This is a genomic window from Dactylosporangium maewongense, from assembly GCF_039531485.1.
GTDB classification, from domain to species: Bacteria; Actinomycetota; Actinomycetes; order Mycobacteriales; family Micromonosporaceae; genus Dactylosporangium; species Dactylosporangium maewongense.
Window position 1 is genome coordinate 1 of the sequence record NZ_BAAAQD010000019.1, and the last position, 114,420, is coordinate 114,420.

Annotated in this window: 107 protein-coding genes, 1 tRNA gene and 1 riboswitch (1 of these 109 only partly in view); of the genes, 45 read left to right on the forward strand and 63 right to left on the reverse strand. The window is 70.3% G+C overall.

Translation table 11 applies throughout. The annotated features are described in order from the left end of the window. Nucleotides 1-527 precede the first annotated feature (527 nt). Genes ccsB through hemL form a run of 6 tightly spaced genes read right to left on the reverse strand, consistent with a single transcriptional unit; the run spans nt 528 to nt 6,384 of the window. A complete protein-coding gene (gene ccsB, locus ABD332_RS38650; RefSeq protein ID WP_344508196.1) occupies nt 528-1,556 on the reverse strand; it encodes a c-type cytochrome biogenesis protein CcsB in 1,029 nt (342 codons plus the stop codon). Beyond that, nucleotides 1,556-3,112, reverse strand: a complete 1,557-nt coding sequence (resB, locus tag ABD332_RS38655; protein ID WP_344508198.1) for a cytochrome c biogenesis protein ResB — start codon at nt 3,110-3,112, stop codon at nt 1,556-1,558. The genes ccsB and resB overlap by 1 nt, the downstream gene beginning before the upstream one ends. Beyond that, nucleotides 3,109-3,861: a cytochrome c biogenesis CcdA family protein gene (locus tag ABD332_RS38660; protein WP_344508200.1), complete on the reverse strand. Its 753-nt coding sequence runs from the start codon at nt 3,859-3,861 to the stop codon at nt 3,109-3,111. Before ABD332_RS38660 ends, resB begins: the two co-directional genes overlap by 4 nt. Beyond that, a complete protein-coding gene (locus ABD332_RS38665; protein WP_344508201.1) occupies nt 3,861-4,400 on the reverse strand; it encodes a TlpA family protein disulfide reductase in 540 nt (179 codons plus the stop codon). Before ABD332_RS38665 ends, ABD332_RS38660 begins: the two co-directional genes overlap by 1 nt. Continuing rightward, on the reverse strand, nt 4,397-5,047 hold the full coding sequence (locus tag ABD332_RS38670; protein WP_344508203.1) for a histidine phosphatase family protein: 651 nt from the start codon (nt 5,045-5,047) through the stop codon (nt 4,397-4,399). Before ABD332_RS38670 ends, ABD332_RS38665 begins: the two co-directional genes overlap by 4 nt. Continuing rightward, on the reverse strand, nt 5,044-6,384 hold the full coding sequence (hemL, locus tag ABD332_RS38675; protein WP_344508205.1) for a glutamate-1-semialdehyde 2,1-aminomutase: 1,341 nt from the start codon (nt 6,382-6,384) through the stop codon (nt 5,044-5,046). The genes ABD332_RS38670 and hemL overlap by 4 nt, the downstream gene beginning before the upstream one ends. A 101-nt stretch (nt 6,385-6,485) precedes the next feature. On the opposite strand from hemL, the gene ABD332_RS38680 reads away from it, so the two are divergent. Continuing rightward, nucleotides 6,486-6,815 carry an STAS domain-containing protein gene (locus tag ABD332_RS38680; protein WP_344508207.1) on the forward strand — a complete coding sequence of 110 codons (330 nt, stop codon included), beginning with the start codon at nt 6,486-6,488 and terminating at the stop codon, nt 6,813-6,815. On the opposite strand, the gene ABD332_RS38685 is transcribed toward ABD332_RS38680, so the two are convergent. Next, nucleotides 6,781-7,380, reverse strand: coding sequence for a response regulator (locus tag ABD332_RS38685; RefSeq protein ID WP_344508209.1), 600 nt, complete (start codon nt 7,378-7,380; stop codon nt 6,781-6,783). The genes ABD332_RS38680 and ABD332_RS38685 overlap by 35 nt on opposite strands. A gap of 32 nt (nt 7,381-7,412) precedes the next feature. Further along, nucleotides 7,413-11,780 carry a HAMP domain-containing protein gene (locus ABD332_RS38690; RefSeq protein ID WP_344508211.1) on the reverse strand — a complete coding sequence of 1,456 codons (4,368 nt, stop codon included), beginning with the start codon at nt 11,778-11,780 and terminating at the stop codon, nt 7,413-7,415. A gap of 91 nt (nt 11,781-11,871) precedes the next feature. Between ABD332_RS38690 and ABD332_RS38695 the strand changes: the two genes are divergently transcribed. Beyond that, nucleotides 11,872-13,830: a SpoIIE family protein phosphatase gene (locus ABD332_RS38695; protein WP_425552358.1), complete on the forward strand. Its 1,959-nt coding sequence runs from the start codon at nt 11,872-11,874 to the stop codon at nt 13,828-13,830. A 97-nt stretch (nt 13,831-13,927) separates the two neighbouring features. On the opposite strand, the gene ABD332_RS38700 is transcribed toward ABD332_RS38695, so the two are convergent. The 8 genes from ABD332_RS38700 to ABD332_RS38735 form a co-directional block, all read right to left on the reverse strand. Then, nucleotides 13,928-14,392, reverse strand: coding sequence for a PH domain-containing protein (locus tag ABD332_RS38700; protein ID WP_344508215.1), 465 nt, complete (start codon nt 14,390-14,392; stop codon nt 13,928-13,930). Between the two features lie 14 nt (nt 14,393-14,406). After that, a complete protein-coding gene (locus tag ABD332_RS38705) occupies nt 14,407-14,997 on the reverse strand; it encodes a hypothetical protein (RefSeq protein WP_344508217.1) in 591 nt (196 codons plus the stop codon). Nucleotides 14,998-15,006: 9 nt separating this feature from the next. Then, complete coding sequence (locus tag ABD332_RS38710; RefSeq protein ID WP_344508219.1) at nt 15,007-16,209, reverse strand: ABC transporter permease; 1,203 nt, start codon at nt 16,207-16,209, stop codon at nt 15,007-15,009. Beyond that, entirely contained in the window at nt 16,206-16,892 is a 687-nt protein-coding gene (locus tag ABD332_RS38715) for an ABC transporter ATP-binding protein (protein WP_344508221.1), read from the reverse strand. The genes ABD332_RS38710 and ABD332_RS38715 overlap by 4 nt, the downstream gene beginning before the upstream one ends. A 14-nt stretch (nt 16,893-16,906) precedes the next feature. After that, the gene (locus ABD332_RS38720) at nt 16,907-18,091 is read right to left on the reverse strand and encodes an efflux RND transporter periplasmic adaptor subunit (RefSeq protein ID WP_344508223.1); all 1,185 of its coding nucleotides are present in this window, start codon (nt 18,089-18,091) and stop codon (nt 16,907-16,909) included. An 81-nt stretch (nt 18,092-18,172) separates the two neighbouring features. Beyond that, nucleotides 18,173-19,783, reverse strand: coding sequence for a sensor histidine kinase (locus ABD332_RS38725; RefSeq protein ID WP_344508225.1), 1,611 nt, complete (start codon nt 19,781-19,783; stop codon nt 18,173-18,175). A 9-nt stretch (nt 19,784-19,792) separates the two neighbouring features. Next, a complete protein-coding gene (locus tag ABD332_RS38730; protein WP_344508227.1) occupies nt 19,793-20,509 on the reverse strand; it encodes a response regulator transcription factor in 717 nt (238 codons plus the stop codon). Between the two features lie 11 nt (nt 20,510-20,520). Then, complete coding sequence (locus ABD332_RS38735) at nt 20,521-21,579, reverse strand: efflux RND transporter periplasmic adaptor subunit (RefSeq protein WP_344508229.1); 1,059 nt, start codon at nt 21,577-21,579, stop codon at nt 20,521-20,523. A gap of 133 nt (nt 21,580-21,712) precedes the next feature. Between ABD332_RS38735 and ABD332_RS38740 the strand changes: the two genes are divergently transcribed. The 5 genes from ABD332_RS38740 (at nt 21,713) to ABD332_RS38760 (ending at nt 25,693) form a co-directional block, all read left to right on the forward strand. Then, complete coding sequence (locus ABD332_RS38740) at nt 21,713-22,279, forward strand: hypothetical protein (protein ID WP_344508231.1); 567 nt, start codon at nt 21,713-21,715, stop codon at nt 22,277-22,279. Between the two features lie 158 nt (nt 22,280-22,437). Next, a complete protein-coding gene (locus tag ABD332_RS38745; protein WP_344508233.1) occupies nt 22,438-22,929 on the forward strand; it encodes a hypothetical protein in 492 nt (163 codons plus the stop codon). 137 nt (nt 22,930-23,066) lie between these two features. Beyond that, a complete protein-coding gene (locus ABD332_RS38750) occupies nt 23,067-23,750 on the forward strand; it encodes a response regulator transcription factor (protein WP_344508235.1) in 684 nt (227 codons plus the stop codon). Then, entirely contained in the window at nt 23,743-25,134 is a 1,392-nt protein-coding gene (locus ABD332_RS38755) for a HAMP domain-containing sensor histidine kinase (protein ID WP_344508237.1), read from the forward strand. The genes ABD332_RS38750 and ABD332_RS38755 overlap by 8 nt, the downstream gene beginning before the upstream one ends. Nucleotides 25,135-25,192: 58 nt before the next feature. Beyond that, entirely contained in the window at nt 25,193-25,693 is a 501-nt protein-coding gene (locus tag ABD332_RS38760; RefSeq protein ID WP_344508239.1) for a hypothetical protein, read from the forward strand. On the opposite strand, the gene ddaH is transcribed toward ABD332_RS38760, so the two are convergent. Next, nucleotides 25,690-26,520, reverse strand: coding sequence for a dimethylargininase (ddaH, locus tag ABD332_RS38765; RefSeq protein WP_344508241.1), 831 nt, complete (start codon nt 26,518-26,520; stop codon nt 25,690-25,692). The genes ABD332_RS38760 and ddaH overlap by 4 nt on opposite strands. A 68-nt stretch (nt 26,521-26,588) precedes the next feature. On the opposite strand from ddaH, the gene ABD332_RS38770 reads away from it, so the two are divergent. Both ABD332_RS38770 and ABD332_RS38775 read left to right on the forward strand, forming a co-directional pair. Continuing rightward, nucleotides 26,589-27,077, forward strand: a complete 489-nt coding sequence (locus ABD332_RS38770) for an Lrp/AsnC family transcriptional regulator (RefSeq protein WP_344508243.1) — start codon at nt 26,589-26,591, stop codon at nt 27,075-27,077. Between the two features lie 5 nt (nt 27,078-27,082). Continuing rightward, nucleotides 27,083-28,972: a beta-propeller domain-containing protein gene (locus tag ABD332_RS38775; RefSeq protein WP_344508245.1), complete on the forward strand. Its 1,890-nt coding sequence runs from the start codon at nt 27,083-27,085 to the stop codon at nt 28,970-28,972. Nucleotides 28,973-29,059: 87 nt separating this feature from the next. Here ABD332_RS38775 and ABD332_RS38780 read toward each other — a convergent pair whose 3' ends face one another. Beyond that, nucleotides 29,060-29,236, reverse strand: coding sequence for a DUF397 domain-containing protein (locus ABD332_RS38780; protein WP_344508247.1), 177 nt, complete (start codon nt 29,234-29,236; stop codon nt 29,060-29,062). Between the two features lie 23 nt (nt 29,237-29,259). Beyond that, entirely contained in the window at nt 29,260-30,117 is an 858-nt protein-coding gene (locus tag ABD332_RS38785; RefSeq protein ID WP_344508249.1) for a helix-turn-helix domain-containing protein, read from the reverse strand. A gap of 277 nt (nt 30,118-30,394) precedes the next feature. Between ABD332_RS38785 and ABD332_RS38790 the strand changes: the two genes are divergently transcribed. Further along, entirely contained in the window at nt 30,395-30,820 is a 426-nt protein-coding gene (locus ABD332_RS38790) for a DUF6232 family protein (protein ID WP_344508251.1), read from the forward strand. Nucleotides 30,821-30,833: 13 nt separating this feature from the next. Here ABD332_RS38790 and ABD332_RS38795 read toward each other — a convergent pair whose 3' ends face one another. From ABD332_RS38795 to ABD332_RS38805, 3 genes are all read right to left on the reverse strand, one after another. Beyond that, nucleotides 30,834-31,898 (reverse strand): T3SS (YopN, CesT) and YbjN peptide-binding chaperone 1, encoded by a 1,065-nt coding sequence (locus ABD332_RS38795; protein WP_344508253.1) that lies wholly within the window; start codon nt 31,896-31,898, stop codon nt 30,834-30,836. 98 nt (nt 31,899-31,996) lie between these two features. Further along, the gene (locus tag ABD332_RS38800) at nt 31,997-32,233 is read right to left on the reverse strand and encodes a DUF6457 domain-containing protein (RefSeq protein WP_344508255.1); all 237 of its coding nucleotides are present in this window, start codon (nt 32,231-32,233) and stop codon (nt 31,997-31,999) included. Beyond that, the gene (locus ABD332_RS38805) at nt 32,230-32,832 is read right to left on the reverse strand and encodes an NTP transferase domain-containing protein (RefSeq protein ID WP_344508596.1); all 603 of its coding nucleotides are present in this window, start codon (nt 32,830-32,832) and stop codon (nt 32,230-32,232) included. The genes ABD332_RS38800 and ABD332_RS38805 overlap by 4 nt, the downstream gene beginning before the upstream one ends. Before the next feature lie 99 nt (nt 32,833-32,931). Between ABD332_RS38805 and fdhD the strand changes: the two genes are divergently transcribed. Further along, nucleotides 32,932-33,804 carry a formate dehydrogenase accessory sulfurtransferase FdhD gene (fdhD, locus tag ABD332_RS38810; RefSeq protein WP_344508257.1) on the forward strand — a complete coding sequence of 291 codons (873 nt, stop codon included), beginning with the start codon at nt 32,932-32,934 and terminating at the stop codon, nt 33,802-33,804. Between the two features lie 451 nt (nt 33,805-34,255). Here the strand turns inward: fdhD and ABD332_RS38815 are convergent, their stop codons facing one another. The 4 genes from ABD332_RS38815 to ABD332_RS38830 all read right to left on the reverse strand — a co-directional run bounded on the left by ABD332_RS38815 (nt 34,256) and on the right by ABD332_RS38830 (nt 37,315). Beyond that, entirely contained in the window at nt 34,256-35,296 is a 1,041-nt protein-coding gene (locus ABD332_RS38815; RefSeq protein ID WP_344508259.1) for a DUF4192 domain-containing protein, read from the reverse strand. Nucleotides 35,297-35,439: 143 nt separating this feature from the next. Further along, nucleotides 35,440-35,994, reverse strand: a complete 555-nt coding sequence (locus ABD332_RS38820; protein WP_344508261.1) for a GNAT family N-acetyltransferase — start codon at nt 35,992-35,994, stop codon at nt 35,440-35,442. A gap of 246 nt (nt 35,995-36,240) precedes the next feature. Beyond that, complete coding sequence (locus ABD332_RS38825; RefSeq protein ID WP_344508262.1) at nt 36,241-36,441, reverse strand: DUF397 domain-containing protein; 201 nt, start codon at nt 36,439-36,441, stop codon at nt 36,241-36,243. A gap of 19 nt (nt 36,442-36,460) precedes the next feature. Then, entirely contained in the window at nt 36,461-37,315 is an 855-nt protein-coding gene (locus ABD332_RS38830) for a helix-turn-helix domain-containing protein (protein WP_344508264.1), read from the reverse strand. Nucleotides 37,316-37,492: 177 nt separating this feature from the next. On the opposite strand from ABD332_RS38830, the gene ABD332_RS38835 reads away from it, so the two are divergent. Then, complete coding sequence (locus ABD332_RS38835) at nt 37,493-37,750, forward strand: hypothetical protein (protein ID WP_344508266.1); 258 nt, start codon at nt 37,493-37,495, stop codon at nt 37,748-37,750. Between the two features lie 204 nt (nt 37,751-37,954). Here ABD332_RS38835 and ABD332_RS38840 read toward each other — a convergent pair whose 3' ends face one another. Beyond that, nucleotides 37,955-38,545, reverse strand: coding sequence for a hypothetical protein (locus ABD332_RS38840; RefSeq protein ID WP_344508268.1), 591 nt, complete (start codon nt 38,543-38,545; stop codon nt 37,955-37,957). Between the two features lie 351 nt (nt 38,546-38,896). Here ABD332_RS38840 and pdhA point away from each other — a divergent pair, with 351 nt between their 5' ends. From pdhA to ABD332_RS38870, 6 genes are all read left to right on the forward strand, one after another. Beyond that, nucleotides 38,897-40,030 carry a pyruvate dehydrogenase (acetyl-transferring) E1 component subunit alpha gene (gene pdhA / locus ABD332_RS38845; RefSeq protein ID WP_344508270.1) on the forward strand — a complete coding sequence of 378 codons (1,134 nt, stop codon included), beginning with the start codon at nt 38,897-38,899 and terminating at the stop codon, nt 40,028-40,030. Beyond that, nucleotides 40,027-41,007, forward strand: coding sequence for an alpha-ketoacid dehydrogenase subunit beta (locus tag ABD332_RS38850; protein ID WP_344508598.1), 981 nt, complete (start codon nt 40,027-40,029; stop codon nt 41,005-41,007). The genes pdhA and ABD332_RS38850 overlap by 4 nt, the downstream gene beginning before the upstream one ends. 11 nt (nt 41,008-41,018) lie before the next feature. Further along, nucleotides 41,019-42,428 (forward strand): dihydrolipoamide acetyltransferase family protein, encoded by a 1,410-nt coding sequence (locus ABD332_RS38855; RefSeq protein ID WP_344508272.1) that lies wholly within the window; start codon nt 41,019-41,021, stop codon nt 42,426-42,428. 208 nt (nt 42,429-42,636) lie between these two features. Then, a complete protein-coding gene (locus ABD332_RS38860) occupies nt 42,637-42,771 on the forward strand; it encodes a hypothetical protein (RefSeq protein WP_344508274.1) in 135 nt (44 codons plus the stop codon). A 170-nt stretch (nt 42,772-42,941) separates the two neighbouring features. After that, a complete protein-coding gene (locus tag ABD332_RS38865; protein WP_344508276.1) occupies nt 42,942-44,921 on the forward strand; it encodes an LppU/SCO3897 family protein in 1,980 nt (659 codons plus the stop codon). A 63-nt stretch (nt 44,922-44,984) separates the two neighbouring features. Next, complete coding sequence (locus tag ABD332_RS38870) at nt 44,985-46,823, forward strand: NHL domain-containing thioredoxin family protein (RefSeq protein ID WP_344508278.1); 1,839 nt, start codon at nt 44,985-44,987, stop codon at nt 46,821-46,823. A gap of 1,112 nt (nt 46,824-47,935) precedes the next feature. On the opposite strand, the gene ABD332_RS38875 is transcribed toward ABD332_RS38870, so the two are convergent. Genes ABD332_RS38875 through ABD332_RS38885 form a run of 3 tightly spaced genes read right to left on the reverse strand, consistent with a single transcriptional unit; the run spans nt 47,936 to nt 50,089 of the window. Next, a complete protein-coding gene (locus tag ABD332_RS38875; RefSeq protein WP_344508280.1) occupies nt 47,936-48,661 on the reverse strand; it encodes a LamB/YcsF family protein in 726 nt (241 codons plus the stop codon). Continuing rightward, the gene (locus tag ABD332_RS38880) at nt 48,645-49,499 is read right to left on the reverse strand and encodes a 5-oxoprolinase subunit C family protein (protein ID WP_344508282.1); all 855 of its coding nucleotides are present in this window, start codon (nt 49,497-49,499) and stop codon (nt 48,645-48,647) included. Before ABD332_RS38880 ends, ABD332_RS38875 begins: the two co-directional genes overlap by 17 nt. Then, complete coding sequence (locus ABD332_RS38885) at nt 49,496-50,089, reverse strand: 5-oxoprolinase subunit B family protein (RefSeq protein ID WP_344508284.1); 594 nt, start codon at nt 50,087-50,089, stop codon at nt 49,496-49,498. The genes ABD332_RS38880 and ABD332_RS38885 overlap by 4 nt, the downstream gene beginning before the upstream one ends. 122 nt (nt 50,090-50,211) lie before the next feature. On the opposite strand from ABD332_RS38885, the gene trhA reads away from it, so the two are divergent. After that, nucleotides 50,212-50,838, forward strand: a complete 627-nt coding sequence (gene trhA / locus ABD332_RS38890; RefSeq protein ID WP_344508600.1) for a PAQR family membrane homeostasis protein TrhA — start codon at nt 50,212-50,214, stop codon at nt 50,836-50,838. Between the two features lie 32 nt (nt 50,839-50,870). Here the strand turns inward: trhA and ABD332_RS38895 are convergent, their stop codons facing one another. After that, nucleotides 50,871-51,176 carry a DUF6458 family protein gene (locus ABD332_RS38895; protein WP_344508602.1) on the reverse strand — a complete coding sequence of 102 codons (306 nt, stop codon included), beginning with the start codon at nt 51,174-51,176 and terminating at the stop codon, nt 50,871-50,873. 55 nt (nt 51,177-51,231) lie between these two features. On the opposite strand from ABD332_RS38895, the gene ABD332_RS38900 reads away from it, so the two are divergent. Next, the gene (locus tag ABD332_RS38900; protein ID WP_344508286.1) at nt 51,232-51,813 is read left to right on the forward strand and encodes a SixA phosphatase family protein; all 582 of its coding nucleotides are present in this window, start codon (nt 51,232-51,234) and stop codon (nt 51,811-51,813) included. Between the two features lie 74 nt (nt 51,814-51,887). Here the strand turns inward: ABD332_RS38900 and ABD332_RS38905 are convergent, their stop codons facing one another. The 4 genes from ABD332_RS38905 to ABD332_RS38920 all read right to left on the reverse strand — a co-directional run bounded on the left by ABD332_RS38905 (nt 51,888) and on the right by ABD332_RS38920 (nt 57,884). Then, entirely contained in the window at nt 51,888-53,735 is a 1,848-nt protein-coding gene (locus ABD332_RS38905) for an acyl-CoA dehydrogenase (protein ID WP_344508288.1), read from the reverse strand. Nucleotides 53,736-54,154: 419 nt separating this feature from the next. Further along, a complete protein-coding gene (locus ABD332_RS38910; RefSeq protein WP_344508290.1) occupies nt 54,155-55,264 on the reverse strand; it encodes a PP2C family protein-serine/threonine phosphatase in 1,110 nt (369 codons plus the stop codon). Between the two features lie 66 nt (nt 55,265-55,330). Next, nucleotides 55,331-55,906: a septal ring lytic transglycosylase RlpA family protein gene (locus ABD332_RS38915; RefSeq protein WP_344508292.1), complete on the reverse strand. Its 576-nt coding sequence runs from the start codon at nt 55,904-55,906 to the stop codon at nt 55,331-55,333. A gap of 205 nt (nt 55,907-56,111) precedes the next feature. Beyond that, a complete protein-coding gene (locus ABD332_RS38920) occupies nt 56,112-57,884 on the reverse strand; it encodes a proline--tRNA ligase (protein ID WP_344508294.1) in 1,773 nt (590 codons plus the stop codon). A gap of 129 nt (nt 57,885-58,013) precedes the next feature. Here ABD332_RS38920 and ABD332_RS38925 point away from each other — a divergent pair, with 129 nt between their 5' ends. Together ABD332_RS38925 and ABD332_RS38930 are read left to right on the forward strand one after the other, a co-directional pair. Beyond that, nucleotides 58,014-59,762 carry a methyl-accepting chemotaxis protein gene (locus tag ABD332_RS38925; RefSeq protein ID WP_344508295.1) on the forward strand — a complete coding sequence of 583 codons (1,749 nt, stop codon included), beginning with the start codon at nt 58,014-58,016 and terminating at the stop codon, nt 59,760-59,762. Beyond that, the gene (locus ABD332_RS38930; RefSeq protein WP_344508297.1) at nt 59,759-60,127 is read left to right on the forward strand and encodes a methyl-accepting chemotaxis protein; all 369 of its coding nucleotides are present in this window, start codon (nt 59,759-59,761) and stop codon (nt 60,125-60,127) included. The genes ABD332_RS38925 and ABD332_RS38930 overlap by 4 nt, the downstream gene beginning before the upstream one ends. Nucleotides 60,128-60,139: 12 nt before the next feature. On the opposite strand, the gene ABD332_RS38935 is transcribed toward ABD332_RS38930, so the two are convergent. Continuing rightward, nucleotides 60,140-60,310, reverse strand: coding sequence for a hypothetical protein (locus tag ABD332_RS38935; protein WP_344508299.1), 171 nt, complete (start codon nt 60,308-60,310; stop codon nt 60,140-60,142). Nucleotides 60,311-60,388: 78 nt separating this feature from the next. Between ABD332_RS38935 and ABD332_RS38940 the strand changes: the two genes are divergently transcribed. Further along, a complete protein-coding gene (locus tag ABD332_RS38940) occupies nt 60,389-62,176 on the forward strand; it encodes a glycosyltransferase family 4 protein (protein WP_344508301.1) in 1,788 nt (595 codons plus the stop codon). 157 nt (nt 62,177-62,333) lie between these two features. Beyond that, the gene (locus ABD332_RS38945; protein ID WP_344508303.1) at nt 62,334-65,075 is read left to right on the forward strand and encodes an AfsR/SARP family transcriptional regulator; all 2,742 of its coding nucleotides are present in this window, start codon (nt 62,334-62,336) and stop codon (nt 65,073-65,075) included. On the opposite strand, the gene ABD332_RS38950 is transcribed toward ABD332_RS38945, so the two are convergent. Next, nucleotides 65,072-65,389: a nitroreductase family protein gene (locus tag ABD332_RS38950; protein ID WP_344508305.1), complete on the reverse strand. Its 318-nt coding sequence runs from the start codon at nt 65,387-65,389 to the stop codon at nt 65,072-65,074. The genes ABD332_RS38945 and ABD332_RS38950 overlap by 4 nt on opposite strands. A 33-nt stretch (nt 65,390-65,422) precedes the next feature. After that, complete coding sequence (locus ABD332_RS38955; RefSeq protein ID WP_344508307.1) at nt 65,423-65,758, reverse strand: alpha/beta fold hydrolase; 336 nt, start codon at nt 65,756-65,758, stop codon at nt 65,423-65,425. Between ABD332_RS38955 and ABD332_RS38960 the strand changes: the two genes are divergently transcribed. Then, entirely contained in the window at nt 65,742-66,317 is a 576-nt protein-coding gene (locus ABD332_RS38960) for a TetR/AcrR family transcriptional regulator (RefSeq protein WP_344508308.1), read from the forward strand. The two genes, ABD332_RS38955 and ABD332_RS38960, sit on opposite strands and share 17 nt — an antisense overlap. Here ABD332_RS38960 and ABD332_RS38965 read toward each other — a convergent pair. The 9 genes from ABD332_RS38965 to ABD332_RS39005 all read right to left on the reverse strand — a co-directional run bounded on the left by ABD332_RS38965 (nt 66,306) and on the right by ABD332_RS39005 (nt 77,384). Further along, a complete protein-coding gene (locus ABD332_RS38965; protein WP_344508309.1) occupies nt 66,306-68,621 on the reverse strand; it encodes an Hsp70 family protein in 2,316 nt (771 codons plus the stop codon). The two genes, ABD332_RS38960 and ABD332_RS38965, sit on opposite strands and share 12 nt — an antisense overlap. 97 nt (nt 68,622-68,718) lie before the next feature. After that, nucleotides 68,719-69,702, reverse strand: coding sequence for a sugar phosphate isomerase/epimerase family protein (locus ABD332_RS38970; RefSeq protein WP_344508311.1), 984 nt, complete (start codon nt 69,700-69,702; stop codon nt 68,719-68,721). Between the two features lie 6 nt (nt 69,703-69,708). Next, nucleotides 69,709-71,145, reverse strand: coding sequence for an FGGY family carbohydrate kinase (locus ABD332_RS38975; protein ID WP_344508313.1), 1,437 nt, complete (start codon nt 71,143-71,145; stop codon nt 69,709-69,711). Further along, the gene (locus ABD332_RS38980) at nt 71,138-72,100 is read right to left on the reverse strand and encodes a transketolase family protein (protein WP_344508315.1); all 963 of its coding nucleotides are present in this window, start codon (nt 72,098-72,100) and stop codon (nt 71,138-71,140) included. Before ABD332_RS38980 ends, ABD332_RS38975 begins: the two co-directional genes overlap by 8 nt. Then, on the reverse strand, nt 72,097-72,978 hold the full coding sequence (locus ABD332_RS38985; protein ID WP_344508317.1) for a transketolase: 882 nt from the start codon (nt 72,976-72,978) through the stop codon (nt 72,097-72,099). The genes ABD332_RS38980 and ABD332_RS38985 overlap by 4 nt, the downstream gene beginning before the upstream one ends. Before the next feature lie 78 nt (nt 72,979-73,056). Continuing rightward, nucleotides 73,057-74,058, reverse strand: a complete 1,002-nt coding sequence (locus ABD332_RS38990; RefSeq protein WP_344508318.1) for a D-ribose ABC transporter substrate-binding protein — start codon at nt 74,056-74,058, stop codon at nt 73,057-73,059. 64 nt (nt 74,059-74,122) lie between these two features. Further along, complete coding sequence (locus ABD332_RS38995; RefSeq protein ID WP_344508319.1) at nt 74,123-75,199, reverse strand: ABC transporter permease; 1,077 nt, start codon at nt 75,197-75,199, stop codon at nt 74,123-74,125. After that, nucleotides 75,196-76,722, reverse strand: coding sequence for a sugar ABC transporter ATP-binding protein (locus ABD332_RS39000; protein WP_344508321.1), 1,527 nt, complete (start codon nt 76,720-76,722; stop codon nt 75,196-75,198). The genes ABD332_RS38995 and ABD332_RS39000 overlap by 4 nt, the downstream gene beginning before the upstream one ends. Next, a complete protein-coding gene (locus ABD332_RS39005; protein ID WP_344508323.1) occupies nt 76,719-77,384 on the reverse strand; it encodes a DUF2291 family protein in 666 nt (221 codons plus the stop codon). The genes ABD332_RS39000 and ABD332_RS39005 overlap by 4 nt, the downstream gene beginning before the upstream one ends. A 165-nt stretch (nt 77,385-77,549) precedes the next feature. Here ABD332_RS39005 and ABD332_RS39010 point away from each other — a divergent pair, with 165 nt between their 5' ends. Next, nucleotides 77,550-78,548 carry a sugar-binding transcriptional regulator gene (locus tag ABD332_RS39010; RefSeq protein ID WP_344508325.1) on the forward strand — a complete coding sequence of 333 codons (999 nt, stop codon included), beginning with the start codon at nt 77,550-77,552 and terminating at the stop codon, nt 78,546-78,548. 64 nt (nt 78,549-78,612) lie between these two features. Here the strand turns inward: ABD332_RS39010 and ABD332_RS39015 are convergent, their stop codons facing one another. After that, nucleotides 78,613-80,223 carry a DUF1593 domain-containing protein gene (locus ABD332_RS39015; protein ID WP_344508327.1) on the reverse strand — a complete coding sequence of 537 codons (1,611 nt, stop codon included), beginning with the start codon at nt 80,221-80,223 and terminating at the stop codon, nt 78,613-78,615. Nucleotides 80,224-80,358: 135 nt separating this feature from the next. Then, the gene (locus ABD332_RS39020) at nt 80,359-81,876 is read right to left on the reverse strand and encodes a DUF1593 domain-containing protein (protein WP_344508329.1); all 1,518 of its coding nucleotides are present in this window, start codon (nt 81,874-81,876) and stop codon (nt 80,359-80,361) included. Nucleotides 81,877-82,459: 583 nt separating this feature from the next. Here ABD332_RS39020 and ABD332_RS39025 point away from each other — a divergent pair. Next, entirely contained in the window at nt 82,460-84,448 is a 1,989-nt protein-coding gene (locus ABD332_RS39025; RefSeq protein ID WP_344508331.1) for a S8 family serine peptidase, read from the forward strand. 687 nt (nt 84,449-85,135) lie between these two features. Further along, nucleotides 85,136-85,819: a nucleotidyl transferase AbiEii/AbiGii toxin family protein gene (locus ABD332_RS39030; protein WP_344508333.1), complete on the forward strand. Its 684-nt coding sequence runs from the start codon at nt 85,136-85,138 to the stop codon at nt 85,817-85,819. Between the two features lie 39 nt (nt 85,820-85,858). On the opposite strand, the gene ABD332_RS39035 is transcribed toward ABD332_RS39030, so the two are convergent. Beyond that, nucleotides 85,859-86,116: a helix-turn-helix domain-containing protein gene (locus ABD332_RS39035; RefSeq protein ID WP_344508335.1), complete on the reverse strand. Its 258-nt coding sequence runs from the start codon at nt 86,114-86,116 to the stop codon at nt 85,859-85,861. Between the two features lie 38 nt (nt 86,117-86,154). Next, the gene (locus tag ABD332_RS39040; protein ID WP_344508337.1) at nt 86,155-86,559 is read right to left on the reverse strand and encodes a type II toxin-antitoxin system RelE/ParE family toxin; all 405 of its coding nucleotides are present in this window, start codon (nt 86,557-86,559) and stop codon (nt 86,155-86,157) included. Nucleotides 86,560-86,933: 374 nt separating this feature from the next. On the opposite strand from ABD332_RS39040, the gene ABD332_RS39045 reads away from it, so the two are divergent. Together ABD332_RS39045 and ABD332_RS39050 are read left to right on the forward strand one after the other, a co-directional pair. Further along, nucleotides 86,934-88,547, forward strand: coding sequence for a hypothetical protein (locus ABD332_RS39045; protein WP_344508339.1), 1,614 nt, complete (start codon nt 86,934-86,936; stop codon nt 88,545-88,547). A gap of 1,544 nt (nt 88,548-90,091) precedes the next feature. Continuing rightward, nucleotides 90,092-91,708 carry a hypothetical protein gene (locus ABD332_RS39050; RefSeq protein WP_344508341.1) on the forward strand — a complete coding sequence of 539 codons (1,617 nt, stop codon included), beginning with the start codon at nt 90,092-90,094 and terminating at the stop codon, nt 91,706-91,708. A 14-nt stretch (nt 91,709-91,722) separates the two neighbouring features. On the opposite strand, the gene ABD332_RS39055 is transcribed toward ABD332_RS39050, so the two are convergent. Together ABD332_RS39055 and ABD332_RS39060 are read right to left on the reverse strand one after the other, a co-directional pair. Then, on the reverse strand, nt 91,723-92,622 hold the full coding sequence (locus ABD332_RS39055) for a DNA adenine methylase (protein WP_344508343.1): 900 nt from the start codon (nt 92,620-92,622) through the stop codon (nt 91,723-91,725). A 407-nt stretch (nt 92,623-93,029) separates the two neighbouring features. Next, complete coding sequence (locus ABD332_RS39060) at nt 93,030-93,299, reverse strand: GntR family transcriptional regulator (RefSeq protein WP_425552359.1); 270 nt, start codon at nt 93,297-93,299, stop codon at nt 93,030-93,032. A 175-nt stretch (nt 93,300-93,474) separates the two neighbouring features. Between ABD332_RS39060 and ABD332_RS39065 the strand changes: the two genes are divergently transcribed. Both ABD332_RS39065 and ABD332_RS39070 read left to right on the forward strand, forming a co-directional pair. Further along, a complete protein-coding gene (locus ABD332_RS39065; protein ID WP_344508345.1) occupies nt 93,475-93,990 on the forward strand; it encodes a hypothetical protein in 516 nt (171 codons plus the stop codon). Further along, nucleotides 93,990-94,262, forward strand: a complete 273-nt coding sequence (locus ABD332_RS39070) for a hypothetical protein (protein ID WP_344508347.1) — start codon at nt 93,990-93,992, stop codon at nt 94,260-94,262. The genes ABD332_RS39065 and ABD332_RS39070 overlap by 1 nt, the downstream gene beginning before the upstream one ends. Here ABD332_RS39070 and ABD332_RS39075 read toward each other — a convergent pair. Together ABD332_RS39075 and ABD332_RS39080 are read right to left on the reverse strand one after the other, a co-directional pair. Further along, nucleotides 94,245-94,940 (reverse strand): HAD family hydrolase, encoded by a 696-nt coding sequence (locus ABD332_RS39075; protein ID WP_344508349.1) that lies wholly within the window; start codon nt 94,938-94,940, stop codon nt 94,245-94,247. The two genes, ABD332_RS39070 and ABD332_RS39075, sit on opposite strands and share 18 nt — an antisense overlap. Further along, entirely contained in the window at nt 94,937-95,803 is an 867-nt protein-coding gene (locus ABD332_RS39080; RefSeq protein WP_344508351.1) for a GntR family transcriptional regulator, read from the reverse strand. The genes ABD332_RS39075 and ABD332_RS39080 overlap by 4 nt, the downstream gene beginning before the upstream one ends. Nucleotides 95,804-95,935: 132 nt before the next feature. Between ABD332_RS39080 and ABD332_RS39085 the strand changes: the two genes are divergently transcribed. The 8 genes from ABD332_RS39085 (at nt 95,936) to ABD332_RS39120 (ending at nt 103,366) form a co-directional block, all read left to right on the forward strand. Beyond that, nucleotides 95,936-96,175, forward strand: a complete 240-nt coding sequence (locus ABD332_RS39085) for a DUF6284 family protein (RefSeq protein ID WP_344508353.1) — start codon at nt 95,936-95,938, stop codon at nt 96,173-96,175. After that, complete coding sequence (locus ABD332_RS39090; protein ID WP_344508355.1) at nt 96,172-96,909, forward strand: hypothetical protein; 738 nt, start codon at nt 96,172-96,174, stop codon at nt 96,907-96,909. Before ABD332_RS39085 ends, ABD332_RS39090 begins: the two co-directional genes overlap by 4 nt. A 129-nt stretch (nt 96,910-97,038) precedes the next feature. Continuing rightward, nucleotides 97,039-99,153, forward strand: a complete 2,115-nt coding sequence (locus ABD332_RS39095) for a P-loop NTPase family protein (protein WP_344508357.1) — start codon at nt 97,039-97,041, stop codon at nt 99,151-99,153. Between the two features lie 135 nt (nt 99,154-99,288). Beyond that, the gene (locus ABD332_RS39100) at nt 99,289-99,534 is read left to right on the forward strand and encodes a hypothetical protein (RefSeq protein ID WP_344508359.1); all 246 of its coding nucleotides are present in this window, start codon (nt 99,289-99,291) and stop codon (nt 99,532-99,534) included. Beyond that, nucleotides 99,531-99,824 carry a hypothetical protein gene (locus ABD332_RS39105; RefSeq protein WP_344508361.1) on the forward strand — a complete coding sequence of 98 codons (294 nt, stop codon included), beginning with the start codon at nt 99,531-99,533 and terminating at the stop codon, nt 99,822-99,824. Before ABD332_RS39100 ends, ABD332_RS39105 begins: the two co-directional genes overlap by 4 nt. Nucleotides 99,825-99,854: 30 nt before the next feature. Further along, nucleotides 99,855-101,789, forward strand: a complete 1,935-nt coding sequence (locus tag ABD332_RS39110) for a DUF3987 domain-containing protein (protein WP_344508363.1) — start codon at nt 99,855-99,857, stop codon at nt 101,787-101,789. 207 nt (nt 101,790-101,996) lie between these two features. Continuing rightward, nucleotides 101,997-102,215 (forward strand): excisionase family DNA-binding protein, encoded by a 219-nt coding sequence (locus ABD332_RS39115; protein ID WP_344508365.1) that lies wholly within the window; start codon nt 101,997-101,999, stop codon nt 102,213-102,215. Beyond that, nucleotides 102,215-103,366 carry a tyrosine-type recombinase/integrase gene (locus tag ABD332_RS39120; RefSeq protein WP_344508367.1) on the forward strand — a complete coding sequence of 384 codons (1,152 nt, stop codon included), beginning with the start codon at nt 102,215-102,217 and terminating at the stop codon, nt 103,364-103,366. Before ABD332_RS39115 ends, ABD332_RS39120 begins: the two co-directional genes overlap by 1 nt. Nucleotides 103,367-103,455: 89 nt before the next feature. Here the strand turns inward: ABD332_RS39120 and ABD332_RS39125 are convergent. Both ABD332_RS39125 and ABD332_RS39130 read right to left on the reverse strand, forming a co-directional pair. Next, nucleotides 103,456-103,529 (reverse strand) — tRNA-Gly (locus ABD332_RS39125). 9 nt (nt 103,530-103,538) lie between these two features. Continuing rightward, a complete protein-coding gene (locus ABD332_RS39130; protein WP_344508369.1) occupies nt 103,539-104,045 on the reverse strand; it encodes a pyridoxamine 5'-phosphate oxidase family protein in 507 nt (168 codons plus the stop codon). Nucleotides 104,046-104,111: 66 nt separating this feature from the next. Between ABD332_RS39130 and ABD332_RS39135 the strand changes: the two genes are divergently transcribed. Further along, nucleotides 104,112-104,567: a MarR family winged helix-turn-helix transcriptional regulator gene (locus ABD332_RS39135; protein WP_344508371.1), complete on the forward strand. Its 456-nt coding sequence runs from the start codon at nt 104,112-104,114 to the stop codon at nt 104,565-104,567. 9 nt (nt 104,568-104,576) lie between these two features. Further along, nucleotides 104,577-105,155 (forward strand): dCTP deaminase, encoded by a 579-nt coding sequence (dcd, locus tag ABD332_RS39140; RefSeq protein WP_344508373.1) that lies wholly within the window; start codon nt 104,577-104,579, stop codon nt 105,153-105,155. Nucleotides 105,156-105,180: 25 nt separating this feature from the next. Here the strand turns inward: dcd and ABD332_RS39145 are convergent, their stop codons facing one another. The 4 genes from ABD332_RS39145 to ABD332_RS39160 form a co-directional block, all read right to left on the reverse strand. Then, entirely contained in the window at nt 105,181-106,152 is a 972-nt protein-coding gene (locus ABD332_RS39145; RefSeq protein WP_344508375.1) for a C40 family peptidase, read from the reverse strand. Between the two features lie 9 nt (nt 106,153-106,161). Beyond that, nucleotides 106,162-106,294, reverse strand: a riboswitch (cyclic di-AMP (ydaO/yuaA leader). Nucleotides 106,295-106,390: 96 nt separating this feature from the next. After that, complete coding sequence (locus tag ABD332_RS39150) at nt 106,391-107,089, reverse strand: LamG-like jellyroll fold domain-containing protein (protein ID WP_344508377.1); 699 nt, start codon at nt 107,087-107,089, stop codon at nt 106,391-106,393. Nucleotides 107,090-107,259: 170 nt separating this feature from the next. After that, a complete protein-coding gene (locus ABD332_RS39155; RefSeq protein WP_344508379.1) occupies nt 107,260-108,273 on the reverse strand; it encodes a hemolysin family protein in 1,014 nt (337 codons plus the stop codon). Continuing rightward, nucleotides 108,266-109,594 carry a hemolysin family protein gene (locus ABD332_RS39160; protein WP_344508381.1) on the reverse strand — a complete coding sequence of 443 codons (1,329 nt, stop codon included), beginning with the start codon at nt 109,592-109,594 and terminating at the stop codon, nt 108,266-108,268. The genes ABD332_RS39155 and ABD332_RS39160 overlap by 8 nt, the downstream gene beginning before the upstream one ends. A 180-nt stretch (nt 109,595-109,774) precedes the next feature. Here ABD332_RS39160 and ABD332_RS39165 point away from each other — a divergent pair, with 180 nt between their 5' ends. Then, the gene (locus ABD332_RS39165) at nt 109,775-110,008 is read left to right on the forward strand and encodes a hypothetical protein (protein WP_344508383.1); all 234 of its coding nucleotides are present in this window, start codon (nt 109,775-109,777) and stop codon (nt 110,006-110,008) included. 39 nt (nt 110,009-110,047) lie between these two features. Here ABD332_RS39165 and ABD332_RS39170 read toward each other — a convergent pair whose 3' ends face one another. Then, nucleotides 110,048-112,195 (reverse strand): (Fe-S)-binding protein, encoded by a 2,148-nt coding sequence (locus ABD332_RS39170; RefSeq protein ID WP_344508385.1) that lies wholly within the window; start codon nt 112,193-112,195, stop codon nt 110,048-110,050. A gap of 204 nt (nt 112,196-112,399) precedes the next feature. Beyond that, nucleotides 112,400-112,684, reverse strand: coding sequence for a cell division protein CrgA (locus ABD332_RS39175; RefSeq protein WP_344508387.1), 285 nt, complete (start codon nt 112,682-112,684; stop codon nt 112,400-112,402). A gap of 130 nt (nt 112,685-112,814) precedes the next feature. Here ABD332_RS39175 and ABD332_RS39180 point away from each other — a divergent pair, with 130 nt between their 5' ends. Further along, nucleotides 112,815-113,624, forward strand: coding sequence for a DUF881 domain-containing protein (locus tag ABD332_RS39180; protein ID WP_344508389.1), 810 nt, complete (start codon nt 112,815-112,817; stop codon nt 113,622-113,624). A gap of 79 nt (nt 113,625-113,703) precedes the next feature. Continuing rightward, nucleotides 113,704-114,420, forward strand: the 5' portion of a protein-coding gene (locus ABD332_RS39185) for a class E sortase (RefSeq protein ID WP_344508391.1). It continues 333 nt past the right edge of the window; the window shows 717 of its 1,050 coding nt (coding positions 1-717); it begins with the start codon at nt 113,704-113,706; its stop codon lies off the right edge, out of view.

A 114,420-nucleotide genomic window follows, 5' to 3' on the forward strand; every position in this document is an offset into this window, starting at 1 on the left:
GACTGACCGTCATCACCACCGAGGGAACCCAACCCGACACCGACACCACCCAACTCGCCGCCGCCTAACATCAACCACAACGGATCAGCGCTGACCGCCTCCTACACCACCAGCGCGGACGTGACCCCGACCCGCACCCGCGCTGCCGACACCCGACTGCCCAGCGGACGGGCCATCCCTCTGCGGCATCCACCAGACTGGCGCCCGTCAGCGTGATGATCCAAGGACCGGACCGGCCGTCATGACAGCCGGAACCATCCTTGGATCACGCCAGCGCGACGCCGACCGAACAGGACCAGACATCGGCCGGTGGCACCGCAGCGGAAACCCAGAGCCGGCCGACCCGCACCCGCGCTGCCGACACCCGACTGCCCAGCGGACGGGTCATCCCTCTGCGGCATCCACCGGACTGGCGCTCGTCAGCGTGGTGATCCAAGGACCGAACTGGTCGGCATGACCGCCAGAACTGGACTTCGATCAAGTGGCGGTGAGCAGGGTGGCGGTGTGAGGCGGTGGTGGGGTGAGGGTCAGACGCCGGCGTAGGAGTGGAGGCCGCTGGCGACGAGGTTGACGCCGAAGAGGTTGACGAGCATGGTCAGCCAGCCGACTACGGCGATCCAGGAGGTGACGCGGCGGCTGACGCTCGGGGTGGAGCGGGCGTGGAGGTAGCAGGCGTAGACGACCCAGGCGATGAAGGACCAGACCTCCTTGGGGTCCCAGTTCCAGTATCGGCCCCAGGCAGCCTCGGCCCAGATGGCGCCGGCGATGACGCCGAAGGTCCAGATGGGGAAGGCGAAGGCGTGGACGCGGAAGGTGACGCGTTCGAGGGTGTCGGCCTGGGGGATGCGCTCGCCGAGGCTGTACGGGAAGTTGCGCTTGCCCTGGTCGTGGCCGGTGCGGATCAGGTGCATGGCGGCGGCGACGAAGCCGACGAGGAAGATGCCCGAGGCGATCGAGGCGGCGCCGACGTGGATGACGAGCCAGTAGGACTGGAGCGCGGGGACCAGGGGGCCGACCGGGACGTACAGCGTCATGCCGGCGATCGCGAGCAGGAGGGACGCGACCAGGGTGACGAAGAGCCCCAGGTGCCGGAGGTTGCGCCACTTGAACAGCACGACCAGCCAGGCGGAGACGCCGACGAGGGTGGCGGTCATGACGAACTCGTACATGTTGCCCCAGGGGGCGCGGTCGGCGGCGATGCCGCGGGTGACCAGGGCGCCGACGTGGGCCAGGTAGCCGAGGACGGTGAGACCGACGGCCGCGACACCCGCCCACCGAAGACCCGAACCCGAAGAGTCCGGCTTATCCGAAAAATCGGAAATGTCCGCGGAGGAAGAGGAGGTAGAGGAAGACGAGGCGGAAGCGGAAAGCGCGGAAGAGGTGGAAGCCGCGGCGGCCACCGGGATGGCTTCGACCGCTGGGGCACCAGCAGTTATCAGCGCGCGCTGGCCGACGAGGCTGCGGGCGCCGAACGCGTATTCGACGGCGTACGCCAGCATGGCCAGGACGTAGCTGAAGATCGTGACGACCAGCAGCTGATTGGACAACCCACCCATCAAACGACCTCCTTGACGTCAGCGTCAGTCTGCGCCACCTGGTCCGGCACGGTGGCGGCAGGGGTCACCGCGGCAACGATGGACTCGAACTCCTCGGCGAAGCCCGGGTAGTCGCCGCGCGGCAGGCCGCCCGCGGACATGCCGGTCGGGGTGATGCGGAAGAACACGCGGCGGCGCTTGCCGGTGAGGGAGCCCAGCAGGCCGAGCAGCAGCGCGGCCGCGCCGCCCAGGACGATCGGCTGGCCGGGGTCGTGGCGGATCGAGATGCTGATCCACTGCTCGGTGCCGAGGAACTCGACCGTCGTGCCGTCCGGGAGGGTGCCCTTGTCGCCGGGCTTGAGCATGATCGGGTCGCCGAAGGGGCTGAGGCGCTTCGCGTCGATCTGGCGCTGGTCCAGCGTGTACACGGACAGGGGCGCGCCGGCGTCGAAGCCGAGGACGCCGCGGTACGCCTGCAGCATGAGACGCGGGTCGTTCTCGGCGGGGAAGGCCGACGACGCGACCGAGGGGTCGGACGGCAGGGTGGGCAGGTAGACGCCCGAGAAGCCGATCTGGGCCTTCTCGTCGCGGGTGCCGGTCGACGGGTTCAGGTTGACGTCCGGGAAGGTGGCGACGCCGTCGCTGGTGAGCATCCCGTCCTTGGGCAGGAAGGCGGCGACCTGCTCGTGCGTCTTGCCGTACTTGTCGGTGTAGCGCAGCCGGGGGGCGTATCCGTGGCCGAGCAGCGACACGTTGGCGCCCGAGAGGCGCAGCGGGTCGTTGACCTGCAGCACGTGCTTGGAGGAGCGGCCCCGCTCGGTGACGGTCACGTCGGCCTTGTAGGTGACGGGCTGGCCGTTGTCGAGGTACGTGGCGGCGAACTTGTCCATCCGCACGCAGAAGCGGGGCAGGTCACCCTCGCCGACCTGGGCGCCGAGGGCGTGCTCGTCGTAGTTGAGCAGGGTGTTGCAGAAGGCGAAGTCCTGCCCCTGGATGAGCAGCCGGTTGCCGTGCCAGCCGAACCACGACCCGTACGCGACGCCGATCAGCAGCGACAGCAGCGCGAAGTGGAAGACCAGGTTGCCGGTCTCCTTGAGGTACCCCTTCTCCGCGCTGATCTCGGTGACGTCACCCGAGACCCGCACGACGGTCCGGAAGCGCCGACGCCGCAGAACCCCCAGAACCGAAGAAACGGATGAAACGGGCAAGTCAGCAGCAGAGGCGGGTAGCCGGGAGAACCGCGCCGGGGCCGGCGGGGGCTTGCGCACCATCGCGGCGAAGTGGGACCGGAAGCGGGGCACCAGGCAGCCGACGAGCGACGTGAAGAGCAGCAGGTAGATCGCCGAGAACCACGGCGAGGCGTACACGTCGAAGAAGAAGAACCGGTCCAGCGTCGGGCCCCAGTCGGGGTTGTCCCGCAGGTACTGCCGGACCTGCTCGGGCGACACGTTGCGCTGCGGCAGGACCGAGCCGGGGATGGCGGCGACGGCGAGCAGGAACAGCAGCACCAGCGCGGTGCGCATCGAGGTCAGCTGGCGCCAGGCGCGCCGGCACACGGAGACGAGCCAGCGCGTCACAGCGGCACCAATCCGGGCCCGAAGTTGGCCGTTAGGGCGATCATGAGCGAGTGCCAGACGCCGGTGATGAGCGCGACGCCGACGAGGACGAGCAGGGCGCCGCCGATGCGGGTCACCCAGCGGCTGTTGCGGCGGATGAACTTGATGACGCCGATGAGCCGCTGGAAGCCCAGCCCGACCGCGATGAAGGGCAGGCCGATGCCGAGGCTGTACGCGATGGCGAGGGTCACCGCCCGCGCCTGCGAGCCGCTGGTGGAGCCGAGCGCGATCATCGCGGCGAGCGTCGGGCCGGTGCACGGCGCCCAGGACAGGGCGAAGACGACGCCGAAGACGGGGGCGCCGACGAGCCCGGCGGCCGGGAGCCGCTGGATCCGCCACTGCCGCTCCAGCCCCGGCACCAGGCCGATGAAGGCCAGACCGAGGACGATGACGATCACGCCCGCGACGATCTCGATCGTCCGGCGGTGGACCATGAGCTGCATGGCGGCGCTGGTCGCGAGGACGATGAGGGTGACGAAGACGGCCGTGAACCCGGCGATGAAGAGCGCGACCCCGGCGACGACCCGGCCCCGGCGCTGCCCGGAGTCGAGGTCGGCGCCCGCGAGGCCGGTGACGTAGGAGAGGTAGCCGGGCACGAGCGGCAGGATGCACGGCGACAGGAAGCTGGCCAGCCCGGCGAGGACGGCGACGGCGATCGCACCGACCAGCGGGCCGCTGGTGGTGAAGTCGAAGACGCCGGCGAGGAGCATCAGGCCTGCTCGGCGACCAGGTCGCGCACGATCGGCTCGAGCAGCTTCTGGTCGACCTGGGAGCGGATGACGGCGGCGACCCGGCCGCTGCGGTCGATGACCAGCGTGGCGGGGATCGTGTTGGGCGGCACGGCGAAGTTCAGCGGCAGCTCGCCGGGTGGGTCGAAGATGCTGCCGTATGTCGGCTTCACGTCGGCCAGGAAGGAGGCGGCGGGGTCGCGCTGGTCGCGGACGTTCACGCCGACGAAGACGACGCCGTCGCCCTTGGTCGCGTCGTACACCTTCTCCAACTCCGGCGCCTCGGTGCGGCACGGCGCGCAGTAGGACGCCCAGAAGTTGATCACGACGACCTCGCCCTTGTGCTGGGCGAGGTCGAACGAACCGGCGCGGTCCATGAAGTCGCCGCGCATCGCCGGCGCCGCCACCCGGTCGGAGACAGCGATCTTGCGGCTGCCGAGGGCGTTCTGCGGGGCGGCGCTGTCGCAGGCGGCCAGGAAGACGCAGGCGACGAGGATCCACAGGAGGCGAGCTCGCATCATGCGCCCTTCGCGTCGCGCGCGCCCGGCGACATGGCGACGAGGTGGGCGGCCGGTTCGCTGTACGCCACCCCGACGATCTTCGTGTCCTCGAAGTGGAAGCTGGTGTAGCTGGCGAGGTTGCACTCGCGCTTGCGGGGGTCGTGCCACAGCCGCTTGCGCTCGACGTGCCGGCGCAGCGTCCAGATCGGCAGCTGGTGCGACACGCACACGGCCTCGTGGCCCTCGGCGGCCTCCCTGGCGGCCATCAGCGCGGCGAACATGCGCGAGGCGATCGCCGTGTACGGCTCGCCCCACGACGGGGTCACCGGGTCGCGCAGCACCCACCAGTTGCGGGGGTCACGGAGCGCGCCGTCGCCGGCGCCGACCCGCTTGCCCTCGAAGAAGTTGCCGCTCTCGATGAGCCGCTCGTCGACGGCGATCGGCAGCCCGAACTGGTCGGCGATCGGCGACGCGGTCTGCTGGGCGCGCTCCAGCGGGCTCGCCACCACGTGGGTGATGTCCTTCTCGGCGACGGCCTGGGCGGCGGCCTTGGCCATCTGCACGCCGAGCTCCGACAGCCGGTAGCCGGGAAGGCGGCCGTAGAGGATCTTCTCCGGGTTGTGCACCTCACCGTGCCGCAGCACGTGCACGATCGTCTTGGTCGTCATGAGAGGCCCGCCGAGGCGGCCGCGGCGGCGCGGGCGGCGTGCGGGAGGGCGGCCGAGATGACGTCCAGGGCCTCGGCGCCGATCGCGGTGGAGACGAACCACGACTCGTAGGCGCTGGGCGGCAGGTAGACACCCCGGGACAGCATGGTGTGGAAGAACGCCTTGAACGCCGCCACGTCCTGCGTGCGTGCGTCGTCGTAGTTCCGCACCGGCTGCGCCGTGAAGAAGATCGAGAACATGCTGCCGGCGGTGGCGAGTGTGTGCGGTACACCCGCCGCGGCCAACGCATCGGAGGACAGCTTGCCGATCGTGGCCGCCGTCGCGTCGAGCTGCGCATAGACCTCGGGGGTCGCCAGTCGCAGGGTCGCGAGGCCGGCCGCGCAGGCGAGCGGATTGCCCGACAGTGTGCCGGCCTGGTAGACCGGGCCGGCCGGGGCGAGGTGCGCCATGATCGAGGCGCGACCGCCGAACGCGGCGGCCGGCAGCCCGCCGCCCATGACCTTGCCGAAGGTCCACAGGTCGGCGTCGACGGGCTCGAGGCCGACCCAGCCGGCCCGGCTGACCCGGAAGCCGGTCATGACCTCGTCGAGGATGAGCAGCGCGCCGTGGCGGTGGGCGAGCTCGGCGAGCTTGCCGTTGAACCCGTCGTGCGGCGCGACGACGCCCATGTTGCCGCAGGCCGCCTCGGTGATCACGGCCGCGATCCGGTCGCCCTCGGCGGCGAAGACCGCTTCGACGGCGGCGATGTCGTTGTACGGCAGGACGATGGTGTCCCCCGCCGCCGCACCGGTGACGCCGGGCGAGTCGGGCAGCGCGAGGGTCGCGACCCCGGACCCGGCGGCGGCGAGCAGTGCGTCGACGTGGCCGTGGTAGCAGCCGGCGAACTTGACCACCTTGGGCCGGCCGGTGAAGCCGCGGGCGAGCCGGAGCGCGCTCATCGTGGCCTCGGTGCCGGAGTTGACCAGGCGGACCTGCTCGACCAGGGTGCGCGCGACGATCTCCTCGCCGAGCGCCACCTCGCCCGGTGTCGGGGTGCCGAAGCTGGTGCCGTGCGCGGCCGCGGCGGTGATCGCACCGATCACCTCGGGATGCGCGTGGCCGAGGATCAGCGGCCCCCACGAGCAGACCAGGTCGACATAGCGTCGCCCGTCGGCGTCGGTGAGCCAGCAGCCCTCGCCACTGACCATGAACCGGGGGGTGCCACCGACCGCGCGGAACGCCCGGACAGGTGAATTCACCCCACCCGGCACGATGGCCTGAGCGCGGTCGAACAGTGCCTGCGAAGCCGGAGCGTCACCCGCGTAGGGGCCGAGGCCGGCGGAGTCAATAGCTGTCACAGCCTGCCCATTCTGACAGCCTGCCCGAGGCGACGCCGACCGCCCCCGGGCGGCCTGTGCCCGACGCCACTGCGGGCGCTGATCCACGTTAGGCTGTGCGGGTGGATCGACCGGAGCTTTCCGTCACAGTGCGGCGCGCGCCGACCGAGACCGTGGTATCGCTCGCGGGCGAGATCGACATGTCCACGGTCCAGCGGCTGGCGACAACCGTCGATGAGATCCTCGGCGGCGACGCCCCGCAGCGGGTCGTCCTCGACATGAGCGGCGTGACGTTCTGCGACTCGCAGGGCCTCGGCACGCTCGTCGTCCTCAGCCGCAAGGCGACCATGGCACAGAGCTACCTGGTGCTGACCAACGTCGGCGCGTTCCTGATCCGCGTCCTGGACATCACGGGCCTCAGGGGCGCACTGATGATCCAGGAGCCTGCCTGAAGGCTCTGGTCAGCGCCTCCATCGCCTTCTCCACCTGCGAGCGCCCGACCTCGCCGCCGGCGGCCAGCCCGGCCTTCAGCAGCGCGGTGGCCTCGTCGACGGCGACCCCGGCGGCCCGCAGCTCGCCGTCCCGGGCCTTGACCAGCTCGGACTGCACCGCGAGCTGTGAGGTCTTCGTCCACAGCTCGACGAACACGGACACCTTCGCCCGGAGCACCCATGGGTCGAAGGGCTTCGTGAGGTAGTCGACGGCGCCGGCAGCGTATCCGCGAAGCGCCAGGTGCGAGTCACGGTCGGCCGCGGTGAGGAAGATGATCGGCACGTGCCGGGTCCGCTCGCGGCGCTTGATGTGCCGGGCGGTCTCGAAGCCGTCCATCGTCGGCATCTGCGCGTCCAGCAGGATCAGGGCGAAGTCGTCCACCAGCAGGTGCTTGAGGGCCTCCTCGCCGCTCTCGGCGGCGACGCCCTGGACCGGCAACCCCTGCAGGATCGCCTCCAGGGCGAGGAGATTGTCCCGCCGGTCGTCGACGAGCAGCACCTTCGCCGGCCGGTCCGGTCCAGTCAAAGACGCGCCCCTTTCTTCCGTTTCGGAGCAACCTACACCGCGCGACCCTCCCCGTTTACCCAAGCGGCCATGACGTCAAGCAGCTCGTCAAGATCGACCGGCTTGGTGATGTAGTCGCTCGCCCCGGCGGCCAGGGACGACTCGCGGTCGCCGGGCATCGCCTTGGCGGTCAGGAACACCACCGGGAGCTTCGCGAAGCGCCGGTTGCGCCGGATCGCCCGGGTCGTCTCGTTGCCGTCCTGGTCGGGCATCATCGCGTCCATCAGCACGATGTCCACGCCCGGGTGCTCCGACAGCACGCGCACGCCGTCGGCGCCGTTGTCGGCGTACAGGACGGTCATGCCGTGCAGCTCGAGAGCGCTGGTGAGGGCGAAGACGTTGCGGACGTCGTCGTCGACGATGAGCACGGTCGCGCCGTCGAGCTGATGCGCCGCCGCGGTCGGGCGCCGCTCCGGGGTCGGCAGCGCCCGCAGCATCGCCGGGCCGGGCGGCAGGCTGCGCACCGGCGCCAGGGGCTGCGCCGGCACGGTGTGCACGGTCTGGGTGACCTCGGTCGCGATGACGTCCGGCAGGTACAGGGTGAAGACGGCGCCCCGGCCGACCTCCGAGGTGACCCCGATCGCACCGCCGAGCAGCCGGGCCAGCTCGCGGCTGATCGACAGGCCGAGGCCGGTGCCGCCGTACTTGCGGCTGGTGGTGCCGTCCGCCTGCTGGAACGCCTCGAAGATCAGCGCGACCTTGTCGTTGGAGATGCCGATCCCGGTGTCGGCGACCGCGAACGCGATCACCCGGCGCGCGCCGGCGAGCGTCGGCGACGAGAACTGCAGGTCGGGCGTGGCGACGCTGATCGACAGCGTGACCGCGCCCTTCTCGGTGAACTTCACCGCGTTGGAGATCAGGTTGCGCAGGATCTGCTGGAGGCGCTGCGGGTCGGTGACGATCGCGGGCGGCAGCTCCTCGGTCGTGCCGACCGTGAAGTCGAGGCCCTTGTCCTCCGCCTGCGGGGCGAACGCCTGCTCCACGTACGAGCGGATCTCGTCGAAGGAGACCTCACCGGGCTCCACGTCCATGCGGCCCGCCTCGATCTTCGACAGGTCGAGGATGTCGTCGATGAGGGCAAGGAGGTCGGAGCCCGCGTTGTGGATCGTCGCGGCGAACTCGATCTGCTTCGCGGTGAGGTTGGCGTCCGGGTTGTCGGCGAGCAGCCGCGACAGCAGCAGCATCGAGTTGAGCGGGGTGCGCAGCTCGTGGCTCATGTTGGCGAGGAACTCCGACTTGTACTGCGACGCCTGCGCCAGCTGCTGCGCCTTCTCCTCCAGGCCGAGGCGGGCCATCTCGATCTCGCGGTTCTGCTTCTCGATGTTGCCCTTCTGCTCCGACAGCAGCGTCGCCTTCTCCTCCAGCTCGGCGTTGGTGCGCTGGAGCTCCGCGGACTGGTCCTGCAGCTCCAGCGCGAGGCGCTGCGACTGGGACAGCAGCTCCTCGGTCCGCCGGTTGGCGAGGATCGTCTTGAGCGCGACGCCGATGGTGACCACGAGCCGGTCGAGGAACGCCAGGTGCAGCTCGGAGAACGAGGCGACGCCGGCGAACTCGATGACGCCGAGCGGCTCGCCCTCGAACAGCACCGGCAGGACGACGAGGTCCGCGGGCGGGGTCGCGGCGACCCCGGAGCGGACCTGGAGCCGGCCGTCCTGGGGTGCGCTGACCCGGATCGCGCGGCGCGACAGCGACGCCTGCCCGATCAGGCCCTCGCCGGGTGCGAAGCTGACCTCGGCGCCGGGCGCCATGTAGCCGTAGGACGCCTCCAGGCGCAGTCGCAGGCCGGACCCGGCGTCGGCGCCGGCCAGGAAGAACGCGCCGATCTGCGCGTCGACCAGCGGCGTCACCTCGGCCATGATCATGCGGCAGACCTCGCCGAGGTCGCGTTGGCCCTGCAGGAGGCCGCCGACGCGGGCCAGGTTGGAGTCGAGCCAGCCCTGCTCGGCGTTCTTCTTCGTCGTCTCGCGCAGCGTGACGATCATCTGGTTGATGTTGTCCTTGAGCTCGGCGACCTCGCCGAGCGCCTCGACCGCGATCCGCTGGGTCAGGTCGCCGCGGGTCACGGCGGTGGACACCTGCGAGATCGCCCGCAGCTGGGTGGTCAGCGTCGAGGCGAGCTGGTTGACGTTCTCCGTCAGGTCGCGCCAGGTGCCGGAGACGCCGCGCACCTGGGCCTGGCCGCCGAGCTTGCCCTCGGAGCCGACCTCGCGGGCAACACGGGTGACCTCGTCGGCGAACGACGACAGCTGGTCGACCATCGTGTTGACCGTCGACTTCAGCTCCAGGATCTCGCCGTGCGCGTCGACGGTGATCTTCTGGGACAGGTCGCCGCGGGCGACGGCGGTGGTGACCTGGGCGATGTTGCGGACCTGGGACGTCAGGTTGGACGCCATCGAGTTGACGTTGTCGGTGAGGTCGCGCCAGGTGCCGGAGACGCCCTTCACCTGCGCCTGACCGCCGAGCTTGCCTTCCGTGCCGACCTCGCGGGCCACACGCGTGACCTCGTCGGCGAACGACGACAGCTGGTCCACCATCGTGTTGACGGTCGACTTGAGGGCGAGGATCTCGCCCTGGGCGTCGACGGTGATCTTCTGCGACAGGTCACCGCGGGCGACGGCGGTGGCGACCTGGGCGATGTTGCGGACCTGGGCGGTGAGGTTGGACGCCATGAAGTTGACGTTGTCGGTCAGGTCGCGCCACGTGCCGGCGACGCCGCGCACCTGGGCCTGGCCGCCGAGCTTGCCCTCCGTGCCGACCTCGCGGGCAACACGGGTGACCTCGTCGGCGAACGACGACAGCTGATCCACCATCGTGTTGACCGTCGACTTCAGCTCCAGAATCTCGCCCCGGGCGTCAACGGTGATCTTCTGCGACAGGTCACCACGGGCCACCGCCGTCGCGACCTGCGCGATGTTACGGACCTGGGACGTCAGGTTGGACGCCATGAAGTTCACGTTGTCCGTCAGGTCCCGCCACGTGCCGGCGACGCCCGTCACCTGCGCCTGACCGCCCAGCTTGCCCTCCGTGCCGACCTCGCGGGCAACACGGGTGACCTCGTCGGCGAACGACGACAGCTGATCCACCATCGTGTTGACCGTCGACTTCAGCTCCAGAATCTCGCCCCGGGCGTCGACCGTGATCTTCTGCGACAGGTCACCACGGGCCACCGCCGTCGCGACCTGCGCGATGTTACGGACCTGGGACGTCAGGTTGGACGCCATGAAGTTCACGTTGTCCGTCAGGTCCCGCCACGTGCCGGCGACGCCCGTCACCTGCGCCTGACCGCCCAGCTTGCCCTCCGTGCCGACCTCGCGGGCAACACGCGTGACCTCGTCGGCGAACGACGACAGCTGATCCACCATCGTGTTGACGGTGTCCTTGAGCTCGAGGATCTCGCCCTGCGCAACGACGGTGATCTTCTGCGACAGGTCACCCCGGGCCACGGCGGTGGCGACCTGGGCGATGTTGCGGACCTGGCCGGTGAGGCTGGACGCCATCGAGTTGACGTTGTCGGTGAGGTCCTTCCAGGTGCCTGCCACACCCGGCACGTCCGCCTGGCCGCCGAGCTTGCCCTCGGTGCCGACCTCGCGGGCCACGCGGGTCACCTGCTCGGCGAAGATCCGCAGCGTGTCGACGAGCGAGTTGATCGTCTCGGCGAGCTCGGCGACCTCGCCCTTGGCCGTCACCGTGATCTTCTGCGACAGGTCGCCGCGGGCGAGCGCGGTCGCCGCGGTGGAGATCGACCGGACCTGGCCGGTGAGGTTCGCGGCCATCGAGTTGACCGAGTCGGTGAGGTCGCGCCAGGTGCCGGCGACCCCGGTCACCTGCGCCTGGCCGCCCAGCTTGCCCTCGGTGCCGACCTCGCGGGCCACACGCGTGACCTCATCGGCGAACGACGACAGCTGGTCGACCATCGTGTTGACCGTGCGGCCGATGGTGAGGAACTCGCCACGCAGCGGTCGGCCGTCGATCTCCAGCGCGAGCTGCTGCGAGAGGTCGCCCTCGGCGACGGCGACGATGACCCGGGCGATCTCCGTGGTGGGCCGCCCCAGGTCGTCGATCAGCGAGTTGACCGCGTGGATGCGGTCCAGCCACGCCCCCTCGAAGCCCTCCTCGTCGAGGCGCTCGGTCATGCGGCCCTCGCGGCCGACGACCCGGCTGATCCGCATGACCTCGCGGGTGTGCCGCAGCTTGAGCTCGGCGAGCCGGTTGAAGCGCTCGACGACCTCGCCGGGCAGGCCGTCGCGGCGGCTCAGCCGGTACTTCAGGTCGCCCGACGCCAACCGGTCCAGCCCGGTGGACAGCTCCTCGAGCAGCAGCGTCTCGGGACTCTTCTGGGTGACTTCTTCGACTGTGGTCATGACGTCTCCACCGGTCTCGGGGGCAGGCGGTGTCCACCCATCGTCGTCTCCAGGTTGGATTGTTACCACCGTTCGGTAGAGACTGCGAGGTGTGAACGCCCCGACCGTCCGGAGGATCCGACTCCCGGCCGACCATAGCTCTCCTGGGCTGGCCCGCGAAGCGATCCGGACGATCGTGCACGAACGGGATCTGGGCGGCATTCTCGACGAGGCGCTGCTGCTGGTGACGGAGCTGACGACCAACAGCGTCGTGCACGCCGGCACCGAGGTCGACGTGGAGATCACCGCCGCCGACAATTCGCTGACGGTCACCGTGCTGGACTTCAAGCCCGGCACGGTCGTGCCCAACATCCCGGCGCCCGGCACCGACCTGGACGAGCGCGGCCGCGGCCTGCTGCTCGTCGACCAGCTGGCGTCCTCCTGGGGCACCCTGCACTTCGGCGGCGGCAAGGGCGTCTGGTTCCGGCTGGACAAGAAGCCCGGCACCGTCGGCAGCGACAGGACACCACCCAGCTTCGAGATCCCCGTCGCGCCCGCACCGGAGGCGCTCAGCGCGCTCGGCTGGTCGGGCACCGGCACGTCGCTGACCGAGGTCTCGGAGGAGCTGCTCCAGCGGCTCGTCGGCGTGATCGGCGGGACCGGCGCGGCGCTGACCCTGGACGAGGGCGACGGCCCGCACACGGTCGCCGCCGTCGGCCGGCTCACCGGGACCGTCGACAGCGGCCTGCGGGTGCCGCTTCGGGTCACCAAGCCCTGGCGGGCGGAGCTTCTCGTGGCCGGCGGTGGTGGCAACCCGTACGCGCGGCCGCTGACGTCGCTCGCCGCGGACCGGCTGATGCTGCTGATCGAGAACCACCGGCTGCGCCGCACCGACTCGGAGCGGCGCACCTGGCTGACGTTCCTCGCCGACGCCAGCGAGCTGCTCGCCCAGTCCCTCGACGTGGAGCTGACCCTCGCCCTCATCCCGCGGCTGGTGGTGCCGCGACTGGGCACCTGGTGCGCGATCCACGCCGCCGACGCCGGCGGTGAGCTGCGGCTCGCCGCGGCCGCGCACGCCGACGAGTCGATGCTCACCGGGCTGCTCGACTCGCTCACGCACGCGGCCCCGCAGCTGAAGGAGGCGATGGGCACCGACGCGGTGGTGCCGCTCGGCCCGCCGCTGGAGGGGTATGTCCTCGCGCTGATCGCCCGCGGGCAGCACCTGGGCACACTGACGGTCGGCGGTGGCGGCGACACGTGGCAGCGCAGCGAGGAGGTCGCCGTCGTCGAGGACGTGGCCCGCCGCGCCGCGCTCGCGATCGACAACGCCAACATCCACGCCGAGCGGCGCAGCATCGCCCAGACCCTGCAGCGCTCGCTGCTGCCGCCGCAGCTGCCGAAGGCCGAGGGCGTGGAGTTCGGCGCCGAATACGTGCCGACCGGCGAAGGGGTCGACGTCGGCGGCGACTTCTACGACGTAGTGCCGCTCTCCGGCCGCCGCTGGCTGGTGGTCGTCGGCGACGTGTCGGGCAAGGGTGTCCAGGCGGCGACGGTCACCGGTCTGGTGCGGGACGTCACCCGCGTGCTGGTCCGCGACGGCCGGCCGATGCCCGAGACGCTGAAGCGGATCAACGAGACGCTGCTCGAGCGGGGCGCCGGCCGCTTCTGCACACTGTGCCTGGCGGAGATCCTGCGCCGCCCCGACGGCACCCTGGACGTGGCGCTGCACCTCGCCGGGCACGACCAGCCGGTGCTGCTGCGCTCCGACGGCAGCACGGAGCTCGCCGGCCGGTGCGGCACCGCCCTCGGCCTGCTCGACACGATCAACACCCCGCGCACCCAGATCACGCTGCAGCCCGGCGACACGCTGATCTTCTACACCGACGGCGTCACCGAGCGCCGCCGCGGCGCGGAGCTCTTCGGCGTCGACCGGCTGCGCAAGGAGGCGGCGCTGCTGGCCGGCTTCCCCGCCGACGTGGTCGTCGCCCGCCTGCGCGCGACGACGCTGGGCTTCTCCGCGGAGGCGCCCCGCGACGACATCGCCATCTTCGCCGTCCGCAACGACAGCTAGCACCCAGCGACAGCTGTCCGCAACGGCAGCTGGAAGCCAACGACAGCCAGAAGCCAACGACAGCCAGAAGCCAGCGACGGCTGGAAGCCGACGGCAGCTAGAAGCCGCGGAGCCGGAGCAGCTCCTCATAGACGTCGGCCGGGTGCGCGTTGAGGTCGTACCGGCTGAGCAGGAACAGCTGCTCGCCCGCGTCGATCTCCAGGAGCTCGCTGCGCATGCCGCCACGGGACCGGGCGTCGACGCGCATCCGCTCGACCTGCACCCACTCGACCCGGCGGCGGCCCGCGTAGCCGCTGACGACGGTGACTCCGTCCGGGTCCGCGGCGAGACGGACCGGCGCGACGAAGTCCCGCAGCGCATAAACGCCGAGGATGGCCGCGGCGACCACCGCGGCGGTGAGCATCCGGCGGTCGCCCGCGGCGAACACGCCGGCGACCAGGAGGCCGATCGCCGCACAGGCCTTCAGCGCGGCGAAGCCGGTCGACACCCGCCACCGTAAGGCGGTCGCCTGCGGCTGCGGCTGCGGCTGCGAGGGGTCGAAGGTTCCGCTGCGGAGGTCCATGCCCCCAGCATGCGCTACTTCGTCTTGGTGATCGAGGTGGCGGTGACGGTCCCGTCGGCGTTCTGGCCGACGATCGTCACGCTGGAGCCGGCGGTGAGGTCCTTCAGCGCGCCCGGCATCGAGACGGTGGTCGTGCCGCTGGTCTTCACGATCAGCGTCTGGCCGTCGGCGGTCTCCACGTAGACGGTGGTGCCGTCGACGAGCTTGACGGTGCCGGTGATGCCACCCCGCGTGCCCGTCTGCCCGGTGCCGGTGCCGCCCTGCGCGCCGCCGGGGAAGCCACCCCGCCCGGCGAACTGGCTCGCCAGCGCCGCCGGGTTGGCGCCGCCGCCCGGGGCCGAAGCCGCCGGGGCGGTGCCATAGGACTTCTGCACCTGCGCGCCGCCGACGAAGCCGGCGACCAGCAGCGCCAGCCCCGCCAGGACGTACGTGGCGCGGTTGGCGAGCCGGCGCGGCGCCGCCTTGCTGATCCGCTCGCTCAGGTCGTCGTCGAGCGGCTGCGCGAGCAGGTCGTCCGGTTCCGGCTCCGGTTCTTCGAGGAGCACGACCGGCTCGAGGACCTCGGTGTCCGCGTTGTCGGAAGGCCGGCGAAAGGCGTGACTCACAGGAATCTCCTACTCATAGCGCAGCGCTTCGATGGGGCGCAGGCCGGCGGCGCGGCTGGCCGGGTAGCTGCCGAAGAACAGCCCGATCGCGACCGAGAACCCCAGCGCCAGGAAGACCGAGCTGGGCACGATCACGGGCTTGATACTGACGATCGTGAACCGGCTGCCGATCACCGCCGCGGCCACGCCCAGGAGCCCGCCGATCAGGCTCAGCACGGTCGCCTCGACCAGGAACTGGGTAAGGATCGTGCGCTTCGGCGCGCCGAGCGCCTTGCGGATGCCGATCTCGCGGGTCCGCTCGGTGACGGTGACCATCATGATGTTGGTGATGCCGATCCCGCCGACCAGCAGGCTGATCCCGGCGACCGCGCCGAGCAGCAGCGTGAAGGTCTCCGCGGTGTTCGCGCGGGTCTCCAGCAGCTGCGAGGCGTTCTGGATGCGGTACGCGCTGGTGCTCGACCCGGTGATGTTCAGCTTGGCGTTGAGGATCGCCGTGACCTCGCCCTGCGCGTCGCTGACGTCCTCCGGCGCGGTCGCCTGCACCAGCAGCTGGTTCAGCGACCCGTAGCCGGTCAGCGACTCCTGCACCGCGGTGACCGGGGCGATCGCGACGTCGTTGGGGTCGGTGAAGCCGGTGCCGCCCTTGTCGGCGAGCACCCCGACGACGGTGAAGAGCTTGCCGGACACGGTGATCTGCTTCGACAGCGGGTCGACGGCGCCGAACAGCTCCTCCGCGACGGTCTTGCCGATGAGCACGACCTTGCGGGAGTCCTTGACGTCCTCGTCGGTGAAGAGGGCACCCTTGTCGACCTTGAAGTTCGAGGCCGCGACATAGCCCGGGTAGGTGCCGACGAACTGCGCGATCGTGTGGTCAGTGCCCTCGTACGTTGCCGACTGCGAGCCGGTGACGACCGGCGACACGCTGCGCACGTGCGGCGCCTCGTCCTTGTCGGAGAGCGCGGGCACCAGGTCCATGGTGAGCGCGGTGCTCGTGGTCGCCGCCGCACCTCGCGCGCCACCGCCACCGCCGGCCGTGACGGTCAGCGTGTTCGTCCCCAGTGACTCGATCTGCTTCTGTACGGCCTGGGCCGAGCCGTTGCCGACCGCGACGAGCAGGATGACCGCCGCGACGCCGATGAGGATGCCGAGCACGGTGAGGCCGGACCGCAGCTTGTTGGCGGTGATCGCCCGCAGGGCGAAGACGATGTTCATTTCAGCCGCTCATCCTGGACGATGTGTCCGTCGACGAGCCGGATCAGTCGCTTCGCCCGCTCGGCGACGTCCGGCTCGTGGGTGATCAGCACGATCGTCCGGCCCGACGCGCTGAGCCGGTCGAAGACGGCCAGGACGTCGCTGGTGGACTGCGTGTCGAGGTTGCCGGTCGGCTCGTCCGCGAGCACCAGCGCCGGCGCGGTGACCAGGGCCCGCGCGACGGCGACCCGCTGCTGCTGGCCGCCGGAGAGCTGGTTGGGCTCGTGGCCGGCGCGGTCGGCGAGCCCGACCATCGCCAGGGCCAGGTTGGCCCGGCGGCGGCGCTCCGCGGACCTCACCCCCGCGTAGGCGAGGGGCAGCTCGACGTTGGCGAGGGCGGTGGTCCGCGCGATCAGGTTGAACGCCTGGAACACGAACCCGATCCGCCGGTTCCGCACGAGCGCGAGCTGCCGGTCGTTGAGGCGGCTCACGTCGACGCCGTCGAGCAGGTACTTGCCGGTCGTCGGGATGTCGAGGCAGCCGAGGATGTTCATCAGCGTCGACTTGCCGGAGCCCGACGAGCCCATGATCGCGACGTAGTCGCCGCGCTCGACGGTCAGCGACACCCCGCGCAGGGCCTGGACCTCGGTCTCGCCCTGCCCGTAGATCTTCTTGACCTTCTGGACGTCCAGAACTGGATGCATGTCGCCGGGTCCCATCAGTTGCCCTGGCGGCCGCCGCCGCCACCGGTGAAGCCACCGCCGCCGGTGAAGCCGCCACCGCCACCGGGGAAGTTGCCGCCGCCGGGGAACTGGTTGGTGTTGGTGCCGGTCGTCGAGCCGGTCGTCGTCGTGGTGATCACGACCTGCTCGCCGGCCGTGAGCCCCGACTTGATCTCGACGAACGAGCCGCCGCTGATGCCGACCTCGACCGTGCGGGTCTCCACCTGGCCGTTGACCTGCACCTGGACGGTGCGCTGGCCGCCGGCCGTGCGCAGCGCCTGGGTCGGGATGCGCACCACGTTCTGCGCCTCGGCGATCGTCACGACCGCCGTGGTGCTCTGTCCGAGCCGCACCCCTTCCGGCAGCGTGTCCAGGCCGATGACCACCGCGTAGGAGTTGACGTTGTTGGTGGTCGTCGCCGTCGGCGAGATCGTGCTGACCTTGCCGGTGGCGCGGGTGCCGCTGAGCGCGCTCCAGCTGATCTCCGCGGTCTGGCCGGGCTTGAGCTTCGTCGCGTCGGCCTCCGCGAAGCCGGCGTTGATCTGCAGCTTCGTCAGGTCGGCGAGCTGGATGAAGCCGCTCGAGCTGCTGCTGGAGGAGGTCGCGCCGCCGGTACCGCCGCCGCCGGACGAACCAGAAGATGACCCGGAAGACGACGAGGCCGATCCGACGGCGCCGTTCACGGCGGTGACCGTGCCGGCGATCGGGGCGGTCAAGACCGTGCCGTTGACGGTCGTCTGCGCCGACGTGACGCTGGCCTGCGCGGTCGCGACCTGCGCCTCCGTGGAGGCGATGGTGGCGTCGTCGGCGTTGTTGTTCTCCGCCCGGGTGAGCGCCGCCTTCGCCGCGGTCAGGTTGGCCTTCGCGGTGTTCAGCGACGCGTTGGCGGCCGTCGGGTCGATCTTCGCCAGGACCTGCCCCTTGGTGACCACGTCGCCGACCTTCACGTCCACCTCGGTGACCGTGCCCGAGCTGGTGAAGTTGGCGTTGGCGGTCGCGGAGCTGGCGACCGAGCCCGACGCCGACACCGTCTGCGACACCGTGCCCTGGGAGGCCGCGACGACCCTGGTCCGCGTGGTGGTCTGCGACGCCTGGGCGGCCGCCGGGCCGGAGACGATCTGATAGGCCCAGAGCCCGCCGCCGACCGTGGCGACCGCGAGCGCGGCGTTGATCAGACCCACGGAGTTCGGACGAGGCCGGCGTAGAGACGGCAGCGACAAACGCATGAGGGGAATCGTGGTGGGTGCCGCTCGGAGCGACCCTCAGTCCACCTCGGAGTTACCTCGGAATTCGGTTGCCCCGGTTTCTCCGGATTCGTCGTCGTCAGGGCCGTCGGGCTCGTCCTCGAAGTCCGGCTCGTCCATCGCCGGCAGCAGCACCCGGAACCGCGTACCGACGCCCGGTGCCGTCCACAGCTCGACCCGCCCGCCGTGCGCCTGCACGATCGCCGCGACGATGGCGAGGCCCAGCCCGGCGCCGCCGTGCCGGCGGGAGCGGGAGCCCTCCGCGCGGTACAGGCGCTCGAACACCCTGGTGGCGTCCTCCGGCTTCATGCCCGGCCCCGTGTCGCTGACCTCGATCGCGGCGAGCGGCACCCCTTCGGGCAGCGGCGCACCGATCGACGCGGTCGGCGGCGGGGTGTCGCCGGTCGCCCGCCCGACCCGCACGACGACGCGGGTGTCCTCCGGCGTGTGCTGCAGCGCGTTGCTGACCAGGTTGGCGACGACCTGCCGGATGCGCGCCTCGTCGCCCTCCACGGTGACCGGCTCGAACGTCACCGACCGCTCGTCGAGCGCCGACAGCTGCACGAACCGGGTCGGCACCCGCACGTGCGCGTCGCGCACCGAGTCGGCGGCGACGGCGAGCAGGTCCACCGGGTGCCGTTGCAGGGCCCGCTCCTCGTCCATCCTGGCCAGGGTCAGCAGGTCGTTGACGAGCAGCCGCATCCTGCTGACCTCGGCCTCGATGCACGCCATCGCCTCGTCCAGCGCGGGTCCGGGCGGGGCACCACCGCGCCGGTACAGCTCGGCGAAACCCTGCACGGAGGTCAGCGGCGTGCGCAGCTCGTGTGCGGCGTCGGCGAGGAACTGGCGCAGCCGGCGCTCCGAGTCGGCGCTGTCCTCGACGGCCTCCTCGATGCGGGTGAGCATCGTGTTCAACGCGATGCCGAGCCGCCCCGACTCCGTGTGCGGGTCGGCGTCGACGATCCGGCTGGACAGGTTGCCGTCCGCGATCTCGACCGCGGTCTCCTCCATGCGGGTCAGCGGGCTCAGCCCGACCCGCACCAGCGACGCCGTCGCGAACCCGGCGAAGCCGAGCACGATCAGGCTCACCAGCAGCGAGTACTGCAGCATCCGGTCCCGCGTGTCCTGGATCTCGACGAGGGAGACCGCGTTGGCGCCGTATCCGTTGGCCCCGGCCGCGGTGCCCGTCGGCACCGGCAGCGCGAACACGATCACCCGCCAGTCCTCGCCGGCCGGGCTGGTGACCGTGAACGGCTTCGGGTCCTCGGCCCGCTGCCGGACGTCACCGAAGAGCGCCGGGTCCAGCACGACCGTCGGCGGCTCCTTGAGCTTGCCCGTGCTGTCGAAGCGGTAGATCTGGTACAGCGGTCCGGGGAAGAACTCGCCGCTGTACCGGTCGCGCCGCCCGCCCGTCACCGAGGCGCTGGGGCTCGGGTTCGGGTTGCGGCCGACGAACGCGGGCGGGTGCGCCGAGTGCTCCAGCTGGTCGTCGATGCGCTGCATCAGGTACCAGTTGAGCAGCCCGACACCGATCGCGTTGGCGGCGATGAGGGCGACCCCGGCGAGGGCCACCACGGAGACGACGATCCTCGCGCGGACCGTCCACTGGCGCCAGGGCCTGAGTCTCACCGCTGCGGCCTACTTCTGGGGCAGGCGCAGCGCGTAGCCGACCCCGCGGACGGTGTGGATCAGCGGCGGATCCCACTTGTCGACCTTGCGGCGCAGGTAGTAGACGTACGACTCGACGATGCGCCCGTCGCCGCCGAAGTCGTAGTTCCACACGCGGTCCAGGATCTGCGCCTTGCTGACCACCCGGCCGGCGTTGGTCAGCAGGTACCGCAGCAGGTTGAACTCGGTCGGGGAGAGGTCGACCCGGTGCCCGCCGCGGCGGACCTCGTGCGCGTCCTCGTCCATCTCCAGGTCCGCGTAGCGCAGCACCCCGCCGTCGACGAGCTGCTGCTGATCGCCCAGGCTGCGGCGCAGGATCGCGCGGATCCGCAGCACGACCTCCTCCAGGCTGAACGGCTTCGCGACGTAGTCGTCGGCGCCGACCGTCAGCCCCGAGATGCGGTCCTCCACGGAGTCCCGCGCCGTCAGGAACAGGACCGGCACCGGCCGCTGACTGCCGCGCAGCCGCTGCGCGACCTCGAACCCGTCCAGGTCGGGCATCATCACGTCGAGCACGACCAGGTCGGGCGCGAACTCGGCGGCGGCCGCGAGGGCCTCCCGCCCGCCGCCGGCGACCTTCACGTCGAAGCCGGTGAGCCGCAGCGTCGCGGACAGCAGGGCACGGATGCTCGCCTCGTCGTCCACGACGAGGACCTTCGGCTGTGGCGTGTTCGCCTGTACGGTCATCGGCTCCATCGTCACCGACCCGCCGTCAGGATCTCGTCGCCTTCGGCAAGTCCGCTCGTGATCTCGGTGTTGACGTCGCCGCGCAGCCCCGTCGCGACCTTGCGCTCCTCGTCGCGGCCGTTGACCCTGACCACGACCACGCCGCCGCGCACGGCCGTGGAGGGCACCGACAGCACGCCGTCCACGGACGCGGTGACCACTGCGACAGTAGCGCTCTGCCCGTAGAGCAGCGTGTCGGGCACCTTGTCGAACGCGATCAGCGCCGCGTAGCGCACCAGCCGGTTCGACACCGTGCCGGCCGGGTCGATCTGGATGACCTTGCCGTCGTACTTCGCGCTCGCGTTGTCCGGCAGCGTGATCCGGGCGACCTGCCCGACCTTGAGGTGGGCCACCTCCGCCTCGGTGAACTGCGCCTTCACCACGACATCGCCGGTGCCGGCGAGCGTGATCACGCTCGAGCCGGCGGCGGACCCGACGGTGCCGTTCACGGCGAGGATCTTGCCCGCGAGCGGCGCGGTGATCACCGTCCCGGCCAGCTTGGCGTTGGCCTGGGTGAGGGTGAGCTTCGCGTTGTTGAGCCGCTGCTGCGCGTTGAGCAGGTTGTCGCTGGCGTTCTGGACACTGTTCTGGTTGCCGGTGCCGGGGTTCTGTCCGCCGCCGGGCGCGCGGCTGGCGCTCGGGCTGACGCTGGGCGTGCTGGTGGCGCTCGCCTGGGCGGTCTCCGCGCGGTCCAGGGCGTCCTCGGCGCTGTCGACGCTCTCCTCGGCGGCGTCCACCGACTCCTGCGCGGCGGTCGCGTCGATCCTGGCCAGCACCATGCCGGCGGCGACGACGTCGCCGGGCTTGACGTTGAGCTCCGTCAGCATGCCGCTGCTGGTGAACCCGAGCGTGCGGCTCTGCTGCGCCTGCACCGTCCCCGACGCGGAGACCGTCGTCGAGACCGACCCGCGGGTCACCTTCGTCGTGCTCACCTTCGCCGGCGCGACCTTCTCGTCGCCGGTCAGCAGGACCCCCACGACGACCGCGACCGCGAGCACGGCAGCCCCTCCGGCCAGCCACCAGACCTTCATGCCTGCTAGTTGACCGGTCCCGGCTCCCGGTCAGCTCGACCGGACCTCAAAGTTCCCTGGGAAGGCGCTCTCACCGAATTTTGAGGTCCAGCCCACGGTGCGTCGAGGTTCGCGCCGTTGCATGTCGGGAGTGATGACCAAGCGGATCGGTGGGGCCGCCCTCGCGCTCGCCGCGGTGGCGTTCTTCGCCACAGCCTGCGGATCTTCGGACAGCGCGGCGCCGGCCACGGCGGCGTCCGGCACCGACTACGCGTCGTGCCTGCGCGACAACGGCGTCAACCTGCCGCAGATGAACGGCTCGGGACGCCCCACCGCCCGTCCTGACGGCAACGCGTCGGGCCGACCGACCGCGTTCCCGTCGGGGCAGCCGCGCCCGTCCGGCAGCGGTGGGTTCCGCGGCGGTGGCGGTGGCTTCTTCGGTACGGCCGCGCCGAACGGCGTGGACCAGCAGACCTGGGAGAAGGCGCAGAAGGCCTGCGAGTCGCTGCGCCCGACCGCGTTCCCGAGCGGCGGGTTCGGCAACGGCGGAGGCGGCGGCAACGGTGGCGGCCGGGATGCGGCGTACCGCAACTGCCTGACCGAGCACGGCGTCACCGTCAGCGGCCCGGTCGACCAGCTCGACACCGCCGACGCGAAGGTGGCGGCCGCCGTCACCGCCTGCGCTCCCCTCAAGCCCAGCCCTCGCCCGTCCGCTTCGTAGCCCTCCCCCGGAAGTCGGACAGGCGGTGCGCCGGTCTTGCGGGCGCGGCGGTGGAGAAAGGGACATCGTGGGAGTGTCCTGACACTACGCCCGCAAGATCGGCGCGTTTCCGGAGCCGCGACGCGTGTCGCTGAGCGCGAACCGTCGTTGGCTTCGATATGGAGACGCTGGACACCTTCACGTGCACGTTCCTGCCGGCCACCGCACTGGCGAGGCTGTCCGCCGCGACCATCCGCCGCCACGTGCAGGTGCTGCGCGGCTGCGCCGGGGACCGTGACGCCGTCGCCGTCGTCGCCCGCTGCACGTCGCGCGCCTCCCGCAACAGCGTGCTGATGCTGACCCGCAGCCGCCTCGTGATCACCACCGAGTCGCCGCTGCTGCGCCGGGTCTCCCTGCACCTCAACACCGACCTGCACTCGCTCGCCGATGTCACCTGGACCCCCGAGCCGACCCGCTCCGGCATCCAGCTCGGCGTGACCGCCATCGACGGCGTCCGCGAGAACGTCTGGGTCCGCCTGCCGAACAAGGTCGAGATGTGGCGCCTCGACGAGGCCCTCAAGCAGGCGTTCCGCACCCCGTGGGGCGTGGTCGCCGCCGCCGCGACGCCCCGGGTCCCCGCCCTGGCCAAGGCGGTCCTCCGCTTCGCGTGAGCGATCGGCCCACCCTTCGCGGCAGGCGCTGGCTTCCTCGCGAAGAGTGAGCCGATCGATGTTCTTGTATCCGACCGACTCGATGCCCAAACCTCGCCCGAACATCGGGCGGGATGCGGGCGCGGCAGAATGGGCCCGTGGATCAGGGCAAGGGGCTGGTGCTGGTCGTCGAGGACGAGCGGCCGATCGCCGACCTGCTGCGCATGTATCTGGCGCGCGAGGGCTTCGGGGTGCACGTCGAGCACGACGGCACGGCGGGCCTGGCCGCGGCGCGGAAGCTGCGGCCTGTCGCGTGCGTGCTGGACATCGCGCTGCCGGGGATGGACGGCACGGAGATCTGCCGTCGGCTGCGGGAGGCCGGTGACTGGACGCCGGTGCTGTTCCTGACCGCGCGGGACGACGAGGTCGACCGGATCCTCGGCCTGGAGCTGGGCGGCGACGACTACGTGACCAAGCCGTTCAGCCCGCGGGAGCTGGTCTCGCGGGTGAAGGCGGTGCTGCGCCGCACGCAGGGGCCGCCCGACGTCGAGCAGGTCCGCACCGTCGGACCCGTCACGCTCGACCCCGCGCGACGGGAGTGCCTGGTCGACGGCGCGCCGGTGGTGCTGACGTCGACGGAGTTCGCGCTGCTGGCGCACCTGATGAACCGGCCGGGGCGGGTGTTCACGCGGGAGGAGCTGCTCGGCTCGGTGTGGGGGTACGCCGCGCATTCCGGCACCCGGACGGTCGACGTGCACGTGGCGCAGGTGCGCGGGAAGCTCGGCGCCGCGGCGGGGGTGCTCAGGACGGTGCGGGGCGTCGGGTACACCGCCGATGCTTAGGGCCGGGTTCCGGTCCATCGCCGGACGCAGCGCGCTGGTCACGTGCCTGGTTGCAGTCATCTCGGTGCTGGTGACGGCGCTCGTCGGGGCGCCGCTGGCGATCCAGGAGGCCAACAAGGCGGCCCGGGTCCGGCTGGCCGACGACGCGACGCTGACCGCCGAGCTGCTGCGCCCCCGGTTCAACACGCCCAGGAGCACGGACGAGCAGGTGATCGTCGAGCGGCTGCGGACCCGCGGGATCCAGGTCTACCTGATCCGGGCGGGGCAGCCGGACCGCGCGGGGCTGCCCGACGGGGTGGTCAAGACGGTCGGGGCCGGGCGGCCGGTCCCGGTCCGGCGGGCGGTGGTGGACCAGCAGGTCCAGCTCGTGGTGGGCCGGCCGATCGGCAACGCGGGCAACGGGATCGTGCTGACCGAGCGGATGCCGTCGCGCCAGGCGACCATCACGCGGCTGTGGGGGCAGCTGTGGATGGCGCTGCTGGCCGGGTTGGCGGCCGGACTGCTGGCGGGCGTGCTGCTGGCCAGGAGGATCGCGCGGCCCATCCGCACCGTGGCGGACGCGGCCAACCGGCTCACCGCCGGGGACCGGTCGGTCACGCTGGACGCGGACGGGCCGGCGGAGGTGGCGGACCTGGCGCACGCGGTGAACGCGCTGACCGCGGCCCTCGCCACGAGCGAGGGGCGCGAGCGGGACTTCCTGCTGTCGGTGTCGCACGAGCTGCGCACGCCACTGACGACGATCCGCGGCTACGCGGAGGCGCTCGCGGACGGGGTGGTGGGTCCGGACGGGGCGCAGCGGGCCGGGCAGACGGTGCTCGACGAGGCGGAGCGGCTCGACCGGCTGATCGCCGACCTGCTGGTGCTGGCCCGGCTGGAGGCCGCGGACCTGCCGGTCGAGGTGGTCGACGTGGATCTGACCCAGCTGGTGGCGGCGACCGCCGAGGCGTGGGGCGGGCGGCTCACGGCGGCGGGGCTGCTGCTGCGCACGGAGCTGCCGCCGATGCCGGTGCCGGTGCGCACCGACCCGGGACGGATCCGCCAGATCGTCGACGGCCTGCTGGAGAACGCGCTGCGGGTCGTGCCGTCCGAGCAGGCGACAGGGGTGCCGGTGGTGCTGGCGCTGGTGTGGGGGCCGGCGGAGGCGTCGATCGAGATCCGTGACGGCGGGCCCGGGTTCACCGACGACGACCTGGCGGTGGCCTTCGAGCGGGGTGCGTTGTCGCGGCGGTACCAGGGCGCGCGCAAGGTCGGCAGCGGGCTGGGGCTGGCGCTCGCCGCGCGGATGGCCCGCCGGCTCGGCGGCAGGATCGAGGCCGGTCACGCGCCCGAGGGCGGGGCGAGATTCACGGTGACGGTGCCGTTTGGGCCGGGTGAGAGGAGGTAGTGCACCCGTCGGCTCAAATTCGGCGGAGCTCGGAGCAGCTCGGACAGGAGGTACCCAGATGCGACGCACACGCATAGGCCTGTTGCTCAGTGCCGTGATCCTGGTGATCGTCGGCTCCCTGCCGGGGGTCGCACTGGCGGATCCGACACCCGGCGAGACCGGTCAGGGTGGCCAGCACGAGAACTGGCTCAAGAACGTGCTGCACGGTGAGGGCATCGTGCAGACGAAGAAGGGCCCGATACGGGTCGCGATGCAGAACGGCACCGCGACGGCGGCGACGGAAACGTCCGTGACGGTCCGGTCGACCGACGGCTACACCAAGACGTGGACCCTGGCCCAGAACGCCAAGATCTACAACGACCACATGAGCGTGCAGCCCGGTGCACTGCAGGCGGGCTCCATGGTGGTGGTCGGCGGCCCGATCACGGTCAGCGGCGGCGGCGGGAGCCCGGCGGCGTCCCCCACCACGACCTACACGGCGCAGATCGTGCTGATCCAGTCCACGGCCGGGACCGGGACCGGGACCGAAACCCCAGCGCCGGCTCCGGCGACCTCTTAAGGCCGAAGTTCGGCGATGCAGCACTTCACGGAGCCGCCGCCCTTCTTGAGCTCGGTCAGCTCCACCGGTACAGGCGCGTAACCCGCCTGGCGGAGTTTTGCCGCGAGGGCGGTGGCTTCACTGTTGAGCACCACGTTGCGCCCGTCGGAGACGAGGTTGAGCCCGAACGACAGGGCGTCCTCCTCGTCGGCGACGACGGCGTCCGGGAAGAGCTGCGCGAGCACCCGCTGGGACGCGGCCGAGAACGCGCCCGGGTAGTAGACGACGGTGCGGTCGTCCAGCGACGCCAGCGCGACGTCGAGGTGGTAGAAGCGCGGGTCGACGAGGCGCAGTGAGATCACCGGCCGGCCGAGCGCCTCCTGCGCCTCCGAGTGCGCCGAGGTCTCGGTCCGGAAGCCGTGACCGGCCAGGATCACGCCGCCGCCGAGCGCGTCGGGCAGGTAGGCGAAGTCGCCCTCGCCCTCGTTGGTCTCGGCCGGCGCGACGAACTTCCAGCCGTGGTTGTCGTAGAACCGCCGGTGCGCGGCGGCCTCGGCGATGCGCTGCGGGTACTTGAAGCGCGCCCCGTAGACGACGCCGTCGACGCTGAACGCCCCGTTGGCCGCGTAGACCATGTCCGGCAGGCCGATCTCCGGGGGCAGCACGTGCACCTGGTGGCCGAGCCGCACCAGGGTCTCCCGCAGGCCCTCCCACTGCTTCAGGGCGAGCTCGGTGTCGACCGGCGTGGACACGTCCATCCACGGGTTGATCGCGTACTCCACCACGAAGTGCTCGGGTGGCGACATCAGGTAGGTGCGCTCGCGTGGCTGCCGCTCGACGTGGGTCACGAGATCAAACGGTAGATTTGCGGGGTTGCACAAAACAGCGGTATTGCTTGCTTTCGAGGAGGGATTTGTTGCGCCTCGACCCGATCGACCAGCAGATCATTGCGTTGCTGCAGGAGGACGCCCGCTCATCGTATGCGGACATCGGATCGCAGGTGGCGCTGTCCGCACCGGCCGTGAAGCGTCGCGTCGACCGGCTTCGATCGACCGGAGTGATCCGCGGCTATACGGCGCTCGTCGACCCGGACGCGCTGGGGTGGACGACGGAGGCGTTCGTCGAGCTGTTCTGCACCGGGCGGACGTCGCCGCAGCAGATCCGCGACGCCGCGAAGCGCCACCCGGCGGTCGTCGGCGCCTACACCATCTCGGGTGAGGCCGACGCGCTGGTCCACCTGCGGGCGGTCGACATGGCGGGGCTCGAGGAGGCCCTCGAACGGCTGCGCGCCGAGCCCTTCGTGACGTCGACCCGCAGCATGATCGTGCTGTCACGGCTGGTCGAGCGGCTGGCGCCGAAAGTCGTCACCGTGCCGGGAACCGGATCGACACCCGCCACGTCCTAGCACGCATGAGACGCTCGCTTGCCGCGTTGAGTGCCCTGGTTTTCGTTGTCGCCGGATGTACGGGCGGCGGGTCGCCGAAGTCCGCGCCGGCCACGGTCGCCGGGCCGGAGCCGGTGTTCAAGCTGGTGGCGTTCGACTCCTGCGAGCAGCTGCTGTCGTCGCTGCGGGACGCCGCCGCGGGTGTGGTCGGGCCGTGGGGGTTCCTGAACGACGGCGGCATGCTGCGCGGCGGCCGCGCCGAGGACACCGGCGCACAGCGGCAGGGCGGGCTCAACGGCGGCAAGGCGGCCGCGCCGGCCGGTCAGGAGTTCTCTGGCACCAACACCCATGAGGCGGGTGTCGACGAGCCGGATCTCGTGAAGACCGACGGCAAACGGATCGTGACGCTGTCGCGCGGCACCCTGAAGGTCGTCGACGTCGCCGGCCGGGCGGTGACCGGCTCCCTGGCCATCGGCACCGTCGACGACGTCAGCGGCAAGAGCGCCGCCAACGCCACGGAGCTGCTGCTGTCCGGGGACCGCGCGCTGGTGCTCGGCTACGACTACCGGGCCGGCTTCGACGACGTGCCCGGCGTGTCGGGCGCGCAGATGACGCTGGTCGACCTCGCCGGCGCGCCGAAGGTGATCGGCCGGTTCACCGTCGAGGGCGGCCTGCTCGACGCCCGGCAGGTCGGCGGCACCGCCCGCGTGGTCGTGGTGTCCCGGCCGCGGATCGCGTTCCCCGACAACTCGAAGCTCGGCAGCGACGACGCGCGGATCGCGGCGAACCGTTCGGCGGTCATGGCCGCGCCGGTCGACGCGTGGCTGCCGAAGTGGGCCGCGACCGACGCCGCCGGCAAGCGCACCGAGGGGCGGGTCGACTGCGGCGCGGTGAGCCGGCCGGCGACCTACTCGGCGACGTCGATGCTGACGGTGCTGACCTTCGACCTGGGCGGTGCGGCGCTCGGCGGCGGCGACCCGGTCTCGGTCGTGGCCGACGGCGACACCGTCTACGCCAACGGGCCCAGCCTGTACATCGCCAACGACCAGCGCTGGCGGGTGCTCGCCGCCGACGTGGTGCGCAGGAAGGTCGCGACGTCGCCGGCCCGGCCGTCGACCCAGGTGTTCAAGTTCGACATCGGCGCGCCGGGCAGCCCCCGGTTCGTCGCGTCGGGTGAGGTGCCGGGCTGGCTGCTCAACCAGTACTCGATGTCGGAGTGGGACGGGCACCTGCGGATCGCCACGACGATGTCGGCCGACAACACGACGGCGTCGGCGGTGTACGTGCTGCGCCGCGACGGCGGCCGGCTCACCGAGGCGGGTCGCGTCGACGGCCTCGGCAAGGGCGAGCGGATCTATTCCGTGCGGTTCATCGGCACGACCGGCTACGTGGTCACGTTCCGGCAGACCGACCCGCTCTACACGCTCGACCTGCGCGACCCCGCGGCACCGAAGGTGGTCGGGGAGCTGAAGATCCCGGGCTACTCGGCATACCTGCACCCCGCGGGCGACGGGCGGCTGCTCGGCCTGGGGCAGGACGCCAACGCGCAGGGCCGGGTGCAGGGTATGCAGGTGTCGCTGTTCGACGTGCGGGACCCGGCGCACCCGTCGCGGGTCGCGCAGTTCAAGCGGCAGGGCGGCAGCTCCGAGGCGGAGTACGACCCGCACGCGTTCCTCTACTGGGCGCCGCTGGGGCTGCTCGCGGTGCCGGTCTGGCGCGACACCCAGCCGGCCGTGCTGGTGCTGAAGGTCGGCGACTCGGCGATCACCGAGGCGGGTGCGATCACCCACCCCGGTCGCTACACGGCGATCCGCCGCTCGCTGATCATCGGTGGCACTTTGTGGACCCTGTCGGAGCAGGGGCTGAAGGCGACCGACGCGGCGACCCTGGCCGAGCAGGCCTGGATCGCGCTCTAGCTGGATCGTTTCGGTTCTGCGCCGCTGTGCGGTCGGCGCGGCTGGGCGGTCAGCGCCGCCGCACGGTCAGCGCTGTCCGCCGTCTGGTCAGCGCTGCTCTCCGGCGACGTGCTGCACGAACGCCCTCCAGGCGGCGGCGTCCACGAAGATCTCCGGGCTGTTGGCGTCCTTCGAGTCCCGGATGCCGACGGCCTTCGGGTCGAGTAACACCTCGACGCAACCGTTGCCGCCGCTGCGCGTGCTTTTACGCCACACAATGCTCATGATGATGACCCCTAGAACCTGGGCTATTCGTATTCGCGAATAGCCCGCTGAATGTAATCAAGTGTTTCCGCGTGGCTCAGCGCCACAGTGCGCAACGATTCGAAGGCGACCAGGTAGCGCCGCACTTCCTCGGGGCGGTTGCGAAACACCCCGCCGGTCATTCCGTCGCAATACACGAGCGACTGCTCGGTCTCGCCGACGAAGTCGAGCACCGTGAACGCCCCGTCGATCCCCCGGTGCGCCCCACGGTCGAACGGCACCATCTGCAGCGTCACCGTCGGACGGTCGGCGATCTCCAGGAGCCTCATGAGCTGCCTTCGCATCACATCATGACCGCCGACCGGCCGCTTGAGGACCGCCTCGTCGAGAATCGCCCAGATCCGCGGCGGCGGGTCACGGGTCAGGACGGCCTGTCGCGCCATCCGGACCGACACCCGCTGGTTCACCACATCGGGCCGCTCCCCCACGGACACCGAATTGATGATCGCGCCGGCGTATTCCACGGTCTGCAGAAGTCCGTGGAGAATGACCGCGTCGTAGATGTAGACGTCGGATGCCTCGGATTCGAACCCGATCATTGTTTCATAGGCGCCGAGCAATGCGTCGCCATAGGCTTCCCACCAGGCCCGCTGGCGCGATTGCGCGGCGAGGGCGGTGATGCGGGTGCGCTCGGCCTCTGCGGTCTGGTAGAGGTCGAAGAGCTTCGTCAGGTCCGGGTTGCGGACGCTGCTGTTGGCGGTCTCGATCCGGCTGACCTTGGACTCGGACCACTTGAGCTCGGCTGCGACATCGGCGGCCGTCTTCCGGGCAGCCTCCCGCAACCGGCGCAGCTCGGCTCCGAGCTGGCGACGGAGCAGAGTCGGGCTCGGCTTCGAGGACATCGACCACACCGTACCGCATCCACACTCAAATACTGAGAACTTTCGGCACTGGGTTGCACTTGCATCTGACAGCGAGTTGATGCGTAATCAAGTTAGAAGCTACTAGTGAGGTTGCATGATCCGCCTCACCCAGCGACGGCGACGCTTGGGCTTCGATGTGCCTCATCCCAGGAGGCACGCTGGACGGCGGCCGTCACCGTGGCCGGTTGCCGCCTTCCTCGTTCGTCGCGTCGGCGTCCGCGATCCGGGCCCCGACCAGCAGCAAGGGAGCGCGACCATGAGTTCCTACGCACCCCAGTCGTTCGAGTCCCGGCCGGTCATCCACTACAACCAGCACGGGATTCTGGTCACCGACCGGATCTTCGCCACCGACCGCGGCCGCTACGAGATCGCGGAGCTGTCGCGACCGGCGCACGGCACCGGCACCCTGCACCCGGGCGTGCGGGCGTGCGTCGCGGTCGGGATCGCGAACGTCGTCGTCCTCGGCGCGGCGGCGACCACCGGCTCCGTGCCGGTCATCCTGGTCGCGCTGTCGGCGCTGCTGATCACCTGGGTCGTCGGGCTCGTCTACGCACGCCGCTGGCCGCGGCAGCACACGCTGCTCGCCGACTACCGCGGCACGCGGGTCACGCTGCTGCGCACGCGGGACGTCGACCTCTTCGGCCGGGTGTCCCGGGCGCTGCGCCGCTCCTGCGGGCTCTAGCGTCTGCCGCGCTTTACAGGTACATCCCGGTGCGCTCGCCCTCGACCTGCTTGGGGGTGTCGTTCTCGCCGAAGAACCGCTTCCCGCCGAACTCGCCCTGCAGGCGGTCGTCCAGCTCGTCCGCGAGCCCGGTCATCACCTGCACGGCGAGCATCAGGTGGGTCGCCTGGAAGTCCCGGCCGAACACCGGCACCGACGCCCACACCGTGTCGTTGGTGCAGTACAGCCGGCCGATCGGCATCCGGTTGGTGAGCTCGGACAGCTTCACGTAAAGCCGCTCGGTCGGCTCGATCTCGGTCAGCACCGGCGAATACACGTCGACCAGCGGCGGGTTGTCCCGCACCCGGACGAACACCATCGCCGACCCGGACCGGATGCCGATGTCACCGTCCGGGTCGATCGTCAGCTCCTCCGGCGTCGTCTTCATCAGCCGGGCCACGACCGTGATCACCTTGTCGTGCAGCGGCAGGTCGTCCTGCTCGTCACCCGCCTGGTGCTGCTTCGCCCGCACCACCGCCACCGGCCCGTCGCCGTCGGTCTCGACGATCGACGCGAGCGACCGGGCGACGCCGAGCGACGGCAGGGCCGCCACCAGCCCCTGCGCGTCGTGGGCGAGATAGGTGAGGAACGCGGGGTGCGGCGTGCCGTAGATGTCGCGCAGCGTCCGCATGATGAGCCGGCTGAGCTGGACGGCCTCGCTCTTGGGCACCCGCACGCCGAACGCCTCGCCCGAGCCCGGCACCACCCCCGGCGGCGACCACCCGAGCGCCACCGTCTGCGCGATCACGGTCCGCCCCAGCCGATACGCCGCGGGCAGGTCGGCGTTGCCGACGGCGGTCGCGGCGAGCATGTCGCCGTCCTCGCCGGTCACCTGCACCGAGTAGATGGCGTCGCCGGTCCCGGACGCCGTCGGGTCGAGCGTCAGATCGAGCGTCGTGCCGGGGGCGAGCTGCCGCAGCGCGTCGACCAGGTGCCGCGCGAAGTCGCGCCAGGCCTCGGCGACCTTCTCCTTGAGGTCCCCGCCGATCGGGTCCTCGTCGTCGAACAGCGCCGCCTCGTAGTCCTGATCATCCGCCATGACCGCCTCCAATCCCCCCGGGCTCACCCTATCCAGACGACGCACGTCGCGGGTGCCTCGGGCTCCTCGGACTGGTTGCTTCCGGGTCGTGGCGTCGGTCAGCCCTCGTCCACCAGGGCGACGAGCCGCGCCCGGGCCTCCTCAAGGTCGGCGCCCCGCCCGACGGCGACCCCCAGCAGGAACGCGGTCAACGGCGCCCCCGGCCGGGCCACGTTGTGCGCCACATCCCGCGCGAGGTCGAGGATCGCGTCCTGCTCCCCCGCGCCCAACGGCTCCAGCCCGAGCTCCGCGCACGCCCGCACCACCCACGCCGCCAGCTCTGGATTCCCGCTCATCGGTCTCCACCCCCGTCTGCTCGCCGCAGGTCTTCTTCGGTGTCGCAGTCGAAGTACGGCGCCGGCCCGGAACCGGTCCACTCGACCTCGACCACGTCCAGCCCATCCAACACCGCCCGCATCGACCGGCCTTCGGGCGCCCCGAGCCGCTCGACCGCATCCCGCAGCGCGCCGGCCCGCCACACCCCGCACAGCAGCTGCCGCTTGCCGCGCCCGTCGACGAACACCGCGCCATCCGCGTGGCTCTCGACCGCCGCGAGCAGGATCTCGACTCCTTCAGTCGTGAGGTACGGCAGATCCGCGGCGAACAGCCCGACCAGCGCCGGCCCTTCCTCCGCTTCTGCCTGGTCCTCCGACGCCGCTCGCGGGACGAGGCCGAGCGCAGCGGCGGTCGCGGCCGCCGGGCCGGCACCGGGCGGCTCCTCGCGGACGGTGCGCACCCCCGTGGGCAGCCCCTCCCGGGGCGGCCCGACCACGATCCGCAGCGCCGCCCCCTCGACCGCGGCGAGCACCCTGTCGAGCATCGGCACCCCGGCGACGGGCAGCATCGGCTTGTCCTGGCCACCGAGGCGCGTGCCGCCACCCCCGGCGAGGATCACGGCCACGAGTCCCGGCCATGCGGTGGCTGCGCCCATGGGCAGAACGTACCGTCGAGCGGGCAACGACCGGAACCACTCCCCGCATCTGGAGGCCCGACCATGGGACGCGTCACGCAACGGCGCACGATCACCCGGGTCACCGTCACCCCCGCCCCGGACGGCCCGGCGGGGGTCTCCGCAAAGGTCGGGCCCGACACCTTGATCGCCGAGGAACCGCTGGAGATCAGGGTCGGACCGGCCGGGACGCCACGCCCCGCGCTGGCGGTCACGATGCGGACCCCCGGTGACGACCTCGACCTGGCGATCGGCTTCCTCCTCACCGAGGGGATCATCAGATCCGCCGCGGACGTGCGGACGGCGCAGCTGTGCGCCGGCGACCAGGAAGCGAACACCTACAACGTCGTGGACGTGGTGCTCGCCGACGGGGTCCCGGCCCCGCAGACCGATCCGAGCCGGAACTTCTACACCACCTCCTCGTGCGGCGTGTGCGGCAAGGCCAGCATCGACGCCGTGCGGACACGCTCACAGTTCGACGTCGCGGCGGACGGCATCCGGGTGGCGCCAGCCCTGCTGGCCGACCTGCCCGACGCGCTGCGGGCGGGCCAGCGGGCGTTCAGGACGACGGGCGGCCTGCACGCGGCCGGGCTGTTCGACGCGGCCGGGCGCCTGGTCTGCCTCCGGGAGGACGTGGGCCGGCACAACGCCGTGGACAAGGTGATCGGCTGGGCCGCGCGACAGGACCGCCTGCCGCTCGCCGGTCACGTGCTGATGGTCAGCGGCCGGGCGAGCTTCGAGCTGTGCCAGAAGGCCTGGATGGCAGGCATTCCGATGCTGGCCGCGGTGTCGGCGCCGAGCACCCTGGCCGTCGACCTGGCCGAGGAGGCAGGACTGACCCTCGTCGGCTTCCTGCGAGGCCAGACCTTCAACGTCTACACCGGCGCCCACCGCATCACCGGCCTGCCCCAGACCTGATCACACCGGCCGAGTTCCCAGCGGGCGGGAATGCCGGGTCAGCCCTCAGACGAACGGCGCATCCACAGTCCCCGGCGGTGCGCACGCACCAGCACGCCGCCCGGACCCGGTTGGACGGCAAGGCACCCTCATCCAGGGCGGCCCGCAGGACGGTGGTGGTGACCCCGCGACCGAAGGACAGATCGCCAACCGGACCGAGAGGACCTCACCGCGACCGACCACCCGCGTCCGACCCGGACCGGCAAACACCGCAACCAGGTCGAACGCGGCGTCGACCGCCGCCCGCAACAGCTCATGGCTCGTGGTCGCAACCAGGCACGACGCCCTGAACACCTCCCATCAATCAGGAACGCGGCACCGAGCAGACCACCCGACGCCCCACACCCGAGCCAGCAGCGGCACGCAGGTAGACCGCCAACGCACGCCGGGGTGGGGCGGCGCCAGGCAGGGTTCAGCGCCTTCGGCGGCGGGTGGTGCGGCGGCGGGGCGGGGTGGGGCGGCGCCCGTCGCGGCGGCCGATCGGGGGCAGGGACTGCGGGGACAGGCCGCGGTCGAGGATCTCGGCCATGAGCTTGGCGGCACGATAGCCAGGGTCGGCGTCGAACGCGCGGTCCAGGGCGATCCGGGAGCGGACACCGTTGCCGGATCGCCAGGACGCATAGGCGACGAGCATCGCGGCCGGGGCGGCGAACGTGGGGGCGCAGCGGCGCAGCACGTCAGTCCACAGGCGGTCGTGGAGGTCGAGGTCGGTGTCGAGGTCGCGGTCGATGCGCAGCCAGGCATCGTCGCGCAGGGGCAGGCTGTGGAGGAGGAACGCGAGCCAGGCGACCTCCTCGTCGGTGAGGCCCTCGCCGGCGCGGACGCGGCGCAGCGCCGCGTCGATGGAGGCGACGCCTTCGGCGGGCGTGCCGGGCGAGTGGACGAGGCGGGTCTGGGTCTGGCGGGTGGCGCGCTCGGCGGCGTCGAGGGCGGGGCCGGTCGGGGCGGCGAGGCTGGCGACGAGGGCGGCCCGGTCGGGCAGCGCGACCATCCCGATCAGGGTGGCGGTCGCCGCGACCGCGGACGTCTCGACGTCATAGGGCTGGCCTTCGGTCGGGCAGCAGTAGGGCGACTCGCAGATCAGCGACCGGTAGCGCCCCTCGTGGGCCCAGAGCATCTCGTGCACGGCGATGCCGTGGCGGCGCATCGCGGCGGTGGTGGCGTGGATGAGGGTCTCGACACGCTCGGGCGGGCCATAGCCGATGAGCACGACGTGGTCGACGTCCTGGCGGGCGAACAGGGCGCCATAGCCGTCGGCCAGGGTGTCGAGGTCCTCGCCCGGATCGGGCAGGTCGTCGCGCATGTGGAAGCGCAGCCGCTTGTCGCGCACCCCGAGGGCGACGAGGCTGTCGGACGGGTGGAACCCGAACAGGTACGGCGTGCCGGCAAGGATGTCAGCGGGGGTGCGCAGGCGCAGCCGGGGCTGCGCGAGGGTCGAGGTCGCGGTCGTCATGCACCCGAGCCTGGCGGTCGCCGCCACCCACGGGAACTCGCGGTTTTCGGCTGTGGACAACGCCCGATTCGATCCACAACCGCCGGCCGCACCTTGACAAACGCCAGCACACCGCTAGAAGCGGCAAGTAGCAGGAAGCGGCGCTAGAAGCGGAACCGCTGCGCGTGCAGGTCGATCCCGTCGTGCCAGTCGTGGCCGTCCGGGTGCAGGTCGATGGCGAGCGTCACCCGGGCGAGCGCGTCATACCCGGCCGCCTGCAGGCACCGGATCGCGTCGACGTTGCGCGCCGCCGGCGAGATGCTCAGCTGCCCGAGCCCCCGCCGCTTGGCCTGGTCGGCGACGTGGGAGAGCAGCGCCCGCCCGATCCCCGCGCCCCGCCGGGACGACGCGACGACCAGCGGCTCGACCTGCCCACCGCGCCCGTCGAGGATGAGCCCGACCATGCCGACCACGCCGACGCCGAGGATCTCCGCGACCCACATGCCGGACAGGTCGAGCCGCGTGAGGTACTCCTCGAACGCGGCCCCGGGGTCACCGCTGACGGGTGGCGCCGCCGGGTAGAGGTGCTGATGCTCCTCGGTCAGCTCTGCCCACAGCTGCCGGCACTCGCGATGGTCCGTCGGTCGATACGCCCGGATCGTCGGCTGCAGCGTCGCGACCCCGCCACCTACGCCGTCATCTGCGCGAACAGTCACCATGTGTTCATGCTTACTCCGGTGCGTGCCGCCGCGACACCCACATCGCGGTATTGCACCCCAGCCGATCGCCGCCTGACCGTTTCACGCCTTTTGTTGCAACACGCGGATCGTGGCCACACGGTTATGGATGGAGCCGGTGAGCGATAACATAAAATCGGCTCGCAGCTACGACGAAGGGACCGCCGGTCGGGACGGTCCCTTCGCTGTTGCTCAGGCTTGGTTGGGGGAAGCTGTTGCTCAGGTTTGTTACGGAAGGCGGAATTCGCCGTCGGTGTCGACCGCGGCGATGAAGGTCTCCCATTCGGCGCGGGTGAAGCGCACGGATCCCGCGTCCGGGGAGTTGGAGTTGCGGACCTCGACGACACCGTCGACGAACCGCGCTTCGACGCACTGTCCGTTGTTACCGCTCCGGGTGGGCTTGTGCCACCGCTCGTTCAGCGCAGCCATTCTGCGCACTCCTTCGTTGTCAGGCCGTCTCAGCGACCGTTGACTCGATCAGCTTGACCGACTCGAATGGGCTGAGCGCGGCGGCTCGCAGACTTTCGAACACGTCGTGGTACCGCTGGACGTCTCCGGCTTCCTGGTAGATGTCGCCGGCCATGGCTTCGGCGTACACGACGCTTGGTGCACCTTGGAACTTGAGGATCGCGAATGATCCAGCCATGCCGGCATAGGCTCCCCCGCTGAAGGGGAGTATCTGGATCGTCACGTTCCTCGCCCGACCCATTTCGGCCAGGTGCTTGAGCTGCGACCGCATCACGTCGACCCCACCGATGAGGCGCCGGATGACGCTCTCGTCGAGGACCGCGATGAACTGCAATGGATTCTCGGCCCGGGTGAGCAGTTCCTGCCGCTCACGCCGGGCGCTGACATGCGCTTGGACCGCGTCCTCCGACTCGCCGGACGGGGAGGCGGCGGCGAGCAGCGCCCGCGTGTACTCCTCCGTCTGGAGCATGCCGGGCACCACGAGCGCCTCGTAGTCCCGCATCTCGATCGCGTTGGACTCCAGGCCGATGTAGCGGGAGTAGTGGCTGGGAAGGTCACCGAAGCGGGCGAACCAGCCCCGCGTCTTGCCTTCCTTCGCAAGCGCGATCAATGTCTCCGTGAGATCGCTATCATCAACGTCGTAAATCTTGAGCAACTGTTCGAGGGTGCTGCGGCGGATGCCGACCTTCCCGCCCTCCATGCGGCTGATCGTGCTGGGCGAGCAGTCGAGCTGTAGGCCGACGTCCTCGGTGGTGAGCTTCGCCTGCTCGCGCAGTCGCCGGAGCTGTTTGCCCAGCTGGAAGCGGGGGAACGTGGGGCTGTGCGCGTGCGACACCACTCACCTCCATTACTCAGGACGAGTGTCACCGTTACCGGGTTGTCGCGCAAGCGTGAGCGTCAGTGAGCGATTGGGTTGCTCTACTCAAGTTTGACGGAACGTATTGCCCCGGGAAACCTGCACATGCATTCTGGGGCGGTCAGAGATGGTTCCTCTGCCGGAGGGAGATCCGTCGTGATCGAAGACGACGTGATCCTGCTCGAAGGCGCACCACGGCTTTTCGGCATTGTCGCCGATCCGTTCGACGACGACCACCCCCAGGTTGTCGCCTGGGGTCACGAGCTGCCGGATCAGGCCGTGCTCACCTGGCGCCTGGGGAATGGGAAGTCCGAGATCGCCGTCTTCCGCTCGGCGAACGACGCGCTCGCAACCGCTCAGCAGCTGTATCCCGCCTGGATCCTGTGGACCGCACCCGCGACGCAGGGGTTCTGATGGCCGTCATCTATGACCACGCCGTGACCGACGCCCGCCGCCTCGTGGCGCGCCACCAGCCGTTACGCGTCCATCAGGCGACACGCTGCGCGGCCGGCTGCGCGCGCTGGCCGTGCAAGCCGTTCTCCACCGCCTGGGCGATGGTGACCCGCAACTCCAACACACGCGCCGGCCGATGACCCGCGCACACTTCATGACCCAGCGCTAAACCTGTGCGGCCGGGCAGTCCTCAAGATCTGACTGATCGGCCGACCCCGATCGGGGCCGATGCGCGGTCCAGCTCTTGACCGCCTCCGGCTTGCCCTTGCGCGTGGCGTTCCACCCCGGCCACGCCTTGTCCTGGATGGGCACGCCCTTCGTCGGTGAGGGCGTGGGCACGACGGCGGGGGGCTCCTGCACCTCGGGCGCCGGCGCGGTCGGCGGAGCCGGCACCACCGTGGGCGGCTTGGTACCCGTACCGACGACGACACCGCCGCCTGATCCACCCGATGTCCTCGCGCTGACGCGCGGCTTCGCCACGGTCGCCGGGGGCAGCGGCGCGGTCGGCTCCGCCGCGCGCGACGGCGTGCCCGTGCCGTGCAGCCCGCTGCTGGGCGTCGGGGCGAGCACGAGCGGTCCGGGCCGTGGCTCGGCGACGATCGGCGTCCGGACGGACGGCGCCGTGTCCAGCGAGGCGCTGCCGGCGGCGACCACGATCAGGGTCGGCACCGAGGTCAGCGCCACGAGCAGCGCGGAAATGAGCAGCGGCCGCCGGTTCGGCGACAGTATGCGGTGGGTACGGACGTCGGATTCCAAAGGAAACGCTCCAGTGTGCGGGGGAAGGCAGAACGAAGCTCATTGGGAGCAACTGCCGCACGCGGGGCGAGGATCTGCCCGGTTCGGAGGGATTTTTCGACCTTGCAACGCGGACGAACCCGGACTCCATGGTGTCGATCCACACGCCTTCTGCGATGCTGGACACACACCGGCAACGGGGCTGTGGCGTCCGCATACCCTGCGACTGAGCCTCAGAGCCGGCTCCCGGGCGTGATCCACTCACACCCACCGCGACGCGCCGGCTCCAACAGGGCCGCCGCGTAGCAGCCACCCCCGCTGCGCGGCAGGGTTACCCCCGCTGCCGACGCGAGAGACGACAGGGAGAAACGGATGGCGAAGGGCGAAGCAAAGGCCCGGACGTCAGGAACACGGGCCGCGCCTGAACCCGCGTTCGTGCAGCTGCTCACCCCTGAGGGAGACCGGGTCGAACACCCCGACTACACGGTCGACTTCACCGATGAGGAATACCGCTCGCTCTACCACGACCTCGTCGTGGTCCGGAAGCTCGACGCCGAGGCGACCGCCCTGCAGCGCCAAGGCGAGCTGGGCATCTGGGCGAGCCTGCTGGGCCAGGAAGCGGCGCAGGTCGGCTCCGGCCGGGCGCTGCGCAAGCAGGACATGGCGTTCCCAACCTACCGCGAGCACGGCGTGCTGTACTGCCGCGGCGTCGACCCGATCGCACCGCTGACCCTGTTCCGCGGCGTCGACCAGGGCGCCTGGGACCCCAACGAGTTCAACTTCGGCATGTACACGATCGTGATCGGCGCGCAGACGCTGCACGCGACCGGCTATGCGATGGGCGTGACCAAGGACGGCAAGGTCGGCTCCGACGACGGCGAGGCCGTCATCGCCTACTTCGGCGACGGCGCCACCAGTCAGGGCGACGTCAACGAGGCCTTCATCTGGGCGTCGGTCTTCAACGCGCCGATGGTGTTCTTCTGCCAGAACAACCAGTACGCGATCTCCGAGCCGCTCGAGCGGCAGACCCGCGTCCCGCTGTATCACCGGGCCAGCGGCTTCGGCTTCCCCGGCCTGCGCGTGGACGGCAACGACGTGCTCGCCTGCTACGCGGTCACCCGCAAGGCCCTCGACGACGCCCGCCACGGCCAGGGGCCCTCGCTGATCGAGGCCTACACGTACCGGATGGGCGCCCACACCACGTCGGACGACCCGACCAGGTATCGCATCGCCAGCGAGGTCGAGGCGTGGCAGGCGAAGGACCCGATCGCGCGCCTGCGGGCGTTCCTCGGCAAGCAGGGCATCGCCGGCGACGACTTCTTCGCCGCGGTCGACGAGGAGGCCCGGGTCGCCGCCGCCGACCTGCGCGAGCGCGTCCTCACCATGCCGGACCCGGATCCGCGCACCCTGTTCGACCACGTGTATCCGCACGGTTCGCCGGAGCTCGAGCAGCAGAAGGCGCAGTTCGACAAGTACCTGTCGTCGTTCGAGGGGAGTGGGCACTGATGGCCGAGACCCTGACGATCGGCAAGGCGCTCAACACCGGCCTGCGCCGGGCGATGGAGCGCGACCCCAAGGTCCTCGTCATGGGCGAGGACGTCGGCAAGCTCGGCGGCGTCTTCCGCATCACCGACGGCCTGCAGAAGGACTTCGGCGATGAGCGCGTCATCGACACCCCGCTCGCCGAGTCCGGCATCATCGGCACCGCCGTCGGCCTCGCGATCCGCGGCTACCGGCCGGTGTGCGAGATCCAGTTCGACGGGTTCGTCTACCCGGCCTATGACCAGATCGTGTCGCAGGTCGCCAAGATGCACTACCGCTCCAAGGGCAAGGTCCGGCTGCCGATCGTCATCCGGATCCCCTTCGGCGGCGGCATCGGCGCGGTCGAGCACCACTCCGAGTCGCCCGAGGCCTACTTCGCGCACACCGCTGGCCTGAAGGTCGTCTCCTGCTCCAACCCCGACGACGCGTACTGGATGATCCAGCAGTCGATCGAGTCCGACGACCCGATCGTCTTCATGGAGCCCAAGCGCCGCTACTGGGAGAAGGGCCAGGTCAACGTCGACGCCGCGAGCGCACCGCTGCACGTCTCGCGGATCGCGCGCCCCGGCACCGACGCGACGCTGCTGGCCTACGGCCCGATGGTCCGCACCGCGCTGGACGCCGCGACCGCCGCCGCCGAGGACGGGCGCGACCTGGAGGTCATCGACCTGCGCACGCTGTCGCCGCTGGACATGGGCCCGGTCTACGAGTCGGTGCGGCGCACCGGCCGCGCGATCGTCGTCCACGAGGCGCCCGGCAACCTGGGGCTCGGGTCGGAGATCGCGGCCCGGATCACCGAGGAGTGCTTCTACTCCCTCGAGGCGCCGGTCCTGCGCGTCACCGGGTTCGACACGCCGTACCCGGCCGCCCGGGTCGAGGAGGAGTACCTGCCCGACCTCGACCGGGTGCTCGACGCCGTCGACCGCTCGTTCGGGTTCTAGGGGGACGCGCAGTGACACGGGTCAAAGAGTTCAACCTTCCCGATCTGGGCGAAGGCCTCACCGAGGGCGAGATCCTCAAGTGGCTCGTCCAGGTCGGCGACACGATCGAGCTCAACCAGCCGATCGTGGAGGTCGAGACCGCGAAGGCGGCGGTCGAGATCCCCGCGAAGTGGGCCGGTCAGGTCGCCAAGATCTTCCACCCGGAGGGCACGACGGTCGAGGTCGGCTCCCCGATCATCGCCATCGACACCGATCCGGGCGGCGCCCCGGCGCCCTCCACGGGTGTGCCTTCCGCGGCCTCGCTGGCGGCCGTCGACATCGCCGGCGACGCGCCGGTCGAGCCCGGCATGATCGGCGGCCCCGCGCCGGGCGGCCGCACCGCCGTGCTCGTCGGCTACGGTCCGAAAACCGCCGCCGCGAAGCGCCGGCCGAGAACAACTGCAAGTGCAACCGCGGCACCTGTACTGCCGAAGCCTCCCGCCACGCCCGTAGCGCCGGCTCCGGTCGTCGTCGCGGAGCCCGTGGACCGGACGCCGCCAGCGCGGGGCAACGTGCTGGCCAAGCCGCCGGTCCGCAAGCTGGCCCGGGACCTCGGCGTCGACCTCGCGGAGATCACGGGCACTGGGCCCAACGGTTCGGTCACGCGGGACGACGTGCTGTCCGTGTCGTCCGCCCCCGCCGCCGCTCCGGTTTCCCCGGCGGCGGCCCAGGCGTCCCGCGTCGGCCGCGAAGAGCGGATCCCGGTCAAGGGCGTGCGGAAGCTGACCGCCGAGAACATGGTGGCGAGCGCGTTCACCGCACCGCACGTCACCGAGTTCCTGACGGTCGACGTGACCCGCTCGATGAAGGCCCTCGAACGGCTGAAGGCCAAGCGGGACTGGCGCGACGTGCGGGTGTCGCCGCTGCTCATGGTCGCCAAGGCGGCCCTGGTTTCGTTGAAGCGCTACCCGATGGTGAACTCCACGTGGCAGGGCTCGGAGATCCTGGTCAAGCACTACGTCAACCTCGGGATCGCCGCGGCGACGGAGCGCGGGCTGATCGTGCCCAACATCAAGGACGCCGACGCGCTCACCACGCGGGAGCTGGCCGACGGGCTGAACGACCTCGTCGCCACCGCCCGCGAGGGCAAGACGTCGCCGGCGGCGATGAGCGGCGGGACGTTCACGATCACGAGCGTCGGCGTCTTCGGCGTCGACACCGGCACCCCGATCCTGCCCCCGGGTGAGTCGGCGATCCTGGTGTTCGGCGCGATCCGGGACACCCCGTGGGTCCACAAGGGCAAGATCAAGATCCGGCAGGTGACGACGCTCGGCCTGTCCTTCGACCACCGGATCATCGACGGCGAGCTGGGCTCCAAGTTCCTGCGCGACGTCGGCGCGTTCCTCGAGGACCCCGAGGGATCGCTGCTGGCCTGGAGCTGAGCAGTCCAATTCACGGCAGGTGGCCCGGCGCTGACGCGCCGGGCCACTGTCATATGGCTGACGAACTGGGCGTTTACGCAGCCAGCAACCCTACGAATCGTCGGCGCGTGCGCCGCGTCACTTGCTATTCGCTGGCTAACGATCTTCCGCTGGGCGTGTAATGGATGCGAAGCAAGCCTCGTCCTTACATCCTCCCAAGGAGCCCGCCGTGAGCACCTTCATGGAGCGTTACCGCGCCCGCCGCAACGCCGCCCGCCGCCTCGACGCGATCGAGCGCGCCATCGCCAAGAACCCGTCCGCCGCGCTGCGCGACGAACTCCACGCCATGCTCAGCCGAAGTTGAGCCTGCGCACCACCCCGCGCCTGCCGCCCTGGTCCGACCCTCCCCGGACCGGGGCGGCATCGCTTTGTTCACCTATTCTGGGAGCGCTTGCCGGCGAACCTGAGCCTCCGCTCTGCCATGTACGGTTCGGGTCGACTACGGTCGCAAGGGTCTGACCCACAGGAGGCACGATGACGTCCGACCAGCCCCACCCGTCCGAAGCGGACGAGAGTGCGGCGAGCGCGCCGAGCTCACCCCCGCCCGGCACGCCCCCGGCCGGCACCGTGCGAGCGACCGCGTCGGTCCCGATGCCGACCAGGCCTCCCGTCCAGCCGTCGTCCCCGGCGGCGCCGCCGGCCCCCGCGACGTACGGCTCACCCGCCGCCTCCTCAGAGCCCGCCCCTGCCGCGCCGCCGGTCGCGCCGGCCGCCGCGCCTCCCGCTGTGCCCGCCGCGACCGGCCAGGGCGCGGTCGAGGACGCCGAGCAGCAGCCGAGGCCCGGGCCGTTCCCGCCGGCTGGGCCGTTCGCGCCGCCGGCCCCTCCGCTTCCGGCCCGCACGCCGCCGAACGCGCCTCCCGGCCCGCCGGGCAGCTTCCCTGGCTTCACCCCGGCGGGACCGGCCGGCGAGGCCTCGTCCGCCGCTCCGCAGAGCGACCCGGCCGCCGCCGCCCAGGATCCGGTTCAGGCGCCGGCGGGCCCCAGCGGCCCTCCTGCCGGCTACACCCAGGTGCCGGTCCCCCCGCCTGCCTCTGCTTCCGGCCCCGCACCTTCTTCCGGCGCCGGCCCTTCTTCCGGCGCCGCGCCTTCGGCTGGATCCGCGCAGGTGCCGGTGTCCGGTGTTCCCTCATCCGGGTCGGCGCAGGTGCCCGGGTCCGGCGGCGCGCCGGTCGGATCGGTGCCTGGCGCCCAGCACGGCAACGCTCCCGTCTCGGCGGCCCCCGTCTCGGGGAGCGCCCGGACGTATGGCACCGCCCAGGTCTCCGGCAGCGCCCAGGTCCCCGGCGCCATGCCTCCGCCGTCCGCGGTCCCGCCGACCTCCGCACCCCCGGCGACGTACGGCACCCCGACCTCGCCCCCACCCACCTCCGCACCGCCGGCCACCTACGGCTCGCCTTCCACGCCGCCGGCCGCGTACGGCGCCCCGACCTCCGCTCCACCTGCCGCCTATGGCGCGCCCACCTCCGCACCGCCGGCCACCTACGGCTCGGCTCCCTCTGCGCCGCCGGCCGCGTTCGGCGCGCCTGCCGCCGCTCCGCCGACCGCCTATGGCGCTCCCACCTCGGCGCCGCCGGCCGCTGCCACTTACGGCACGACTTCCGCCCCACCGGCCGCCTTTGGCGCGCCCACCTCCGCTCCGCCGGCCACGTACGGCGCCCCGACCTCCGCCCCGCCCGCGACGTACGGCACGCCGGCATCGGCGGCGCCCAGTGCGGCGGGCCCTGAAGCGGGACAGCCCGCCGGGGCCGTCCCGGCGGCACCGAACCTGGGGAAGATCCCGCCGGCGTCGTTCGCCGCACGGGCACAGGTGTCCGTCCCGCCCGCGAACGTGCCCCCGACCAGCGCACCGCCGGCCAACCTGCCGCCCACGAGCGCACCGCCGGCGACCGGGCTGTACCAGGCGTCAGCACCACCGGCGACCAACATGCCGACCTCGGCGCCTCCGGCCTCCGGGCCGCCCGCGGCCGGCATCTATCAGGCCGCGCCGCCCCCCGCCACGGGCGTGTACCAGGCTTCGGTGCCGAGCGCAGCACCGGCCGGCCCGCATTACAGCGACCTCGTCACCATGCCCGGCGATCAACCCCCTTCCGGTGCTGAGCCTGTCGGTGGGGCGCCGGTCGTACCGACGCCGCCGACTGAAAAGAAGAGCAAGCGCGGCCTGATCATGGGGCTGGTCGTGGTGGTCGTGGTCTTCCTGCTCGCGGTGGCCGGCACAGGCATCGTGGTGGCGCTGAACAACGCCGACAGCACCAGCTTCGCGGTCAACTCGTGCGTCAAGCAGGACGGCAACTCGGCGAAGAAGGCGAGCTGCTCGGACAAGGACGCATTCACGATCGTGCAGAAGGTGGAGAAGCCGGAGAGCTGCTCAGACGCCAGCCAACCGTACGTCGTGCTGCAGCACAAGGGACAGAAGGACGAGGTCCTCTGCCTCCGTCCGGCCTCGGCCAAATGACCTAGGCGCCCGGGGCCAACGTCGCATGGGAGCGCCCGGCGGCACTCGGGCAGACTTGGGGGCATGACCGACCCGGCACAGTCGCCACTGCTCAAGGCCCGCGTCCGCGCTCCCGAACTCCGGGGGCGCGGATGGCTCAACACCGACGGACTCACCCTGTCCGATCTGCGGGGAAAGATTGTAGTTCTCGACTTCTGGACCTTCTGCTGCATCAACTGCCTGCACGTGCTCGACGAGCTGCGCCCGCTTGAGGAGCGGTTCGCGGACGTGCTGGTGACCATCGGGGTGCACTCGCCGAAGTTCGAGCACGAGAAGGACCCGGCGGCGCTCGCGGCAGCCGTCGAGCGGTATGGGGTCGACCATCCGGTGCTGGACGACCCCGAGATGGAGATGTGGCAGCAGTATGCGGCGAAGGCCTGGCCGACGCTGACCGTCATCGACCCCGAGGGCTATGTCGTGGCGACGATGGCCGGCGAGGGGCACGCCGAAGGGCTGGCGCGGCTGGTCGAGGAGCTCGTCCGCGTGCACGAGGCGCGGGGCACGCTGCGGCGCGGCTCCGCTCCGCAGGTCGCCGCCAGGACCGAGGAGACGGTGCTGCGGTTCCCTGGCAAGGCGCTGGCCCTGGCCGACGGGCACTTCCTGGTCGCCGACTCGACGCACCAGTCGCTGGTCGAGTTCGACGCCGACAACGAGACCCTGATCCGCCGCATCGGCACCGGGCAGCGCGGCCGCAAGGACGGCACGGATCCCGAGTTCTCCGAGCCGGGCGGGCTGTGCCTGCTGCCCCCGCACGTGGCCGAGATCGCCGGGTATGACGTCGTGGTCGCCGACACGGTCAACCATCTGCTGCGCGGCCTGAAGCTCTCGACCGGCGAGGTGACCACGGTCGCCGGCAGCGGCCGGCAGTGGCGCGGCAGCGTCGACTTCGACGCGCACGACTCCCTGGCGGTCGACCTGTCGTCGCCGTGGGACGTGGCGTGGTTCGACGACCAGGTCGTGGTCGCGATGGCCGGCATCCACCAGCTGTGGTGGTTCAACCCGGTGCGGCGCACCGCCGGCATGTACGCGGGGACGACCGTCGAGGCACTCCGCGACGGCCCGCTGCAAGAGGTGTGGATGGCGCAGCCGTCCGGCCTGTCGGCGTCGCCCGACGGCACGACGCTGTGGATCGCCGACAGCGAGTCCAGCGCGATCCGCTTCATCGCCGACGGCCGGATGTCGACCGTGGCCGGGCAGGGCCTGTTCGACTTCGGGCACGTCGACGGCCCCGCCGATCAGGCGCTGCTGCAGCACCCGCTCGGCCTGCTGGCCCTGGCCGACGGCAGCGTGCTCGTCGCCGACACGTACAACGGCGCCATCCGCAGGATCGCCGACGGCGTGGTGTCCACCGTCGTCGACGGCCTCCGCGAGCCGAGCGACCTGGTCCTCAGCTCGACCGGCGACGTCGTGGTCGTCGAGTCGGGCGCACACCGGCTGGTCCGGCTCGCCCCCGGCACCCTGGCAGCGGCGGGCATCGACGTCGCCGGCGTCCGGCACCGCACCGAACGCCCCTCGACGATGCTCGCCCCCGGCGAGGTCCAGCTCGACCTGATCTTCGAGCCGGCGCCGGGCCAGAAGCTGGACGAGTCGTTCGGCCCCTCGACCCGCCTGGAGGTGTCCGCCTCCCCGCCCGAGCTGCTGCTGGAAGGCGCCGGCGTGACCCAGGACCTGCGCCGCCGCCTGGTCCTCTCCCCCGACGTCACCGAGGGCGTCCTGCAGGTGGTGGCCCAGGCCGCGACGTGCGACATCGACGCGGAGTTCCCCGCCTGCCACCTGACCCGCCAGGACTGGGGCGTCCCGATCCGCGTAGCCAAGGACGGCGCCCAGCGCCTCCCCCTGGTCCTCCGCGGCCTCGACACCTGACGCCCAAGCCCGCCGTTTACGATCCGGAAGACCTCACGCACCCACCCCCGATCCACACAAGGTCTTCCGGATCACCAAGGCACAGCACGCCATCCCAGACCTGACGCCACCCTCCGCAGCAACCCCTGTCGCCGCAGCACCAACGCCCTCCGCCGCTGAGCGTTGAAGCCCGCAGCCCGCCCAGTCGGCCAACCAGGATGCGCCGCAAGACCAACACCAGCACAACTCAGCGACACCCCAGGCGCTGCGATGACCACGGCTCATGATCCGGAAGACTTTATGTCGTCATAGCAGCACAAAGTCTTCCGGATCACGGAAAGCCGGGCCGCAGGCGCGCCTCGCTGGTGGCCAACCGCGCGGACGAACGTTCGTCATGGACACCGTGTCCGGGGGTATCGCCGCAGACCCACAGAGCCCCAACGGCAGAAATTCCGGGTCACGGGACGATGCCGCGCGGCATCGCATCGCGGTGGCCAGTGCAGACACCCGCAGCAGCGCCGGGCCGGCAACAGGCGACACCACCCGCCGACGCCGCCGCTGCTCATGATCCGGAAACGGGCCACGGACCTGCGCAGATATCCGCAGCAACGCCGGTCCGGGTCGGCACCAGGCGGCACCGCTCCAGACGCCGCCATTGCTCATGATCCGGAAGATTTTGTGTCGTCATAGGCACACAAAGTCTTCCGGATCATGGAAAGCCGGGCCGCAGGCGCGCCTCGCTGGTGGCGAAGCGGGCAACCGGAGGGCCAACCGCGCGGACGACGTCCGCCACAGACACCGCACCTGGAGAGCCGCCGCGGACGCACAGGGACTTAGACGGCAGAAGATTTCAGGTCACGGAGCAAAGCCGCGCAGCATGACATCGCGGCGACCAGCGCAGACGCCCACAACCACAACAACGCCGCTCCGGGCACGCACCAGGCGACACCATCCCAGACACCGCTGGTGCTCATGATCCGGAAGACTTTATGTCGTCATAGGCACACAAAGTCTTCCGGATCACGGAAAGCCGGGCCGCGGACACGCCTCGCTGGTGAGGAAGTGGACACGCAGGGACCCACGCAGACATCCGCAGCAGTGCCGGTCCGGGTCGGCAGCAGGCGACAGCGCCCTCAGAAGGGGGACAAGGGGAGGCCGGCGGCGAGGAGGGCGGTGCGGACGGCGGTTGCCATGGACACGGCACCGGGGGTGTCGCCGTGGACGCACAGGGACTCGAACGGCAGTTGGAGCACGGTGCCGTCGATGGCGACGACCTCGCCGGTGCGGGCCATGCGGACGGCGCGGTCGGTGACGGTGGGGATGTCGGTCAGGACGGCGCCTTCGGTGCCGCGGGGCACGAGGCGGCCGTCCGGGAGGTAACCGCGGTCCACGAAGCCTTCAAAAACCACGCGCAGGCCTGCCTCGGCGGCGAGCCGAGCCAGGACCGAGCCGGGCTGACACAGGACGGGGAGGCCGAAGGCGGCAGCGGCGGCGGCGACGGCCGAGGCGTGGACGGGGTCGACGGCGGCGGTGTTGTAGAGGGCGCCGTGCGGTTTGACGTAGGTGACCGGGCCGAACGCCGACAGGGCGCCGATCTGGTAGCGCAGCTCGTCGGTCAGCGTGGTGGCGTCGACGTCGATGCGGCGGCGGCCGAAGCCGGCCAGGTCGCGGTAGCTGACCTGGGCGCCGATCCGGACGCCGCGGGAGACGGCGCTGGAGCAGACGCGGCGCATCGTGGAGGGGTCGCCGGCGTGGAAGCCGCAGGCGACGTTGGCGCTGGTGACGATGTCCAGGAGGGCGTCGTCGTCGCCGAGGGTCCAGATGCCGAAGCCTTCGCCGAGGTCACTGTTGAGGTCCACGGAACCGAACGGTATCGCCCGGGCGGGCCTGGGCGAGCAGCGGCAGATCGGTGGGGTCGACGACGGCGACGACCGGGTAGCCGCCGGTGGTGGGGTGGTCGGCGAGGAAGATCAGCGGCTGGCCGGAGGCTGGGACCTGCACGGCGCCGAGGACGATGCCTTCGCTGGGGAGCTCGCGCTGGTGGGCGCGGGTGAGTGCGGGGCCGCCGAGCCGCGCGCCGATCCTGTTGCTGTCGTTGCTCAGGGTGTACGTGCCGGCGAGCAGGTCACCGGCGGCCGCGAAGTAGTCGTGGCGGGGGCCCCAGGTCAGGCCGAGCGTGATGGGGCCGCCCAGGGCGGGGCGGGGCGCCACGTCCACGGTGGACGGGTCGCCGGTCGTGGGGCCCACGGCCAGCACAGCGCCCACGCCGACGACCGGCGGGCCGAGCGCCGCAAGGGTGTCGGTGGCGCGGCTGCCCAGTACCGGCGACGCGGCGAAACCTCCGTCGACGGCGAGGTATCCACGCAGCCCGGCCACGGCGCGGCCGATCTCGACGCGGTCGCCGGCGCGGAAGGGGACGGGGGCGTTGATCGGCGCGGGCCGCCCGCCGACGCGCAGTGGCGCCACCGCCCCGGTCAGGGCGAGGGTGCCGGCGAAGGCCAGGGTCGCGACGAACGGGCCGAGCGTGATCTCCAGCGCGGCGCAGGACGCGTCGTTGCCGACGAGGCGGTTGGCGAGGCGCAGGGCGGGCTGGTCGAGCGCGCCGGAGCGGGGGACGCCGAGGTGCGCGAACCCGGGCCGGCCGAGGTCCTGCAGGGTCGTGAGCGGGCCCGCCGTCTCGACCGTGAGCGTCCTCATGCCACCGCCAGCCGCACGGTCCGGCCGGGGGTCAGCAGGGCGGGCGGGTCACGGTCGATGTCGAACAGGGCCGTGTCGGTGTGGCCGATGAGCTGCCAGCCGCCGGGGGACGCGGTCGGGTAGATGCCGGCGTACTCCGCGGCGAGCGCGACCGACCCGGCCGGGACGCGAGGGCGTGGGCTCTCCCGCCGGGGGATGGTCCACGGCAGGCCGCTGAGGTACGCGAACCCGGGCGCGAAGCCGCCGAAGGCGACCGTGAGGGTGGTTTCGGTGAGCGTGCGGACGAGCACCTCGACGGACGAACCGGTCATTTCCGCGACCGCCGCGAGATCAGGCCCGTCAAACACGACCGGAATCGCCAATTTGTCGCCATAAAAGCGGGCAAAAGACGGCGTCGGCCACGAGCGCAGCGAAGCGGCAAGAGACGCGGGCGACGGGACCCCGTCGAGCAGGACGGTTCGCGCACCGGGGACGATATCGGTGACCGCGAGGCGTCCGGCGGCCCGCTCGGCGTCCAGCGCGGCGAACCATGCCAGCGGATCGTCGACCTCGATCAGCAGGGCAGAGCTCCCGACGGGGCGGATCTCCATGACCGCCACCCTAGTTGGTGTCCGCTTCGATACTTGCCAGTAACCTACGGTACCGTAACCTGGAGGGCGTGACAGTGAAGACCGAGACCCGCCTGCGCCCGGTCGACCTCGGCAAGCCCAGGATGCGCGGCTGGCTGCACACCTATGCGTTCGGCGCCGCGATCATCTGCGGCATCGTGCTGTGCTCGCTGGCCGCGGGCCGCCCGGGCTGGTCGCCGTTCGTGAGCTGTCTCGTGTACAGCCTGACGGTGTGTGCCCTGTTCGGGACCAGCGCGCTCTATCACCGCCGGGTCTGGTCGCCCGCGGGGTACAAGCTGATGCGCCGCCTCGACCACTCGATGATCTTCGTGTTCATCGCCGGCACGTACACGCCGTTCAGCGTCCTGCTGCTGTCGGGGCGGACCGGCGACGTCATCCTGAGCGTGGTCTGGGGCGGCGCGCTGCTCGGCGTGGGCATGAAGATGATCTGGCCGAACGCGCCCCGCTGGGTGGGGGCGCCGCTGTACGTCGCGCTCGGCTGGGTCGCCGTGGTGGTCCTGCCGGACATCCTGCGCACGGGCGGCGTGACCGCGCTCGTGCTGACGATCGTCGGCGGCGCGTTCTACACGGTCGGCGCGGTCTTCTACGCCCTGCGCCGGCCCAACCCGTGGCCGACCGTCTTCGGCCACCACGAGTTCTTCCACGCCTGCACGCTCGTCGCCGCGATCCTGCACCACATCGCCATCTACTTCGCGCTGTACGCGAGGTAGACGGCGATGTGTGCGGTTTTCCGCGGATTTTCCTAGTACGAACGGTCCTCGTACGTCCGGCGGCGCTCGACGACCTCGTCCACGGTCGGCGGGATCGCGGTGCCACCAGCGGTCGGAACCTGCCGGACGACCGTGCGCCGGCGGCTGTTCCAGAAGTACAGCGTGAGGAGCAGCCCCACCAGGCCTGCGAGCTGGAAGATCCAGCCGATCGTGTCGAGGTTGAACGGCCCGAGATCGGTGTCGTCCAAGCCGAACGTCATGATCGCTCCGATAACGATCAGAAGAATGCTGCCACCGATACCCATCGAGGGCCTCCAGGACGTTTGGTTGGTAACCATCTGTACCGCCGGGTTACCCACCTACGACGCCGCTCAATCGGGCACGCTATAGGACATGGCTGACGGCACCACTGGGCGCACCCTGATCCTGCTCCGGCACGCGAAGGCCGTCGACCCGGATCCGTACCCCACCGACCTCGAACGCCCGCTGAGTCCCCGCGGCCGCCGGGACGCCGCCGCGGCCGGCGACTGGCTGCGTGAGCAGGGCCTGCTGCCCGATCTGGTGGTGTGCTCGACCGCGGTCCGGACCCGCGAGACGCTGGACGGCCTGCACCTCGACAAGCACGACAAGCACGACAAGCACGGCGGGCACGGCGGCCACGGCGGGCACGGCGGGCACGGCGGGCACGGCGGGCACGGCGGGCACGGCAAGACGGTGCCCGTGGTGTTCGAGCACCGGGTGTACCTCGGCCCGGCCCACGACACGCTCGACCTGCTGCAGAACTCGCCGGACGTGGCGACGCTGCTGCTGATCGGCCACAACCCGACCCTGTCGATGCTGTCCGACCTGCTCGACCCGGACGCGCTCCCGGACGAGGGCCTGGCAACCAGCGGGATCGCGGTCCACACGGTGACGGGCCCGTGGCGCGACCTGGAGACCGCGCCGCTGCGGGCGCACCACACGGCCCGCGGCTGACCTCAGAAAGAAACCGGAACAGAAAAGCGGGAGGGCGCCATTGCCCTCCCGCCAGCTCTCTGTGGAACAGAACCCTAGAACGCGTCTTCGGACAGGTCCATCGCGTCCAGCGTGGTGGCCTCGATGACGCGGCGGTCGGAGCCGGTCCGCGGGAGCACCTCGCGGGCGAAGAACTTCGCCGCGGCGACCTTGCCCTCGTAGAAGGCCTTCTCCGTGGTCTCGCCGGCCAGGGCCTTCAGGGCCACCTCCGCCTGCCGCTGCAGGAGCCAGCCGACCACGACGTCGCCGAGGGCGAGCAGGAAGCGGCGGGTGTTGAGGCCGACCTTGTAAAGCGCCCGGGGGTCGCCGGCCTGGGCCTCGCCGAGCCAGCCGGTGAAGATGCCGAGCATGTTCTGGACCTCGCCGAGCGCCTTGCCCAGCGCGACCCGCTCGACCTTCAGCTGCCCGTTGCCGCCCTCGGCCTCCAGGAACTGCTGGATCTCGGCGGCGACGGTCAGCAGCGCCTTGCCCTGGTCCTTCACGATCTTGCGGAAGACGAGGTCGAGGCTCTGGATCGCGGTCGTGCCCTCGTAGAGGGTGTCGATCTTCGAGTCGCGGATGTACTGCTCGAGCGGGTAGTCCTGCAGGAAGCCGGAGCCGCCGAAGGTCTGCAGCGACTCGTGGCCGAGCAGCTCGTACGCCCGCTCGGAGCCGACGCCCTTGACCAGGGGCAGGAGCAGGTCGTTGACCCGCTTGGCGATCTTCGCGGCGGCCTCGTCGCCCGCGGCCTCGGCGAGGGCGACCTTGTCCTGCCAGGAAGCGGTGTAAAGGACGAGGGCGCGGAGGCCTTCGGCGTAGGACTTCTGCATCAGCAGGGAGCGGCGCACGTCGGGGTGGTGCATGATCGTGACGCGCGGCGCGTTCTTGTCGCTGCTGGCGAGGTCGGCGCCCTGGACGCGGCTCTTGGCGTAGTCGAGCGCGTTGAGGTAGCCGGTCGAGAGGGTGGCGATGGCCTTCGTTCCAACCATCATCCGCGCGTACTCGATGATGAGGAACATCTGGCGGATGCCTTCGTGCACGTCGCCGAGCAGCCAGCCCTTGGCCGGGACGCCGTGGCCGCCGAAGGTGACCTCGCAGGTCGTGGAGACCTTGAGGCCCATCTTGTGCTCGACGTTGGTCACGAAGGCGCCGTTGCGGTCCTTGAGCTCGCCGGTGTCGCCGTCGAAGTGGAACTTCGGCACGACGAAGAGCGAGAGGCCCTTCGTGCCGGGGCCGCCTGCGCCGGGCGTGTCGACCGGGCGGGCCAGGACGTAGTGGACGATGTTCTCGGCGAGGTCGTGCTCACCGCTGGTGATGAAGCGCTTGACGCCCTCGATGTGCCAGGAGCCGTCGGCCTGCGGGATCGCCCGTGTACGGCCGGCGCCCACGTCGGACCCCGCATCGGGCTCGGTGAGCACCATGGTGGAGCCCCACTGGCGGTCGACGAAGAGCTTGGCCCACTTCTTCTGCTCCTCGGTGCCCTCGATCCGCAGCGTGTTGGCGAAGGAGGGGCCGGACGCGTACATCCAGATGGGCGCGTTGGAGCCGAGCACCATCTCGGCGAGGGACCACCACAGGGCCCGCGGCGCGGAGGTGCCGTCGAGCTCGGCGGGGAGGTCGAGGCGCCAGAACTCGGCGGCCATGAAGGCCTCGTACGACTTGCGGAACGACTCGGGCATCTTCACCGAGTGGGTCGCCGGGTCGTAGACGGGCGGGTTGCGGTCGGCGTCGGCGTAGCTCGCGGCGAGGTCCTCGCGGGCGAGGCGGTCGACCTCGGCGAGGATGCTGCGCGCGGTGTCGACGTCGAGATCTCCGTAGGGACCCTGGCCGAGGACCTTGTCGACGCCGAAGACCTCGAAGAGGTTGAACTCGAGGTCCCGCAGGTTGCTCTTGTAATGGCTCATCGCGGAGTGGCCCCCGTCTCTGGGTCGCTTTTGTAGATCGAGCATGGACGACCGAGGTTACCAGTCGGTAACAGGAATCTTATTACTTGCGAGTAACTTCCGGCAACCCACCCGGGCGGGTGATGGCCATCACAAAAGGCGTCACCTATTTCGGCAGGTCAGGATGACCGGTGAGTACTCCAAGGTGGCAGATGAGTAGCGCACAGGGTGTACGTGCGCACGACACGCCGTCACCTGCGGGTGACGTGATCGTTGAGCGGTTACTCGCAGTCAGAAGGAGGGCACCGCGATGATCGTCCGGATGATGGGCTCTCTGTTCGCTCCCAAGTACCCGCGCTTCTACACGGGCCGGCACCGCGCCCCGATGCGCCGCTTCGTCCCCCGCCCCCGCATGGTGGCGGAGTAGCGCCCGAAGGACGTCAGCCGACGGCCGTAGCTCCGGCGCCGCCGATCTCCCAGCTGGGGACCGTCGCCGGAGCCTTGACCCCCTGATACTCCACCAGCACCAGCGCGATGTCGTCGTCGAGCCGGCCGCGCACCCACTCCAGCAGCGCGCTCTCCAGCGACGCCAGCCCGTCGCCGACGGTGCCGTGCCCCAGCAGCCGCTGCGCCCGCTCCGCGGTCGGGAAGAACTGCCCGTCGCGGCGCGCCTCCGCCAGCCCGTCGGTGAAGAACAGCAGCCGGTCGCCCGGCTCCAGCCGCTCGACGCGCGGCTTCACCACCGGCATGAAGCCCAGCGGCGGCGCGTTGGACGGCGGGTCGAGCGGGATCACCTGGCCGCGGCGCAGCAGCAGCGGCGCCGGGTGGCCGCAGTTGACGATCGTCAGCGTGCCACCGCGCTCCTCGATCAGCGCCGCGGTCACGAAGTCCTCGTCGCCGACCGACCTGGCCACGGCCCGGTCCAGGTCGGCCACGATCGCGCGCAGGTCGGCCCGCTCAAACGCCACGTGCCGGTAGGAGCCGAGGACGATGCTGGCGAGCCGGACCGCGTCCAGGCCCTTGCCCCGCACGTCACCGATGATCATGCGGACGCCGTACGGGGTGTCCAGCGCCTCGTACAGGTCGCCACCGATGTCGGCGGCGGCGCTGGCGGAGATGTAGCGGGCCGCGATCGTCAGCGGGCCGAGCTGTGGCCCCAGCGGGCGCAGGACGGCCTGCTGCGCGACGGAGGCGAGCTTCGACAGCTCCGCATACCGCGCGATCTGCCGCTGCCTGATGGCGCCGACGGCGGAGGCGATGCCCGCGGCGAGGATGACGGCGCCCAGGTTGAGCATCATCACCAGCGTGCGCTCGCGGGTGTGCATGAGCTCGATGCTGCAGAAGACGACGGCGAGCAGCGTCGAGGCGCTGCCGACGGCGAGGACCTCCGGCCAGGAGGCGAACGCGGCCGCGAGGAACGGCGCGGCGGCGAGCAGCCCGACGTAGTTGGCGTCGGTGCCGTCGGCGAGCTCAGCGGCCAGGACCAGGCAGAGCAGCACGAAGGCCGCGCCGACTCCGGCGCGGGCTTCGGGAAGCAACGGTCGTTTCATAGGTCCGATCGACAGCATGCCACCAACCGGCCCCCGAGCCGCTCAAACAAACGGCCGGGATGCGGCTTACTTGAGTACCTCGTACTTTGCGTTGATCACGCCGGCACTCACCGAAGCGATCGCCACGAAGGCCCCGCGGGCGAGGTCGAGGCAGCGACCGCTGACGAAGGGTCCGCGATCATTGATCCTGACGACGACCGATTTCCCGTTGGCCAGGTTGGTCACCCGGACCCGGGTGTTGAACGGCAGCTCCTTGTGCGCGGCCGTCAGCCCGTCGGGGTCGAAGCTCTCGCCGTTCGCGGTGCGCGACCCACTCGCATAGTACGACGCCTTGCAGGTGCCGGTGTTCGTGACGACGCCGCCCGTGGGGTTCGTCGAGGGCTTCTTCGTCGGCGTCTTCGACGGCGCCTTGGTCGCCTCCGGCGACTTGCTGACCTGCGCGGACGCGGAGGGTGACGGCGAGGCGGACGGCGACGTGGAGGACGGGGAGGGCCGGTCACCGCGGTCGGCGCGGGTATCGGCGCTGCGGCTCCCGTCGATCAGGTCGCTCGCCGAGGTCGGTTTGGCATCATCCGACCCCATATTGACGGTCACAACCGCACCGCCGATGAGCGCGATCGCCGCGACAGTGCCGGCGATCAATGGAATGAGGTGACGTCGGCGGATTGCGGTGTGTCGGCCAGACAACGTCAGCACCCTTCGTCGACAGCATGGCCGTGACCGAACGTATCGGCCGGTCCCTGGCGCCAGTCAAACCGAAGTGCCGCACGTGCGGGGATTTGACGGGATAGGTCCGGCCGAACGGCTGATCCGACAAGGAGCCGAACGGCCGACCCTTCCCGCGTTGTCACCCCGCGCGGACGATCGCGGCGATGCGCTCCGCCGCGCCCTCGACCGGAATCTCCTCTTTCTCGCCGGTCTTGCGGTCGCGGATCTCGACCATGCCGTCGGCGAGCCGCTTGCCGACCACGACGATCGTGGGCACGCCCAGCAGCTCCGAGTCGTTGAACTTCACGCCCGGCGAGACGTCCTTGCGGTCGTCGAGCAGCACCTCGAGCCCGGTGGCGGAAAGCGCGTCGGCGAGCTGCGCCGCGCCGGCCTTGATCTCCTCGGTCTTGCCCGCGGCCACCACGTGCACGTCGGCGGGGGCGAGCTCGCGGGGCCAGCACAGCCCCCGCTCGTCGGCGGTCTGCTCGGCGACCACGGCGATCGCCCGGGTCACGCCCACGCCGTAGGAGCCCATGGTGACCGTGACGGCCTTGCCGTTCTGGTCCAGGACGGTGAGCCCCAGCGCCTTGGCGTACTTCTGGCCGAGCTGGAAGATGTGGCCGATCTCGATGCCGCGGGCCAGCTCGAGGGCGCCGCCGTCGACGGGGCAGACGTCGCCGTCTTGGATGCGGACCGCCTCGACGGTGCCGTCCGGGGTGAAGTCCCGCCCGGCGACGAGGTGCACGACGTGCTTGCCGGGCTGGTCGGCGCCGGTGATCCAGCTGGTGCCGTCCACGACGCGGGGGTCCACGAGGTACCGGATCCCGGAGGAGCCCTTCTCCCCGAGGACGCCGGGGCCGATGTACCCCTTGACCAGCGCGGGATGCTGCTGGAACTCCGCCTCCGACATGGGCGCGACCTCGGCGGGCGCCACCTGGGCCTCCAGCCGGCGCAGGTCGACCTCGCGGTCGCCGGGGACGCCGACGGCGAGGGGCTCGCGCTTGCCGTCGGGCAGCGTCAGCATGAGCATGACGTTCTTCAGCGTGTCGCCGGCCGTCCAGGCCCGGTCCTCGCGGCGCAGGTCGTCCCGGGCGTTGAACAGGTCGACGAGCGTCTCGATCGTCGGGGTGTCGGGGGTGTCGACGACCTGCGCGGCGGGCAGCCCCTCGATCGCGAGCGCCTCGGGGGCGGGCGTGGTGACCGCCTCGACGTTCGCCGCGTAGTCGCCGTTGGTGCAGCGCACGAACGTGTCCTCGCCGATGTCGCAGACCGCGAGGAACTCCTCCGACGCGCTGCCGCCCATGGCGCCGCTCGTCGCGGAGCAGATGACGTAGTCCAGGCCGAACCGGTCGAAGATCCTGCCGTAGGCGACCCGGTGCCGCTCATAGGCGGCGCGCAGCCCGTCGTCGTCGACGTCGAACGAGTAGGAGTCCTTCATCAGGAACTCGCGGCCGCGGAGGATGCCGGCGCGGGGGCGTGCCTCGTCGCGGTACTTCGTCTGGATCTGGTACAGGGTGAGCGGCAGATCCTTGTAGGAGGAGTAGAAGTCCTTCACGGCGAGCGTGAACATCTCCTCGTGCGTGGGCCCGAGCAGGTAGTCGCCGCCCCGGCGGTCCTTCAGCCGGAAGAGGTTGGCGCCGTACTCGGTCCAGCGGCCGGTCGCCTCGTAGGGCTCGCGGGGCAGCAGCGCGGGGAAGGTCAGCTCCTGGCCGCCGATGGCGTCCATCTCCTCGCGGACGATCCGCTCGACGTTGCGCAGCAGGCGCAGGCCCATCGGCAGCATCGTGAAGATGCCCGGCGCGACCCGTCGGACATAGCCGGCGCGCACGAGCAGCCGGTGGCTCGTCACCTCGGCATCCGCGGGGTCTTCGCGCAGCGTCCGCACGAACAGCGTGGACATCTTCAGCACCATCGGGCATCCGCCTTACTTCTCAAACAGGCCTTCGGCGACGATACCCGTACGACTCCGGTGCGTGACTACAGGGTTTTCTCAACCCGGCCGTTTTCTCAACCTGCCGCCGGACCTGCCGATCCACCCGGTGTGCATCTGCGTCACCGCCTGGTCGCGCTGGGCGTCGGCGGGACCCTCGTCACCGCCGTCGTGCTCTTCGCCGTCGGCGCGCTGGAGAGCCGCCGGTTCAGCGACCAGGCGCGGTCGAGCGTCCAGCAGCTGTCCGCCGGCGACCTCGACCACGTGGCGCAGGGGGTCACCCGGCTCGCGACGGCGGTCGGCGACGGGGTGCAGGCGTCGGTGAACCGCGCCCAGCAGGTCGCGATCGCCGAGCTGGGCCAGCGCGGCGGGTTCAGGTTCACCCCCGAAACCGTCACCTGGCAGGCGACGAACCAGCTGACGCAGGCGGTGACCCCGGTGACGCTGCCTCGGGTCACGGTCGGCGGGGTGTGGCTCGGGCAGAACCGGGAGGTCGGTGTCCCGACGCCGGTCGTCGACGACATCCGCACCATGGTCGGCGGGACCGTGACGCTGTTCCAGCGCATGAACGCCGCCGGGGACCTGCTGCGCGTGGCGACGAACGTGCCCAACAAGGCCGGTAAGCGCGCCATCGGCACCTACATCCCGGCGGTCGCCGCCGACGGCAAGCCCAACGCGGTCGCCGCGGCGATCCGGGACGGCAAGCCGTTCCGCGGCGTCGCGCTGGTCGTCGACACCTGGTACGTGAGCGGCTACGACCCGGTGAAGGACGCGTCGGGGGCCGTGGTCGGCGCGATCTACTACGGGGTGCCGCAGGCCGAGGCGATCACGAGCCTCACCGGCACGATCGCCGGGACGAAGGTCGGCACCAACGGCGCCGTCACCGTGTACTCGACCGGGGCCACCGACCGGGGCCGGGTCATCGCGTCCAGCCGCAGCGGGGAGGTCGGCCAGGTCCGCCTCGACGCGAAGGACGCCGGCGGCGCCGCGTACGTCGACAAGATCACCACCGAGGCACCGAATCTCGCCGCCGACGCCATGTGGCACACGACCTACACGCTGCCCGGCACGACCGGGGCGCCACCGGCCGCCAGCGACCTCACCGTCACCTACTACGCCCCGTACAAGTGGGCGATCGTCACCCAGTCGTACCGCCCGGACGCGGAGGCCCAGGTCACCCCGATCGACGAGGGCCGCGACACGATGCTGCGCACGTTCGCGGTCGCCGCGCTGCTGGTCGCGCTGTGCGCCGCGGCCCTCGCCTGGTGGTGGTCCCGGCGGGTCGCCGGCCGGCTCGCCGGGCTGACGGGTGCGCTCGCCCGGGTCGCCCAGCGGGACCTGACGGTCAGCGTGCCGACCCGGGGCGACGACGAGATCGCCGGGATGGGCACCGCGCTGAACACCGCCGTCGGCGAGCTGCGCGGCCTGCTCGGCGAGATCAGCGCGACCGCCGGCGACGTCACCTCGGCCGCCGGGCAGGTCGCCGCGATCGGGCACGACCTCGACCGCACCGCGGCGACCGCGGCCGGCCAGGCGGAGGCGGTCGCCGCGTCGGCGCGGGAGGTGTCGCACAGCGTCCAGACCGTGTCCGCCGGCTCCGGGGAGATGGCCGCGTCGATCAAGGAGATCTCCCGCAACGCGCAGGAGGCGGCGAGCGTCGCCCTCGACAGCGTCCGGCTGGCGCAGCAGGCGACCGACGTCGTCGGCAAGCTCGGCGAGTCCAGCGCGCAGATCGTCGACGTGGTCAAGGTGATCGGCGGGATCGCCGAGCAGACGAACCTCCTGGCGCTGAACGGACGATCGAGGCGGCCCGGGCCGGCGAGTCCGGCAAGGGGTTCGCCGTCGTCGCCGGCGAGGTGAAGGAGCTGGCGCAGCAGACGGCCCGCGCCACCGAGGACGTCACGACCCGGGTCGCCGCGATCCGGGCGGACACCGACGGCGCCGTCCAGGCGATCCAGGCGATCACGGACGCCATCGACCGGGTCAGCGACTTCCAGCGGGCGATCGCCGCGGCCGTCGAGGAGCAGACGGCGACGACCGACGAGATGCGCCGCAGCGTCAGCAACGCCGCCGGTGGCAGCGGCGCGATCGCCAGCAGCATCGACGGCGTGACCGAGAGCGTCGCCTCCGCCCAGCGGGCGGTGGAGAGCTCCCGGCACGCCGCCGACCGCCTCAACACCAACGCCTCGACCCTCGCCGGCCTGGTCGACCGCTTCCGCCGCTGAGGCGACGGGCCGCTACTTCAGGGTCACATCGACGACGTGCAGCGACGAGCCGGCGACCGACCAGGCCAGCGGGTGTGCCACCTGCGTCCGCAACGATGAGCCGGTGAGGGTGCCGACGAGTCCGGTGCGCAGGTCCCAGAGGGCCGGTGGCTGCGGATCGTTCGGATGCAGCCGGTTCTTCACCCGGCCACCGGCGAACCGGCCGCCGGCGATCGACTGCGAATGTTCTCAAGCGGGTCGCGGGGCGGCCGATGTCAGGGTGTGCCGGCCTTCGAGGAGCACCCACCGCTGCGGCCGGATCTCGCCGCCATCATCGCCGCCGCCCGCCAGGCCGAGTTCGTGAGCAGGCGGGACATGCCCGCCGCCGCGCCGCGGCCGGCCCGCCGCGACCGCAGGAACAAGGTCAGGAACGCCGGCGCAGGCCCGTTGCGGCTGTGCTTCCTCGTGCCGCGCACGGACGTCGGCGGCGGGGCGCGCGTGCTGTTCGAGCACGCCAACCGCCTGCACGGGCGCGGGCACGAGGTGAAGGTGCTCAGCCACTTCCCGCCGCCGCAGTGGCACGACCTGCGACCGGAGTTCTGGACGGTGCCGTTCGGCGTGGAGCTCGCCGAGGCGGTCCCGGAGTGCGACGTGATCGTCGCCGGATACTGGGACCAGGTCCTCGCCGCCCGCTCGCTGGGCCTCGCCCCCGTGGTCCACTTCGAGCAGGGCGACTCGCACCTGTTCGAGGAACTGCAGCCGGCGATGCACGAGCTCGTGGCCCGGCACCTCGAGGCCGCCGACGCGACGCTGACCGTGAGCGGCACCGTCGCCGACGTGCTGCGCGAGCGCTTCGGCGTCGCGGCGACGGCCGTCGGCAACGCGGTCGACCCGGACGTGTTCCACCCGGGCGGCGCCGAGCAGGCGCGGCCCTACGTGCTGTTCGTCGGGTGGGACGGCAACGAGTTCAAGGGCATGGCGCAGATGCGGCAGGTGTGGCGGGCGCTCAGCGCCGAGCGCCCGGCGCTGGACCTCGTGTGGGTCACGCCGAAACCGGCGCGCGAGCCGCTCGGCCGGGTCGTCGTCGCCCCGGACCAGGCGACGCTCGGCGCGCTGTTCCGCGGGGCCGCCGCGTACGTCTGCTGCTCGCACTACGAGTCGTTCTCCCTGCCGTGCCTGGAGGCGATGGCGTCCGGCACGCCGGTCGTCGCGACCAGGAACACCGGTGTCCTCGAATACGCCCGCGACGGCGTGAACGCGCTGCTCGCCGACGTCGGCGACGCCGACGGGCTGCTCGCGGGGGTGCGGCGGGTCCTGGACGAGCCGGCGATCGCGGCGCGGCTGCGGGAGGGCGGGCTGCTGACCGCGGCCGGCTACTCGTGGGACACGATCATCAGCCGGGTCGAGGACGCCTACCGCGCCGCCCAGGCCGCCTGGTCACCGCCGCCCGCCCGCGACGAGTGGCGCTTCGACCTGCGCGGCCTGCGCTTCGACCAGAGCCACACCGAGGTCGAGCGGCGGCTCCGGCGGCGGGCCGCCGCGACGGCCGCCGGCGCCGTGGCCGTGCCGGTGACGTTCCCCGCGTTCGACGGGCACCGGGCCGTGCGCTGGCGGGTCGTCGGGCGGCGGCAGGGCGACCGCGGCGGCGGCACCATCCGGGCCTACCTGCTGGGCCACGCGGACGGCCCGCCGGCGGACCTGCCCTACGCGGCGGCGCTGCGCGACTTCACCGCCGGACGCTTCGAGGCGGCGCTGGACGGGTTCCTGGAGCTCTACGAGCGCGGCGGCGACCTGCGCACCACCGTGTGCCGCTGGATCGTGCTCACGCTGCTCGAGCTGGGCCGCGACGAGCAGGCGGCGTCGGTCGTGGAAGCCGGTGTGCAGGGCGTCCAGGGGCACAGCGACTTCCACTACCTGCGGGCGGTGACTGGCCTGCTCACCGGCCGTGCCGTCGACAGCGCCGCCTACGTCGACGTCATCGACGGCCTCGGACCGGCCAGCCACTTCGACGAGTGGTTCGACGAGCCGGACGTGCTCGTCCGGGAGCGGCTGCTCACCACCGTGCGGTGATGCCGACCGCGTACGGTGACCGGCGGGTGAGCACCGGCCGCCGTACGTCCCCGATCGGGTCGGCATTGACCAACTGCGAATATGGATGTCGTCGCTTGCGCCACGCTTGACACGCCACCGGCGGCGCCGCGAAGGCGACCGGCTACGGTGTGCCGCTGTGAGGTTCCGGCTGCTGGGTCCGTTGACGATCGACTCGACCGGCGGTCCCGTCGTGCTGCGCCGGCGTCGGGAGCGGTGCCTGCTGGCGGTGCTCCTGCTGCACAACCACGCGCCCGTGCCGGTGGAGCGGCTGGTGTACCTGCTGTGGGACGGCGAACCGGTGCCGACCGCCCGCCAGCTGCTGCACAGCCACGTCTCCCGGGTCCGCGGGGCGCTCAAGGATCCGGCGGTCACGCTGAGCAGCACCGGCACCTCGTACCAGATCGACGTCGACGACGACGTGATCGACGCCCGGCGCTTCGGCGCGATGGTCACGGCGGCCCGCGCGGTGACGGACCCGGCCGCCCGGGGTGCGCTGCTGCGGGACGCGCTCGCGCTGTGGCGCGGCGACGCGCTCGACGACACGGTCTCGGCGTGGCTGCGCCCCCGGCTCGTCGGCGACCTCGACGAGCTGCGGCTGGTCGCGACCGAGGAGTGGCTCGACTGCGAGATCACCGTGGGCCGGCACGCGGAGGCGCTGCCGGAGCTGACCCGCCTGACCGCCGCGCACCCCACCCGGGAAGGGCTGCTCGGGCTGTCGATGCGCGCGCTGCACGCGGCCGGGCGGAGCATCGAGGCGCTCGCGGCGTACCGGCGGCATCAGCAGCGACTGGCGCAGGAGTTCGGGCTCGATCCGGGGCCGGACCTGCAACGCCTCCATCTCGCGGTGCTCCGGGGCCAGCCCCCGACCGCCACCCCCGCCACGGCACAGGCTTCGCCGACGCCGCTGGTGCCGACGCCGCTTGTGCCGGCGCAGCTGCCGGCGGCGCTGCGCGGGTTCACGGGGCGCGACGCGGAGCTCGCCCGGCTCGACGCCCTGCTCGCGCAGGCCGGGCGGCAGACCGTGATCTGCACCGTCGCCGGCACCGCGGGGGTGGGCAAGACCACGCTCGTCGTGCACTGGGCGCATCAGGTCGCGGCGCGGTTCCCCGACGGCCAGCTGTACGTGAACCTGCGCGGCTTCGACCGGACCGCGCCGCCGACCGACCCGGCGGAGGCGGTCCGCGGGTTCCTCGACGCGCTGGACGTCCCGCCGCAGCGGGTGCCGGCCGGGTTCGACGCGCAGGTCGCGCTCTTCCGCAGCCGGCTCGCCGGCCGGCGGATGCTGGTCGTGCTCGACAACGCCCGCGACTCCGACCAGGTCCGGCCGCTGCTGCCGGGCGCCGGCGGCAGCCTCGTGCTGGTGACGAGCCGCAACGAGCTGTCCGGGCTGCACACCGCGGAGGGTGCCGAGCCGCTGCCGCTGGACCTGCTGACCACCGCCGACGCGCGCCGGCTGCTGGCCGCCCGGCTCGGCGCGGCCCGGGTCGCGGCCGAGCCCGCCGCGGTCGAGGAGATCGTGGCGGCGTGCGCGGGGCTGCCGCTCGCGCTGGCGATCGTCGCGGCCCGGGCGGCGCACGCCCCGCTGGAGGAGGTTGCCGTCTCGCTGCGCAACGCCGGGCGGCAGCTCGACGCGTTCACCGGCGCCGAGCGCGGCACCGACGCCCGGGCCGTCCTGTCCTGGTCCTACGCGGCGCTGAGCCCTGCGGCGGCGCGCCTGTTCCGGCTGCTCGGCCTCCACCCGGGCCCCGACTTCACCGCCGACTGCCTGCCGGCCTCGACCGGGCCGGCCGTGGAGGAGCTGCTCGGCGAGCTGACCCGGGCGCACCTGCTGACCGAGCCCGCTCCCGGCCGGTACACCTGCCACGACCTCCTCCGTGCCTACGCCGGCGAACAGGCGGTCGCGGTCGACTCCCCCGCGGACCGGCGCGCCGCGCAGCAGCGGATGCTCGACCACTACCTGCACACCGCGTACGCGGGGACCCGGCTGCTCAGCCCGCACCGGGAGACGCTCGACCTCGACCCGCCGCCGCAACCGGCCGACGCCCAGCAGGCCCTCGCGTGGTTCACCGCGGAGCGGCCGGTGCTGCTCGCCGCCGTCGACCAGGCCGAGCGGCTCGGGTTCGACGCGCACGCCTGGCAGCTGGCGTGGTGCCTGGCCACGTTCCTGGACCGGCAGGGGCTGTGGCGCGACTGGCTGCACACGTCGGAGGCCGGCCTCGCCGCCGCCGAGCGCCTCGGCGACCGCCGCGGGGCCGCCCACCTGCACCGGCTCCTCGCCCACGCCTGCCTGAAGGTCAACCGGATCGACGACGCGTCGTCGCACGCGGCTCGCGCCCTCGAGCTGTACGAGGAGGTCGGCGACCACGTCCTGCAGGCGCAGGGGCACATGAACCTGGGCGAGATCGCCGCCCGCCGCGGCCACACCGTCGAGGGCCTCCGGCACGTGTCGCAGGCCCGCGACCTGTTCCGCGCCGCCGGCGGCCGCAACGGCGAGGCCAACGCCCTCAACGCGATGGGCTGGCTGCACGCCCAGCTCGGCGACCACCGCGAGGCGGTGACCGCCTGCCGGCAGGCGCTCGCGCTGCACCAGGAGCTCGACAACCGCCAGGGCGAGGCGGAGACCTGGGACACCATCGGCTACGCCCACCACCACCTGGGCGAGCTGGCCGAGGCGGCGGCCTGCTTCGAGCGCGCGGTCGCCCTGTTCCGGCTCACCGGCGACCGGGACTTCGAGGCCGACTCCCTGCACCACCTCGGCGACACCCGCCTCGCCGCGGGCGACCCGGAGGCCGCCCGCGACACCTGGCGCCGGTCACTGGAGATCTTCGAGGACCTCGACCACCCCGACGCCACCACGGTCCGCGCCAAGCTGCTCTAGCACTCGCTGTCGTGCGGCAGCAGGACCGGCAGCAGCTCGTGGAACTCGGTGTCGGCGGCCAGGATCGCGGTCAGCGGAGCGGACGCGGTCTTGGCCCGGTTGTCCCCGTCCATCAGCGGGACCAGGCGGGCGCGGGACCCGGGCGAGCGCAGCAGGACCGCCCGCAGGGGCTGCTGGTTGAACGCGGTCGGCGCCCACTTCACGAGGTCGTGCAGGGCGGTCACCTGCTCGTCGGTGACGGGCTCCGCGGTGAACGTGTGCGCGGTGCGCGCCTGGCGGAACAGCAGGTCCTGGGATTCGGCGTCGAGCAGCACGGTCGTTCGCCCTCCTTCTGTGTCGGCGCTGGGTCAGCGGCCGGTCGCGGCGCGCTCGATGAGCTGGGCGGTGTGCACCGGGCGCGACACCATCGCGGCGTGCCCGGTGCCGAGCTCGACGGTGCGGGCGCGGGCGGCCATCGCCCGCTCGGCGGCGACCGGGATCATCCGGTCGGCGGTCGCGATCTGGTACCAGGTGGGGAACTGCTTCCACGCGGGCGTCCCGGTGACCGTCGCGCCCAGCGTCGCCGCGGCGACCGGCTTCTGGGTCGCGGCCAGCACCTGCTGCTCGGCCCGCGGCGCGTCCTGGGCGAAGTCCTCGCCGAAGTGCGCCCGGTCGAGGATCAGGTCGGTGGCGGAGATCGGCACGATGTGCGACAGCGACGGCGACGGCAGCGCCGGCGCGGCCACCCGCGTCTTCTACGCCGAGGGCATCCACGCGGTCGGCGTCGATCGCATCATCGCCGAGGCCGGCGTCACCCGCGTGACGTTCTACCGGCACTTCCCGTCCAAAGAGGACCTGATCCAGGCGTATCTCAGCGCCCACGACGCCGAGATCCGCGCCCACGTCGGCGCGAGGATCGCCGCGGCGCGCGACCCGCGAGCCGCCGTCTCGGCCATGATGGGTAGCCTCGGCACGGCCATCTGCGCGCCCGGCTTCCGTGGATGCGCGTTCATCAACGCCGCCGCGGAGTATCCCGACCCCGCGCAGCCCATCGCGAAGCTCGTCGCCGGCCACCGGCGCTGGTTCCGCGACACGGCGACCGACCTGCTGACCAGCGCCGGGCACCCCGACCCGGCGGGGACCGCCGCGCTGCTGCTCATGGTCCGCTACGGCGCGATGGTCGGCGGCTACCTCGACGACGCCGAGACCGTCCGCGCCAACCTGTCCCGCGCCGTCGACACGCTCCTGCCGTCAGACGGCTGAGACGTCCCAGAGAAAGACGTGGAACCCGCCCGACTGCGCGACCGCGAGCACCCGGCCGTCGTGGCTGAACGCCAGCTTCTCCGCACCGTAGTGGTCGCTCGAGTCGAGCGGCCCGAGCACCGGCTGGTGGTCGGACACGCGCCAGAGCCGCGCCCCTTCGGCACCGGCGGTGGCGAGGTACTGGCCGTCGGCGGTGAACGCGACGTCCTCCGCCTCGCGCACCGCGATGGGCTCGCCGGACTGCGTCTGGGAGGCGACGTCCCACAGCCGGACCGTGCCGTCGCCGCCGGCGGTGGCCAGCAGCGTGCCGTCGCGGTTGAAGGTGACGGCGAAGACGTTGTCCGAGACGTCCGGCGCCTTGCGGTGCCCCGCGAACGCCTTGCCGATCTGGCCCCCGCCCGGCACCTGCCACACGGTGGCGAGGCTGCGCTGGTCCCCGGTGGCGATCCGGTCGCCGGTCGCGTTGAACGTGGCGTCCCAGGGCCCGCCGTCGACCAGGGTGACGCGTGCCCGGCTCGCGACGTCCCACACCGCCGTGCCCCGCAACCCGGCCGCCACCAGCCTCGTGCCTGCCTTGTCGAACTCGACCGAGTAGCGCCAGTCGTCGTTCGGGTTGATGTCCGGGCGGTTGACCAGCGGCTGCCCGACCTGCGCGTTGGTGCGCATGCTCCACAGCCGCACCGTGCCGTCCTGGCTCGCCGTCGCGAACGTGTCCCCGTCGGGGCTGAACGCGACCGCGTTGACCCGGCCGCCGTACGTGCCCCCGCCGTGCCCCGTGAACGGCTGCCCGATCCGTTGCCGCCCCGCGACGTCCCACAGCTCCGCGGTCTCCCCCACCGCGACCGCCAGCTTCTTGTCGTCGAGGCCGAACGCCATGTCCTGCGGGCTCGCGCCGAGCTTCAGCTCACCGACGAGGCGCTCGGAAGTGCGGTCCTCCGGCGTCTGGTCCTTGTCGGGCAGCACCGCCACCAGCACCGCGACGACGACCAGCAGCACGGCCAGCACCGCCAACACCGCGGGTCCAGCTGCTGCCTTTGGCGTTTTCCCAGGTTGTACGGCGTGCGCCAGCTCGCCCGCCGCGATGGGCACTCCGCCGGTACCGGTACCGGGCTCGGCCGTCACCTCAGCGGGCCGCTGCGGCCCGGCGTCCTCGGCCGCAGCCCCGGCAGCCGTCACCGCGACAGCCGCAGGTCGCTCGGTCGCCGCCGCGCCGGTCGGGGCCGCATGGGTCAGCAGCGTGGCCGGCGCGTGCAGGCTCCCCTCGGCGACCACCAGCTCCGGATGGTCGAGCGCGGTGGGCGCGATCCGCAACGTCCGGTGCAGCAGCGTCGCCACCAGCGGAATCCGCGACGAGCCGCCGACCAGGAACAACCCCGCGACCTGCTCCCGCGGCACCCGGGCCTCCCGCAGCACCCGCACGGTCCAGGCGACGGTCCGCTCCAGCAGCGGCCGGGCCAGCGCCTCGAACTCCTCCCGGCTCAGATGCGCCGCCGCCTCGACGAGCGGCACCCGCACCTCGGCACCGGGCCGCCGCGTCAACTGCTCCTTCGCCGCCCGCGCGTCCTGCCACAACAGGTGCCGCGCCCGCAGGTCGTCCGCCGTCTGCGGCCAGTCCAGCCGCCCCCAGGCCGCGCCACCCCCGCCGGCCCGCCGCGCGTGCTCCACCACCGCCGCATCGATGTCGAGGCCCCCGACGTCGCCCAGCCCATCGGCACTCACGACCGCGAACCCGTCGTCGGTCCGCCGCACCACAGCGACGTCGAACGTCCCGGCGCCCAGGTCGTACACCAGCAGACAACGCCCCGGCGCGAGCTCCTCCCCAAGGACGTCCACGTAATAGGCGGCCGCGGCGACCGGCTCCGGCAACAACCTCACCGGCCCCAGCCCCGCCCGCTCGGCCGCCGACGCCAGCACCCCCAGCCGCCGCGCCGCCCACCCGGCCGGGTGCGTCAGCACCACCTCTGCCAGGGTCCCGCCACCGACCCGTGCCGCCTCGTCTCCGACCCGCCCCAGCACCGCCGCGATCAGGTCGGCGACCGCGTGCTCCTCCTCGCCCAGCCACACGGTCCCGTCATCGATCCGCCGCTTCGGGTTGAGCTCCAGCCCCGCCGGCGCCCCGAGCCCGGCCCGCTCGGCATCGCTGCCGGTCAGCACCCCGTCCGGCCCCACGAACACGGCCGACGGCAGCACCGGCGACGCCCCGAACAGCAACGGCCGCACCCGCCCGTCCCCGCCGGCCACCACCGCCACCGTGTTCGACGTCCCGAAGTCGACCCCTAGCCGCACCCCACCCAGACCCGTCACGCCCCCACCATACGATCGATCCCCGTCGACCCGGCAGGACGAAGGGGCGGCTCCGCCGCAGCGGCGCCGCCCCTGTTCCGGCTGAAGTGCGACGGCCTCAGTCGACGGCGCCGAAGAGGGCGTCCTGGACGATGCGCTGGGCGGCCATGGCGTCCTGGCGCTCCTGGGCCTCGGCGAGCGCGCTGACGTCGAGCCGGTCGAGCGCCCGGTGGATGCGCTTGAGCGTGCCGATGGCGGTCTTGGCCGCGTCGACGCTGTCCTCGCGGAAGGGGAACTGGTCGAGCTGCCAGACGCCGTCCCAGTTGTTCTTGCGCAGCGTGTGGAAGAACTCGAAGATCTCGGTGAGGTGGACGGTGCCGACGACCAGGTCGTCGTCCCAGCCGCGCAGGTTGTCGTTGACGTCCATGCCGAAGAGACGGCCGTGGTCGATGATGAGCTGGGCGGCGTCGGCCGGCGACTCGCCGCCGTAGAGGCTGTGGCCGAAGTCCAGCAGGACGCCGACGTTGTCCAGGCCGATCTGCTCGATGCCGAGCAGGGTGCGTGCGGCGGAGTCCCACGTCATCTTGACGCGCGGCTCACGCGGCTTGTATTCGATGGCGAACTTGAGGTCGGGGTGGGCGCCGGCCAGCTCGCGCATGCCGTCGACGGCGAGCTTCCACAGGGTGCGGTGGTCGACCTGGAACGGGTAGTCCCAGCCGTCCTGACCGGGCCAGATCTTGACGTAGTCGGCGCCGAGCTCCCGGACCACGCCGGCGGCCTCGTGCATGAGGTCCAGCGCCGCGGCGCGGGTGGCCGGGTCGGGGTTGGTGAACGAGCCCCGGCTGAACTTGCGCAGGTAGATCTCGGGGGTGATCCCGATGGCGGCGAGCCCCTGGGCGGCGAGGGCGTCCTTCACCTCGCCGATACCGACGCCGGGGGTGAACGGGTAGTTGAGGTCGACGACGGACAGGTCGCCGACCTGCCCGGCCAGCTCGATGGCTTCCAGCGTGGTCCGGGCCGGGCCGTAGCCGTCGGTGGCGTACCGGTCGACATAGGTGGCGAAGTGCCAGAGGCCGGCGCCGAAGCGCGGGTACTCGGTCATGGCGGATCAGCTCCCGAGGTGGTGTGCGGACGGGGTGGATGCTCGCGCGACGGCCTGGCGCCATCCGGAGCGGAGCTCGGCGGCGGCGGTGCCGTCGCGCGGAGCGAAGTCGTCGTAGGCGACACCGGTCGACGGGGCGCCGGCCAGCCAGAGTCCGGCGGCGCGGCCCGCGAGGTGGGCGGCGCCGAGCGCGGAGAGGTTCGCGGTCCGGGCCCTGCGCACCGGCACGCCGGCGAGGTCGGCCTGGATCTGCATGAGCTGGTCGTTGCCGCTGGCGCCGCCGTCGGCGAGCAGGCATCCGGCGCTGCCGATGGCGTCGACGACGTCGGTCACCTGGTGCGCGATCGACTCGATCGCGGCCCGGGCCAGCTGCGCCGCGCCGGCGCCGAAGGTGAGGCCGGTGATCGTGCCGGTGGCGGTGTCGTCCCACCACGGCGCGGCGAGGCCGCCGAACGCCGGCACCAGCTGGACGCCGTCGCTGGAGGCGGTCGCGGCCAGCGCGGCGACCCGCTCGGGCGTGGTGTCGAGCAGGTCGGCCAGCCACGTGATCGTCGCGCCGCTGGAGCGGATGTTGCCCTCGGCGGCGAGCCGGGCGCCGGGATCGCCCCAGGCGACGGTCACGCAGACGTCCTCGCCGGGGTCCGGTGCCGTGTCGGGCAGCAGCCGCATGACCGACGATCCGGTGCCGTAGGTGACCTTGACGCCGTCCGCCGCCCGGGGACCGTGGGCGTAGAGGGCGGCGTGGGAGTCGCCGAGCACGGCGGTGATCGGCAGACCGGCGAGGATCCCGCCGTGCTTGCCGATCGTGCCGAGGTCGCCGGCCGAGGCCACGATCTCGGGCAGGGCGCTCGCGGGGATGCCGAACAGGTCCAGGAGGTCGCTGCTCCAGCTCGCCGAGTGCACGTCGAGCAGTTGCGTGCGCGACGCGTTGCCGACCTCGATGCGGTGCTCGCCGGTCAGGGCGTACAGCAGCCAGGCGTCGATCGTGCCGACGGCGGCGTCCGGTGCGCGCTCGAGCAGCCACCGCAGCTTGGCCGCGCTGAACATGGGGTCCAGCGGCAGCCCGCTGACCGCCCGGACCGGCCCGTCGTGCCCGCCGGCCCGCAGCTCGTCGCAGAACGCCTGGGCGCGCTGGTCCTGCCAGCCGAGAACCGGCCCGGCCGGCCGGCCGGTGTGCCGGTCCCAGACGACGGCCGACTCGCGCTGCGTGCTCAGCCCGACCGCGACGACCGTGTCGAGGGCGACGCCGTCGAGACACTCGGCGGCGGCCCGCGACACGCTGTCGAGGATGTCGTCGGCATCCTGCTCCACCCACCCGGGCCGGGGGTAGCGGATGCCGACGGGAGCGGAGCCGGCGCGGACGACCGCCCCGCTCCTGTCGACCAGCAGGCACTTGGTCGAGCTGGTGCCCTGGTCGATCGCGAGGATCAGGTCCTCAGGCATCGGAGCGGGCGAGGGTGACGGCGGCGGCCCGGATCTCCGCGGCGGTGAGGCCGAAGTGCTCGAGCAGCATGGCCGTGTCGCCGGTCGGCGCGAACTGGCGGGGGACGCCGAGCATCCGCATCGGCACGGGCCGGCGGTCCGCCACGACGATCGCGGCCACGGCCGCGCCGAGCCCACCGGTGACGGTGGCTTCCTCGGCGGTCACGATCGCGCGCGTCTCGCGGGCCGCGCGGCGGATCGCCATCTCGTCCAGCGGAGCGATGGTGGACATGTTGAGCACACGCACGGAGACGCCTTCCGCCGCGGCCTGCTCCGCCGCCTGCAGCGCCCGGGAGACCATCGTGCCGGTCGCCACCACCGTGACGTCGTCACCGTCGCGCAGGCAGGTCGACTGGCCGTAGGTGAACGGGTGGTCGCCGGTCACGGCCGGCACCTTGAACCGGCCGATCCGCAGGAAGACGGGGGTGCGGGCGCCGGCGGCCCACCGCACGGCGGCCCGGGTCTCGGCCGGGTCCGCGGGGACCACGATCCCGAGGCCGGCGATGGCCCGCAGCCACGCCAGGTCCTCGATCGAGTGGTGGGTGGGGCCGAGCTCGCCGTACGCCATGCCGGGGCTCATCCCGCACAGCACGACCGGCGACTCGCTGTAGGCGACGTCGGCCTTGATCTGCTCCAGCGCGCGGCCGGTGAGGAACGGCGCGGCCGCGCACACGAACGGGATGTAGCCGCTGAGCGCGAGCCCGGCGCCGACGCCGACCATGTCCTGCTCGGCGATGCCGACGTTGATGAGCCGGTCCGGGAACTCCTTGGCGAAGCCGCCGAGGTTGCTGGAGCCGACCGAATCGTTGCAGACGGCCACGATGCGCTCGTCGGCGCGGGCCAGTTCGAGCAGCTCCTCGGCGAAGGCGACGCGGCAGTCGTAGGTCTGCGCGTCCGTCTCGACGACCGCGCTCATCGGGCCAGCTCCGCCGCGGCCGCGCTGATCTGCTCCGCCGTGGGCACCTTGTGGTGCCATTCGACGCGGTCTTCCATGAACGACACGCCTCTTCCCTTGATCGTATTGGCGATGACACAGGTGGGCCGGTCGCCGCGGGTGGCGGTGAACGCCTCCAGCAGCGCCAGGTGGTCGTGGCCGTCGACGGTCACGACGTCCCAGCCGAAGCTGCGCCACTTGTCGTCCAGCGGGTCCAGCGCGCTGGTGTCCTCGGTGCGCGCGCCCTGCTGGAGGCGGTTGCGGTCGACCACGGCGGTGAGGTTCGTCAGCCGCCGGTGCCCGGCCGTCATCGCGGCCTCCCAGTTGCTGCCTTCCTGCAGCTCCCCGTCGCCGAGCACGACAAACACCTGCCGGGCCGAGCGGTCGAGCCGCGCCGCCACCGCCATGCCGACCGCCACCGGCAGGCCGTGCCCGAGCGGGCCGGTGTTGGTCTCCACGCCCGGCACCTTCACCCGGTTCGGGTGACCGTTGAGCGCCGAGTGGGGGGCGGCGAAGGTCTCGAGCTCATGGGCGCCGAAGAACCCCGCCGCCGCGAGGGTGGCGTAGAGCGCACCCGCGGTGTGGCCCTTGCTGAGCACGAGCCGGTCGCGGTCGGCCCAGTCCGGTCGCTCCGGATCGACGCGCAGGACGGCGAAGAACAGGGTGGTGAGAATGTCGAGGACGGACATGTCGCCGCCCACGTGCCCCAGCCCGGCACGGCTGATCATCGCCAGGTCGGTGGTGCGGGACTGGTTGGCCCGGCGCCGCAGCATCTCACGGCGATGTTCGGGCTCGGCGTCGGCGAGTTCCTTCCGGAATCGGCGCCAGGCGTCGGCGGCCGAAGAGTCGGCGACCAGCATGGGAGTCCTCTCGTTTCTGCTGTGGTGACCGTTCGAGCCGGGCGGGCCCGGGTCCCTGGGCCCGCCCGGTGCAGCACGTCAGGAGCCTGCGACGGCGAAGGCGTTGACCTGCTTGGCGTTGTCGGCGTTGACCAGCACGCAGTCCACCGACTGCTTCTCGGGCTGGCTCGCCTTGCCGTTCTTGATGTAGTAGTCGGCCTGGTCGACGGCCATCTGGGAGATCTTGCTGGCCGGCTGGAGCACGGTGGCCTTGATGCCGTCCTTGAGGATCGAGGCGACGACGTCGGGGCTGCCGTCGAAGCCGACGACGACGATGTCCTTGCGGTTGGCGGCCTGGATGGCGGCGTACGCGCCGAGCGCCATCGTGTCGTTGCCGGCGATGATGCCCTTGATGTCCGGGTGGGCCTGCAGGATCGTCTGGGTCTTGGTCAGCGCCTCGGCCTGGTCCCAGTTCGCGCTCTGCTGCGCGACCATCTTCATGTCCGGGTACTGGTCCAGCACGCCGTGGTAGCCCTGGGAGCGCACGCCGGCGTTGGTGTCGGTAGCCTTGCCGGTCAGCTCCGCGTAGTTGCCCTTGTTGCCCATCACCTTGGCGAACTCCTGGCCGCCGAGCCCGGCGCCCTGGGAGTTGTTGGCCACGATCTGGGCGACCGCGACGCCGGTCTTGTTGATCTCACGGTCGATGAGGAAGGTCGGGATCTTCGCGTCCTTGGCCCGCTGGATGGCGCTCACCGACGAGTCGGCACCGGCGTTGTCGAGGATGATCGCGGCCGCCTTGCGCGAGATCGCGGTGTCGATCTCCTGGCTCTGCTTGGTCGGGTCGTCGTCGTGGCTGAGCACGAGCGTCTCGTAACCGAGCTTCTTCGCCTGGGCGGCCGCGGCGTCCTGCTCGGCCTTGAAGAAGACGTTGTCCGGCGAGGGCGTGATGATGACGATCAGCTTGCTGCCGCCGGCGGCGGCGGGAGCGCCGCTCGCCGACGAGGAGGTGTCGGACGACCCGCCGCCGCACGCGGCGAGGGTGAGCAGGGCGGCAACGCCGACGGGCAGCGCGAAGCGGCGCAGGGCCGAGGGTGTCTTCATCGGGGGAACCTTTCGGTGGGGAGGCGGGTTGACGTGACTGATGGGTTGGTGTGACGGGTGTCGATCAGGCGGTGCGTTTGGCCAGCCGGGTTTGCAGCCCCTGCTGCGCCTGCTCGGCGACGATCGCGAGGATGATCACGGCGCCCTTGACCACCGACTGCCAGAAGGTGGAGACGCCGACCAGGACCAGACCGTCGCTGAGGAAGCCGATGACGAAGGCGCCCATGACGGTGCCGATGATCGTGCCGCGCCCGCCGCTGAGGGCGGTGCCGCCCAGGACGGCCGCGGCGATCGCGTTGAGCTCGTAGGTGGTGGCGGTGTCGGGGTATGCGGCCCCGAGCTCGGACGTGAGCAGCAGGCCGGCCAGCGCGGCACAGGCACCGGAGATCACGTAGACGGCGATCTTGACGCGCTTGACCCGGATGCCGGACAGCACCGCGGCGCGCTCGTTGCCACCGACGGCGAAGACCCGCCGGCCGAACGGGGTGCGGGTGGTCACGACGATCGCCGCCACCGCGACGGCCACCATGATCCACACCGCGACCGGGATGCCGAGCAGGCTGTCCACGCCGATGAAGTGGAAGCCCTCGTTGCCACGACCGGGCGTGCCGGCCAGGTCCGGGTAGGTGCCGCCGTTGCTCAGCAGCTGCGCGACGCCCCGGGCGACGTAGAGCATGCCGAGCGTGGCGATGAACGGTGCCACCTTGAACCGGGTGACCAGCACCGCGTTGAGGCCGCCGACCAGCGCGCCGACGGCGATGCCGATGACGATGACCACCGCGACGGAGAAGAACAGCGTGCCGCCCGGCACGTGCAGTCCTTTGAACAGCAACCCGCCCGCGATCATGCTCGCGAGCCCGGCGATCGAGCCGACGGACAGGTCGATGCCACCGGTCAGGATCACGAAGGTGACGCCGATGGCCAGGATGGCGTTGATCGCCACGTGCTTGGTCATCAGGATCAGGTTGCTCTGCGTCAGGTACTCCGACGAGATGGCGCTGAAGACGATCACCAGCGCCACCAGCACGATCAGCGTCCGGCCGCGCAGCAGGAGCAGCGCCGCCGAGGCGAACCGCGAGCCCGGGGCGGGCGCTTGTCTGGCGGAGACGGGATCGGACTTGGCGACGTCCGTGTCGATCATGGTTGTACCTCCAGGACCCTGTCGGATGCGGAGGCGCCGACCAGGGCCTCCTCGGTGACGTTCGCGGCGGTGAACTCGGCCGTGATCCGCCCCCGGGCCATCACCAGCACCCGGTTCGCCATGGCGATCACCTCGGCGAGTTCCGAGGAGATGAACAGCACGCCCATGCCTTCGGCGGCCAGCCGGGACATCAGGGCGGCGATCTGCGCCTTCGCGCCCACGTCGATGCCCCGGGTCGGCTCGTCGAGCAGCAGCACGACCGGCTCGGTGAGCAGCGCCCGGGCGAGCACGACCTTCTGCTGGTTACCGCCGCTGAGCGCGGTGACCGCGGCGGACAGCCCCGGGATCTTGATCCGCAGGTCGCTGACCTGACCGGCCGCGATGCGCTGCTCTGCCGACGTGGAGAGCAACCCGGCGCGGCTGACCCGGTCGACCGTGGCGAGCAGGATGTTGTCGCGCACGGACATGGTCTGCACCAGGCCGTCGCGCTGCCGGTCCTCCGGCACCAGCGCCAGCCCGGCGGCCAGGCGCGCCTGCACGGTGGCCTCGGCGGCGAGCTTGCCGCGCACGCGCACCTCGCCGGCGGTGGCGCGGCGCGCGCCCATCAGCGCCTCGACGAGCTCGGTGCGGCCGGCGCCCATCAGCCCGTAGATGCCGACGACCTCACCGGCGCGCAGCGTGAAGGACACGTCGTCGACGAGCGGGCGCACCGTCCCGGGCACCGTGAGGTGGCGGACGTCGAGCAGCACGTCGCCGACCGGCGCGTCGCTGTGCTCGTACAGCGAGTCGGGGTCCCGCCCGACCATCTGCCGCACGATCCACCCGGTGTCGGTGTTGCTCATGGACTCGTGCGCGACGAGGCTGCCGTCGCGCAGGACCGTCACCCAGTCGCCGATGCGGCGGAACTCGTCGAGCTTGTGCGAGATGTAGATGATCGTCACGTTGCGTTCGCGCAGGTCGGCCATCACGTCGAACAGGACGTCGACCTCGTGGTTGGACAGGGCCGAGGTCGGCTCGTCCATGATCAGGACCCGGACGTCGGACAGCAGGCACCGGCCGATCTCGATCAGCTGCTGCTGACCGATGGGCAGGTCACCGACGAGCGTGTCGGGATCCAGGTCCTGACCCAGGCGGCGCAGGACCTCCGCCGTCCGGCGCCGCTGGGCGGCGTCGTCGACGAAGCGGCCACCGCGGCGCAGCTCGCGGCCGGCGAACATGTTCCGGGCGATGGACATGTTCGGGAAGAGACTGAGCTCCTGGTGGATGATCTCGATGCCGCGCGCCATCGCCTCGCGCGGGCTGCCGAGCTGCACCGGCTCGCCGTCCAGCAGGATCTCGCCGCGGGTGGGCTGCTCCGTGCCGGACAGGATCTTCATCAGCGTCGACTTGCCGGCACCGTTCTCGCCGACCAGCACGTTGACCTTTCCGCGGTACGCCGTGAAGGTCACGTCCTTGAGCGCCCGCACACCGCCGTATTCCTTGCCCACGCCCCGGGCGACGAGGATCTCGTCGGTGCCCGTCACGGCGTGACCTGCAGTTCGGTCGGGACCACCATGATCTGGTTCGGGGCCAGGGCCGAGAACGCCCCGTAGAAGCTGATCGTCTTGTCGGTGAGACCGGCGCGGTCGACCTTGGCGATCACGTCGCTCTTGACGCGGCTGTTGATCTCGTTGGCCACGTTGGCGTAGTCGATCTGGTTGGTGAAGTCGCCGAAGGAGATGAAGCCGACGCCGTCGCGGATCGCCGTGCCGGCGATGACGGGCCCGGTGGCCACGTACAGCGTGATCGGCTGGCCGCCGTCCTGGGCGATCTCGACGGTCACCGGCCCGGTCGGCGCGGACGTGTCGACCTTGACCACCTTGCCTGTGCCCTTGACCAGGAAGGCGTACGGGCTGCCGGTGCCGGCCTGGTGACCGTACTGCTTGCCGGCGGCGTCGACGTCCTTGGCGACAGCCGCCGCGACGGTGGAGATGTCGACGGCGTTGTCGTGCACGGCCGGCACGATCTTCGACGTCCAGATCCCGTCGACGTAGGTCTTGGCATCGAACGCCGCCGCACCGCCCGGCCGGCCGCCGGCTTGCTGAGCTTCGTAGACGTACACGCCCGGCACGCGGCCGCACGCCGAAAGCACCGGCAGTGCAAGCAGGCCCACGATCGCGCACCGCAGCAGAAGAGTCACCCTCATGTTGAATATCCATTCAGTTGTGATTGGACATGCATGTACTGTGAACTTCCCATGTCGGGTTTGTCAACGGGTTGATTCGCCCTGGCGGGCGGCGGCGTCGGACTCCCGCTACCCCGGCCTGGCCGGTCTGGTTACGCTCTCGCTGAGGACGTTGAGGAGGCACCAGTGAGCCCGAGGCTCGACGCGAACGACGGCGCGGAGCCCTATGGGGTCGCTGCCGAACACATCCGGCTGCTGACCAAGGTCGCCCGGATGTACCACGAGCGCGGCGTGCGTCAGCCGCAGATCGCGGAGCTGTTGCACATCTCTCAGCCTCGCGTGTCCCGGCTGCTCAAGCAGGCGGTGGCGGCCGGCATCGTCCGCACCGTGGTGATCACTCCGCGCGGCGTGCACGCGGACCTGGAGGACGCCGTCGAGCAGCGGTACGGGTTGAGCGAGGTCGTGGTCGCCGACAGCGCCGGGCAGACCGACGAGATCGCGGTGACCCGGTCGATCGCCGCCGCGGCCGCCGTCTACCTGGAGACCACCCTCAGCCGCAACGACCGGGTCGGCATCTCCTCGTGGAGCGCGACGCTGCTGGCCACCGTCGACGCCATGCACTCGGCCGCGGGCCTCGCGACCGAGCGGGTGGTGCAGATCCTCGGCGGCGTGGGCACGAGCGCCGCGCAGGGCCAGGCGACGCGGCTCACCGGTGGGCTCGCCCGCCACACCCGGGCCGAGGCGGTCTATCTGGTCGCGCCCGGGCTCGTGGCGACGTCCGAGATGCGCCAGGCGCTGGTGCGCGAGCCGAGCATCGCGGCCGTGCTGGACGCCTGGCAGGACCTCACCGTCGCGCTCGTCGGCGTGGGCAGCCTCGAGCCCTCCACCCTGCTGCGGCAGAGCGGCAATGCGATCGCGGAGCAGGAGGAGCAGCGGCTGCGCGAGCTCGGCGCGATCGGCGACGTGTGCATGCGCTTCTTCGACGAGCGCGGTCAGCACATCGCGTCGGAGCTGGACGATCGGGTGCTGGGCATCAGCGCCGAGACCCTGAAGAAGGTGCCCCGCCGCATCGGGGTGGCCGGCGGGGAGCGCAAGTGGCGCTCCATCCGCGCGGCGCTGCTCGGCGGCTGGCTGAACGTGCTCATCACGGACCAGACCACGGCCGCCGAGCTCCTGCGCGACTGAGCCGCAACCGGTCATGTCGCGCGGCCCTGCGGGCCGCGCGACATGACGTGCTCGTGCGGTCCCGTCAGTGAACCGTCACGACCACCCGCGCGTAGCGGGTCATGGGCTTGCCGGCCTGGTCCTTGACCTCCAGGATCAGGTGGATGGTCTGCCCCGGCTGGGCGTCGGCCGGGACGGTGAAGGACGTGCGCAGGTCGGACGGGCCGGCGATGGCCACGGCGCCCGAATACGTGCCGGCCTCGCGGTACTGCCACCACGTGGTCGTGACCTTGTCACCGTCCGGGTCGGAGACGGCCGCGTCGAGGTTGACGCGCGCGCCGGGCTTGGCGGTGACGCTGGTGTTGCCGCGCAGCCGCACGACCGGCGCGTGGTTGGCGTCGGCGTACGACTTGGTCTGCCACTCGGAGCGTGCCGCCAGCTCCTCCTGCAGGGCGGGGATGAACCGGGTCTGCGCGTAGGCGACGTCGAAGCTCTCGCCGTAGGGGTTGGCGTCCCGGACGCGGCTGGGCTCCAGGTCGTAGTTGCGCTGGTTGTACGCCTGGTCCTTGTTGGCCAGGTAGGACGGGAAGTCCGTCCAGCGGTGCTGCGAGACCTGGGTGAAGCGCCCGCCCCAGCCGCCGAAGCTCGGGTCCTCCCAGCTGCGCAGGCCGTTGTCCAGCAGCCCGAAGTAGCTCGGGGAGTCGCCCTCGGAGAGGAACTCCGTGGTGTTCGGGAACCGGTCGCCCGCGAGGACGTAGGCGTCCGCCGAGACGGGGTAGGTGCCCATCAGCGGGCCGGTGCGCATGGCGCCGACGTACGCCGGGCCGAAGTACGCGTCCTCCAGCGGCTTCGGGACCCGCGGGAGGCCCCTGGCGCCCTGGTAGCGGTACGTGTTGTAGGCGAAGCTCCAGAACTGGTCGCGGTTGACCGTGACGTTGAGGTCGGGCCAGTGCGGATCGATGTAGTCCTTGTACGTCTCGTCCTGGTCCAAAATGATGTAGACGTTCGCCTTGGCGACGACCTTGTTGTAGACCTTCTGCCAGTCCTTCGTGCCCTTGTACTGGTTCTCGATGGAGCGCAGCGCGGCGGCGATGGTGTTCGTCCCGCCCCAGACCGGCAGGTACAGCGGGCGCGGATCGTTGTCCAGCAGGGCCGCCTTGATGGCGTCGGAGCCCTCGGTGTCCTTCTGCATCTCACCGCGGTAACTGATGTTGCCGACCTTGATCAGGCTGTTGAGATGCTCGACCGACGGGAACCGCGGGTCGTGCTTGCGCAGGTTGTCGAGCACGGCCTTGTAGCCGCCGCCCACGCCCTGGGGCCCGGTGCCGTCGATGATGTTCTGGAACACGTCGCTGCCGGCCCAGTTCGACGCCGGGATCGGCGGGTTCGCGGCCGGGTCGCCGGCCCAGTGGAACGTCGAGCTGGAGTAGATGACCGCTTCCAGGCTGTCGCTCAGGTCGTTCGCCTCGAGCAGCAGCCGGTGGAACGACGCGACGTCGTCGATCTCGGCGTCGCTGGTGACCATGATCCGGAACGGCGACTGGCCTCGCGCCACGGAGGTCCCGGCGGGGGCTTCCGTGGCAGCCAAGGCAGCGCCGGGCGTCGTGAGGGGTGTCAGGATGGCCAGGGCGGCGGCGAACGCCACGGCGCCACGGCGCAGGCGCTTGCCGCTCGGGGGTTGAACGGTCGGAGTCACAGGGAGAACCTCCATCTGTTCCTACGTACGCATGTACATGCGGACATGAATAGGAATTCCAAGAACGTTCATGGGTGCCGGGCCGGCGCGGGCGCACACGACGTCCGCACCGGCCTGACTGTGGCGATCCGGGGGTCAGATGACCTGGATGAGCACCCGGTCGTAGCGGGTGAGCGGGAACTGACCGGAGTCGGTCCCCTGGAGGATGACGGAGATCGTCTGACCCGGCACCGCGTCGGCCGGGACCGTGACCGTCACGTGGTCGTGGCCGCCGCGGTCGGCGATCGCGACCTTGCCCGGGTAGGTGCCCTCCTCCTGGTACTGCCACCAGCTGGTCGCGACCTGATCCCCATCGGGGTCGTTGGCCACGCCGTTGAGGTTCACGACCGAGCCCGGCGCCGCCTTGACGGTGCCGTTGCCGGCGATCTTCAGCACGGGCGCGTGGTTGCCGGCGCGGTAGTCGCCGTCCAGGCTCCACTGGACACGGGCCGCGAAGTCGTTCTGCGCGGCAGCGGCCCAGCGCAGCGTGGTGTAGGCCGAGACCGACGCGCCGGTCCCGTCCTTCTCGGTGCCGACCATGGTCCACAGGTTGGGCGAGGTGGTCGTCTGCACCGACCGGCCGCCCCAGCCGCCCAGGCCCGGGTTCGCCGGTTCCTGCAGGCCGGTGTGCAGCAGCGGGTTGAACGCGACGTTGTCGCCCTCGGAGAGGAAGTCGTACGGCGACAGCGGCTTGCACCAGCCGGTGGGGGCGAGCTTCGGGTCACCGAAGATGTCGAGCTGGTCGCCCGGCATCGCCTGTCCGTCCAGCCAGGAGCGGTAGAGCGACCCCAGCGGGCCGACCTGGATGTTCGCCTTGATCCAGGCGCCGCTGAAGTACACCCGGTCCTGCGGCAGCCCGCGGGTGTTGCCCGCGCCGCGGCTGCAGTTGTAACCCCAGGTGGAGTAGCCGGCCTGCAGGTTCTCGACCCGGAGGTCCGGCCACACCGGCGCGATGTACTGCGCGTAGGTGTCGTCCTGGAAACCGCTGGCCAGGATCACCGCCTTCGTCGAGACGGCGGCCTTGACCTTGCTCCACTGCGGGGTGCCGGAGTACTGCTCCTCGATGGACTTGAGCGCCCGCGCGATCGTGCTCGTGCCGCCCCACGCCTGCAGGTACAGCGGCCGCGGGTCGTTGTCGAACAGGAGATCCCGGATCAGGTTCGACCCGTCGGTGTCGTGGTCCATCTCGTTCTCGAAGTCGATGTTGCCGACCTTGACCCGCGACAGCAGCTCGCCCGGCGTGGGGTAGTCCGGGTCGTGCTTCTTCAGGTTGGGGTAGACCTTGGCGTACCCGGCGAGGACGTCGTCCTGGATCGTGTTGGTGCCGGTCCAGCGCCATGACGTCTGCGGGGTCTTGTACTCCCGTCCCGGCAGGAAGAAGGTCGTGCCCTTCCCGTCACCGGCCCAGTGGTACCGGCCACTGGCGTAGACGATGCCCTGGGTGTCGACATCGTTGGTGTAGTACAGGTACCGGATCAGCGACGCGAGGTCGTCCTGCTCCATGTCGGTGGTGACGACGGTGCGTGGCTTCTGAGCCCGCTCCACACCCTGGCTCGCCGCGGCGACCGGCTGCGCGGTCACGCTCGCCGCGACCGCGAGCCCAGCGGTGGCCACGGCCGCCGCCAGCACACGGAAACGGCGCCGAGCACCAGGAGCCGAGCCGTCCCGGGGTCCGGACGTCTGCATAGCAGCTCCTCTCTAGTGAATATCTATTCACTATCGAATGGAATATCACCCGCCAGCAGTATTGGGTTTCGCTCCGATGTCGTCAAGGTTTCGCACTCATGAGTGTTCACCCCGGTCACTGCCCCGGGACGCCACTGACCAGCAACGATGCGCCCGTCCGGGCTCCAGTGACGCCGCATCGTGCGGTTCAGTGCTGGGTGCGAAAAGCCATGTCGCATTTCGACAAGTAGCTTTCGCAGGTCTATTGCAATGACAGAAATGCCACTGGGTCGCACTCAGGCGCGCTCGGGCGCGCTCGCGGAAATAGGCGTTTCCGAGCGGTAATGACCATCCGCCGTACAGACGAGTGAATTTTGTCTGACGACACAAATACGATCACCGAACCCCTATCACAACACGGGGTCACCCCCCGTTTCGCAGGAGGCCAGGATTGAAATCCCGGTTACCCAGGTATGCCCTGTTTGCCGCAACAGCGGCAACAACCGTCGTGGTGGGCGCAACAATCGCGCCAATGGCCGCGGCGGCCGAAACCACCGGCCCTAACCTCAGCTACGTCGTCAACGCGGTGAACAAGGATCGGACGGCGGACGTCGCCGCCGCCGTCACCGCGGCCGGCGGCACGGTGACGGTGTCGTACGCCCAGATCGGCGTGGTCATCGCACGCTCCACGAACCCCTCGTTCGTCCAGGCGGTGAAGGGCGCCGCCACCGGCGACGCCGTCCTCTCCGTGGGCGCGACCCGGACCGCGGCCCTGCCCGCCATGACCGAGGACACCGAGGCCGTCGAGGCCGTGGACGCCTACGCGCCGGACGCGATGGAGAACGCGACGCGGCAGAGCGACATGGTCCTCATCGGCGCGCGTGCGGCGCACGAGGCCAACCTCGGCAGCCCCACCGTCACGGTCGGTGTGCTCGACGACGGCATCGACGCCAACCACCAGGACCTCGCGCCGGTGGTGGACCAGTCGAAGTCCGTCAACTGCGTCGGCACCGGCGCTCCCGACACGACGCCGGGTGCGTGGCGGCCCACCAGCCTGACCGCCGACTACCACGGCACGCACGTGGCCGGGACCATCGCCTCGGCGAAGAACGGCGTCGGCATCGTCGGCGTCGCGCCCGGCGTGAAGCTGGCCTCCATCAAGGTGGTCAACTCCGACGGCTTCATCTACCCGGAGTACGCGATCTGCGGCTTCGTCTGGGCCGCCGAGCACGGCATCCAGGTCACGAACAACAGCTACTACATCGACCCGTGGCTGTACTGGTGCGAGAGCCAGTCCGACCAGGCGCCGGTCGTCGAGGCGGTCCGCCGCGCGGTTGACTACACCACCGCGCACGGCATCCTCAACGTGGCGGCGGCGGGCAACGAGAACCAGGACCTCGCCAACAAGACGGTGGACACGACGAGCCCCGACGACACCAACCCGGTGCGCCGCACGCTCGACCCGAGCTGCCTCGACCTGCCGGCCGAGCTCCCCGGCGTGGTGACGGTCTCCTCCACGACCCAGCCGACCGTCCCCGCGACGGCCGTCGGGCCGTGGGCCGCGGGCCTGACCACGCAGCCGGCGCGGTCGTCCTTCTCGAGCTTCGGCCTCGGGGCCGTGGACGTGACCGCACCCGGCTCGAGCATCTACTCCACGTCCCCCTCGACCGGGGTCAGCAGCTACCGCACGCTCTCGGGCACCTCGATGGCGTCGCCGCACGTGGCGGGCGTCGCCGCGCTGCTGGTGTCCAAGCACCCGGGTGCGACCCCGGACTACATCGCTGAGCTGCTGCGCAAGCAGGCGATCCCGCTGGCCTGCCCCACCTCCGGCACCGACTTCACCCAGGGCCGGTGCAAGGTCGACCCCGCGAACCCGAACGTCAACGGCTTCTTCGGACACGGGCTGGTCAACGCGTACAAGGCCGTCACCGAGGCCGAGGACGTCACCGCGCCCACCGTGGCGGTCACCGGCGTCACCCAGGGCCAGCAGGTCACGCTGGGCGTGTCCGTCACCCCCGGCTGCACGACGACCGACGCTGGCAGCGGCGTGGCGAAGTCCGCGACCCTGTCCGTCACCGGCGGCCCGAAGGTCGGCTACTTTACCGCCACCTGCACCGGTGGCCGTGACCGTGCCGGCAACACGGCCGCTCCGGCCAGCGTCACCTACCAGGTGGTGTACGGCTGGCGCGACTTCAGCTCGCCGATCAACGTCGACAAGCTCAACGTCGTGAAGGCCGGCAGCGCGATCCCGGTGAAGTTCGGCCTCTCCGGCAACCAGGGCCTGAACATCTTCACCGGCGGCGCCCCCACCCTGCAGACGGTGGCGTGCAACACGTCCGCCCCGCAGGACCCGGTCGAGACGACGGTGACGGCGGGGTCAAGCTCGCTGACCTACGACGCGGCAGCCGACCAGTACAACTACGTCTGGAAGACCCAGAAGACCCAGGCAAAGACGTGCGGCCAGCTGATCGTCACCCTGATCGACGGCACCACCCACACCGCAACCTTCATGTTCACCTGACAATCCCCCACCTGCGGCCCGGAAGCACCCGCTTCCGGGCCGCAGCCATTCGCCCACATTCGCGCTTTCCGCGAACAGAGGGCCCTCAGGTCCGAGCGGGTGAAGGGAATCGAACCCTCACTGTCAGCTTGGGAACTGGACAGGCGGCCTGAGCGGTCCCGGGTGGGGCGCTTGTCCGAACCGTCCGGAGCGGTCTGGAGCGCCCTCAACGGGCCTGCCGTAATGGCACGCTAATGGCACGCGCACCAGGTCCCGACGATGGCCTCATCCGCGCTACCTCTCCTGAGGCGGAGGACGGTCGTACCATCTGTGAGGTACGGACGGGAGGAAGTCCTCATGACTGGAAGAGTCGCACCGCCCGGCTCGTCGTACGCGGAGCAGCGACACTACGTAATCCCTGCAAGCCTCACCGAGCTTCGTGGGCCAACTACTGGCGTCATCACCCTGGACCAGCGACTCGACTGGTCCGGCGACGGCCGATACGACCTTGACGATCCCGGCGACCTTCAGGTGCTGTACCAGACAGTCCTGAATCAGGCAGGCACCGCCGGCGAGCTGGGTCGATGGCTCAATGAGCAAACGCTCCGCCAGGTATGGCACGAGCTTTGGCTCCCAGGTCGGTTGCGTGCACTCTGGCAGGCTCGATTCCCCGAACTGAGCGCGCCGCCGGCAACGATGGCCGGCTAAGTGGAACCCGTTCACCTTCGGCTGGCCGAACTTGGGCTTCAGGTAGCCGCGCAGTACGGATTCGCGTTGGCCGGCGGATACGCCGTCCAGGCACATGGCATCCTGCACCGCCCGAGCGAAGACGTCGACCTGTTCACCGCCTGGGAACGTCGGGACGACTTCACCGCCGCAGTCGACGCGGTCGTAGACGCGTACACCCAGCACGACTATGCCGTCGCGATCACCCAGCGGTTCGAGACGTTCGCGCGGCTCGCAGTCACCGACCCCGCTGACCCCGAGCACCCTTACAAGGTCGAACTCGCCGCCAACTGGCGTGCACAGCCACCTGTACAGATGGACATCGGCCCGGTCCTGCACCGCGACGATGTCGTCGCCGGCAAGATGTCTGCCCTCTTCACCAGAGCCGAACCGCGCGACTTCCTCGACGTTGATGCCGCGATCACGTCAGGCCTCTACACCCGCCAACACCTGTGCGAACTCGCCGAGCAGGCCGATGCCGGCTTCGACCGTCAGATTCTTGCCGACCTCTTCGCCATGCTGGAGCGCTACCCAGACAGACGGTTCGCCTTCTACGGTGCCGACGCTGACCACCTCATCACCATGCGGGCCCGCTTCGCCGACTGGCGCCAGCAACTGCTCGATGACCATGCTGAGCGTTCGCAGCAGCCGTCACAGGACAGCTGACAGTCGCCGCGATGGCCCGCTAATGGCACGCCGCGTTGGTCATGCCGCGTCAGGCCTGGCTTGGAAACCAACCGCCAGCTCGACGTCGAGCGCTCGCGCCAGACGTTCGAGGACCGGCAGCGTCGGCACGGTCCCGCCGGCTTCGAAGCGTGCGATCGCGGACTGCGTCATGGAGGCCGCCTCCGCCAGCTCGGTCTGGCTCCAACCGCGGCGCTCGCGAAGCTCACGGACCGCCCGACCCAGCTCGAACGCAAGCTTCGTCGACTCGTAAGCCTCTGCTGCGCCGGGCTCAGCCATACGCCGACTCCGCAGCTCACTCCAGTCGCCGCGACCGCTCATTCCCTGTCCCCCTCTTCGACGGTGTGCATCTCAGCGACGCATCGCGCCAGCGCCCGCTGGGCCCGCTTGACCTCACTGGTCTCGCGGTCGCGGGTCTTCCGGAACACCGTGAGGCGAATGATTCGCTCCCCCGACGCGATCCAGTACGTGATCCGCACGGCGTCACGCTCCAGATGAAACCGCAGCTCACGAAGCTTGCCAGCCAGCGGAGAGTGAGGGTGCTTGGTGCATAGCAACCACGACGGCGAGGCCCACAGATCGTGGGGTCTGGGGTTCGGACTCCAGGCGGGTATGGCGAGGGCCCCGGTTCGCACATTCCGCGAACAGAGGGCCCTCAGGTCCGAGCGGGTGAAGGGAATCGAACCCTCACTGTCAGCTTGGGAACCGTACAGCGGTGCCATGGTTCCAGGTCGCTGCGCTTATCGGAGACGGCACCAGTGGCCTGGAGTGGCCAGCCGCGGCCCACGCTAATGGCACGCTAATGGCACGACGTCCTGACCGCGTACGACGGGACCGCACGCGTTGAGGGGCGTACGATGACCGCCAGCCGGTGACGCAGAGCGAGTCGCAGACCACAGACGGAGGTCAGGGAGCCTAGCTGGCTTCAGGTTACGTGCAGGGAACGCAACCTGGGACCAGTTCACGGGATCAGGCTCCCACAGTGCCCGTCGAGCGCCACCGCGCCGGAAAGGCTCGTGGGGAGCGTCAGAGACGCTCCCCACGGCACAGAGTCCTAGGCTCTCGCCCGATGCTACTAAGTTGAAGGTACCACGACATGGCGCTTGCGCAAGACAGCTACACGATCCACGTTGCCGCCCGGATCGAGGAGTACGTGGACGACAGGGTCACGTGGCAACGTTCACTATGGCAACTCGGCACTGTTCTCGCGCTGCGAGAGGTAGGCGAGTACGCGGACCAGCTTAGGCGCGGCGCCATAAAAGAAGAAGGTCTCAAGTTCGCCTTGCAAGCTGCTCAGGCACAGTGCGAGAAGGATCTCGCCGTCTCGTCCGACTCCAGCGCTGTTCGGATTAAGGAGCTGCTCGCTTCGGCCAAAGACCTCAGGAGCGAATATGTAGCAGCCCAGCTAGGCCACCTCGCCGACAGAGTCGAAGCCGGCTACCTGAAACGCTGGGCCTCTGCGGCAACTGCGGGTAGTGCCGTGCCGAGCGCCGAACGTGCGTCGCGATTCATCGCATCCCACATGCTCGATGCCGAGTTGAGCCCGCACGCAATCAGGGCCTGGGTTCGCGAAATCCATGCCAGTTCGGGATCATTCGACTTCGTAGCGCTCTGCAATTCGGCCGACGAGCTAATTTCCGAGCCAGCTAAGAAGTTCAAGGTAATTGTTCCATTCCGCCGATTTCCGGATCTGACGCCAGCGGCAAAGGGATCCGAGGAGCGCTCCCTTCTTGTGCTCGATGAGGCTGCGGCCCGCGAAAGACTTGGTGACAACGCTATCGAGTTCCAGCCGTCATTTGGTGGCGCACTGCAACTTCACGTCACGGCGCGGGACCCCGCGGCTGCGGTTACGTACGCTCAGGAACTTCTGGCACGCCTATTGGCCCGTCTTTCCGTGTCACCCATCCACGCCGACAGTGCAGAACTGTTTGACAGTGCGGTCGTGATCGGTACTCACGGCGTGTACCCGTTGTCACAGCAGCGACGCTCCGTTCGGCTGCCGAGTATCGACCGCAGCAAAAGCATCCTGAAGGTGCGACCCTACGCCGAGGCCGACGCACTGGATGACGCTCTGGAGCTGTTGGCATATTTTGAGCAAGGAACGCCTGGTGCCGCCCTGACGGGCGGATGGGCTGCGTTGGAAAGTCTACTGGTTCTGCCTGGTGAACCCGACGTGCTCGCTGCCGATCGACTCGCCGCAATTGTTGCCTGCGACTTTCCTCGTGCTGAACTTACCTGGTTGGCGCACGCGCGGCTGGACAAGAGTCAGACAGACCAGTCCGTCATCGATGCGGTTCACCCGTCATCGACCGTCACCGAACGAGTACAACGCCTCGAACGCGCGTTGGCCGACGGGGCCGCTGCCATGTTCGTACGGCCGACCGATAATGCGGGTCTCACTCGTATCCGAGACCTCCTGGCCAACCCGGCAGACGGCCTCCGTAAGATCCACACTTCCGTTACCGAAGCCCTGCGTCGCCTATACATGCAGCGCAACCTCGTAATGCACGCCGGTTCCTTAGCGTCCGTTACGAGGAGGGCAACTCTTCGGTCGGCTCCGACTCTTGCCAGCGCAGGCGTGGATCGGCTCGTCATGGCGGCCTCGTTCGCGGGTGTAACACCCTTGCATCTAGCCGCACGCGCGGAGACAGAGCTAAAGCTCTTGCCTGCAGGTGCCCCTTTGCAACCGCTGGGCGGCCTACTCATGTAACCCACCAGATCCACAGGGTCGGATTTGGCGTAAAGCTGTCAACGGCCGTGGTGATGTTGCCACGGCCACGGACAAAGCGGCCACCTACCGCGGCGGCTCGAAGTCGAACCGCGGCAACGCTGCTGTGAGACGGTGTACGTGGCCCGGTCGAGGCGAAGACGTGGTTATGGTCGCGGATTTTGTCGTACCCCCGGAGTACGGTGCGCGCATGGACGCGAACACAAGCACCATCGCACGCCAGCCGCCGCGGGTCCCGATGGTTCTTACCCGGTGGCGGGGCGGAAAGGCGCACGTGACCCGGGATGGCGCTAAGACCGCCTGCGGCGCGTTGATTCCCACTACCGCCCTCATGACGGCGCCAAGGCTCGATTGGTATCTGCACGGAACGTGCTACAACTGCACCCACCGCCTGTGGCCGGAGCAAGGTCCTGTTGACTACATCTGTCCCGCGGACGGCTCGGACTTCCCACCGGAGCGTCGATGCCCGCACGGCACGAGGGCCAAGGGATGCGTGCGTTGCACGCCCAGCGCTGCGCAAAACTGGCCGTGCCGGAATGGCTGCACCGATCCTGCCGACCACGACCCGGTCCGCCGCTATACCGCGTGCACCGTGTTTCCGCCACAGCGGACGTCCGACTCCGGCGGTAGATGCGTCCCCGGCTGCGAGTCCACTGAGAAGGCTATGCACCGGGCGAACCCCAAGCTGCGCTTCGACCTGGCCGACAGCGCCTCGACAACCTGCTATCACTGCCGCGAATCGGTCTGCGTAGCCTGCCAGACGGCACCGGTGGACGGCGCTCTGATGATCTGCGACCGGTGCGCGGCTTGCTGACCTCCGCAGGATGGCCAGGAGCGTTGCCTACGGCCGGTTAGCGGCACGGAGACAGTTCCAAGTCCCCCCACGACGCAGACGGCCCTGGCTGGACTTCTGTCCTGACCAGGGCCTTAGCAGTGGAGCGAAGCGGGTGAAGGGAGCCGAACCCTCACTGTCAGCTTGGGAGCCATACAAGTCGCCTCACCAGACGCGCGAACATCCAGGTCACGCCTACGGCGCGCGGCTAGGAGCGGCTCGCCGTCGCCTGGACCAATGGCCCGCTATGGCCCGCTAAGTATGGATCGACCCACCGCGTCAGCCCGGTGCCACAGCATGATCCGCAGCTGCTTGCCGCTTCTTGGCCTCTCGGCATGGCCAGTCAACGGATCTGTCGGGCACCGTCGCGACTGCCCTGCCGACTACCGATGCGGCGGCAGCAGCGCTTACCCCTCCCTGATCATCCTTGATCGCCGTGCAGGTAGCTACCACGCTGACGCAAAGATGATCACGATTGTCCGCACGCATTCTTCCCATGGCGGCACTCAGCAGTCGCCCCCGATGGAGGCGCGAGCGAACGATCGAGGCTCCAGGGCCGAAATTCGCAGTGACTGGAATCTACGACGTCGAGTATGGTGGCGGAGCGCGCGATCCAGCCACCGAACACGGCTGATCATGCAATGCCTGCCTACGACACAGTTGAACGAACACGCGATAGCTCGATCATGAATCAATGCCGCAGCTTGCGGTTTCAGAATCCGGAGGAAATATGGCTACGCGATGGCCGATTGAGGAGCGCGGCCTCGATGAACTGGACTTGGATCTGCAAAATGTCCGAATTCCGAGTACAGATCTTGACGAATCAGCCATCGCGAGCTATCTCGTCGAGGCCGAGGACCTTTTAGATTTAGTGCGAGACATTCTGCGAGACGACTACATCGACAATGAGCTTCCGGTTGTCGTTGTAGAGCGCGGACGTCACGTGGTCCTAGAGGGTAACCGACGCATCACGGCACTGAAGGCAATTCATGACCCTGCACTTCTAGGGAAGTCGTCGCCGAAGGTAGAGCGTCTACTCAGCCGCTATTCGGACGCTGACATCTCCAACCAGGTCCGAGTGATGATCGCCCCGTCTCGCGATGCGGCGCAACCACTGCTAGCACGACTCCACACGCGAAACCCAAAGAAGTCCTGGATTCGTGAGCAACAAGCGATCTTCTACCACGCACAGTTGTCACCTACGGTTACCACTGATGTTTTACGCGCACGTTACCCGGCCGAGAAGCTCATCACTAGCTTCATTCGCATGGGTGAAATGCGCGAATTGATCCGAGGCATGCGATTTCGCGATCCGGATCTGGCAGAATTCATCATGGCAAACCAGCTCAAGATGACGTCGTTTGAGTACGCTTACGACCTGCCGCGGGTCCAACAGTTACTCGGCCTGAGTTTCGGAAAGGATGGCTTGCTCGCTTCCAAGCAACTCACCGACGGGCAACGTCGAGGACTAGAGCATCTTCTGCGCCGCTTCCAAGCCAAGACGCTTAACACTCGGTCCTTAGAGTTGCGGGTTAGCGGCACGAAGGCTGACCAATTCATCGTAGAACTGCAACGTTGGGTTGACGGCGAAGTCGACGAGGCCAGCGAAATTGAAGACTCCTCCGACCCAGAGTCTGCCGCAGCTGACTCCGGCGCCGACGAGGAGGAAGCGGTCCAACCTGGCGCGCCCGCTGACACTGGCACTGGCAGCAACGCCGGCGCCAAGGCCCCTACCGCAAGCAGCACTGGTCAGCAACAGTCGCCCGGGGCTAACACGTCTACGACCTCAGGAAATCAAGCAGCAAGCACCGGCAATTCGAACGGCACAGCTGCAGGTGCGGCAGCAGCTCAAACGAACACACGCGGACCCAACCGCGTTGAAACTCGCTCGCGACTGGACATGGACGGGTTCGAGTACAAGGGCACTTCAGCCGGACTTCGCCGCCGATTCGAAGAGCTAAAGCGCCTAGATGTTCGAGACTTTCCTAATGCCGCTTACGATCTAATGCGTACGGTGTTGGAATGCTCCATCAAGGACCACTTTGTGACTGTTCGTGGCACCCGTCTAGTCGGCAAGATGATCGGACCATGCATGACTGAACTGATCGCGGCTTACAACGGGGATAACCGGATGACATCGCTCATCAATTCAGTCAACCGCAAGGGATCGATGTCAGCTGGTCAGTACACGGGCACAACGGGCTCTTTGAACGCCAGCAACCACGAGCCTGACACATTTGCCAGCAGCAAGGACGTCCACGAAGCATGGGACCGGCTCAAGCCGATCCTCATTGAAATCGTCGGGAAGTAGCCAAGCAGCTGCACTTAAGGCTCTACCGTATTAAGCGGAAGGTGCGAGGCGACGGGTCGCGATGCGATGAATAGTTCGTTCGCCTTCCCGGTCCGATGGGCACTGTAGCTAAGCTGATACTCTCTCACATCATGCTGACTATATAGCGATCGAATCAGGTCAGATGGGTCGTAAGTTACGACCCATCTGGCCTCAGGCTGTCTATCGAGCACTTTCGCCAGCTCAGAATGGTCTCGATGAGTAAATGCATTCAGGTACAGGCTGCCGCCCATTTCAACATACGGTGGATCTATGTAGATGAACGCCGACGGCATCTGGAGGTACCGCTTCGCAACCGACATGCCGTCACGACTTAGAACTGTAATCCTCTTAGAGAGCTTTCCGATTGCCTCTACGCGATCAGCTAACTGATCCCGGTTAAACCTTGCATCAATCTTATAGTTACCATCTTGCTTCACCCCGCCAATTGGGCCAGCATTCAAGATGCCGGAACGATTCGTTCTGTTCAGATAAAAGAACGCGAAACCTAAAGTTAGCGGGTCTGTCTCATCGGCGCCGCGGTAGATCTGCTTCTGATTTCGCCACTCTTCGACAGTTAGCGGAGTCTCGCAAATCTTTGACGTGAACGCTTGGGTATGTTTGGTAACCGCCAGCCAAAAGCAGTAGACCGCTGGATCAATATCGTTAATTACAAGCTCTTGAACCGCATCCTGTTTTAACAGCGCAACACCCGCCCCAGCACCACCTGCGTACGGCTCAACGTATTGCGCAGAATTAATGCCGAGCCGTTTGATCAGGTCACCGAAGAGATTAGCCAGCGCAGCCTTTCCGCCGGGATAGCGCAGAGGGCTTGCTGCTGCCGTTCTTCCCAATGCCCGCACTACCAGTGGAGCGGCTTGGGTGGTCAGAGTCATCTTCTACCCCCCACAGCGCCTGCATTCGTTGCATAGCTGCGCTGACGGAAGGCTGCCACTCGGCACTTCGTGGAGCAGTAGAGAGCGTCCGATCGCGCATAGAACTCATCTGCACACCGAAGGCACATGTGAACACTCCCATCTCGACGCAAACGCTCCTCGCGCAGTTGGTGCATCTTGCGTGAGATGTCGGCATCTGAGAGCATTGCCAGCTCTGACATGTAACGAATATACCCGTTACAAGATCTATGCGCGAGAGCTAATCTCATCCGTGGACGTCTTTTCGGCATCAGCAGCCCGATCCCGATACAGAACTCAGCTACGCTAGGCCGCGCTCCGACCATCTCAGAACGGCCATCGACACAGCTGTTAGTGGTGGCGAACAAGGCCACCGGGCGTGTGCCTGCTTACTGTGTAGCCTCACGGTCAACCACAAAGGTCCCGCGTTGCGGAACCGTGAAGACCAGGCCGCGGTCGCGGAGGAGTTCGACGGCGTGGCGGGCAGTTCCTCTTGCTACGCCGAACTCCTGCTGAATCGTAAGTTCGCTTGGGATGGGCCTATTGGGCTGCAGCTCGCCGGCCTCGATGCGTTGCTGGATGATGTCGGCGATCTGTACGTAGACAGGCGTTGGACCGTCTGGATCGACCATGCCAGCAAGGTAGATATGCAGGGACATCGGCGGTCCTTCAGCTACGTATCTAGACGTACAGGTACGTACAGCAGTACGGTTGTGGCATGGCGCCGCAGGTGCCTCGGTACGTTCGTAGATCGGCATGTTGCAACGACACCTGAGTTGTTGCCCGACGATCGGCGACGCCCGGCTGGCTTGCTACGCGGCATGTGGAGGTGTCGTGCGTGAGATCGCGGCTATCGAGGTCGCAGAGTCTGCCCAGCAGAGCCCGGAGTATGCCCTGGATCTGGGCCTGATCACCGTTAAGTCACTGCGGCTGGGCGGTGACGTGGTCCTGGTCGTTGATGACGGGCGTCGGCGGCTGCGCTTCGGCGACGGTCAGCCGCTTGACGCCGTTCGTGGGGCGCTTCGGCTTGCGGCCGCTGCGGCGTCGCACAGCCGGCTCCTGGCTTCTCGGCTTGAGCGAGACAACGACGTACGGACGATGGTGCATCTGCCTGAGCGGCCGGCGTGGGTCTGTCGGCGTTGTGGCGGTGCGTGGCCATGTCAGACGCAGCGTCGGCAGTTGGTGGCGAAGTTCGCCGGCGCGCCAGGGGTACTGCTGACGCTGATGACAGTGCGGTACGCCGAGGCGATTGAGGACCTCGGCGTTGCCGAGCTTCCCGAATTGGACCAGCGGTTTCTCGGTTGGATACCGGCGGCGCCGTCGTCGGCTGAGCGCGCGGAGGAGCGCTAATGGAACGCCACGACGACAGCGATGCGGCGCTTGCTGAGGCTTCGCCGGAGTGCACAGTGCCGTTTGATGAGCGGGCCGGTTGTGGGGTGAACGTCGAGCGGTTGTTGAGTGGGGAGCGGTCGCTGATCGGCATTACGTTCGTGACGCGGTCAGGGGCGGATCTGCCGCATGACATCACCCTGGATCAGGCGCTGCATCTGGTCGTTCAGGTCGCTGATGCGATTCGCGATGCTCGGTCGAGTGAGGTCGAGCGGCTACCGCTGGCGGGTTGATGGCAGCAGGGCGGCGGCGATGTCGCCCATGCTGGTCAGCACGATGTCGGCGTGGGCGTCGGTGAAGCGTTGCACCTTGGGTGGCTTGTTGGCGTAGGCGATGACCGGTACGCCGGCGTTCTGTGCTCCCTCGATGTCGAACAGGGAGTCGCCGATCAGGACGGATGCGGCCGGCTCGACGTCGACCGCGGTGGTGGCTCGCCAGATCGGTTCTGGGTTCGGCTTCATCCGGTCGGGCTGGGCATGGGCGCGGCCGGCGATGTAGGCGATGTGCTGTTTAAGGCGGTGGGCGTCCAGGTACGCCTCGATCGCGCCGGCGGAGTTGTTGCTGACGATTGCGACCGGCTTGCCTGCCTCGCGTGCGGCGACGATGACCTCGCGGCTGTACGGCTCGGGGATGGCTGAGTCTGCGGCGAGCAGCTCGGCGCGGCACAGCGCGTCTTCGACCTCGCGGGTGAGTTCCGGCTTGCCGAGCGTGGCTGACCAGCGGAGCACCTCCATCGGGTCGGTCTCCGACCTGACGTCGTCGCCGAGCTGGACGCCGCGGGTGTCGAGGAGGTTGAGCAGTTCGGCGGCGATCATCGGAGCTGGGTAGCCGCCGAAGATGCTGCACACGGGGCCGTCGAAGTCGAGGAGGATGGCGCGACTGCGGTCCAGGAGTGCGCGGAGGTCGGTCATCCTTGGTACTCCCTGCCGATGCTGTCCCAGACGGAGTCGAACCACTGCTTGGACGCTGCTACGAACTGGGTGCCGTGGGAGGTGTCTTCCTCGCTCACGGCGTAGTTGAACAGCGGGACGTCTTTGCCGAGTAGGTCGTAGATGGCGATGGGTTCGCCCTTGTAAGCGACGGTGCGTTCGGTGACCGGGTAGAAGCCGAAGAACACTTCGGTGTTGTTGATGATGTACAGCTTGAACAGCGGCGACGCGGAGTGGAGCCGTACCTGCACGGTGGCTGCTTGGACTAGGCCGAGGTCGCCGAGCTCGTGGACCTGGTCGACGATGCCGTCGAGGGATCGGTGCGTGATGCGCTCTGCCCGTTCCCGGACGGTCGGGTCATCGGCGGCCGTGTCGGCGCGGGCCGGCAGCGCCTGCGGGACGCCCATGTCGGAGACCAGGACACGGATCGCGATCGTCTTCGGGGCCAGCTGGCCGGCGCGGACGCGGTCGAGGACCTCGGCGAGCGCGCCTTGCAGGGTTTCGCCAGAGAAGCCGGCGAAGTCGATCCGGACGTCTTCGCTCTCGAAGGCCGCTTCTAGGTGCGGACGGAGTTCGACCGGGCGTTGGGTCTGGGCGCGGACGAACACGCCGCTCCCCTGCCGGGACACGATGAGCCGCTCTGCGCGTAGCGCGTCGAGCGCGCGCTTCACGGTCTCCCGGGCAACGCCGTAGTGCTTGGACAGGTCCGGCTGTGATGGGAGTTTCTCTCCGGGTGCGAGGCGCTTGGTCAGGATCGCTGCGCGGAGTTGGCGGGCGATCTGGTTTGCGGCGCCGGTGGAGTCGTCGGGGTCGAGTTCGCCCAGGTAGTCCAGGTCATCTGGCATGGCTAAACGGTACAGCCTGGCTAGCCAGACTAGAAAACTTCGATCTCAACTCTTGACCTGTCTAGCCAAGTACATCTACCTTCATGTCACGGCACTTGCCTAGCCAAGTGAGTCAACATGGAGGAGATGGTTGTGAGGTACTCCGAGGAGTGGGTGGAGCCCACTGCTGCGGATCTCGCCGAGATCGAGCGAGAGTCGGACCTGATCGACGCGGAGATCGACCTGGTACAGGCCGAGATCCTGCTGATCACGGCCGAGCCCGGCCCGACCGTCATCGACTGGCACCGGGTGCGGCGCGCTGAGGCGCGGGTCATGCGGGAGCTGCTCAAGCTCCGCTCCGCCGGCGCGACCGTGAAGGCGGTGGCGGCATGACGAAGACCGGACGTGGTTGGGCGTACGCGGGGGCGGCGCTGGGTGGCGTTGTGTCCGTCGCGGCGAACGTCGCGCATTCCTTCGTCCCGCCGGCTGGCAGCGATGCCGGCTGGCTGCCCGAGTTCGGCGCCGTCGTCGGGGCGGTGTTCTGGCCCGTCGCGGTGTTCGTCGCGGTCGAAATCCTGGCGCGGATCGCGTGGCCGAACGGCAAGCGGTGGGGAGCGCTGCGGTTCCTGGGGCTGCTGCCGGTCGCGGCGGTCGCGGCGCTGGTGTCGTACCGGCACCTGTCGGGGCTGCTCGACTTCTACGGCGAAGACGACGTGACCGTCTTCCTCGGCCCGCTCGCCGTCGACGGGCTGATGGTCATGGCGACCGGCGCGCTCATTGCGACCGGCGCACGCCGCACCGCCGAGGCCGCACCGAGCGTCCAGCGGACGCCGATCGTGGAGGTCGATCCGATCCCGCAGATCGAGCGGACGCCGGAGGCGGCGACACCCGCGCCAGAGCCAGCGCTGGCGCTGGCCGAGCCGGTCCGGGCGGTACGGAAGCCGGCGCCGAAGCGACAGCCGTCCGCCGCTGCGCGAGTGACCTCGGCGGTCGCCCGGAGCCCGAAGGCGAGTGACGCAACGATCGCCGCTCGGCTGGGTCTGAGTGAGGCGACCGTGAAGCGGCACCGTCGACAGGCTGTCGACAGCGTGTCGACGCCGTCCGCGCCGACGCTCAAAGCCGCATGACCGCCGGCGGCTGCACGCGATCAGCGATCCACGCAACGAGTCGTCACCTGTAGCTCTGCCCGGAGCGCGGCCCCTCGGCCTAGGAACCAACGGCCGCGCTCCGGCCCCTCACATGGAGGAAGCCTCATCATGCACAGCGAAGACCCTCAACACCCCCCGATCGACTGGCAACGACACGAAGAAGAACTCGCCGACGTCGTACAACTGCCGCTGGACGACACCGACGGGCCTGTCCTGGTCGACACTCCCGCCGCGCAGGAGAAGCCGCGGTTCGGGGCGACGATGCGCCGTGGGGAGCGGCGGCCGGTGGTGCCGTCGTGGCTGCGGTCCCGCGCCGAACTGGCGTACACGCTGCGGTGGAGCGCCGGCTACGTCGGGCACGTCGCGGCGTACCACGCGCTGCGGCTGCCGAAGTACGCGCTCAAGCTCGTGTTCCGGGCGCCGGTTGGACTGGTTAAGGCCATCGGCGGGTTCTTCCGGTGGCTGTTCGACCTGGAAGGCGAGGCCGTCCGGCAGGCCACCGTCCGCACCGAGGACGCGGAGGCGTACCTCAAGCTGTCGCGGCAGCGCGACCGGCGGGTGCGGTGGCGCGGCATCGTCGCCGTCTTCGTCCTCCTCGCGCTGCTGATCGGTGCCGGCGCGCTGGCGGTCGGTCCGCAGTGGTGGACGTGGGCCGTAAGCACGGTCGCCGTCATCGTGTTCGGCGTGGCCGGCGCGCCAGCGGATCGGCCGCTGCTCGACACTGCCGTGGTACGGCCACGGGTCGCGGCGCTCACCTCGGACATCGTGGTCCGCGCGCTGTCCGTCCTCGGCGTCGCCGGCATCAACCAGGCCATCGCCAAGCACCCGAAGGCGATCGGATTCCCGGCACCGATCACCCGCGACGGCCCAGGCTGGCGCGCCGATGTCGACCTGCCGCTCGGCGTGACCGTCGGTGAAGTGATGGACCGCAGGGACAAGCTCGCGTCCGGCCTCGGCCGTCCCCTCGGGTGCGTCTGGCCGGAAGGGAACGCGGACATCAGCCCGTCGCGGCTGGTGCTGTGGGTCGGTGACGAACCGATGGCCGCATCGCGTCAGCCGGGCTGGCCGCTGCTGAAGGCAGCCACGGTGGACGTGGCGAAGCCGTTCCCGTTCGGCACCGACCCGCGCGGCCGGCTGGTGCACATCGAACTGCCGTACACCAACGTCCTGATCGGCTCGATCCCCGGCTACGGCAAGACCGCCGCGGTGCAACTGCCGATGCTGGTCGCCGCGCTCGACCCGCACGCCGAGGTGTGGGGCTACGACTTCAAGGGCACCGGCGGACTCGACCCGCTTGCCAAGGTCTGCACCCGGTACGCGTCCGGGATGGACGACGACACCGCCGAGGCCGGCCTGATGGCGTTGCGGGAGCTACGGGCGGAGTGCCAGCGACGCGCGGCCATCATCAAGCGACTGCCGAAGGACGTCTGCCCGGACAACAAGGTCACGCCCGAACTCGCCCGCCGGATCAAGGGCCTGCACTGGCTGGTCGCGGTATTCGACGAGTGCCAAGACCTGTTCGCCAACGCCGAGTTCGGCAAGGAAGCCGGCGAACTCGCCGAGAAGATCATCAAACTCGCCCGGGCGCTCGGCATCATCCTCGTCCTCGCCACCCAGCGCCCGGACGCGAAGAGCCTGCCGACCGGCGTCTCGGCGAACGTCGGCACGCGGTTCTGCCTGCGGGTCATGGGCCAGCTGGAGAACGACATGGTCCTCGGCACGTCCAGCTACCGCAACGGCCTCCGCGCGACGATGTTCACGAAGAAGGACAAGGGCGTCGGGTACCTGGTCGGCGCTGCCGACGAGGCGCAGATCGTGCGGACGTTCTACCTCGACGGCCCCACCGTCGAGCAGCTCGTCGCCCGCGCCGTCGCCGCTCGACAGGCAGCCGGCACGCTGACCGAGCGGCCCGCCGAGGCCACGACGACGGTCCGTCGGGAAACACTCCTGGAAGACACCCTCGCCGTGATCCGCGCCGACGAACCGAAGGTGTGGATGGAGACCCTCGTCGCGCGGCTCGCCGGCCTGCGGCCGGACATGTACGGCGACCTGACGCGGGAGCAGCTCGGCGCGGCCCTCAAGCCGTACGGGATCACCACCACGCAGGTGTGGGGCACCGATCCCGACACGGGCAAGAGCGCCAACCGGCGCGGCGTGGAACGGTCCGCGATCTCGGATGCGGTTGCCGAGCGTAACCGGCGGCGAGGGGGTCAAGCCGCCTGAACTGCCGCTAGGTCTAGCGGCCGGCGCTGCTAGACCTAGCACCCCCACTAGCACCCCAAACAGAACCTGATCAGCGCGCTAGTTCCTAGCAGCGCCGACCCCGCATGCCCTCAAACCGCCTTCAGGAGGCGTTTCGTGGACTCCCTCGCCCTGCTAGCCACCCTCGCACTCGCCGGTTACGCATTGTTGTACATCCTGGCCTGCGCCGCGTTCCCGTTCGGCAACTGCCGCCGCTGCAAAGGCACCGGCAAACTCCGCAACCCGCTCTTCCGCCGCATGTTCCGCCTCTGCCCCCGCTGCGACGGCACCGGCCGACGAGTCCGCATCGGCCGCCGCATCTACGAATACCTGCGCAGCGAACACCGGAACGGCACCCGATGAGCCGCCGGCCCGGACAGCACCCGGAGTGGTGCGCGCACAGACACCGGTGCGGGTTCGGCGAGCACCGCGCCGAACCGATCACCCTCGACGCTCCCGGCCTCGGCCGCGTGATCCTCACCCGCGTCCAGGCCAGCGACGGCCGCGAACACGCCGAGGTCCGCCTCACCGTCGCCCTCGCAGCGACGGAAACCGTTGCCAGACAACAACTCATGGCCCTGACGAACGACCTCGACACCGTGCTGTCCCGCGCCGTCTACGCCAGCAAGCGCCCCGCACGCCGCGCCGCCTGACGACTCGTCGACTGAAAGGAGACCACCGCCGTGGATCGCACCGCGCCGCACGACCAGGCGGCCGAACAGGCAGTGTTGGGCGCTGCGCTGCTCGACCCGGCCGTCCTGGCTGACCTGGGGCAGAGGCTCGCGGCCGGCGACTTCTACCGCCCGGCGCACGCCGAGCTGTGGCGCACCCTCGTCGCGCTGCACCACGCCGACCGGCCCACCGATGCCGTGACGGTAGCTGCGTACCTTGCCGAGGCTGGCGACCTCGGCAAGGTCGGCGGCGCCGCCTACCTGCACACCCTCATCGCATCCGTGCCCACAACGGCGAATGCCGGCTACTACGCCGCGATCGTCGAGAACCACGCCCGTCGGCGGAAGGTCGCCGACGTCGGTCGACGGCTGACCCAGCTCGCCAGCGCCGACGCGGACACGGCCGAACTGCTCGCTGCAAGCCGGGCGATGCTGACCGACGCCGAACCGGCATGGCCAGCGCCGATCCCGCTCACCGCCCGGCACCAGGCGCCACGGTTCCCGGTCGACGCGCTGCCCGGATGGGTCGCGGACATGGTGAGCGCGGTCGCCGAGTTCACCCAGACACCGGTAGACGCGGCCGGCTGCATCGCCCTCGCCGCGCTGTCGACGGCTGCGGGTGGCCGTGCACTGGTCGAGATCCGGGCCGGCTGGCGGGAGCCGTGCAACCTGTTCACGGTCGTTGTCCTCCCGCCCGGCTCCCGGAAGTCGGCCGTGTTCGCCGCGCTCATCCGTCCGCTGCTCGACGCCGAGCGGGCGCTCAAGGAGCGGACGGCGCCGCTCATCGTGGAGGCCGAGCTGGCGCACCGCGTCGCCGGCAAGGCTGCGGAGAAGGCCGCGAACGCTGCGGCCAACGCCGACCCTGGCGCACGTGACCGGTTGCTGGCCGAGGCAACGGCAGCCGCGATGAGCGCGGAGGTCATCGCGATCCCGAAGCCGCCGCAGCTCGTCGCCGACGACGTCACCAGCGAACAGGCGGCGTCGCTGCTCGCCGAACAGGGCGGCCGGCTAGCGGTGCTGTCCCCGGAAGGCGGCATCTTCGCCACCCTCGCCGGCCGGTACTCCGGAGCGCCGAACCTGGAGGTCTTCCTCAAGGGCCACGCCGGCGACATGCTGCGCGTCGACCGGCGGTCGCGGCCGGCGGAGCACATCGACTCACCCGCGCTGACCCTCGGCCTAGCCGTGCAGCCCGAGGTGTTGCGGGACATCGCGCAGATGCCGGGGTTCCGGGGCAAGGGGTTGCTCGCCCGGATCCTGTTCTCCCTCCCGGAGAACACCGTTGGCCGGCGCACGCCGGGCGCCCGGTCGGTGCCGACCGAGGTTGCCCACGCGTACACCCGCGACCTCGGCGACCTGGTTCTCGGCCTCGCAGCGCTGCGGGAGCCGGCCGTAATCCCGCTGACCGCCGAGGCCGATGCTGCCGTCCTGGCGATCGAGTGCGACGTCGAGCCGAAGCTCTGCGCGATCGGCGCGTGGGGACACATCGTGGACTGGGGCAGCAAGTACACCGGCGCCGTCGTCCGCATCGCCGGACTGCTCCACCTCGGCGACCACCTGAACACCGACAAGCCGATCGACGCCGGCACCATCAACCGCGCCGAAGCCATCGGCCGGTACTTCGCGGACCACGCCCTTCTCGCGTTCGACGACATGGGCGCCGACCCCACGGTCGAGGACGCGCGATACGTCCTCGCCTGGATCGAGCGCACCGCAACGGGCCGGTTCACCAAACGGGAGCTGTTCAGCGCCGTTGCTCGCGGCCGGTTCCCCAAGGCCGGCGACCTCGATCCCGCACTGAACCTGTTGCAGGCGCACGGCTACATCCGTGCCGAGCCGGTGCCCGTCCGCGCCGGCTCGGGTCGACCGCCGTCGCCGGCATGGCTGGCCCACCCAGATCTGACGCGGCCGACGGCCACCGTACGTCCCCTGTCGGCGGTGGCCCGGTGAGCCCTCCGCAGTATCCGCACAATCCGCAGAACCCCACCCCTCCAGCCGTTCTGCGGATTCTGCAGATAACGCGGAGCACCCGCGCACCGCCAGCCGACCCCGTGTCCGTCGCTCTTACCCACCCCTTGCCGAGAGAGGCGCCACACCTTGCGATCCGCCCGCAGCAGCACCGCACCGCAGAACGACACGGGGAAGGCAGACCACCAGATGACCGCGCAACTCCTCACCATCGAAGACGCCGCCATCCGAATGGGCATGAGCGCCCGCTACGTCCGCCGGCTCGTCGCCGAGCGCCGGATCGCGTTCCACCGCCTCGGCCGCGCCGTCCGCCTGCGGCCGGTGGACGTCGACGCGTTCGTCAGCGAGAACCGCGTCGAGCCCATGACGGCCTCGTCGGTCTGGAGCGGCCTGCGGAGCGTCGCCTGATGCCGAACAAGGACAACCACCGCAGGTTCGGCAGCGTCCGCAAACTGCCCTCTGGGCGGTTCCAGGCGCGCTATCCGGGACCGGATGGCGTGCTGCGGAAGGCACCGGAGACGTTCGCCAAGAAGCCGGAGGCGGAGCGCTACCTCAGCCTCGTCGAGGCGCAGATGATCAGGCGTGAGTGGATCGATCCGGAGCGGTCGAAGGTGCGGCTCAAGGACTACGCCGAGCGCTGGATCGCGCAACGGCCCAACCTGCGGCCGCGGACGGTCCACCTGTACACGTGGACCCTGGGCAAGCACATCGCGCCGTACCTGGGTGGCGTTCCCCTTGCCCGGCTGGACACGCCGATGGTGCGGGACTGGCGTGCCGAGCTGCTTGCCGCTGGCGTGTCGCAATCCATGGCAGCGAAGGCGTACCGCTTGCTGCGCGCGGTACTGATGACGGCGGTCAAGGAGGACGAGCTGCTGCGTGTGAACCCCTGCCGCATCCCCGGCGCCGACCAGGAGCACGCGGCCGAGCGGCCCACGCTCACCGTTGCCGAGGTGTTCGCGCTGGTCGAGCTGATGCCTGAGCGCTACCGGGCGCTGGTGCTGCTGAGCACCTTCACGTCGCTTCGGTGGGGTGAGGTGACCGCGCTCCAGCGTCAGGACCTGGACGTGGTGGCCAGGACGGTCCGGGTACGGCAGCAGTACGTCGAGGTACGCGGCGTTGGGCTGGTGCTGGGTCCACCGAAGTCACGCGCCGGCCGGCGGACGGTCGCGATCCCCCGCGCGATCTTCCCGGCGCTCGTCGCGCACCTGAAGGAGTTCGTCGGCGACGATCCCGAAGACCTGTTGTTCACTGTGCCGAGCGGCCGGCCGATCTGGCGAGGGAACTTCAACGCTCTGGTGGACTGGTCGACGACGGTCAAGGCGATCGGCAAGCCGGGCCTTCACTTCCACGACCTGAGGCACACCGGCAATCACCTCGCCGCGAGGACGGGAGCAACCCTGCGCGACCTCATGGACCGCATGGGACAAGACAGCCCACGCGCCGCACTGATCTACCAACACGGCAGCAGGGAGGCCGACCGCGAGATCGCCGACGCCGTCAGCGCGGCCGTCGAAGCAGCCCGGAGGAAGCCTCGGAAGCGGCGACCCAAGGCGGCCTAATGGCACGCTAATGGCACGTGGGCGGTTTCGAGTGGCCTGAGACGCGAACGGCCCTGGCTGGACTTGAGTCCTGGCCAGGGCCTGAGCGTTGGAGCGGGTGAAGGGAATCGAACCCTCACTGTCAGCTTGGGAAGCTGATGTTCTGCCATTGAACTACACCCGCGAGCGACGCCTACTGTACCGAATCCGCGGCCGCCGTGCACGGACCATTCCGGCGGGCTTTGGGAAGTCGGGGTAAGCGGTCGCGCCAGAGGGTCTTGGTGGAGGTGAGGGGGGAGTCGCGTTGGACGATCATCGCTACCTCGATGGTGAGGGCGTAGAGCTTCCAGTCCACGCGTTGCGCGGCTCGCATCTGGAGGGCCAGGGAGGCCACGACCAGGGGATCCATGACGGGGGCGGCGCGGCCTGAGAGGTACGCCTCGTCGGAGGTGTCCTCGGCGGGGAAGCTGTGCAGCGCATAGCGGCCGTCGCGGTCGAGGTCGTGGCGCTTCGGGGAGGGGAGGATGAAGCAGTAGAGGCCTTCGTCGGTGATGACGGGCATCACGGGGTGGACGCGGGGACCTCCGTCGGGGCGGATGGTGGCCAGGTAGCCCATGCCGGGGCCGTACTGGCAGATCAGGGTGCGGATGGCCGTCGCCAGCAAAGGCTCGGCCGCGGAGAATTCAGCCCACGTCGCCATGCCTCCAATTTACTCGTACACGTGTACGAAAAGTGTGTGATTCCACGAATGAAGGACAATGACCCTGTGGGTGATGCGAGCGGCGAGCTGATCGACCTGCTGAGGAAGTTCAACCTCGAGGCCGACCGGTTCCTGGAGGTGTTCACCCGCCGGCACGGGCTGCACCGCACGGACATGAACGCCGTGGCGTACATCTGGCGGGCGACGGAGGAGCAGCAGCCGCTGACGCCCGGGGAGCTGGCCAGGACGCTGCGGCTGAGCCCGGCGGCGACGACCGCGTTGCTGGACCGGTTGGAGAAGGCCGGGCACGTCGAGCGGCGGCACGACATGGAGGACCGGCGTCGCGTACACCTCGTGATGCAGCCGCCGGCGAAGGCCTTGGCGCAGGAGTTCTTCGCGCCGCTCGGGCAACACATCCGGGAGGCGCTCGCGGAGTTCGACGAGCACGATCTGGAAGCCACGAAGCGGGTCATCGAGGCAGTCCGAGGGGCCACCGCGAAAGCCACGAACCAAACCACATAGGGTCAGGACGTGCTGCTCTCCGACCGTGACCTGACCAAAGAGCTCGCCGACGGCCAGTTGCGGCTCGAGCCGTTCGACAAGGACCTGGTTCAGCCGTCGAGCATCGACGTGCGGCTCGACCGGTGGTTCAGGGTGTTCAACAACCACCTGTACACCCACATCGACCCGGCGATCCAGCAGGACGACCTCACCGCGATGGTGGAGGTCGACGACGGCCAGCCGTTCGTGCTGCACCCCGGGGAGTTCGTGCTCGCCTCGACGCTGGAGGTGATCAGCCTCGGCGATCAGCTCGCGGGCCGGCTGGAGGGCAAGTCGAGCCTGGGGCGGCTCGGGCTGCTGACGCACTCGACCGCGGGGTTCATCGACCCGGGGTTCTCCGGGCACGTGACGCTCGAGCTGTCCAACGTGGCCAATCTGCCGATCATGCTCTGGCCGGGGATGAAGATCGGGCAGCTGTGCATCTTCCGGCTGTCCTCGCCGTCGGAGCACCCATACGGGTCCGCGGTATACGGCTCCCGGTACCAGGGCCAGCGCGGCCCGACGGCGAGCCGCTCCCACCAGAACTGGCGGACCTGGCCGACGACGTGAACGCCGGCGGCCAGGTCCCGAAGCCCTAAGCCACTCTGCCGTACCCGGAGATCGGTGCGGTGTCGATCTTCTTCATGCGGACCACGTCGCCGGTGGTCGGGGCGTGGACCATCCAGCCGCCGCCGACGTACATCCCCATGTGGTGCATGTCGCTGTAGAAGAAGACCAGGTCGCCGGCCTTGAGGTCGGCTCTGCTGACGCGCTTGGTGTCCGAGTACTGCCACTTGGTGTAGTGCCGCAGCGTGTGGCCGGCCTGCTTCCAGGCGTAGAGCGTGAGGCCCGAGCAGTCGAAGGTGTTGGGGCCCTCGGCCGCCCACACGTACTTCTTGCCGATCTGCTGGCAGGCGACCTGCGCGGCCTTCGCGGCGTCGCCGCCGGAGTATTCGACGGGGCAGGCGACGGGGCGCAGCTCGCCGGTCGCGCCACTGGAGCCATACGCCTTCGTGCGCATGTCGTTGAGCGTCTTGATCTCGGCGTTGATGGTGGTTTCCTTCGTCGCCATCTCCGCCTCGGCGGCCTTCTGCTTGGCGATCAGCTCGTCGAGCGGCTTCTTCTGGTCGTCGAGGACCTTCTTGCTGTCCATGACGTCCTTGATGCCCTCGGCCTCGTCCTTGGCCAGCATGTTCAGCATGACGAGCTGCTCGGCGAAGGTGTCCGGCGAGCCGGTCGTCATCAGCGCGTTGAAGCTGGAGACCCGCCCGGTCTTGTACTGCAGGACCGAGAACGCACTCACCCGCAGCAGCGCGTTGTCGACCTGCGCCTGCAGCGGGTCGATCTGGCTCTTCAACTGCGCCTGCTTCGCCAGGTTGGCCTTCAGCTCGCCCTTGAGCTGGTTGTGCTGCTCGATGATGGGCTCGACTTCATTCCACTTCTTGTCGATCTGCGCTTCGAGCTCGGCGGGCGTCGGGTCGGCGTGAGCGAGTCCGGTGACTCCGACGACGAGCGAGAGACAGCCGAGCGTGGCAACGAGGAGCCGAACCAGACGGTTGGGCCGCATCGAGGGGGCACTCCTTCTTCCAGCCGCCTACCGGGTTAGCTGACGGGTTCGGACGGGAAGGTCGTCCTACCGCAGATCGCGGATTCACCCCGATGACGCAGGTGGGTCCCCGGTTCAAAAATCGACTCGGCGGTGCCGTCTGGCGCACCCGTGGTGGGCGCGGACATCCATCCGACCGGAATTTACGGTATGGCGAGTGACCCAGAGGAGCAAGCGGGTGTCCGATTTAACCGAAAAGTCAGGGCGCCCGAGTGATGAACACATCATCAATTGCACCGGCGAACTGGTCGTTGTTCGCACTGGTTCCCTTACCGCCAATACAGAGTGGATCCGCGTTCACTATGGACAGTGACGGAGGAATGGCCGCCCGACCCCTGGGTTGACCGTCCACGGCCACCGTGAGCAGGGCGTCACTGCGCGAACACTCGATCCGGTGCCATCGCCCGTCAGCCACGCTAAGCGATGCGAGGGCTACGTAAATAGTAGATCCACCCACGCCGACAATCACGCAACTGGGGCGCCCCGCGGCGCCGTCCACCTGCAACTTGAACTGACTGTCACCGACCGAGAACCCTTTTTGCAGAACATTGGCGCCTTTGGAAGTCTCATTGGGCGCGACGAGCACGCTCGCGCCATACGAGAACGCTTCCTGGCCCGGATTGAGGAATTCAGCGGGGCCGCTCTGCAGGATGGCGCGTGCGCAACTCTCCGCACCGTAGTGCTCACACGGCTGGGGAAATCGCACCGCGAGTCCGCCGTTGTGCGGCACGGTCGACAGCTGGCCGCCGGCCCTGCGGACCCGCAGCGGGAGCCGGCCCGCGCCGTCCAGCACCGGTCCCGTGATCCCGCTGTCGAAGCTGTACCGCAGGACCGTGGCCGAAGGCGCGGCGGCGACGAGCGAGGGCGCGGCCGGGGAAGAGGGGGCAGCCCCGGACACCGTGGCGTGCCCGGGCGAGGGCCGGGCCGACGGCGCGGACTCACGAGGTTGCTGTCGCGTGGGGGAAGCGCAGCCGGCGAGAGGCACGAGCGCAGCCAGGAGGAGGAGCCACGTACGCATAACCGGACATTATGCCGAAATCCGGGAGACAAAATCCCGGCTGAACACGATCAGGGGACGGATTGCCCGACGACCGCGGTGAGCACGTCATCGAGGGTGACCACGCCGATCGGCACCCGGCCGTCGCTCACCAGCACGATGTGCTGCCGCTCCCGGCGCATCGCCAGCAGCAGCTCGGCAAGGGTCCTGGTCGGTGGCACGATGCCGAGCGGGCGGATCAGGTCGAGCGGGATCGGTGCCCGCCGCTGCGGGCCGACGAACCCGAGCACGTCCTTGACGTGCACGAAGCCCAGCACCCGCCGCGACGACCGCTCCACGACGGGAAACCGCGACCGGTTGGTCCGGGTCGCGAGGACCTCCAGCGACGCCGGCGACACGTCCTCCGCCACGGTCGTGATCTCCGACCAGAGCCGGAGCGCGTCGCGGGCCGTGCGCCGGCTCAGCGCGAGCGCGCCGGTGATGCGGGCGTGCTCCTCCGGCGCCAGCAGGCCCTCCGTGGTGGCCTGCGCGGCCAGGCCGGCGAGCTCCTCGGCGGTGAAGACGGTCTTGACCGATCCGGTCGTCTCGATCCGCCACAGCGACAGGATCACCCGGGACGCCCACTTCATGGCGACCAGGACCGGCTTGAACACCATGCAGAACGCCAGCATGGGCGGCCCGAGCCACAGCACCGCCCGCTCGGGCGACGCCAGGGTCAGGTTCTTCGGGACCATCTCGCCGATGACGGTGTGCGCGAACACGACCACGCCGAGCGCCAGGACGAACGCCACCGGATGGATCAGCTGGTGGGGCACGTGCAGCGCCTCGAACGGCCCCTGCAGCCCGTGCGCGAGCGCCGGCTCGGCCAGGGCGCCGAGACCGAGGGAGCAGATCGTGACGCCGAGCTGGGCGCCCGCGATCATCAGCGGGATCTCGCCCATCGCCCGCAGCGCGGTGCGGGCCCGGCGGGACGTCGCGGCCATCGGCTCGATCACCGTGCGCCGCGACGCGATCAGCGCGAACTCGCTCGCGACGAAGAAGGCGTTGCCGAGCAGCAGTAGTACCGTGATCAGCAGGTCACTCATCGTAGGCCTCCGGGCGCACGACACGCACCTGCTCGATCCGGCGCCGCTCGACCTCCACGACGGTGAACTCCCAGCCCTCTTCCTTCCAGATCTCCCCGACGGAGGGGATCCGGCCCAGGCGGGCCATCAGGAAGCCGGCGAGCGTCTCGTACGGGCCCTCGGGCATCCGGAAGCCGGTCACCTCGGCCAGCTCGTCCTCGCGCAGCACGCCGTCGACGAGCAGGGTGCGCTCGTCGCCGGGGGCGGTCAGGTCGGGCATGCCGTGCGCGGTGGTCGGCTCCTCCTCGATGTCGTGCTCGTCGACGATCTCGCCGACGAGCTCCTCGACCAGGTCCTCGACGGTGACGACGCCGTCGGTGCCGCCGTACTCGTCGACGACGATCGCGAAGTCGGAGCCGCCGCGGCGCAGCGCCTGCAGGACGCCGTCGAGGTCGAGGCTCTCCGGCACGAACACCGGCTCCCGCGCGACCGCGCCGACCCTCGTCGTGGGCCTGCGCACCGGCGGCACCCCGAGCGCGTCGGTGACCGTCACGACGCCGGTGACCTGGTCCAGCGTCTGCACGTAGATGGGGAAGCGGCTGTACCCGGTCTGCACCGACGTGGCGAGCAGGTCGGCGACCGTGGCGTCGGCGCGCAGCGAGATGACGTCGACGCGCGGGGTCATCGCCTCGGCGGCGCGCTTGTCGCCGAAGCGGATCGTGCGCTGCAGCAGCACCGCGGTCTCCCGCGGCAGGGCGCCGGCGCGGGCCGAGATCGCCGCGAGCAGGCCGAGCTCCTCCGGCGAGCGGGCGCTGGCGAGCTCCTCCTGTGGCTCGACGCCGAACCGGCGCACGATCCAGTTGGCGGAGCCGTTGAGCAGGCTGATCAGCCAGGAGAACAGCTTGGAGAACATCCGCTGCGGCCCGGCGGTCGCCCTGGCCACCGGCATCGGCTTGGCGAGCGCGGCGTTCTTCGGCACGAGCTCGCCGAAGAGCATCGACAGCAGGGTCGCCAGGATCAGCGCCGCGACGTGGGCGGCGCCCTTGGTCATGGTGCCGAACACCGGCTTCAGCAGCGGCTCGAAGATGTGCGCCAGGGCCGGCTCGGCGAGGTAGCCGGCGAGCAGGGCGGTGATGGTGATGCCGAGCTGCGCGCCGGACAGCTGGAAGGACAGCTCACGCAGCGCGACCCGGACGGTGCGTGCCTTGCGGTCGCCGCTGGCGGCCTGCTGTTCGATCTCCGCCCGGTCGACCGTGACCAGGGCGAACTCGGCCGCGACGAAGCCCGCGTTCGCCGCGGTGAGCAGCGCGAAGGCCAGCAGGGGCAACAGGGTGGTGAACACGCGCGCGCGACGATCCCTTCGAGGTGACAGCCGATTGTTCCACGTGAACCCACGCTCCGCCGACGGCGGCCCGCTCGAATGTCACCCGTATCGAGAGGCGTAGATCACCCTCCCTCTTTCGGGGACTTCTCGCACCCCGAAGCAGCCTCGATGCTGTGAAAACGACCCAAGGAGGGCGGTATGGGAGCGGCACTGATCGGTGTCTTCATAGCAGTCGTCGCGGGGTTCGCCGCCGGCAGCGCCAACACCAAGGCCAAGCGCGCGCGGCTGGACTACTCGCGCACAAAGGCGCTGGTCCCGGGCGCGCGCAAGGCAGCGTGGTCGGAGAGCCTGCGAGGCCTTCGCGTGATCGCGACGGCGGCGGCGGTACTGGTAGCGCTGGCGATGGCGATGAACGTCATCGGGCAGCGCTGACCCCGTCCCCCAGCAAACTAGAGCGAAAAGTCCGATTTGTCAAGAATTGTTGGACGACAGCGACCGAAGCAGCACCGACGCCACGTCCACGACCTCGACGTCGTCCGGGGCGGCGCCCGCGGCCTTCTTGCCCGTGACCCCGTCGCCGAGCATCGTCAGGCAGAACGGGCAGGACACGGCCACCGTCTTCGCACCGGTCGACAGCGCCTCCTCGACGCGCTCGACGTTGATGCGCTTGCCGATCCGCTCCTCCATCCACATGCGCGCCCCACCGGCGCCGCAGCAGAACGAGCGCTCGGCGAAGCGGTCCATCTCGACCAGGCCGGCGTCGTCCTGGGAGGACGCGACCGCGCCGAGCACCTCGCGCGGCGGGGCAAAGACGCGGTTGTGCCGGCCCAGGTAGCACGGGTCGTGGTAGGTGATGGCGCCGTCGACCGGCTGCACCGGGGTGAGCTTGCCGGCCGAGACCAGCTGCGCCAGCAGCTGCGTGTGGTGGATGACCTCGAAGTGGCCGCCGAGCTGGCCGTACTCGTTGGCGAGGGTGTTGAAGCAGTGCGGGCAGGTCGCGACGATCTTCTTGACGCCGGCCTCGTTGAGCGTCTCGACGTTCTGCTGCGCGAGCATCTGGAAGACGAACTCGTTGCCGATGCGGCGGGCCGGGTCGCCGGTGCAGGTCTCGCCCTGGCCGAGGATCGCGAACGACACGCCCGCCTCGTTGAGCAGGGTGGCGACGGCGCGGGTCGTCTTCTTCGCGCGGTCCTCGAAGGCGCCGGCGCAGCCGACCCAGAACAGGTACTCGAAGTCGCCGCCGTCGGCCACGTTGGGCACCGTGAAGTCCAGGCCCTTGGTCCAGTCCTCGCGGGTCGACTGGGCGGCGCCCCACGGGTTGCCCTTGTTCTCGAGGTTGCGGAGCATGACGCCGGCCTCGGTCGGGAAGTTCGACTCGATGAGCACCTGGTAGCGGCGCATGTCGACGATGTGGTCGACGTGCTCGATGTCGACCGGGCACTGCTCGACGCAGGCGCCGCAGGTGGTGCACGACCACAGCACGTCGGGGTCGATGACGCCGTTCTCGTCGACGCCGCCGATCAGCGGGCGGTCCTTCTCCGCGAGGGCGAGGACGTCGACCTTGGCGAGCGCCTCCTCGGCCGCCGACGGGCCACCCGCCAGCAGGTAGGGCGCCTTCGCGTAGGCGTGGTCGCGCAGGCTCAGGATCAGCAGCTTCGGCGAGAGCGGCTTGCCGGTGTTCCAGGCCGGGCACTGCGACTGGCACCGCCCGCACTCGGTGCAGGTGGAGAAGTCGAGGATGCCCTTCCACGTGAACTGCTCGACCTGCGCGACGCCGAACTGGTCCTTGTCCGGGTCGGCCTCCTCGAAGTCGAGCGGCTTGCCCTCGCTCATCATCGGCCGCAGGGCGCGCAGGCCCGAGCCGGCGCGGCCCGGCTCGCGCTTGAAGTAGATGTTGAAGAACGCCAGGAAGCGGTGCCAGGCGACGCCCATCGTGATGTTGCTGGCGATCACGATGACCCACGTCATCGAGACGACGATCTTCAGCATCGCGATGAGGCTGACGGCGGCGGCGCTGGCGGGCAGCACGGCGCCGAGGCCGTGGCTGACCGGCGCGGCCCACACCGGCCACTCGAGCGAGTCGTTGGCGGCCTTGAAGCCGCGGATGAAGAAGCCGCAGAGCAGGACGGCGAGGATCGTGTACTCGACGTAGTACGCCTGCCACATCGTCGAGCCGGTGAAGCGGGAGCGGCGGTTGGGGTTGCCCGGCAGGTTGCGCAGGCGGATGCCGATCAGGACCAGGATGCCGATGAAGCCGAGCACGCCGATCCACTCGGTGACCAGGCCGTAGACGTTCCAGGCGCCGATCAGCGGCAGGCCGTGGTCCGGGTCGGCGACCTCGAAGTACGCCTCCAGCACCAGCGACGACAGCGCCATGAAGGCGATCATGACGAACCAGTGCGCGGCGCCGACCACGGTCCACCGCAGCATCCTGGTGTGCCCCAGGGTCTCGGCGAGCATCGTCTTGAGGCGCAGGCCGCGCGGGCCGCTCCGGGACGGGTCGGGTTGACCCAGCCGCACCACGGAGAGCATCCGGCGCACGGTGCGCACGACGAGCACGATGGCCACGACGGTGATCACCGCCGCGACACTGGTCGCGATGATCTGCACTGGGCCCATGCCGTTTGCCTCCCACGCCGCTGGTCCTTCAGAAGACCTTAGTCCCCTTGGTTACTCATGAGTAACGTGAAGTTTGTCGCAGCACACGCTATGACGCGCGGGAGCGACACCACAGACGACGCCGCAAGTTGTGACGGAATAGCGCCAAATGCCCCCTCGGCGCGCGAACGCACCGAAGGGGCTGTGACGGAGCAGGGGACTAGATCAGCGCCACTTGGACAGGACGCCGAGCGAGGCCACGAGGAACCCGAACCCGATGGCCAGGTTCCAGTACTGCAGCTTGGCCACGGCGGAGAACGCTTCCACGTCGAAGAAGCCCTGCGTCAGGTAGTACGTCACCAGCCACCCGATGCCGATCACGATGAGACTCACCGCGAGGATCGGCACCCAGGCCGGGCTCGGACGGCGCTTGGCGGCCACCGTCTCCTGTGGGCGCAACTCCGCCGGCGGCGTGTACACCTTCTTCTTACGAACTGTCGACTTCGGCACGGCGCTCTCCTGGAGGGGTCGTCTGGCCAACACTATCCACGTGACGCCGCCACCTCCGCCAGCGTCGGCCTGAATAATGTTCTACGTCTAGCGTAGTCAAGTCGGCACGCGTCCGGGGGGAGGGGTCGTGGTGGAGTACACATCAGGCGATTCCTCATGGGCCCGCGCCCTGCGCCGGCTCGGCCGCGCTATGCTGCCGCACCCCCGCAAGGGTCAGCGTTTCGGCTGGTCAGCGGCGACTCCGCTGGTGTTCGCGGCGGCCGGGCTGCTCTTCTCGCTGACGGCGGCGACCGCGGGCGGCACGGACCTGCGCGACGACCGGCGCCCCGAGCTGACCAACCTGATCGCTGGAAGAAAACAGGAAATCGCCACGGCCCGCGCCCGGGCCGCCCGGCTGCGCGGCGAGATCGAGGCGCAGCAGCAGAGCCAGGAGGGCGCGGACGGCGCCGTCGGCGAGCAGCGCCGCCGCGGCGAGAGCCAGCTGGCCGGCGCCGGGCTGACCGCTGTGCACGGCCCGGGGCTCGTGGTCGTGCTCGACGACGCCCCCAGACGGCCCGACGGCAGCCGCCCGGCGGGTGCCCGTCCGGACGACCTCGTGGTCCACCAGCAGGACGTACAGGCCGTGGTCAACGCGTTGTGGGCCGGCGGCGCCGAGGCGATGACGCTCATGGGAGTCCGGGTCATCGCCACGAGCGCGGTACGCTGCGTTGGCAACACGCTGCTGCTCGACGGTCAGGTGTATTCGCCCCCGTTCGAGATCGCCGCGATCGGTGACCAGGTGCGCCTCCAGCGCTCCCTCGACGACACGGAGGGGGTTGCGCTGTTCAGGAACGCCGCGGACAACTTCGGTCTGGGCTACCAGGTGCGGATGGAGGCAGACGTGCGGGCGAAGGCCTACGACGGCTCCACCGCGCTCCGGTCGGCGACGACCGGGTCCTGACCATGAGCGGGGCGCAGCGGAGCGAGGAGCCGCGAACCATGAACGCAGCTTGGCTCAGGCCGACGCGGGAGGCGGCGGCATGAGCGACGCACACCGTCCCCGGCATCGCGCCCTGGACCAGGACGACATCGCGACCCGGATGATCCCCCGCATCCGGGACGACAGCCCGCCGATGGACGCCGCCGAGACCGCCACGGCGGGACCGGCGGACGCCACTGCCTACATCCCGAAGTTCACCGAGCACAGCGGGCCGCCGGGAGCGGCCGACGCCACCACGGTGCTGCCGAAGGTCCCCGCAACGGCGGAAACAACCCCAAAAGCCACCCCCCAGGATGAACCGGAAGCGACTACGGAGCCTGACGCCGAAAAGGGTGTCAAGGTCGTGCCGTTGCGGCCGGTCCGCACCCAGGAGGGTTATCGCAGCGTGTACTCCGAATACACGAGGACCACGTTCGGCACGGTCGTGCGGGCGGTCAGCCGGGGCACCGGCGAGCTGCTCATCACGTTCGGCCTCATCGTGCTGCTCTTCGCCGGTTACGAGGTCTGGGGCAAGTCGGCGATCGTCGAGGCGCACCAGGACGAGCTCAACCGCCAGCTGGAGCAGCAGTGGTCCCACCCGGAGCCCGACCCGACCGTGTCGCCGTCCGGACCACCGGCCCCGGTCGCCAAGCCCGCCAACGGGGCGGTGATCGCCTCCGTCCACATCCCGCGGCTCAAGAAGAAGTGGGCCGTCGTGCAGGGCGTGACCGCCGCCGACATCCGCTACGCGCCGGGGCACTACCCGGACACCGCGCTG

Excerpts from the sequence above, each read along its gene's own strand:
- ABD332_RS39170 (WP_344508385.1), bottom strand. The coding sequence starts at position 112,195 with ATGGGCCCAGTGCAGATCATCGCGACCAGTGTCGCGGCGGTGATCACC.
- ABD332_RS38710 (WP_344508219.1), bottom strand. The coding sequence starts at position 16,209 with ATGAACATCGTCTTCGCCCTGCGGGCGATCACCGCCAACAAGCTGCGG.
- ABD332_RS38740 (WP_344508231.1), top strand. The coding sequence starts at position 21,713 with ATGACCAAGCGGATCGGTGGGGCCGCCCTCGCGCTCGCCGCGGTGGCG.
- ABD332_RS39120 (WP_344508367.1), top strand. The coding sequence starts at position 102,215 with ATGCCGAACAAGGACAACCACCGCAGGTTCGGCAGCGTCCGCAAACTG.
- ABD332_RS38920 (WP_344508294.1), bottom strand. The coding sequence starts at position 57,884 with ATGGTGCTGAAGATGTCCACGCTGTTCGTGCGGACGCTGCGCGAAGAC.
- ABD332_RS39080 (WP_344508351.1), bottom strand. The coding sequence starts at position 95,803 with ATGCCAGATGACCTGGACTACCTGGGCGAACTCGACCCCGACGACTCC.
- pdhA (WP_344508270.1), top strand. The coding sequence starts at position 38,897 with ATGGCGAAGGGCGAAGCAAAGGCCCGGACGTCAGGAACACGGGCCGCG.
- ABD332_RS38690 (WP_344508211.1), bottom strand. The coding sequence starts at position 11,780 with ATGACCACAGTCGAAGAAGTCACCCAGAAGAGTCCCGAGACGCTGCTG.
- ABD332_RS39165 (WP_344508383.1), top strand. The coding sequence starts at position 109,775 with ATGGGAGCGGCACTGATCGGTGTCTTCATAGCAGTCGTCGCGGGGTTC.
- ABD332_RS38905 (WP_344508288.1), bottom strand. The coding sequence starts at position 53,735 with ATGAGCCATTACAAGAGCAACCTGCGGGACCTCGAGTTCAACCTCTTC.
- ABD332_RS38865 (WP_344508276.1), top strand. The coding sequence starts at position 42,942 with ATGACGTCCGACCAGCCCCACCCGTCCGAAGCGGACGAGAGTGCGGCG.
- ABD332_RS39075 (WP_344508349.1), bottom strand. The coding sequence starts at position 94,940 with ATGACCGACCTCCGCGCACTCCTGGACCGCAGTCGCGCCATCCTCCTC.
- ABD332_RS38790 (WP_344508251.1), top strand. The coding sequence starts at position 30,395 with ATGAGTTCCTACGCACCCCAGTCGTTCGAGTCCCGGCCGGTCATCCAC.
- ABD332_RS38715 (WP_344508221.1), bottom strand. The coding sequence starts at position 16,892 with ATGCATCCAGTTCTGGACGTCCAGAAGGTCAAGAAGATCTACGGGCAG.
- ABD332_RS38780 (WP_344508247.1), bottom strand. The coding sequence starts at position 29,236 with ATGAGCATTGTGTGGCGTAAAAGCACGCGCAGCGGCGGCAACGGTTGC.
- ABD332_RS38785 (WP_344508249.1), bottom strand. The coding sequence starts at position 30,117 with ATGTCCTCGAAGCCGAGCCCGACTCTGCTCCGTCGCCAGCTCGGAGCC.
- ABD332_RS38735 (WP_344508229.1), bottom strand. The coding sequence starts at position 21,579 with ATGAAGGTCTGGTGGCTGGCCGGAGGGGCTGCCGTGCTCGCGGTCGCG.
- ABD332_RS38910 (WP_344508290.1), bottom strand. The coding sequence starts at position 55,264 with ATGAAACGACCGTTGCTTCCCGAAGCCCGCGCCGGAGTCGGCGCGGCC.
- ABD332_RS39130 (WP_344508369.1), bottom strand. The coding sequence starts at position 104,045 with ATGGCGACGTGGGCTGAATTCTCCGCGGCCGAGCCTTTGCTGGCGACG.
- ABD332_RS38820 (WP_344508261.1), bottom strand. The coding sequence starts at position 35,994 with ATGGTGACTGTTCGCGCAGATGACGGCGTAGGTGGCGGGGTCGCGACG.
- ABD332_RS38760 (WP_344508239.1), top strand. The coding sequence starts at position 25,193 with ATGCGACGCACACGCATAGGCCTGTTGCTCAGTGCCGTGATCCTGGTG.
- ccsB (WP_344508196.1), bottom strand. The coding sequence starts at position 1,556 with ATGGGTGGGTTGTCCAATCAGCTGCTGGTCGTCACGATCTTCAGCTAC.
- ABD332_RS38730 (WP_344508227.1), bottom strand. The coding sequence starts at position 20,509 with ATGACCGTACAGGCGAACACGCCACAGCCGAAGGTCCTCGTCGTGGAC.
- ABD332_RS38815 (WP_344508259.1), bottom strand. The coding sequence starts at position 35,296 with ATGACGACCGCGACCTCGACCCTCGCGCAGCCCCGGCTGCGCCTGCGC.
- ABD332_RS38700 (WP_344508215.1), bottom strand. The coding sequence starts at position 14,392 with ATGGACCTCCGCAGCGGAACCTTCGACCCCTCGCAGCCGCAGCCGCAG.
- ABD332_RS38895 (WP_344508602.1), bottom strand. The coding sequence starts at position 51,176 with ATGGTTACCAACCAAACGTCCTGGAGGCCCTCGATGGGTATCGGTGGC.
- trhA (WP_344508600.1), top strand. The coding sequence starts at position 50,212 with ATGCGCGGCTGGCTGCACACCTATGCGTTCGGCGCCGCGATCATCTGC.
- ABD332_RS38885 (WP_344508284.1), bottom strand. The coding sequence starts at position 50,089 with ATGGAGATCCGCCCCGTCGGGAGCTCTGCCCTGCTGATCGAGGTCGAC.
- ABD332_RS39115 (WP_344508365.1), top strand. The coding sequence starts at position 101,997 with ATGACCGCGCAACTCCTCACCATCGAAGACGCCGCCATCCGAATGGGC.
- ABD332_RS38880 (WP_344508282.1), bottom strand. The coding sequence starts at position 49,499 with ATGAGGACGCTCACGGTCGAGACGGCGGGCCCGCTCACGACCCTGCAG.
- ABD332_RS38670 (WP_344508203.1), bottom strand. The coding sequence starts at position 5,047 with ATGACGACCAAGACGATCGTGCACGTGCTGCGGCACGGTGAGGTGCAC.
- ABD332_RS39095 (WP_344508357.1), top strand. The coding sequence starts at position 97,039 with ATGCACAGCGAAGACCCTCAACACCCCCCGATCGACTGGCAACGACAC.
- ABD332_RS38995 (WP_344508319.1), bottom strand. The coding sequence starts at position 75,199 with ATGATCGACACGGACGTCGCCAAGTCCGATCCCGTCTCCGCCAGACAA.
- ABD332_RS39055 (WP_344508343.1), bottom strand. The coding sequence starts at position 92,622 with ATGACTCTGACCACCCAAGCCGCTCCACTGGTAGTGCGGGCATTGGGA.
- ABD332_RS39005 (WP_344508323.1), bottom strand. The coding sequence starts at position 77,384 with ATGAGGGTGACTCTTCTGCTGCGGTGCGCGATCGTGGGCCTGCTTGCA.
- ABD332_RS38975 (WP_344508313.1), bottom strand. The coding sequence starts at position 71,145 with ATGCCTGAGGACCTGATCCTCGCGATCGACCAGGGCACCAGCTCGACC.
- ABD332_RS39025 (WP_344508331.1), top strand. The coding sequence starts at position 82,460 with ATGGCCGCGGCGGCCGAAACCACCGGCCCTAACCTCAGCTACGTCGTC.
- ABD332_RS38795 (WP_344508253.1), bottom strand. The coding sequence starts at position 31,898 with ATGGCGGATGATCAGGACTACGAGGCGGCGCTGTTCGACGACGAGGAC.
- ABD332_RS39035 (WP_344508335.1), bottom strand. The coding sequence starts at position 86,116 with ATGGCTGAGCCCGGCGCAGCAGAGGCTTACGAGTCGACGAAGCTTGCG.
- ABD332_RS38665 (WP_344508201.1), bottom strand. The coding sequence starts at position 4,400 with ATGATGCGAGCTCGCCTCCTGTGGATCCTCGTCGCCTGCGTCTTCCTG.
- ABD332_RS38800 (WP_344508255.1), bottom strand. The coding sequence starts at position 32,233 with ATGAGCGGGAATCCAGAGCTGGCGGCGTGGGTGGTGCGGGCGTGCGCG.
- ABD332_RS38870 (WP_344508278.1), top strand. The coding sequence starts at position 44,985 with ATGACCGACCCGGCACAGTCGCCACTGCTCAAGGCCCGCGTCCGCGCT.
- ABD332_RS38970 (WP_344508311.1), bottom strand. The coding sequence starts at position 69,702 with ATGACCGAGTACCCGCGCTTCGGCGCCGGCCTCTGGCACTTCGCCACC.
- ABD332_RS39045 (WP_344508339.1), top strand. The coding sequence starts at position 86,934 with ATGGCGCTTGCGCAAGACAGCTACACGATCCACGTTGCCGCCCGGATC.
- ABD332_RS39050 (WP_344508341.1), top strand. The coding sequence starts at position 90,092 with ATGCCGCAGCTTGCGGTTTCAGAATCCGGAGGAAATATGGCTACGCGA.
- ABD332_RS38775 (WP_344508245.1), top strand. The coding sequence starts at position 27,083 with ATGAGACGCTCGCTTGCCGCGTTGAGTGCCCTGGTTTTCGTTGTCGCC.
- ABD332_RS38985 (WP_344508317.1), bottom strand. The coding sequence starts at position 72,978 with ATGCTGGTCGCCGACTCTTCGGCCGCCGACGCCTGGCGCCGATTCCGG.
- ABD332_RS39105 (WP_344508361.1), top strand. The coding sequence starts at position 99,531 with ATGAGCCGCCGGCCCGGACAGCACCCGGAGTGGTGCGCGCACAGACAC.
- ABD332_RS38755 (WP_344508237.1), top strand. The coding sequence starts at position 23,743 with ATGCTTAGGGCCGGGTTCCGGTCCATCGCCGGACGCAGCGCGCTGGTC.
- ABD332_RS38660 (WP_344508200.1), bottom strand. The coding sequence starts at position 3,861 with ATGCTCCTCGCCGGCGTCTTCGACTTCACCACCAGCGGCCCGCTGGTC.
- ABD332_RS38990 (WP_344508318.1), bottom strand. The coding sequence starts at position 74,058 with ATGAAGACACCCTCGGCCCTGCGCCGCTTCGCGCTGCCCGTCGGCGTT.
- ABD332_RS39060 (WP_425552359.1), bottom strand. The coding sequence starts at position 93,299 with ATGTCCCTGCATATCTACCTTGCTGGCATGGTCGATCCAGACGGTCCA.
- ABD332_RS38980 (WP_344508315.1), bottom strand. The coding sequence starts at position 72,100 with ATGAGCGCGGTCGTCGAGACGGACGCGCAGACCTACGACTGCCGCGTC.
- ABD332_RS38900 (WP_344508286.1), top strand. The coding sequence starts at position 51,232 with ATGGCTGACGGCACCACTGGGCGCACCCTGATCCTGCTCCGGCACGCG.
- ABD332_RS38825 (WP_344508262.1), bottom strand. The coding sequence starts at position 36,441 with ATGGCTGCGCTGAACGAGCGGTGGCACAAGCCCACCCGGAGCGGTAAC.
- fdhD (WP_344508257.1), top strand. The coding sequence starts at position 32,932 with ATGGGACGCGTCACGCAACGGCGCACGATCACCCGGGTCACCGTCACC.
- ABD332_RS39040 (WP_344508337.1), bottom strand. The coding sequence starts at position 86,559 with ATGGCACCGCTGTACGGTTCCCAAGCTGACAGTGAGGGTTCGATTCCC.
- ABD332_RS39155 (WP_344508379.1), bottom strand. The coding sequence starts at position 108,273 with ATGAGTGACCTGCTGATCACGGTACTACTGCTGCTCGGCAACGCCTTC.
- ABD332_RS39070 (WP_344508347.1), top strand. The coding sequence starts at position 93,990 with ATGGAACGCCACGACGACAGCGATGCGGCGCTTGCTGAGGCTTCGCCG.
- ABD332_RS39145 (WP_344508375.1), bottom strand. The coding sequence starts at position 106,152 with ATGCGGCCCAACCGTCTGGTTCGGCTCCTCGTTGCCACGCTCGGCTGT.
- ABD332_RS39090 (WP_344508355.1), top strand. The coding sequence starts at position 96,172 with ATGACGAAGACCGGACGTGGTTGGGCGTACGCGGGGGCGGCGCTGGGT.
- ABD332_RS38745 (WP_344508233.1), top strand. The coding sequence starts at position 22,438 with ATGGAGACGCTGGACACCTTCACGTGCACGTTCCTGCCGGCCACCGCA.